This is a genomic window from Neorhizobium galegae (assembly GCF_021391675.1).
Classification (GTDB): Bacteria; Pseudomonadota; Alphaproteobacteria; order Rhizobiales; family Rhizobiaceae; genus Neorhizobium; species Neorhizobium galegae_B.
This window is the reverse complement of the sequence record NZ_CP090095.1, coordinates 4224562-4335185: the sequence shown is the minus strand read 5'-3', so window position 1 is coordinate 4335185 and position 110624 is coordinate 4224562. Positions and strand designations below refer to the sequence as shown.

At 62.4% G+C, this 110624-nt stretch carries 115 protein-coding genes and 2 pseudogenes (2 of these 117 only partly in view); 76 read left to right on the top strand and 41 right to left on the bottom strand.

The annotated features are described in order from the left end of the window. Nucleotides 1–1153, bottom strand: partial view of a xanthine dehydrogenase family protein molybdopterin-binding subunit gene (locus LZK81_RS21380; RefSeq protein ID WP_233954590.1) — the 5' portion only. It extends 1001 nt beyond the left edge of the window; only the first 1153 of its 2154 coding nucleotides appear in the window; it begins with the start codon at nt 1151–1153; its stop codon lies off the left edge, out of view. A 3-nt stretch (nt 1154–1156) separates the two neighbouring features. Then, on the bottom strand, nt 1157–1615 hold the full coding sequence (locus tag LZK81_RS21375; protein ID WP_046612261.1) for a (2Fe-2S)-binding protein: 459 nt from the start codon (nt 1613–1615) through the stop codon (nt 1157–1159). A gap of 314 nt (nt 1616–1929) precedes the next feature. Here LZK81_RS21375 and LZK81_RS21370 point away from each other — a divergent pair, with 314 nt between their 5' ends. The 4 genes from LZK81_RS21370 (at nt 1930) to LZK81_RS21355 (ending at nt 4502) form a co-directional block, all read left to right on the top strand. Then, nucleotides 1930–2439 (top strand): prolyl-tRNA synthetase associated domain-containing protein, encoded by a 510-nt coding sequence (locus LZK81_RS21370; RefSeq protein WP_233954589.1) that lies wholly within the window; start codon nt 1930–1932, stop codon nt 2437–2439. Nucleotides 2440–2497: 58 nt separating this feature from the next. Further along, complete coding sequence (trxA, locus tag LZK81_RS21365) at nt 2498–3472, top strand: thioredoxin (RefSeq protein WP_233954588.1); 975 nt, start codon at nt 2498–2500, stop codon at nt 3470–3472. Between the two features lie 151 nt (nt 3473–3623). After that, nucleotides 3624–4301, top strand: a complete 678-nt coding sequence (locus LZK81_RS21360; protein WP_233954587.1) for an LON peptidase substrate-binding domain-containing protein — start codon at nt 3624–3626, stop codon at nt 4299–4301. 12 nt (nt 4302–4313) lie between these two features. After that, nucleotides 4314–4502: a Trm112 family protein gene (locus LZK81_RS21355; protein ID WP_037081395.1), complete on the top strand. Its 189-nt coding sequence runs from the start codon at nt 4314–4316 to the stop codon at nt 4500–4502. Nucleotides 4503–4705: 203 nt separating this feature from the next. Here LZK81_RS21355 and LZK81_RS21350 read toward each other — a convergent pair whose 3' ends face one another. Then, complete coding sequence (locus tag LZK81_RS21350) at nt 4706–5920, bottom strand: ubiquinone biosynthesis hydroxylase (protein ID WP_233954586.1); 1215 nt, start codon at nt 5918–5920, stop codon at nt 4706–4708. Between the two features lie 87 nt (nt 5921–6007). Between LZK81_RS21350 and tesB the strand changes: the two genes are divergently transcribed. The 6 genes from tesB to LZK81_RS21320 all read left to right on the top strand — a co-directional run bounded on the left by tesB (nt 6008) and on the right by LZK81_RS21320 (nt 13515). Next, nucleotides 6008–6892: an acyl-CoA thioesterase II gene (tesB, locus tag LZK81_RS21345; protein WP_233954585.1), complete on the top strand. Its 885-nt coding sequence runs from the start codon at nt 6008–6010 to the stop codon at nt 6890–6892. Between the two features lie 224 nt (nt 6893–7116). Then, complete coding sequence (locus LZK81_RS21340) at nt 7117–7455, top strand: P-II family nitrogen regulator (protein WP_007773854.1); 339 nt, start codon at nt 7117–7119, stop codon at nt 7453–7455. 28 nt (nt 7456–7483) lie between these two features. Further along, nucleotides 7484–8911, top strand: a complete 1428-nt coding sequence (locus LZK81_RS21335; protein WP_233954584.1) for an ammonium transporter — start codon at nt 7484–7486, stop codon at nt 8909–8911. Nucleotides 8912–9156: 245 nt separating this feature from the next. Further along, nucleotides 9157–11856, top strand: a complete 2700-nt coding sequence (locus LZK81_RS21330) for an FtsK/SpoIIIE family DNA translocase (RefSeq protein WP_233954583.1) — start codon at nt 9157–9159, stop codon at nt 11854–11856. Between the two features lie 75 nt (nt 11857–11931). Then, nucleotides 11932–12600 (top strand): outer membrane lipoprotein carrier protein LolA, encoded by a 669-nt coding sequence (locus LZK81_RS21325; protein ID WP_046612257.1) that lies wholly within the window; start codon nt 11932–11934, stop codon nt 12598–12600. A 111-nt stretch (nt 12601–12711) separates the two neighbouring features. Further along, nucleotides 12712–13515 carry an exodeoxyribonuclease III gene (locus LZK81_RS21320; protein WP_046605189.1) on the top strand — a complete coding sequence of 268 codons (804 nt, stop codon included), beginning with the start codon at nt 12712–12714 and terminating at the stop codon, nt 13513–13515. A 197-nt stretch (nt 13516–13712) separates the two neighbouring features. On the opposite strand, the gene LZK81_RS21315 is transcribed toward LZK81_RS21320, so the two are convergent. Together LZK81_RS21315 and LZK81_RS21310 are read right to left on the bottom strand one after the other, a co-directional pair. After that, complete coding sequence (locus LZK81_RS21315) at nt 13713–14168, bottom strand: cyclic nucleotide-binding domain-containing protein (protein ID WP_046605190.1); 456 nt, start codon at nt 14166–14168, stop codon at nt 13713–13715. A gap of 9 nt (nt 14169–14177) precedes the next feature. Next, nucleotides 14178–14861 carry a response regulator transcription factor gene (locus LZK81_RS21310; protein ID WP_046605386.1) on the bottom strand — a complete coding sequence of 228 codons (684 nt, stop codon included), beginning with the start codon at nt 14859–14861 and terminating at the stop codon, nt 14178–14180. 244 nt (nt 14862–15105) lie between these two features. Here LZK81_RS21310 and LZK81_RS21305 point away from each other — a divergent pair, with 244 nt between their 5' ends. Both LZK81_RS21305 and LZK81_RS21300 read left to right on the top strand, forming a co-directional pair. After that, a complete protein-coding gene (locus tag LZK81_RS21305) occupies nt 15106–15654 on the top strand; it encodes a L,D-transpeptidase family protein (RefSeq protein WP_233954582.1) in 549 nt (182 codons plus the stop codon). Continuing rightward, a complete protein-coding gene (locus LZK81_RS21300) occupies nt 15651–17264 on the top strand; it encodes a hypothetical protein (RefSeq protein ID WP_233954581.1) in 1614 nt (537 codons plus the stop codon). Before LZK81_RS21305 ends, LZK81_RS21300 begins: the two co-directional genes overlap by 4 nt. A 124-nt stretch (nt 17265–17388) precedes the next feature. Here LZK81_RS21300 and leuC read toward each other — a convergent pair whose 3' ends face one another. After that, a complete protein-coding gene (leuC, locus tag LZK81_RS21295) occupies nt 17389–18798 on the bottom strand; it encodes a 3-isopropylmalate dehydratase large subunit (protein WP_233954580.1) in 1410 nt (469 codons plus the stop codon). Between the two features lie 323 nt (nt 18799–19121). On the opposite strand from leuC, the gene ppk2 reads away from it, so the two are divergent. Further along, complete coding sequence (gene ppk2 / locus LZK81_RS21290; RefSeq protein WP_038590953.1) at nt 19122–20036, top strand: polyphosphate kinase 2; 915 nt, start codon at nt 19122–19124, stop codon at nt 20034–20036. A gap of 85 nt (nt 20037–20121) precedes the next feature. On the opposite strand, the gene LZK81_RS21285 is transcribed toward ppk2, so the two are convergent. Together LZK81_RS21285 and LZK81_RS21280 are read right to left on the bottom strand one after the other, a co-directional pair. Then, the gene (locus LZK81_RS21285) at nt 20122–20940 is read right to left on the bottom strand and encodes an amino acid ABC transporter permease (protein ID WP_233954579.1); all 819 of its coding nucleotides are present in this window, start codon (nt 20938–20940) and stop codon (nt 20122–20124) included. 4 nt (nt 20941–20944) lie between these two features. Continuing rightward, the gene (locus tag LZK81_RS21280) at nt 20945–21739 is read right to left on the bottom strand and encodes a transporter substrate-binding domain-containing protein (protein ID WP_233954578.1); all 795 of its coding nucleotides are present in this window, start codon (nt 21737–21739) and stop codon (nt 20945–20947) included. Nucleotides 21740–21906: 167 nt separating this feature from the next. Between LZK81_RS21280 and LZK81_RS21275 the strand changes: the two genes are divergently transcribed. Together LZK81_RS21275 and LZK81_RS21270 are read left to right on the top strand one after the other, a co-directional pair. Beyond that, on the top strand, nt 21907–23187 hold the full coding sequence (locus LZK81_RS21275; RefSeq protein ID WP_233954577.1) for an MFS transporter: 1281 nt from the start codon (nt 21907–21909) through the stop codon (nt 23185–23187). Between the two features lie 124 nt (nt 23188–23311). Next, the gene (locus LZK81_RS21270; protein WP_080952478.1) at nt 23312–23824 is read left to right on the top strand and encodes a nuclear transport factor 2 family protein; all 513 of its coding nucleotides are present in this window, start codon (nt 23312–23314) and stop codon (nt 23822–23824) included. 64 nt (nt 23825–23888) lie between these two features. On the opposite strand, the gene rplS is transcribed toward LZK81_RS21270, so the two are convergent. Beyond that, the gene (gene rplS, locus LZK81_RS21265; protein WP_046605196.1) at nt 23889–24443 is read right to left on the bottom strand and encodes a 50S ribosomal protein L19; all 555 of its coding nucleotides are present in this window, start codon (nt 24441–24443) and stop codon (nt 23889–23891) included. Nucleotides 24444–24708: 265 nt separating this feature from the next. On the opposite strand from rplS, the gene LZK81_RS21260 reads away from it, so the two are divergent. Next, nucleotides 24709–25455 carry a sulfite exporter TauE/SafE family protein gene (locus tag LZK81_RS21260; protein WP_046626336.1) on the top strand — a complete coding sequence of 249 codons (747 nt, stop codon included), beginning with the start codon at nt 24709–24711 and terminating at the stop codon, nt 25453–25455. A gap of 186 nt (nt 25456–25641) precedes the next feature. Here LZK81_RS21260 and trmD read toward each other — a convergent pair whose 3' ends face one another. From trmD to ffh, 5 genes are all read right to left on the bottom strand, one after another. Then, a complete protein-coding gene (gene trmD / locus LZK81_RS21255) occupies nt 25642–26343 on the bottom strand; it encodes a tRNA (guanosine(37)-N1)-methyltransferase TrmD (RefSeq protein ID WP_233954576.1) in 702 nt (233 codons plus the stop codon). A gap of 5 nt (nt 26344–26348) precedes the next feature. Further along, nucleotides 26349–26915 carry a ribosome maturation factor RimM gene (rimM, locus tag LZK81_RS21250; protein ID WP_046605388.1) on the bottom strand — a complete coding sequence of 189 codons (567 nt, stop codon included), beginning with the start codon at nt 26913–26915 and terminating at the stop codon, nt 26349–26351. A 119-nt stretch (nt 26916–27034) separates the two neighbouring features. Then, complete coding sequence (gene rpsP / locus LZK81_RS21245) at nt 27035–27400, bottom strand: 30S ribosomal protein S16 (RefSeq protein WP_038546684.1); 366 nt, start codon at nt 27398–27400, stop codon at nt 27035–27037. Nucleotides 27401–27476: 76 nt separating this feature from the next. Further along, entirely contained in the window at nt 27477–27791 is a 315-nt protein-coding gene (locus tag LZK81_RS21240) for a chorismate mutase (protein ID WP_046605199.1), read from the bottom strand. Between the two features lie 14 nt (nt 27792–27805). Then, on the bottom strand, nt 27806–29374 hold the full coding sequence (gene ffh / locus LZK81_RS21235) for a signal recognition particle protein (protein ID WP_233954575.1): 1569 nt from the start codon (nt 29372–29374) through the stop codon (nt 27806–27808). 299 nt (nt 29375–29673) lie between these two features. On the opposite strand from ffh, the gene LZK81_RS21230 reads away from it, so the two are divergent. From LZK81_RS21230 to LZK81_RS21170, 13 genes and pseudogenes are all read left to right on the top strand, one after another. Next, the gene (locus LZK81_RS21230) at nt 29674–29919 is read left to right on the top strand and encodes a type II toxin-antitoxin system VapB family antitoxin (protein ID WP_046600838.1); all 246 of its coding nucleotides are present in this window, start codon (nt 29674–29676) and stop codon (nt 29917–29919) included. Continuing rightward, a complete protein-coding gene (locus tag LZK81_RS21225) occupies nt 29919–30356 on the top strand; it encodes a type II toxin-antitoxin system VapC family toxin (protein ID WP_233954574.1) in 438 nt (145 codons plus the stop codon). Before LZK81_RS21230 ends, LZK81_RS21225 begins: the two co-directional genes overlap by 1 nt. Before the next feature lie 63 nt (nt 30357–30419). Beyond that, entirely contained in the window at nt 30420–31502 is a 1083-nt protein-coding gene (locus LZK81_RS21220; protein WP_233954573.1) for an MBL fold metallo-hydrolase, read from the top strand. A gap of 165 nt (nt 31503–31667) precedes the next feature. Next, complete coding sequence (locus tag LZK81_RS21215) at nt 31668–32270, top strand: RNA polymerase sigma factor (RefSeq protein WP_233954572.1); 603 nt, start codon at nt 31668–31670, stop codon at nt 32268–32270. After that, nucleotides 32267–33196, top strand: a complete 930-nt coding sequence (locus LZK81_RS21210; protein WP_046626351.1) for a FecR family protein — start codon at nt 32267–32269, stop codon at nt 33194–33196. Before LZK81_RS21215 ends, LZK81_RS21210 begins: the two co-directional genes overlap by 4 nt. 141 nt (nt 33197–33337) lie before the next feature. Beyond that, nucleotides 33338–35887 (top strand): TonB-dependent receptor, encoded by a 2550-nt coding sequence (locus LZK81_RS21205; protein ID WP_233954571.1) that lies wholly within the window; start codon nt 33338–33340, stop codon nt 35885–35887. Between the two features lie 28 nt (nt 35888–35915). Continuing rightward, nucleotides 35916–36506 carry a biliverdin-producing heme oxygenase gene (locus LZK81_RS21200; protein ID WP_233954570.1) on the top strand — a complete coding sequence of 197 codons (591 nt, stop codon included), beginning with the start codon at nt 35916–35918 and terminating at the stop codon, nt 36504–36506. A 356-nt stretch (nt 36507–36862) separates the two neighbouring features. Next, nucleotides 36863–37813 carry a diaminopimelate epimerase gene (gene dapF / locus LZK81_RS21195; RefSeq protein WP_233954569.1) on the top strand — a complete coding sequence of 317 codons (951 nt, stop codon included), beginning with the start codon at nt 36863–36865 and terminating at the stop codon, nt 37811–37813. After that, on the top strand, nt 37810–39096 hold the full coding sequence (gene mtaB / locus LZK81_RS21190) for a tRNA (N(6)-L-threonylcarbamoyladenosine(37)-C(2))-methylthiotransferase MtaB (protein WP_233954568.1): 1287 nt from the start codon (nt 37810–37812) through the stop codon (nt 39094–39096). Before dapF ends, mtaB begins: the two co-directional genes overlap by 4 nt. A 15-nt stretch (nt 39097–39111) precedes the next feature. Further along, nucleotides 39112–40697 (top strand): annotated as a pseudogene (gene ftsY, locus LZK81_RS21185) (signal recognition particle-docking protein FtsY). Nucleotides 40698–40761: 64 nt separating this feature from the next. Then, entirely contained in the window at nt 40762–41445 is a 684-nt protein-coding gene (locus tag LZK81_RS21180; protein WP_046612237.1) for a septation protein A, read from the top strand. Nucleotides 41446–41504: 59 nt separating this feature from the next. Continuing rightward, a complete protein-coding gene (locus LZK81_RS21175; RefSeq protein ID WP_233956647.1) occupies nt 41505–42029 on the top strand; it encodes a DUF2585 domain-containing protein in 525 nt (174 codons plus the stop codon). 759 nt (nt 42030–42788) lie between these two features. Then, nucleotides 42789–43991 carry a sensor domain-containing diguanylate cyclase gene (locus LZK81_RS21170; RefSeq protein ID WP_233954566.1) on the top strand — a complete coding sequence of 401 codons (1203 nt, stop codon included), beginning with the start codon at nt 42789–42791 and terminating at the stop codon, nt 43989–43991. Here the strand turns inward: LZK81_RS21170 and LZK81_RS21165 are convergent, their stop codons facing one another. The 5 genes from LZK81_RS21165 to ccmA all read right to left on the bottom strand — a co-directional run bounded on the left by LZK81_RS21165 (nt 43992) and on the right by ccmA (nt 47167). After that, nucleotides 43992–44594 carry a DsbE family thiol:disulfide interchange protein gene (locus LZK81_RS21165; protein WP_046610582.1) on the bottom strand — a complete coding sequence of 201 codons (603 nt, stop codon included), beginning with the start codon at nt 44592–44594 and terminating at the stop codon, nt 43992–43994. It abuts the gene before it with no gap. Next, on the bottom strand, nt 44591–44761 hold the full coding sequence (gene ccmD, locus LZK81_RS21160) for a heme exporter protein CcmD (RefSeq protein ID WP_233954565.1): 171 nt from the start codon (nt 44759–44761) through the stop codon (nt 44591–44593). Before ccmD ends, LZK81_RS21165 begins: the two co-directional genes overlap by 4 nt. Nucleotides 44762–44765: 4 nt before the next feature. Next, complete coding sequence (locus LZK81_RS21155; RefSeq protein ID WP_233954564.1) at nt 44766–45524, bottom strand: heme ABC transporter permease; 759 nt, start codon at nt 45522–45524, stop codon at nt 44766–44768. A gap of 89 nt (nt 45525–45613) precedes the next feature. Beyond that, nucleotides 45614–46273 (bottom strand): heme exporter protein CcmB, encoded by a 660-nt coding sequence (ccmB, locus tag LZK81_RS21150; protein ID WP_233954563.1) that lies wholly within the window; start codon nt 46271–46273, stop codon nt 45614–45616. A 249-nt stretch (nt 46274–46522) separates the two neighbouring features. Beyond that, nucleotides 46523–47167, bottom strand: coding sequence for a heme ABC exporter ATP-binding protein CcmA (gene ccmA / locus LZK81_RS21145; protein WP_233956645.1), 645 nt, complete (start codon nt 47165–47167; stop codon nt 46523–46525). Between the two features lie 271 nt (nt 47168–47438). Between ccmA and acnA the strand changes: the two genes are divergently transcribed. The 4 genes from acnA to LZK81_RS21125 all read left to right on the top strand — a co-directional run bounded on the left by acnA (nt 47439) and on the right by LZK81_RS21125 (nt 52617). Continuing rightward, on the top strand, nt 47439–50132 hold the full coding sequence (acnA, locus tag LZK81_RS21140) for an aconitate hydratase AcnA (protein ID WP_233954562.1): 2694 nt from the start codon (nt 47439–47441) through the stop codon (nt 50130–50132). 118 nt (nt 50133–50250) lie between these two features. Beyond that, nucleotides 50251–50988 carry a sulfite exporter TauE/SafE family protein gene (locus LZK81_RS21135; RefSeq protein ID WP_233954561.1) on the top strand — a complete coding sequence of 246 codons (738 nt, stop codon included), beginning with the start codon at nt 50251–50253 and terminating at the stop codon, nt 50986–50988. A gap of 195 nt (nt 50989–51183) precedes the next feature. Next, nucleotides 51184–51933 carry a DUF1223 domain-containing protein gene (locus LZK81_RS21130; protein ID WP_046610586.1) on the top strand — a complete coding sequence of 250 codons (750 nt, stop codon included), beginning with the start codon at nt 51184–51186 and terminating at the stop codon, nt 51931–51933. 294 nt (nt 51934–52227) lie between these two features. Beyond that, the gene (locus LZK81_RS21125) at nt 52228–52617 is read left to right on the top strand and encodes a DUF2794 domain-containing protein (RefSeq protein ID WP_046610587.1); all 390 of its coding nucleotides are present in this window, start codon (nt 52228–52230) and stop codon (nt 52615–52617) included. Nucleotides 52618–52626: 9 nt separating this feature from the next. On the opposite strand, the gene LZK81_RS21120 is transcribed toward LZK81_RS21125, so the two are convergent. From LZK81_RS21120 to LZK81_RS21105, 4 genes are all read right to left on the bottom strand, one after another. Next, the gene (locus tag LZK81_RS21120; RefSeq protein ID WP_233954560.1) at nt 52627–53184 is read right to left on the bottom strand and encodes a GNAT family N-acetyltransferase; all 558 of its coding nucleotides are present in this window, start codon (nt 53182–53184) and stop codon (nt 52627–52629) included. Nucleotides 53185–53294: 110 nt separating this feature from the next. After that, a complete protein-coding gene (locus LZK81_RS21115) occupies nt 53295–54077 on the bottom strand; it encodes a Bax inhibitor-1/YccA family protein (RefSeq protein WP_046605219.1) in 783 nt (260 codons plus the stop codon). A gap of 234 nt (nt 54078–54311) precedes the next feature. Further along, nucleotides 54312–56855 (bottom strand): ABC transporter permease, encoded by a 2544-nt coding sequence (locus LZK81_RS21110; RefSeq protein ID WP_233954559.1) that lies wholly within the window; start codon nt 56853–56855, stop codon nt 54312–54314. After that, nucleotides 56852–57565 carry an ABC transporter ATP-binding protein gene (locus LZK81_RS21105; protein ID WP_233954558.1) on the bottom strand — a complete coding sequence of 238 codons (714 nt, stop codon included), beginning with the start codon at nt 57563–57565 and terminating at the stop codon, nt 56852–56854. The genes LZK81_RS21110 and LZK81_RS21105 overlap by 4 nt, the downstream gene beginning before the upstream one ends. 77 nt (nt 57566–57642) lie before the next feature. Between LZK81_RS21105 and LZK81_RS21100 the strand changes: the two genes are divergently transcribed. The 4 genes from LZK81_RS21100 to LZK81_RS21085 all read left to right on the top strand — a co-directional run bounded on the left by LZK81_RS21100 (nt 57643) and on the right by LZK81_RS21085 (nt 59743). Next, entirely contained in the window at nt 57643–58293 is a 651-nt protein-coding gene (locus tag LZK81_RS21100; protein ID WP_233954557.1) for an arylesterase, read from the top strand. 66 nt (nt 58294–58359) lie between these two features. Further along, nucleotides 58360–58950, top strand: coding sequence for an RNA 2',3'-cyclic phosphodiesterase (gene thpR / locus LZK81_RS21095; RefSeq protein ID WP_046605223.1), 591 nt, complete (start codon nt 58360–58362; stop codon nt 58948–58950). 35 nt (nt 58951–58985) lie between these two features. Continuing rightward, nucleotides 58986–59288 carry a 4a-hydroxytetrahydrobiopterin dehydratase gene (locus tag LZK81_RS21090; protein ID WP_046626657.1) on the top strand — a complete coding sequence of 101 codons (303 nt, stop codon included), beginning with the start codon at nt 58986–58988 and terminating at the stop codon, nt 59286–59288. A 56-nt stretch (nt 59289–59344) separates the two neighbouring features. Continuing rightward, the gene (locus LZK81_RS21085) at nt 59345–59743 is read left to right on the top strand and encodes a YkvA family protein (protein WP_233954556.1); all 399 of its coding nucleotides are present in this window, start codon (nt 59345–59347) and stop codon (nt 59741–59743) included. 12 nt (nt 59744–59755) lie between these two features. On the opposite strand, the gene LZK81_RS21080 is transcribed toward LZK81_RS21085, so the two are convergent. After that, the gene (locus LZK81_RS21080; protein WP_233954555.1) at nt 59756–60319 is read right to left on the bottom strand and encodes a sigma-70 family RNA polymerase sigma factor; all 564 of its coding nucleotides are present in this window, start codon (nt 60317–60319) and stop codon (nt 59756–59758) included. A 328-nt stretch (nt 60320–60647) separates the two neighbouring features. On the opposite strand from LZK81_RS21080, the gene LZK81_RS21075 reads away from it, so the two are divergent. The 4 genes from LZK81_RS21075 (at nt 60648) to LZK81_RS21060 (ending at nt 64401) form a co-directional block, all read left to right on the top strand. Continuing rightward, a complete protein-coding gene (locus LZK81_RS21075; RefSeq protein WP_233954554.1) occupies nt 60648–61214 on the top strand; it encodes an invasion associated locus B family protein in 567 nt (188 codons plus the stop codon). A 330-nt stretch (nt 61215–61544) separates the two neighbouring features. Beyond that, nucleotides 61545–62675 (top strand): 23S rRNA (adenine(2503)-C(2))-methyltransferase RlmN, encoded by a 1131-nt coding sequence (gene rlmN, locus LZK81_RS21070; RefSeq protein WP_233956643.1) that lies wholly within the window; start codon nt 61545–61547, stop codon nt 62673–62675. 101 nt (nt 62676–62776) lie between these two features. Next, nucleotides 62777–63130, top strand: a complete 354-nt coding sequence (locus LZK81_RS21065) for a YciI family protein (RefSeq protein WP_046605228.1) — start codon at nt 62777–62779, stop codon at nt 63128–63130. Continuing rightward, a complete protein-coding gene (locus tag LZK81_RS21060) occupies nt 63130–64401 on the top strand; it encodes an RNA polymerase sigma factor (RefSeq protein ID WP_233954553.1) in 1272 nt (423 codons plus the stop codon). The genes LZK81_RS21065 and LZK81_RS21060 overlap by 1 nt, the downstream gene beginning before the upstream one ends. Here the strand turns inward: LZK81_RS21060 and LZK81_RS21055 are convergent. Together LZK81_RS21055 and LZK81_RS21050 are read right to left on the bottom strand one after the other, a co-directional pair. Continuing rightward, on the bottom strand, nt 64385–65026 hold the full coding sequence (locus LZK81_RS21055; protein ID WP_046610596.1) for a LysE family translocator: 642 nt from the start codon (nt 65024–65026) through the stop codon (nt 64385–64387). The genes LZK81_RS21060 and LZK81_RS21055 overlap by 17 nt on opposite strands. Before the next feature lie 73 nt (nt 65027–65099). Continuing rightward, nucleotides 65100–65957, bottom strand: a complete 858-nt coding sequence (locus tag LZK81_RS21050; protein WP_233954552.1) for an SDR family NAD(P)-dependent oxidoreductase — start codon at nt 65955–65957, stop codon at nt 65100–65102. Nucleotides 65958–66058: 101 nt separating this feature from the next. Between LZK81_RS21050 and LZK81_RS21045 the strand changes: the two genes are divergently transcribed. The 3 genes from LZK81_RS21045 to LZK81_RS21040 all read left to right on the top strand — a co-directional run bounded on the left by LZK81_RS21045 (nt 66059) and on the right by LZK81_RS21040 (nt 67932). Then, nucleotides 66059–66304, top strand: a complete 246-nt coding sequence (locus LZK81_RS21045) for a type II toxin-antitoxin system ParD family antitoxin (RefSeq protein WP_046605232.1) — start codon at nt 66059–66061, stop codon at nt 66302–66304. Then, nucleotides 66294–66596: a type II toxin-antitoxin system RelE/ParE family toxin gene (locus LZK81_RS29460; RefSeq protein ID WP_046610598.1), complete on the top strand. Its 303-nt coding sequence runs from the start codon at nt 66294–66296 to the stop codon at nt 66594–66596. Before LZK81_RS21045 ends, LZK81_RS29460 begins: the two co-directional genes overlap by 11 nt. Nucleotides 66597–66708: 112 nt before the next feature. Further along, complete coding sequence (locus LZK81_RS21040; RefSeq protein WP_233954551.1) at nt 66709–67932, top strand: argininosuccinate synthase; 1224 nt, start codon at nt 66709–66711, stop codon at nt 67930–67932. 55 nt (nt 67933–67987) lie between these two features. Here the strand turns inward: LZK81_RS21040 and LZK81_RS21035 are convergent, their stop codons facing one another. Next, a complete protein-coding gene (locus tag LZK81_RS21035) occupies nt 67988–69163 on the bottom strand; it encodes a multidrug effflux MFS transporter (RefSeq protein WP_233956641.1) in 1176 nt (391 codons plus the stop codon). 22 nt (nt 69164–69185) lie between these two features. Then, nucleotides 69186–69689, bottom strand: a complete 504-nt coding sequence (locus tag LZK81_RS21030) for a MarR family winged helix-turn-helix transcriptional regulator (protein WP_370649365.1) — start codon at nt 69687–69689, stop codon at nt 69186–69188. Between the two features lie 115 nt (nt 69690–69804). Here LZK81_RS21030 and LZK81_RS21025 point away from each other — a divergent pair, with 115 nt between their 5' ends. Next, nucleotides 69805–70446 carry a LysE family translocator gene (locus LZK81_RS21025; protein ID WP_233954550.1) on the top strand — a complete coding sequence of 214 codons (642 nt, stop codon included), beginning with the start codon at nt 69805–69807 and terminating at the stop codon, nt 70444–70446. A gap of 29 nt (nt 70447–70475) precedes the next feature. On the opposite strand, the gene LZK81_RS21020 is transcribed toward LZK81_RS21025, so the two are convergent. Beyond that, on the bottom strand, nt 70476–70898 hold the full coding sequence (locus LZK81_RS21020) for a hypothetical protein (protein ID WP_233954549.1): 423 nt from the start codon (nt 70896–70898) through the stop codon (nt 70476–70478). 189 nt (nt 70899–71087) lie between these two features. On the opposite strand from LZK81_RS21020, the gene LZK81_RS21015 reads away from it, so the two are divergent. The 4 genes from LZK81_RS21015 (at nt 71088) to ppa (ending at nt 76745) form a co-directional block, all read left to right on the top strand. Next, a complete protein-coding gene (locus LZK81_RS21015; RefSeq protein ID WP_233954548.1) occupies nt 71088–73178 on the top strand; it encodes a M3 family metallopeptidase in 2091 nt (696 codons plus the stop codon). 352 nt (nt 73179–73530) lie between these two features. Beyond that, nucleotides 73531–75354: a translational GTPase TypA gene (gene typA / locus LZK81_RS21010; protein WP_046605239.1), complete on the top strand. Its 1824-nt coding sequence runs from the start codon at nt 73531–73533 to the stop codon at nt 75352–75354. Nucleotides 75355–75557: 203 nt separating this feature from the next. Further along, nucleotides 75558–76064 carry a GNAT family N-acetyltransferase gene (locus LZK81_RS21005; RefSeq protein WP_037081530.1) on the top strand — a complete coding sequence of 169 codons (507 nt, stop codon included), beginning with the start codon at nt 75558–75560 and terminating at the stop codon, nt 76062–76064. Nucleotides 76065–76211: 147 nt separating this feature from the next. Continuing rightward, nucleotides 76212–76745: an inorganic diphosphatase gene (ppa, locus tag LZK81_RS21000; RefSeq protein WP_046605240.1), complete on the top strand. Its 534-nt coding sequence runs from the start codon at nt 76212–76214 to the stop codon at nt 76743–76745. Between the two features lie 4 nt (nt 76746–76749). Here the strand turns inward: ppa and LZK81_RS20995 are convergent, their stop codons facing one another. Then, the gene (locus tag LZK81_RS20995) at nt 76750–77064 is read right to left on the bottom strand and encodes a DUF167 domain-containing protein (RefSeq protein WP_046605241.1); all 315 of its coding nucleotides are present in this window, start codon (nt 77062–77064) and stop codon (nt 76750–76752) included. Beyond that, a complete protein-coding gene (locus LZK81_RS20990) occupies nt 77061–77351 on the bottom strand; it encodes a YggT family protein (RefSeq protein ID WP_037081547.1) in 291 nt (96 codons plus the stop codon). Before LZK81_RS20990 ends, LZK81_RS20995 begins: the two co-directional genes overlap by 4 nt. 141 nt (nt 77352–77492) lie before the next feature. Between LZK81_RS20990 and LZK81_RS20985 the strand changes: the two genes are divergently transcribed. After that, nucleotides 77493–78752 carry an MFS transporter gene (locus tag LZK81_RS20985; RefSeq protein ID WP_046605242.1) on the top strand — a complete coding sequence of 420 codons (1260 nt, stop codon included), beginning with the start codon at nt 77493–77495 and terminating at the stop codon, nt 78750–78752. A 77-nt stretch (nt 78753–78829) separates the two neighbouring features. Here the strand turns inward: LZK81_RS20985 and LZK81_RS20980 are convergent, their stop codons facing one another. The 5 genes from LZK81_RS20980 to hemC all read right to left on the bottom strand — a co-directional run bounded on the left by LZK81_RS20980 (nt 78830) and on the right by hemC (nt 83952). Then, the gene (locus LZK81_RS20980) at nt 78830–79309 is read right to left on the bottom strand and encodes a TerB family tellurite resistance protein (RefSeq protein ID WP_046605243.1); all 480 of its coding nucleotides are present in this window, start codon (nt 79307–79309) and stop codon (nt 78830–78832) included. Between the two features lie 22 nt (nt 79310–79331). After that, nucleotides 79332–80951: a heme biosynthesis protein HemY gene (locus LZK81_RS20975; protein ID WP_233954547.1), complete on the bottom strand. Its 1620-nt coding sequence runs from the start codon at nt 80949–80951 to the stop codon at nt 79332–79334. Between the two features lie 15 nt (nt 80952–80966). Beyond that, complete coding sequence (locus tag LZK81_RS20970; protein WP_233954546.1) at nt 80967–82217, bottom strand: COG4223 family protein; 1251 nt, start codon at nt 82215–82217, stop codon at nt 80967–80969. 90 nt (nt 82218–82307) lie between these two features. Continuing rightward, nucleotides 82308–83018, bottom strand: a complete 711-nt coding sequence (locus LZK81_RS20965; protein WP_233954545.1) for a uroporphyrinogen-III synthase — start codon at nt 83016–83018, stop codon at nt 82308–82310. A gap of 4 nt (nt 83019–83022) precedes the next feature. Then, on the bottom strand, nt 83023–83952 hold the full coding sequence (gene hemC / locus LZK81_RS20960) for a hydroxymethylbilane synthase (RefSeq protein ID WP_046626864.1): 930 nt from the start codon (nt 83950–83952) through the stop codon (nt 83023–83025). Between the two features lie 71 nt (nt 83953–84023). Here hemC and tsaD point away from each other — a divergent pair, with 71 nt between their 5' ends. The 5 genes from tsaD to LZK81_RS20935 are packed head-to-tail and all read left to right on the top strand — an operon-like array spanning nt 84024 to nt 87541. Continuing rightward, nucleotides 84024–85121 carry a tRNA (adenosine(37)-N6)-threonylcarbamoyltransferase complex transferase subunit TsaD gene (gene tsaD / locus LZK81_RS20955; RefSeq protein WP_233954544.1) on the top strand — a complete coding sequence of 366 codons (1098 nt, stop codon included), beginning with the start codon at nt 84024–84026 and terminating at the stop codon, nt 85119–85121. Continuing rightward, the gene (locus LZK81_RS20950) at nt 85118–86107 is read left to right on the top strand and encodes an NAD(P)H-dependent glycerol-3-phosphate dehydrogenase (RefSeq protein ID WP_233954543.1); all 990 of its coding nucleotides are present in this window, start codon (nt 85118–85120) and stop codon (nt 86105–86107) included. The genes tsaD and LZK81_RS20950 overlap by 4 nt, the downstream gene beginning before the upstream one ends. Nucleotides 86108–86145: 38 nt before the next feature. After that, complete coding sequence (locus LZK81_RS20945; RefSeq protein WP_038590833.1) at nt 86146–86436, top strand: YciI-like protein; 291 nt, start codon at nt 86146–86148, stop codon at nt 86434–86436. Between the two features lie 8 nt (nt 86437–86444). Next, nucleotides 86445–86885 (top strand): EVE domain-containing protein, encoded by a 441-nt coding sequence (locus LZK81_RS20940; RefSeq protein ID WP_233954542.1) that lies wholly within the window; start codon nt 86445–86447, stop codon nt 86883–86885. Nucleotides 86886–86893: 8 nt separating this feature from the next. Next, complete coding sequence (locus LZK81_RS20935) at nt 86894–87541, top strand: class I SAM-dependent methyltransferase (protein ID WP_233954541.1); 648 nt, start codon at nt 86894–86896, stop codon at nt 87539–87541. A 101-nt stretch (nt 87542–87642) separates the two neighbouring features. On the opposite strand, the gene LZK81_RS20930 is transcribed toward LZK81_RS20935, so the two are convergent. After that, complete coding sequence (locus tag LZK81_RS20930; protein ID WP_233954540.1) at nt 87643–88011, bottom strand: DsrE family protein; 369 nt, start codon at nt 88009–88011, stop codon at nt 87643–87645. Between the two features lie 68 nt (nt 88012–88079). On the opposite strand from LZK81_RS20930, the pseudogene LZK81_RS29455 reads away from it, so the two are divergent. Both LZK81_RS29455 and LZK81_RS29450 read left to right on the top strand, forming a co-directional pair. Continuing rightward, nucleotides 88080–88647 (top strand): annotated as a pseudogene (locus tag LZK81_RS29455) (cupin domain-containing protein); the annotation flags it as partial. Next, nucleotides 88636–89073 (top strand): helix-turn-helix transcriptional regulator, encoded by a 438-nt coding sequence (locus LZK81_RS29450; protein ID WP_418936509.1) that lies wholly within the window; start codon nt 88636–88638, stop codon nt 89071–89073. The pseudogene LZK81_RS29455 and the gene LZK81_RS29450, both read left to right, overlap by 12 nt. An 85-nt stretch (nt 89074–89158) precedes the next feature. Here LZK81_RS29450 and LZK81_RS20920 read toward each other — a convergent pair whose 3' ends face one another. Then, a complete protein-coding gene (locus tag LZK81_RS20920) occupies nt 89159–89584 on the bottom strand; it encodes a hypothetical protein (protein WP_233954539.1) in 426 nt (141 codons plus the stop codon). Between the two features lie 285 nt (nt 89585–89869). Here LZK81_RS20920 and sdhC point away from each other — a divergent pair, with 285 nt between their 5' ends. The 17 genes from sdhC (at nt 89870) to lpdA (ending at nt 106610) form a co-directional block, all read left to right on the top strand. After that, a complete protein-coding gene (sdhC, locus tag LZK81_RS20915) occupies nt 89870–90262 on the top strand; it encodes a succinate dehydrogenase, cytochrome b556 subunit (RefSeq protein ID WP_038590827.1) in 393 nt (130 codons plus the stop codon). 11 nt (nt 90263–90273) lie between these two features. Further along, on the top strand, nt 90274–90654 hold the full coding sequence (gene sdhD, locus LZK81_RS20910) for a succinate dehydrogenase, hydrophobic membrane anchor protein (protein WP_046626699.1): 381 nt from the start codon (nt 90274–90276) through the stop codon (nt 90652–90654). A gap of 6 nt (nt 90655–90660) precedes the next feature. Then, nucleotides 90661–92502 (top strand): succinate dehydrogenase flavoprotein subunit, encoded by a 1842-nt coding sequence (gene sdhA, locus LZK81_RS20905; RefSeq protein ID WP_046610611.1) that lies wholly within the window; start codon nt 90661–90663, stop codon nt 92500–92502. Nucleotides 92503–92504: 2 nt separating this feature from the next. Beyond that, nucleotides 92505–92969: a hypothetical protein gene (locus LZK81_RS20900; RefSeq protein ID WP_046605257.1), complete on the top strand. Its 465-nt coding sequence runs from the start codon at nt 92505–92507 to the stop codon at nt 92967–92969. Further along, the gene (locus tag LZK81_RS20895; RefSeq protein WP_037081594.1) at nt 92962–93741 is read left to right on the top strand and encodes a succinate dehydrogenase iron-sulfur subunit; all 780 of its coding nucleotides are present in this window, start codon (nt 92962–92964) and stop codon (nt 93739–93741) included. Before LZK81_RS20900 ends, LZK81_RS20895 begins: the two co-directional genes overlap by 8 nt. A gap of 188 nt (nt 93742–93929) precedes the next feature. Beyond that, a complete protein-coding gene (locus LZK81_RS20890) occupies nt 93930–94472 on the top strand; it encodes a protease inhibitor Inh/omp19 family protein (RefSeq protein WP_046605394.1) in 543 nt (180 codons plus the stop codon). Between the two features lie 30 nt (nt 94473–94502). Further along, nucleotides 94503–95666, top strand: a complete 1164-nt coding sequence (zapE, locus tag LZK81_RS20885; RefSeq protein WP_233954538.1) for a cell division protein ZapE — start codon at nt 94503–94505, stop codon at nt 95664–95666. A gap of 176 nt (nt 95667–95842) precedes the next feature. Continuing rightward, complete coding sequence (gene mdh / locus LZK81_RS20880; RefSeq protein ID WP_038590813.1) at nt 95843–96805, top strand: malate dehydrogenase; 963 nt, start codon at nt 95843–95845, stop codon at nt 96803–96805. A 36-nt stretch (nt 96806–96841) separates the two neighbouring features. Further along, a complete protein-coding gene (gene sucC / locus LZK81_RS20875; RefSeq protein ID WP_046605259.1) occupies nt 96842–98035 on the top strand; it encodes an ADP-forming succinate--CoA ligase subunit beta in 1194 nt (397 codons plus the stop codon). A gap of 18 nt (nt 98036–98053) precedes the next feature. Beyond that, the gene (gene sucD / locus LZK81_RS20870) at nt 98054–98959 is read left to right on the top strand and encodes a succinate--CoA ligase subunit alpha (RefSeq protein ID WP_233954537.1); all 906 of its coding nucleotides are present in this window, start codon (nt 98054–98056) and stop codon (nt 98957–98959) included. 239 nt (nt 98960–99198) lie between these two features. Further along, nucleotides 99199–102195 carry a 2-oxoglutarate dehydrogenase E1 component gene (locus tag LZK81_RS20865; RefSeq protein WP_233954536.1) on the top strand — a complete coding sequence of 999 codons (2997 nt, stop codon included), beginning with the start codon at nt 99199–99201 and terminating at the stop codon, nt 102193–102195. A gap of 57 nt (nt 102196–102252) precedes the next feature. Beyond that, nucleotides 102253–103491 (top strand): 2-oxoglutarate dehydrogenase complex dihydrolipoyllysine-residue succinyltransferase, encoded by a 1239-nt coding sequence (gene odhB / locus LZK81_RS20860; protein WP_046605261.1) that lies wholly within the window; start codon nt 102253–102255, stop codon nt 103489–103491. A gap of 15 nt (nt 103492–103506) precedes the next feature. Further along, complete coding sequence (locus tag LZK81_RS20855) at nt 103507–103923, top strand: MAPEG family protein (RefSeq protein WP_233954535.1); 417 nt, start codon at nt 103507–103509, stop codon at nt 103921–103923. Nucleotides 103924–103978: 55 nt separating this feature from the next. Next, on the top strand, nt 103979–104260 hold the full coding sequence (locus LZK81_RS20850; RefSeq protein WP_233954534.1) for a hypothetical protein: 282 nt from the start codon (nt 103979–103981) through the stop codon (nt 104258–104260). Then, nucleotides 104244–104429, top strand: coding sequence for a hypothetical protein (locus LZK81_RS20845; protein ID WP_233954533.1), 186 nt, complete (start codon nt 104244–104246; stop codon nt 104427–104429). Before LZK81_RS20850 ends, LZK81_RS20845 begins: the two co-directional genes overlap by 17 nt. Beyond that, nucleotides 104426–105178 carry an SDR family oxidoreductase gene (locus LZK81_RS20840; RefSeq protein WP_233954532.1) on the top strand — a complete coding sequence of 251 codons (753 nt, stop codon included), beginning with the start codon at nt 104426–104428 and terminating at the stop codon, nt 105176–105178. Before LZK81_RS20845 ends, LZK81_RS20840 begins: the two co-directional genes overlap by 4 nt. A 25-nt stretch (nt 105179–105203) precedes the next feature. After that, nucleotides 105204–106610, top strand: coding sequence for a dihydrolipoyl dehydrogenase (gene lpdA / locus LZK81_RS20835; protein WP_233954531.1), 1407 nt, complete (start codon nt 105204–105206; stop codon nt 106608–106610). A 75-nt stretch (nt 106611–106685) separates the two neighbouring features. Here lpdA and LZK81_RS20830 read toward each other — a convergent pair whose 3' ends face one another. Beyond that, the gene (locus LZK81_RS20830) at nt 106686–107078 is read right to left on the bottom strand and encodes a GFA family protein (protein WP_080952490.1); all 393 of its coding nucleotides are present in this window, start codon (nt 107076–107078) and stop codon (nt 106686–106688) included. Nucleotides 107079–107312: 234 nt separating this feature from the next. Here LZK81_RS20830 and LZK81_RS20825 point away from each other — a divergent pair, with 234 nt between their 5' ends. Then, complete coding sequence (locus tag LZK81_RS20825; RefSeq protein WP_046610618.1) at nt 107313–107804, top strand: cytochrome b; 492 nt, start codon at nt 107313–107315, stop codon at nt 107802–107804. 13 nt (nt 107805–107817) lie between these two features. Here LZK81_RS20825 and LZK81_RS20820 read toward each other — a convergent pair whose 3' ends face one another. Together LZK81_RS20820 and LZK81_RS20815 are read right to left on the bottom strand one after the other, a co-directional pair. Then, nucleotides 107818–108897 carry a TraB/GumN family protein gene (locus LZK81_RS20820; protein WP_046610619.1) on the bottom strand — a complete coding sequence of 360 codons (1080 nt, stop codon included), beginning with the start codon at nt 108895–108897 and terminating at the stop codon, nt 107818–107820. Between the two features lie 97 nt (nt 108898–108994). Next, nucleotides 108995–109930 (bottom strand): tyrosine recombinase XerC, encoded by a 936-nt coding sequence (locus tag LZK81_RS20815; protein WP_046605268.1) that lies wholly within the window; start codon nt 109928–109930, stop codon nt 108995–108997. 152 nt (nt 109931–110082) lie between these two features. Between LZK81_RS20815 and LZK81_RS20810 the strand changes: the two genes are divergently transcribed. Next, a protein-coding gene (locus LZK81_RS20810) for a GNAT family N-acetyltransferase (protein WP_233954530.1) crosses the window boundary here: on the top strand, nt 110083–110624 show its 5' portion. Its footprint extends 388 nt past the window's final position; only the first 542 of its 930 coding nucleotides appear in the window; the start codon lies at nt 110083–110085; the stop codon falls past the right edge of the window.

The window sequence follows — 110624 nt, the reverse complement described above, 5'->3', positions numbered from 1 at the left end:
CGTCGAGCCCGAGGATCTTGGCGGCGACCTCCTGGTCCATGCCCGGGAACTGCGCGCCGTTATAGATATCGACCGATCCGTCGGCCGCCTTGATGAAGACGGAGTCGAGCGGCTCCATGGGCGCATGCGCCAGGAAGGGGAAGACGATCTCGGCTTCCACCGTCTGCAGGCCGGACGCCTTGAAGGCGTCGTCGACATTGCCGTTATTGGTCGCTTCAAGCCCCCTTTCGCCGAAGAGCTTCCGGTAATCGGCGGAAAGTTCTTCCGAGGAGCGGGTTTCGGCCTTGGAGAGATCCCATTCGATGCTCAGCGCATCGCGGCCCTTGAGCGCCGCGAACGTGTTGTCCGCATAGACGGCGATGCCCGACGGCACCTGCTTCACGTCGACCACGCCCTGCACCTTGCGGGCTTCGGCATCGTTGAAGCTCTTCACCGTGGCGCCGAAATGCTCCGGATGGGCGACGACGGCGATCAGCAGGTTGTCCGGCGTGATGTCGAGCGTGAAGATCGCCGTGCCGTTGGTTTTGCCATGAGTATCGAGCTTCGGCAGATCGGTGCCGATCAGCAGGAAATCCTTGGGATCCTTGAGTTTCGGCTCCGTGGGCGGCGTCTGGCGGGCCGCCTTTTCGGCGAATGCGCCGAAACCGCTTTCCTTGCCGGAGGCAGCATGTTTGATGCGGCCCTTCTGGACGGTGATTTCGGAGGCCGGGACCTTCCAGTCCTCGGCTGCCGCCGCGACCAGCATCGCCCGCGCCGTGGCGCCTGCTTTGCGCATCTGCTCATAGGAATTGGCGATGGAGCTCGAACCGCCGGTTCCCTGCAGGCCGAACATCAGGTTGGCATAGACCTTGTTGTCGGTCGGCGAGTGGACGGCGCGCATCTGGCTCCAGTCGGCGTCGAGTTCTTCGGCGACCAGCGTCGCGAGACCGGTAAACGGGCCCTGGCCGAATTCGATGTGCTTGGCGAGCACGGTCACCGTGTCGTCGGTGCCGATCTTGACGAAGGCATTCATCGGGGCCAGCGCCGGATCGCCGCCGGCATGCACGCCGGTCGGCGCTGCGGAGAGCATCTTCGGCGCGATCGCGACGCCGATGACGAGGCCGGAGCCGGCGAGGAAGCCGCGGCGGGTGGTGTTGATGTCCTGGATGGTCATGGCTCAGCCCTCCATCGAATTGGCGGCATTGTGGATCGCCGCGCGGATGCGATGGTAGGTGGCGCATCGACAGATATTTCCGGCCATCGCGCCGTCGATATCGGCATCCGTCGGCTTCGGCACCATCTGCAGCAGGGCGACGGCCGACATGACCTGCCCGGACTGACAGTAACCGCATTGCGGCACGTCGAGGCCGGTCCAGGCGGTCTTGACCGCATCGGCTTCCTTGCCGGAAACACCTTCGATGGTGACCACGTCCGAACCTTCGATCGTCGCGATCGGGGTCACGCAGGAGCGTCGCGGCATGCCGTCCAGATGTACCGTACAGGCGCCGCACTGGGCGACGCCGCAGCCGTATTTGGTGCCGGTGAGCTTTTCGAAATCGCGGATGACCCAGAGAAGCGGGGTGTCGGGGTCGCCGTCGAACGTTCTTTCCTGTCCGTTGAGCGTGAAGGTGACCATGAGGCAGACCTTTCAGATAAGAAGCCGGGCGCTGCGCCGGCACTGGAGATTGAGCGGCTGTTATCGGCCTGGGCCGGTATCGAATGCGCGGAATATCGCGCCGAAATAAACTTGAGTTAACTGGAGAAGTTATTGTTTATCAATTGGCTACGGTCGGCCGACGGAATTGCCGGATGCCGGTTCTCCACGTCTGGTAAAATGGTTGCGCCGTCATACCAGGTCAAGCGCTTCACGAGATCGTGTGCGCCTGCCTTGGCCGGTCCAATCATTCCGGTTATAGTCCGCCCGCCCGCCAACAGAGCCAATCCATCAGCATGACCGAAACAGAGCCGAAAACCGCCGAGGATCTTTTCCATTTCCTCGACAGCCTGAACATTGCGCATTCGACCAAGACGCACCCGCCGGTCTTCACTGTGGCGGAATCCGAAAGCCTGCGTGACGAGATCCCCGGAGGCCATACCAAGAACCTGTTCGTGAAGGACAAGAAGGACCAGTATTTCGTCCTGACGGTCGAGGAGCGCGCCACGGTCGATCTGAAGACCGTGCACAAGGTGATCGGCGCTTCGAGCCGGGTCTCGTTCGGACGGCCGGAAATGCTGCTGGACTATCTCGGCGTGGTTCCGGGTTCGGTGACGGTGTTCGGTGCCTTCAACGATACCGGGCGCAATGTTACCTTCGTGCTCGACGAAGACCTGATGAAGCACGACATCATCAACGGCCATCCGCTGTCGAACGATGCCACGACCTCCATCGCCAGCGGCGATCTCATCCGCTTTCTGGAGGCGACCGGCCATCAGCCGCTTGTCTTGAAAGTGACAGACTGACATACGATCTTTGCAGCCTATATGGCAAAGATGCGAAAGCGTTCCCGGGAGAACATTCATGAGCGGCAGCAATAACCCCTATGGCGGTTCCTACGGCGGGCAGATGACTGCTTCGGCAAGCTTTGGGGCGGCGCCGGCCGCATCGGGTCCTGCCGGGGTCTACGTATCCGACACCAGCACCGCCGGCTTCACCAAGGACGTGCTCGAAGAATCGCGCCGCCAGCCGGTTCTCGTCGATTTCTGGGCGCCCTGGTGCGGTCCCTGCAAGCAGCTGACGCCGGTGCTCGAAAAGGTCGTCAACGAAGGCCAGGGCCGGGTCAAGCTCGTCAAGATGAATATTGACGATCACCCATCGATCCCGGGCCAGCTCGGCATCCAGTCGATCCCGGCTGTCATCGCCTTCGTCGATGGTCGTCCGGTCGACGGTTTCATGGGCGCGGTGCCGGAAAGCCAGGTTCGCCAGTTCATCGACAAGCTTGCCGGACCTCCGGGCGCCGACCAGGCTGCCGAGATCGAGGCGGCGCTCGCCGAGGCGGAAACCCTTCTTGCCGGTGGTGAGATCCAGGAAGCAGCCCAGCTTTACGGCGCCGTCCTGCAGGCCGATCCGGAAAACGCCAAGGCTGCCGCCGGGATGATGCAGTGCCTGATCGCCATGGGCGAGACAGCCCGCGCAAGCCAGATGCTCGCTTCCCTTCCGGAAGAGCTTGCCAAGGATCCTGCGATCCAGGCGGTCGCCAAGAAGCTCGAGCAGATCGAGGAAGCCCGCAAGCTCGGCGATCCGGTGGCTCTGGAGCGCCAGCTCGACGCCGATCCGGACGACCACGACGCCCGCCTGAAGCTTGCCAAGATCCTCAACGTCCAGGGCGAGCGCGACAAGGCCGCCGAGCACCTGCTGACCATCATGCGCAAGGACCGCACGTTCGACGACGACGGCGCCCGCCGCCAACTCCTGGCATTCTTTGATGTCTGGGGGCCGAAGGATCCGGCGACCATCGCCGCCCGCCGCCGCCTCTCCTCCATCCTGTTTTCGTAGACAGGTTCTGTTTTCTTAAACACGGGCCTGTGTTCGCAAGCCAAGGCCAATCCTCAAGGATTGGCCTTGCGTTCTCCAGTGGGTGCCCCACATTATTCCAAGCAGCGAATCCTTGGTCTGAGCCAGTGGTCGTCTGGGAGGTGTCGGACCCATGCATGTGGGAAATGCGAGATATCTGAAGCGCGAGGATCTGCCGGAGACGGTTCCCGTCTTTCCTCTTACCGGCGCATTGCTTCTGCCGGGCGGACAGCTGCCGCTCAACATCTTCGAGCCGCGTTATCTTGCCATGTTCGACGCGGCGCTTGCAGGTAACCGGCTGATCGGTATCGTACAGCCGTCGCTGCTCGAATCCGGCGAGGCCGTCGAAGGCCCGCGGGCTCCGCTCTCGACGGTCGGCTGCATCGGCCGCATCACATCGTTTGCCGAAACCGGCGATGGCCGGTACATCACCTCGATTAGCGGCATCTGCCGGTTCCGGCTCATCGAAGAAGTCGGCATGGGCCATCCCTATCGCACCTTCAAGATCGCACCGATGATGACGGACCTCTCCACCGAGGACGACGAGAGCACGGTCGACCGCGCCGAGCTGTTGCGCGTCTTCCGCGCCTATCTCGACGCCAACAAGCTGGAGGCGGATTGGGAAAGCGTCGAGCGCGCCGGCAACCGCACGCTCGTCAACTCCCTGTCGATGATGTCGCCCTTCGGACCTGCGGAGAAACAGGCTCTTCTCGAAGCGCCGGACCTGCGGACCCGCGCGGAAACGCTGATCGCCATCACGGAAATCCTGCTGGCGCGCGATTTCGGCGATTCCGACACCATGCTTCAGTAAGGCCCCAAGTCCATGGACGAGAAACTCAGCAAGGTCGATCCGAAACTGCTCGACCTGCTCGTCTGCCCGCTCTCCAAGAGCCGGCTGTCCCTCAACCGGGAGACCAACGAACTCATCTCCCAGAAGGCGCAGCTCGCCTATCCGATCCGCGACGGCATCCCCATCATGCTGATTTCCGAAGCCCGCAAGATCGAAGACTGAGAGTTTGCCCCTCATCCGCCTGCCGGCACCTTCTCCCCGCTTGCGGGGCGAAGGAGGAACGCGGCGACCTTCCCGCTTTATTTTCTGACGTCGCTATAAGTTGCCTACGGCAGTTGCTTGAGCAAGCCGATGCGGCATAACCCCTTCGCCCCGCGTGCGGGGAGAAGGTCGCGGCAGCGGGATGAGGGGCTCTGGGCGCGTACTTAGATCGCCTCGCCCGCCAGCAGCTTCGGGCCATCCTCGCCGCTCTTGCCCGCCGCCTGGTCGATGAAGAAGGTCTTCAGCTTTGGGAGCTTTTCGACAATGCCGAGGCCGAAGTCGCGGGCGATGCGGATCGGCGTGATATCGTTGGAGAACAGCCGGTTCAGCACGTCGGTGGTCACACCCATGCGGAACGTATCGAAGCGCCGCCAGGACTGGTAACGCTCCAGAACGTTGAGCGCGCCGATGTCGAGACCGAGGCGGTCGGCTTCGACCACCGTCTCGGCCAGTGCCGCGACGTCCTTGAAACCGAGATTGAGGCCCTGGCCGGAAATCGGGTGGATACCATGCGCCGCATCGCCGGCAAGGGCGACGCGCGGGGCCACGAAGGCGCGGGCGAGCGTCAGGCCGAGCGGGAAGGCACGCTTGCCTCCGACCACCGTCAGTTCGCCGAGCTTGTGGCCGAAACGGCGCTGAAGTTCTTCCTCGAATACCAGATCGTCCGCGGCGACCAGCCGGTTGGCCTCCGCCGTCCGTTCGGTCCACACCAGCGAGGACCGGTTGTTGGTGAGCGGCAGGATGGCAAATGGGCCGGACGGAAGGAAATGTTCTTCCGCCACGCCGTCATGCGGCCGCTCGTGGGCAACCGTCGCGACGATGCCCGACTGGCCGTAATCCCAGGTGACGGTCTTGATGCCGGCCATGTCGCGCAGTTTGGAGCGCACGCCGTCGCAGGCGACCAGGAGGCGGGTCTCGACCGTCGAGCCGTCGGAGAGCGACACGGTGCAACGGGTGCTGCCGGACTGGAAGCCGGTGGCGGAAAGCCCGTGGCGGATGGTGATGCCAAGCCGTTCGGCAGCGCCGCGCAGGGCTCTCACCATGGCGACATTCGGTACCATATGGGCGAACGGCCTGCCTTCCTCGATTTCGCCGTCGAAGGTGAGGAAGACCGGTCGTACCGGGTCGGACGTGCGGCTGTCGGTGACGACCATCCGGTTGATCGGCTGGGCATCGACGGCGATCTCGTTCCAGACGCCGAAGACGTCCAGCATGCGGGTCGCGGCGGCAATGATGGCGGAGGCCCGCTCGTCCTTTTCCCAGGTGCCGGCAGGAGCCGCCTCGATCACCTCGACCTGCAGATGCGGCGCCGCCTGCTTGACCGCGACGGCGGCGGCGAGACCCACATAACCGCCTCCTACAACCAGCATGTCCAGCATTTGCCTAAACTCCCGTGAGACTTGAGAATATCATGTGGTGGATATAGATCATCCGACAGCCGCTTCCTATCGCCGGAGTTCGTCATAATGTCGCGCCAGACCGAATCCCCCTCCGCCATGGAACAGCTCATCGCAACGCTCGACCTCGAAAAGCTCGAGGAGAACATCTATCGCGGCACCAGCCCGGATGTCGGCTGGCAGCGGGTATTCGGCGGCCAGGTGATCGCCCAGGCCCTGATGGCCGCCCAGCGAACCGTCGAGGCCGATCGTTTCGTGCATTCGCTGCATGCCTATTTCATGCGCCCCGGCGATCCTTCCGTTCCGATCCTCTATCAGGTGGAGCGCATCCGCGACGGGTCAAGCTTCACCACCCGCAGGCTCACGGCGGTGCAGCACGGCAAGGCGATCTTTGCCATGTCCGCCTCGTTCCAGGTCGAGGAGGGCGGTTACGAGCACCAGATCGACATGCCCTCCGTTACCCAGCCGGAGGATCTGATGGGCGAGAAGGAGTTCAAGGAGCTCTTCCTCAAGAAGGCGCCGGAGAACGTGCGTCGCTACTGGAGCCGGGAGCGGCCGATCGAAGTGCGCCCCACCTCGCTCGTGCACTATCTCACCAGGGACAAGCTCGAACCGCGGCAGGACATCTGGGTCCGGACCGTCGGCGAGGTACCGTCCGAGCGCCACTATCAGGCAGCCGTGCTCGCCTGGCTCTCCGACATGACGCTGCTCGACGCGTCGCTCTATCCCCACGGCACGTCGATCTTCGATCCGACGCTTCAGGCGGCGAGCCTCGACCACGCCATGTGGTTTCACAGGCCCGCTACATTCGACGACTGGCTCCTCTATACGCAGGACAGCCCGAGCGCCTCCGGCGCCCGCGGAATGACCCGCGGCAGCATTTACACCCGTTCTGGCACACTGATCGCCTCGGTCGCCCAGGAAGGACTGATTCGGAAAAAGGCAAATGATTAATAGTTGTGCAATTTTCTAATTTTGCACAAGTTTTGGACGTCTTTGCGCCATCCAAATGCCCGTTTTTTGAGGCCCGCGTTGTAAGCCTTTACATTTCAATAACTTATAGGCGCGATCGAAACTGGCACGCCCCTTGAATGTATCTCGTCAGTCGCTGTCATGATCTTGACGTCGATGAGGAGAGTCGGCCTTGGCCGAGGACAAACAAAGGATGGGAAAGCCAGATGAAAATCGTGATGGCCATTATCAAGCCGTTCAAGCTGGATGAGGTGCGCGAAGCCCTCACGGCTGTCGGTATCCAGGGCCTGACCGTGACCGAAGTCAAAGGTTACGGGCGCCAGAAGGGACACACCGAAATCTATCGCGGTACCGAATATGCCGTAAGTTTTCTGCCAAAACTGAAGATCGAAATCGCAGTCCCCTCCGACCTCGTCGAAAAGGCCGTGGATGCGATCGCTTCGGCCGCCAAGACCGGCCAGATCGGCGATGGCAAGATCTTCGTCTACTCGATCGAGCAGGCCGTGCGTATCCGCACCGGCGAAACCAACACAGAAGCGCTTTAAGCAGGGCCGACAGGGGAGTTTTTTAGCTATGCAATTTAATAGGATTTCCACTCTGGGACGCCTGGGTGCCGCCGCCGCGGCGCTTCTCGCGCCCGCCGTTGCTTTTGCGCAGACGGCCGCCGCACCGGCCGCTGAAGCTGCAGCCGCAGCTCCGGCCATGACGGTCGACAAGGGCGATACGACCTGGATGCTGATTTCTTCCATCCTTGTCCTTCTGATGATCGTGCCTGGTCTGGCACTGTTCTACGGCGGTCTTGTTCGCGCCAAGAACATGCTCTCGGTTCTGATGCAGGTCATGATGATCGCCGCCGTGGCGATGATTGTCTGGGTCACCTACGGTTATTCGCTCGCCTTCACTGACGGCGGCTCGATGAACAGCTTCATCGGCGGCTTCTCCAAGATGTTCCTTGCAGGCGTCGATACGACGACGATGTCGGAAAGCTTCACCAAGGGCGCTGCCATTCCGGAACTCGCCTTCGTCTGCTTCCAGATGACCTTTGCAGCCATCACCCCTGCGCTGATCATCGGTGCGTTTGCCGAACGTATCAAGTTCTCGGCAGTCATCCTGTTCACCATCCTGTGGCTCACCTTCGTCTACTTCCCGATGGCCCACATGGTCTGGTTCTGGGGCGGCCCGAGCGCCTATTCCGGCCCGACCGGCCTGATCTTCGGCTTCGGCGCGATCGATTTCGCAGGCGGCACCGTCGTCCACATCAACGCTGGTATCGCAGGTCTCGTCGGCGCCATCATGGTCGGCAAGCGCACCGGCTTCGGCAAGGACATGATGGCTCCGCACTCGATGACGCTGACCATGGTCGGTGCAGCGCTTCTGTGGGTTGGTTGGTTCGGCTTCAATGCCGGTTCGAACCTCGAAGCCAATGCCTACGCAGCTCTTGCAATGATGAACACCTTCGTTGCGACCGCTGCCGCTATCGTTGCCTGGGCCCTCGTTGAAACCTTCGCTCGCGGCAAGGCTTCCATGCTGGGTGCTGCTTCGGGTGCCGTTGCCGGCCTCGTCGTGATCACCCCGGCTGCCGGCTTCGTTGGCCCGATGGGCGCTATCATCATGGGTCTGATCGTCTCGCCGGTCTGCTACTTCTTCGTCTCGACCGTCAAGAACAAGTTCGGTTACGACGATACGGCTGACGTCTTCGGCGTACACGGCATCGGCGGCATCATCGGTGCGATTCTCACCGGTGTATTCGTCAACCCGGCTCTCGGTGGTGCGGGCATCGTCGATTACTCGACGGCTGATTTCGCTGCCAGCTATGCCGGCACGGCTACCCAGGTCTGGGCTCAGTTCAAGGGCGTTATCGTCACCCTGCTGTGGTCCGGTATCGGTTCCGCGATCCTCTACAAGATCGTCGACCTCATCGTCGGCCTGCGCGTCACGGTGGAAGCCGAGCGCGAAGGTCTCGACCTCGCCACCCACGGCGAAGCCGCTTACCACTCCTGATCACCGGTTCGCGGCGGCGGGCAACCGCCGCCGTCGCATAATCAAGCCGCAGCCTTTTGTGGAAGCTGCATTGGCCCGGGTTTCGACCCGGGCTTTTTTATTCATGTTTTCAGCCTTCGCCGGGCTCGTTTTGGTTAAAGGGACATTAACCACCATCGCGCTATTCTCCGCTGGAATTGCGTGAATCAGGTCTCAGGCTGCCGATTCGCGCTTGGAGTTGCGTTCAAGGACGGCGGGCAGACACGATGGGCAGAAGCAGTTCAGCGGCTATGGCAAACCGGTCCACCCGCCTGGTGCTCACCGCCTTCGTGTGGCGCCAGGCGCTGGCACTCGCCGGTTTCGGCATCTTCCTCGCATTGGCGCTGGCGGTTGCGGCACTGGCGACCTGGAACGTCGCCGACCCGAGCTTCTCCTACGCGACCGACAATGCGCCGACCAATATCCTCGGCTTTCCGGGGGCGGCCTTCGCCGACCTGATGATGCAGTTCCTCGGGCTTGCAAGCCTCGTCGCCCTGCTGCCGGTGCTCGCCCTCGCCCTGGCTTTGATCGCCGGGCGCAAATACGACCGCGTTCCGGCGCGTCTTGCGGCCTGGGGCGGCGGCACGCTGCTCGCTTCCGCGACATTGGGCTGCTTTCCCGCGCCGCTCACCTGGCCGATCCCGAACGGCATCGGCGGTGTCATCGGCGACATGATCCTGCGCTTCCCGGCGTTGTTCGTCGGCGCCTATCCGACGGGTACCGTGGCGATGGTGCTCGGTTTCCTGTTCATCATCCCCTGTGCCTGGCTGATGCTGTTTGCCTCCGGCCTGGTCGGCGAAGCTTTCGAGGAGGATGCCGAGGACGACGACCAGCCGGTTGCGGCCGCGAAAACCCGTTCCAAGCGCGAGGCGATCGAGGAAGAGGACGACGAGGACCGGTTTGCCGGTTTCCTGGCGTTCGGCGCCATCGCTCACTACTGGTATATCGCCCAGGCCAGATTGCGTCGCCTTGCTGGCATCAAGCCGCGCAGCCGTATGGATTTCGACCAGCCCTACGATTTCAACGAGGACGAGTTCGGGACGCTGAACGAGCCGGTCCGCGCGAGAGCGGCATCCGTTGCCCCCGGCCGTCGCATGGAGCCCTCGCTCGATGGTCCCGCCGAGCGGGTCACCTCGCCGCGTCGGGTGGTGGCGGCTCCACCGATTTCCCGCCATGACGATGACGAGGACTACGATCCGCCCTTCGACCGGGACGACATGCCGCCGCGTCCGGCCGGCATCCTGGCCGATGACGACGAGGACGATGATGCGCCGTTCGTCGCCTCGCGTGCGCCGCAGACCGTCAACGGCGTCCGCGTCCAGCAACGTGTGGCGCCGTCGGCCGCGCCGCCGAAGCCGAGCGCTCGTGTTGCCCGCGAAGCCCAGGGCTCGTTCATCGCGCCCGATGGCTTCCAGCTTCCCTCCGTGCATCTCCTGAACGAACCGAAGGCCGTCGCGCGCGACGCCTCGCTGTCGGCCGATGCGCTGGAACAGAACGCCCGGCTGCTCGAAGGCGTTCTCGAGGATTTCGGCGTCAAGGGCGAGATCATCCATGTCCGCCCCGGCCCGGTCGTGACACTCTACGAACTCGAGCCTGCGCCGGGCATCAAGTCGTCGCGCGTCATAGGCCTTGCGGACGACATCGCCCGCTCGATGAGCGCGATCGCCGCCCGCGTCGCCGTCGTTCCCGGCCGCAACGCGATCGGCATCGAACTGCCGAACCGTACCCGTGAGACGGTCTACCTGCGCGAAATGATCGGCTCCAAGGATTTCGAGGGCAGCAAGGCGAAGCTCGCCATGGCGCTCGGCAAGACGATCGGCGGCGAGCCTGTCGTGGCCGACCTTGCCAAGATGCCGCATCTGCTCGTCGCCGGCACCACCGGTTCGGGTAAATCGGTTGCCATCAACACCATGATCCTGTCGCTTCTCTATCGCTATACGCCGGAGAAGTGCCGCCTGATCATGATCGACCCGAAAATGCTCGAACTCTCCGTCTATGACGGCATCCCGCATCTCCTGTCGCCCGTGGTCACCGACCCCAAAAAGGCCGTCGTCGCTCTCAAATGGACCGTCCGCGAGATGGAAGAGCGATACAAGAAGATGTCGAAGATCGGCGTGCGCAATATCGACGGCTTCAACAGCCGCGTCGAGCAGGCGATGGAAAAGGGCGAGGTGCTGACCCGCACCGTGCAGACCGGTTTCGACCGCCATACCGGCGAGGCCATGTACGAGACGGAGGAATTCGATCTCCAGCCGATCCCCTATATCGTCGTGATCATCGACGAAATGGCCGACCTGATGATGGTCGCCGGCAAGGATATCGAAGGCGCCGTGCAGCGCCTGGCGCAGATGGCGCGCGCCGCCGGCATCCATGTGATCATGGCGACCCAGCGCCCGTCGGTCGATGTCATCACCGGCACGATCAAGGCGAACTTCCCGACCCGCATTTCCTTCCAGGTGACGTCGAAGATCGACAGCCGCACGATCCTCGGCGAGCAGGGTGCCGAACAGCTGCTCGGCATGGGCGACATGCTCTACATGGCCGGCGGCGGCCGCATCCAGCGTGTCCACGGGCCTTTCGTCTCCGATACCGAGGTCGAAGACATCGTCGCCTACTTGAAAACCCAGGGCCAACCCCAATATCTCGATGCGATCACGGCCGATGACGACGAGGACGGTGACGGTGCCGGCCCGGCCGGCATGTCCAACCTCGCAGAGTCGGACGACCCCTATGACCAGGCGGTGGCGATCGTGCTGCGGGACGGCAAGGCGTCGACGTCCTATGTCCAGCGCCGTCTCGGCATCGGCTACAACCGTGCCGCTTCGCTCATCGAGCGGATGGAGCAGGAGGGGTTGATCGGGCCGGCCAACCACGCCGGCAAACGCGAGATCCTGGTGCCGACCGAGGGCGACATCCTCGAACGGTAAGGCTTTCGTGATCGCCACGGGCGCGGCCATCAAGCCGCCGCCTTTGGTGCGGAGGAGTAACGAAAGGAGACCAGAATGAAGAACGAAAAGACCATCCTTTCAAATGCCAATTTGGGCATCAATTCCGGCGCACTTGGCCGCCGGCAGTTTTCGCTGGGTCTTGCCGGCCTGGCAGCGGCTGCCTTTGCGCCGAACCTCGGCTTCGCCCAGAGCGCCGGCAGTGCTGCGGCCCAGAAGATCGCCGACCATTTCTCCTCGGTTAAAACCATGATGGGCGAATTCGTGCAGTTCGGGCCGCGCGGCGAGCAGACCGGCGGAAAATTCTTCATCGAACGCCCCGGCAAGCTGCGCTTCAATTTCGAAGATCCGTCGCCGATCCGCGTCATCGCCGACGGCAAGAATGTCGTGATCGGCAATATGAAGCTGAAGACCTGGGATATCTACCCGCTCTCCAAGACGCCGCTCAGCCTGTTGCTGTCGAGCCGCATCGACCTCGGCAACCAGATGGTCCGCGACGTCAAGGAAGAATCCGACATCACCACGATCGTGCTCGGCAACAAGACCGTGTTCGGCGATTCGACCATCACCATGATGTTCGATTCCAAGACCTACGATCTGCGCCAATGGACGATCACCGACGCCCAGAACAAGGACACGTCGGTGATGATCTACAACGTCCAGAACGGCGTCAATCTCGACGATAAGGTCTTCATCATCCCCTATGAGGACGTCCGCAAGGGCTGACCTCGGCAGGGTCTGAAATCAATGAAGGGCTGCGCTTGGCTGCGCGGCCCTTTTTGCTTCTCAGGGACCGCAAAATTCCCTAAAGCTCGCGGCAGAGCCCCGAGGGATATCATGACATTTTCGATTACGACCTGGAATATCAACTCTGTGCGGCTGCGCATGCCGATCGTCCAGCAGTTCCTCGTCCGCCACAAGCCGGACATTCTCTGCCTGCAGGAAATCAAGTGCCAGGAGCCTGAGTTTCCGCTGCAGCCGCTGAAGGATCTCGGTTACCAGCACATCATCATCCACGGCCAGAAGGGTTATCACGGGGTCGCCATCGCTTCGAAGGTGCCGCTCCTCGAAGACCATCGCCAGAACTACTGCGATGTCGGCGATGCCCGGCACATATCGGCGCTCTTCGAGCGCGGCTCGCGGCGCATCCGCCTGCATAATTTCTACGTGCCCGCCGGCGGCGACGAGCCGGACCGGACGATCAACCCGAAATTCGGGCACAAGCTCGATTTCATCGAGGAGATGAAGGCGCTGAAGGCCGATGCCATGCCCGGCATTTCCTCGATCCTGGTCGGCGATCTCAACATCGCGCCGTTGGAGCACGACGTCTGGTCGCACAAGCAGCTCCTGAAGATCGTCAGCCACACGCCTGTCGAGACAGAGGGCATGAAGGAAATCATCGCCAAGGGCGGCTGGCTCGACCTGATGCGCCAGCATACGCCGGAGCCCGAGAAGATCTACACGTGGTGGAGCTACCGCGCCAAGGACTGGGAAGCGGCGAACAAGGGCCGGCGGCTCGACCATATCTGGTCCTCGCCCGATCTCGGGCCGTTCCTCGACCGCATCGACGTGCTGAAGGAAGCACGCGGCTGGAACCAGCCTTCGGACCACGTGCCGGTGACGGCGGTGTTCAAGTTCTGAGATTGGTGGATCTTATCCGTCGCGATATGCTGCGGGACTGTGGCCCCCTCATCCGCCTGCCGGCACCTTCTCCCCGCTGGGGAGAAGAGATATGCCGCGCCGCAGCCGTTCTTCCTCTCCCCTTGGGGAGAGGGTGGCCGAGCAAAGCGGAGGCCGGGTGAGGGGGCCGCGGGCTCGGCTAAATCAAGAAGAAGCCTTCAGGCAAACCGGTCCTGCATTGCCGCCGCCGCCTTGGCGAGGCTGGCGATATTGTCGCGGATGCGGCTTTCGATCACCCGGCCGACCTGCGGATATTCCTCGAGCAGGCGGTGGAACAGCGAGCGGCTGATCTTCAGGGCTTCGGAATCCTCGATCGCAATTGCGGTGAACTTGCGCTCCACCATGGTCACGAGCGCCAGCTCCGACAGCAGCGTACCGGGGCCGACGGTTGCTTCGACCTTCATCTCGCCGTTGCGGTCCGCCATCAGCAGCTCGAAACGGCCCCTTGCGACGATGAAGGCCGATTCGGCCGGGGATTTCTCCCGAAACAGCTGCTGGCCGGTCGTCACCTGCCGCCGCTCGGCGCCGAAGGCGACGAGGCGCAGCTGGTCTTCATTCATGTCCCGGAACAGCGGGACCTGCGACAGCAGGCGGATATCTTCGGTCAGCGACATCGGGGCTCTTTACGGTACGATCTTGTAGCCGCCGTTTTCAGTGACCAGGATTTCGGCGCTCGACGGATCGCGCTCGATCTTCTGGCGAAGACGGTAGACATGGGTTTCCAGCGTATGCGTTGTGACGCCGGAATTATAGCCCCAGACTTCCTCCAGGAGGACATCGCGGGTGACGACCTTCTGGCCGGCGCGGTAGAGATAGCGGATGATCGCGGCTTCCTTTTCGGTCAGGCGGATCTTCTTGCCATCCTCTGTGGTCAACAGTTTCTGGCTCGGCTTGAAGAGATAGGGGCCGACCGTGAAGGTGGCGTCCTCGCTCTGCTCGTACTGGCGAAGCTGGGCGCGGATGCGGGCGAGCAACACGGCGAAGCGGAAGGGCTTCGTCACATAGTCGTTGGCGCCGGCTTCGAGGCCGAGGATCGTGTCTGAATCGGTGTCGTGGCCGGTCAGCATGATGATCGGCGCCTTGAAGCCGTTCTTGCGTAAGAGCTTCACCGCCTCGCGGCCGTCCATGTCCGGCAGGCCGACGTCCATGATCAGCAGGTCGATCTGGGCATTCTTGGCGGTCTGCAGTGCTTTGGCTGCATTCGCCTCCTGGAGGATTGCGAACTCTTCGTAAAACGACAACTGCTCGACGAGCGTCTCGCGCAGATCTTCGTCGTCGTCCACCAGGAGTATCGTGCGCGCTGCCATGCGTTCTTGCCTTTCGTCTCGCCGTTGCGTCCTGACCGTCATTGCCAGCCAATCGAAGCGCATTTAGGGCTCCTCGATCTAAATCCCTACAGCATCGACCCGAAAATCGGAATCGATTTTCGGAAAGTACGATGCTTCGATTCAATATGCTAAAGCGTCCTTTGCGCATCCGGAGGATGCGCGGCGCTTCAGTGTGCTATGAATTCAAACGAAATCATATTCAAAGCAAAACCTTGTGAGAGAAATGCAACGTTTTCGCGAGGGAAATCACAAAAAGACGGCTGTCGTCACCGTCCGGACCGCGCCGCGCGACCGGAGCCGGGCAATCGTCTCCTTCGGCGGCATCACCGTGCCGGCGGCGCTCGGGCGGTCCGGCACTTCTCCCTTCAAGCGGGAAGGGGACGGCGCAACGCCGATTGCGGCGATGCGCCTTCTCAACGGCTATGTCCGTGGGGACCGCGTGACGCTGCCCCCGACGCCGCTTTCGATCACGCGCATCGGTAAAGACCTGCTGTGGTGCGACCAGCCGGAGCACCCGTCGTACAACCGCCCGGTGAAGGCACCGTTCCGGCCAAGTCATGAAGAGATGATGCGGGTCGACGGGCTCTACGACATCTGTCTTGTGCTCGACTGGAACGTCACCTCGCGAGCCCGAAATCGCGGCTCGGCGATCTTCTTCCACCTGATCAAGCCCGGCTACCAGCCGACTGCGGGATGCATCGCCGTCAGTTTGCAGGACATGAAACGGCTCATCCGCTTCATGCGCAGGGGAACGGTGGTGAGGGTGCTATGAAGTTGGTTCTTGCGGTTATGCTTTTCGGGATGACGTCACAGGCTGGGAGCCCTTTCGCACCTGTCTCCGGGACGCCGCTTATCCAAGTGGCTGCCCCAGCCGATGTTCCGCGTTCGGGAATGTTCGACCGCAATCACCCATGGCCCGAAGATGCGATACGCCTTTACAAGGAAGCTGCGGCGATAGAATGGGAAACAAAGCCATCTGAAGCGGTCGAGGCCTATCGGCAAGTGCTCGCACATATCGAGGATTTTCCTCAGGACCTGCGTGAAAGTCTGAATACCAGGTACATGACCGCATCTATTCGGACCTGGATTGCTTCGCTGCTGACGAGGACGAAGCGTTTCAGCGAAGCCTGGCCCGAGCTTGAGCAGGCCAGGAAGGTTGCCGACGATCTCCTGCTCAATTGGGGCTATTCTTTTCCCCTCGTCAGTCTATCCCGTGTCGTGCGTACACGCACGGCCGACTTGCAGTTGGCAATCGGGGCATCGGAGGCGGCGGCGCAATCGGCCCTCGAGGCCATGGACCTCGTCGCCGCGTTTACAGCGGAGCGTCCCGATGATGAAGAGCTGCAGTCCGAACTGGCGATGACGATGCTCTATGCCGCGGAATCGGCGCGTATGCGAGGGGCGACTGCCGAGGCTCAAACAATCGCCAGGCGATTGATCGAGGTCCGGTTGCTGCTTCTGCAATCGCATCCGGCGGACGTGCGAAAAATGCGCGATGCCTCCTCCGCGCATATCCTCATCGGTGAACTTTCAAGAGAGTTTGGCAAACTGGACGAGGCAAAGTCGGCATTCTTGGCCGCACTCCAGCTTCGCCAGCAGGTAGAGAGGCGCAATCCCGGTCCGAGGAGCTCCGATGATCTTTTGCCGGTCTATAGCAGCCTTGTTAACCTTGCACGGCAGCAAATTCAGTGGGATGAAGTCAAGACCTATGCCAAGGTCGGTCTCACAACCAGTCGATCGATCCTCCAGAAATATCCTGGCAAGGCAGGTGCCTCCGAAAGCGTTGCTGTGTTCCTGACAATGCTGGCCGAATGGGAGGAACAGCAAGACGATCTGGCTGCTGCGGAAAAATATCTCCTGGAGGCTCTTTCTCTTCGCAAGGCGGCTGCCCGAAGTTTCACGCTTGATGCGCGCTCGCAGCGAAGCCTGCATGTCGCGTTCAACCGGATCGGCGATATATATCGTCAACAGAAACGATTGCCGGAGGCCCGTGAAGCCATCGAATCCGCAAAGCAGATCAGCGTTGCAATGATCGAGCGAGATCCGACCAACCTATCTTTGCAGCGGGATCTTTCGGTCAGCTACAACCGCCTCGGAGATTGCTATTTGGACGAAGGGTTGTCCAACAAGGCGCTGGAAAATTATCGCGATGGGCTGAGAATAAGGCGGTCGATCGCTGACATCGACAAGGGGAGCGTTGCTGCAAAGTTGGATGTCGTTCGCTCGCTGGGCATGGTTGGAGACGCCGCCAAAAGCGAAACCGAATATCGGGAGGCTCTCGCTATCCTCGATGTGCTCAAGGCAAACGGCAATCTCCCAAAGGTCAATGACGAATGGTTCGACTGGATCCATCAGAGGATCGAAGATCTGAAAGCTAAGTAGTAGTTGGATGGTGAACTGATTCAGTGGGCCTTTAGATCGCTGACAATCAGCCTTGACGCACTCATCTGAAACGAAAATGCCCGGCGCTATGGCCGGGCATCTCGAAATCAAAGCTGAAAGACGCTTATTTCCACTCGCGGATATCGACGAAGTGGCCGGCGACCGCGGCTGCGGCGGCCATGGCCGGCGAGACGAGGTGGGTGCGGCCCTTGTAGCCCTGGCGGCCCTCGAAATTGCGGTTCGAGGTGGAGGCGCAGCGCTCGCCCGGCTTCAGGCGGTCGTCGTTCATCGCCAGGCACATCGAGCAGCCCGGTTCGCGCCATTCGAAGCCGGCGTCCTTGAAGATCCTGTCGAGGCCTTCGGCTTCCGCCTGTTCCTTGACGATGCCCGAGCCCGGAACGACCATGGCGGAGACTGTCGATGCGACCGTGCGGCCTTCGACCACCTTGGCCGCGGCGCGCAGGTCTTCGATGCGGCCGTTGGTGCAGGAGCCGATGAAGACGCGGTCGATCGCGATGTCGGTGATCTTGGTGCCCGGCTTCAGGCCCATATAGTCCAGCGCACGCCATTTGGAGGTGCGCTTGGTTTCGTCCTGGATGTCGTCGGGGTTCGGAACGGAACCCTCGACCGAGATCACGTCTTCCGGCGAAGAACCCCAGGAGACGATCGGCGGCAGGTTGGCGGCGTCGAGCACGACGACCTTGTCGAAATGCGCGTCTTCGTCGGTCTGCAGCGTCCTCCAGTAGTCGAGCGCCATGTCCCAGGCCTTGCCCTTCGGGGCGCGCGGCTTGTCCTTGATATACTCGAACGTCTTTTCGTCCGGCGCGATCAGGCCGGCGCGGGCGCCGCCTTCGATCGTCATGTTGCAGACCGTCATGCGGCCTTCCATGGAGAGCGCGCGGATCGCTTCGCCGGCGAATTCGATGACGTGGCCGGTGCCGCCGGCAGTGCCGATTTCGCCGATGATGGCAAGGATGATGTCCTTGGCGGTGACGCCCGGCGGCAGCTGGCCGTCGACGCGCACCAGCATGTTCTTCGCCTTCTTCTGCACCAGCGTCTGGGTAGCGAGCACGTGCTCGACTTCAGACGTGCCGATGCCGTGCGCCAGCGCACCGAAGGCGCCGTGGGTCGAGGTGTGGCTGTCGCCGCAGACGATGGTCATGCCCGGCAGGGTGAAACCCTGTTCCGGGCCGACGATGTGCACGATGCCCTGGCGGACGTCCTTTTCGGAATAATATTCGACGCCGAAATCGCGGGCGTTCTGGGCAAGCGCTTCCACCTGGATGCGGCTTTCCTCGTTCTTGATGCCTTCGTGGCGGTCGGCGGTGGTCGGGACGTTGTGGTCGACGACGGCGAGCGTCTTTTCCGGCGCGCGGACCTTGCGGCCGGCGATGCGCAGGCCCTCGAAAGCCTGCGGCGACGTCACTTCGTGAACGAGGTGACGGTCGATGTAGAGAAGACAGGTGTGGTTCTCATCCTCGGAAACGACGTGGTCGTCCCAGATCTTGTCATAGAGGGTGCGGGGTGCGCTCATGGCTGCTATCCGTAAAGCTGACTGAAACAGGAAATGGGTATCCGGCAGCACGGGGCTGCCTCAAGCTGAGGAAAGTCAGCTAAGTCGGTCGCAGAGCGCCCCGGATACCCGCGCGAAAAACCGTGCCGGCAGACGCTTGTGGTCCTGCAGCACGACGATATGGTTCGCGAGGCATCCAAATTTCGATCCCATGGCGGCTGCAATAGCAGTTTCCGGAGAAATCGGCAATCAAATTGCTTCGTCGGAAACCTGTCGCATGTTTGTCATAAAGCTTTCGTGGAAACGTGGTTGATCTCAGTTTCCATAACGGAGGAATGCCCACCATGTCCGAGCCCATGCAAGACCAGCTCAGCCGCATCAAGGAAGAGATCGCCGACAGCTTCGATGAAGAGCTGGAAATGCAGATGGAAGAGGACCGGCTCGACGAGCTGGTCGCCGAGGGCATGTCCGAGCCCGCCGAGGCGACGATCGACCGCCGGATCTATTTCCGCGAGCTCTTCCGCCTCCAGCACGAGCTCGTCCGCCTGCAGGACTGGGTGCAGTACAAGAAGCTGAAGATGGTCGTACTGTTCGAAGGCCGCGACTCGGCGGGCAAGGGCGGCGCCATCAAGCGCGTCACCCAACGCCTCAATCCGCGTGTCTGCCGCACCGTCGCCCTTCCGGCCCCGACCGAGCGCGAACGCAGCCAGTGGTATTTCCAGCGCTACGTGCCGCATCTGCCGACCGCCGGTGAAATGGTGCTGTTCGACCGCTCCTGGTACAACCGCGCCGGCGTCGAGCGCGTCATGGGCTTCTGCACCAAGGACGAGCTGGAGGAGTTCTTCCGCTCGGTGCCGGAATTCGAGCGCATGCTGGTCCGCTCCGGCATCATCCTCGTCAAATACTGGTTCTCGATCACCGACGAGGAGCAGGAATTCCGCTTCAAGATGCGCATCCACGATCCGCTGAAGCAGTGGAAGCTGTCGCCGATGGACCTCGAAAGCCGCGTCCACTGGGAAGAATATACCAAGGCCAAGGAAGAGATGCTCCAGCGCACCCACATTCCGGAAGCGCCGTGGTGGGTGGTGCAGGCCGTCGACAAGAAGAAGGCGCGGCTCAACATGATTTCCCACCTTCTCGCGCAGGTGCCTTACGAGACCGTGCCGAAGGAACAGATCGACCTGCCGGGCCGCGTCCGGAACGACGATTACATCCGCCATCCGGTGCCGGCGGACATGTACGTCCCGGAAGCCTATTGAACAAAACTGCGCCCTGCCGTCGTTGACGCTGCGGGGCGCAGACAGAGACTGAAACGGGAGGCGGACTTCGGGCCGCCTTTTGCTACTAGCGCTCCGTCCTTCTCCGCAAACGTCCTTCGATGCCGCGCAGGGCCAGCGACAGGCCGATCGTCAGCAGCAGGTAGATATAGGTGACGATCGAATAGGTCTCGAAGAAGCGGAAGGAGCCGGCCGCATAGACCTTGGCCATCTGGGTGATGTCGGCGACGCCGAGGACCGAGACGAGCGACGAATCCTTCACCATCGAGACGAAGTCGTTGGAAAGCGGCGGCAGGATCACCCGCATCGCCTGCGGGAAGACGACCAGCCGGAAACGCTGCCAGCGGGTGAAACCCAGTGCCCTTGCCGCCTCGATCTGGCCGATGTCGACGGCCTGGAACCCGGCGCGAAAGATTTCGGCGATGAAGGCGGCATAACCGATCGTCAGCGCGATGATCGCCCGCCAGAGCAGCGAGACGTCGCGCACCAGAAGTGCCTGGCCCCAGCCACGCTCGATCAGCGGCGCCAGCGCCCAGTTGTAGAGCGTCACGAAGGCCGGCGCGCCGACGAAAGCGATGTAGAAGAGCAGGACGAGGATCGGGATGCCGCGGATGAGCTCGATATAGAAACGCGCGGCCTGCCTCAGCACGACATTGCCGGAAAGCCCCGCAAGCGCGATGCCGAGCCCCAGTAGCGTCGCCAGGAGAAAGGCGGCCAGCGTCACGCCGACCGTGATGCCGATGCCCTTGGCGACGACATTGAAGACCTGGGAATAGAGGTCGTTGAGGGCGATGACTGCCGCCAGGCCGAAACAAAGGATCCCGAAGGCGACCAGCCACCAGGGGAAATCCTGCGGCTGGGACGTCCTGCGGCGCGAAGGCGCCATGTCTTTACTGGCCCATCTTGTAATCGAGCAACCACTTCTTGTTCAGCGCATCCAGCGTGCCGTCGGCCTTCTGCGCGGTGATCGCCGCGTTGACCGGCGAAACAAGATCAGATCCCTTCTTGAAGATGAAGCCAAAATCCTCGGTGCCAAGAGGCTCGCCGATCAGTTTCAAGGAACCGCCGGAGGCCTTGACGTAACCGTCGCCGGCGGTGCTGTCCGTCAGAACCAGATCGACGTCTCCCGCCTTCAACGCCTGCACGGTCGCGCCAAAGGTCTCGAACAGCTTGATCCGCGGGTTCTGCTCATTGCCGTCGAGGATTTCGTAGACCGCCGTGTAGAACGGACTGGTTCCTGGCTGTGCGCCGATAAGTCCAGTCGTCAGCGTGCTAAAACCCTTGGCGTCGGTGAAGCGTTTTTCATCGCCGCGCACCAGCATCAGCTGCTGCGAGCGCATATAGGGATCGGAGAAATCGACCTTCTCCTTGCGGTCGTCCTTGATGGTGATGCCGGTCATGCCGATATCGTATTGCCCGTCGGAAACGGCCTGGATCATCGCGTCCCAGCTGGTGCTCTGGTATTCGAGCTTGAAATTCAGCCGCCTGGCGATCTCGGCCATCGCGTCATATTCCCAGCCGATCGCCTTGCCGCTCTTCGGATCGACGAATTGCAGCGGCGGATAGGCGTTTTCCGTCACTACCACCACGGTGCGGCCCTTCAGGTCCGGCAGTTCGGCGGCGCTGGCGGCGGGTGCAAAGGCAATGGCGGCAAGGCCGGAGATCAGCATACGGCGTGAGAGCATTGTGGCACTCCTGACAAATGACTGGCGAATCCCTCTCATGAAAAGCCGGCCGATAGCAAGCGACCGGCAGCGGGCATCTTTTTCTTGCCGCGCATGAGGGGGTCCTCTACATCCCCTTCACCGAAATACGCTGCTTCCTCTGCGGCAAATGCTTTGGAGTAAATAAGTTGGTTCAGGAAAAAGAGCTAATTTCAAAGATCGTGTGGCGGCTTATGCCGTTCCTCGGCGTCCTTTATCTGATTGCCTATATCGACCGTCAGAACGTCAGTTATGCCAAGCTGGAAATGGTCGGCGCGCTCGGCATGAGCGAATATGCCTATGGTCTCGGCGCCTCGCTTTTTTTCATCGGCTACTTTCTGTTCGAGGTTCCGAGCAACCTCTTCCTCACGCGGTTCGGCGCCAGCCGCTGGTTCGCCCGCATCATGATCACCTGGGGCATTGTGACCGTGGCGCTCGCCTACACGCAGAACGCGACGATGTTCTACATCCTCCGTTTCCTGCTCGGCGTTGCGGAAGCAGGCTTCTTCCCGGGCGTCCTCTACCTGCTGACGCTCTGGTTCCCGAAGGATTATCGCGGCCGCATGGTCGGCCTGTTCATGATCTTCAGCGCGCTCGCCAATGCCGTGGGCGCCCCGATTGGCGGCATGCTGCTCGATCTGAACGGGCTGCTTGGCCATGAGGGATGGCAGTGGGTCTTCCTGGCGACCGGCATTCCCGCGGTGCTCGCCGGGATCGTCACTTTCTTTTATCTCGATGACACCCCGGAAAAGGCGAAATTCCTGACGGAGGATGAAAAGCGCTGGCTGCACGATCGGCTGGCGCGTGAGAATTCCGGAATGGAGGAGCATGCAGACAACGGATTCAAGGCGCTCGTCAATCCGCGGGTGCTTCTGATGGCGCTCTGCTATATCGGCTTTCCGCTCGCTGCCTACGGTCTCAGCTACTGGCTGCCGACCATCGTCAGGGGGTTCGGCGTCTCGAACACGACGAACGGCTTCATCAACATCATTCCGTGGGTGATCGTCGCGCTCGCGCTATGGGTGGTGCCGGCCGCCGCAGACCGGGCCGAGAACAAAACTCCCTATATTGTCGGTCCCGCCTTCGTCGGCGCGATATGTCTGGCGCTTTCCGCGCTCGTCACCTCGCCGACCTTGCAGTTCACCTTCCTTTGCGTCGCCGCAGCCGGCATTTTCGCGGGCCAGCCGGTCTTCTGGAGCCTTCCCTCACGCTTCCTCAGGGGTGCGGGCGCAGCGGCCGGCATTGCGGCGATCAATTCGGTCGGCAATCTCGGCGGCTTCATCGCACAGAACGTCGTCCCCTGGATCCGGGATTCGACCGGCAACAATATCCTGCCGATGGTCTTCCTGGCGGTCTGCCTTGCTGTCGCCGGTGTCCTCGTCATCATCGTCGGCCGAATGTTGGCGGCGAGACAGGCGATCTCCGTCTGACCGGACGTTACTGCCATTGGTTCCCTCTGCGGAACCAATGGCGGCAAAACTGCCTGCTTCCGTCTCACCGGCGTTTCTCCTATGTCTTTTGGCAAGCCAGATCAAAACGCTTGGGAGAATGTCGATGATACGAGTCCTGAAACATGCCGCTCTGGGTTTGGTCCTGTTCGGGGCCGCGATGGGCACACTTGCCGCGCCGTCGCTGGCACAGGAGCCGGTGATGGCCGCTCCGGACAAAGACGCGCTTTTCACCAGCACGGACCCCAAGCTGCATGCAAACAAGCAGGTTGTCTACGGGATCGTCCGTGACCTGCTGGAAGCCAATCAGTGGGACAAGGCCGATCAGTATCTCACTGAACGTTACATCCAGCACAACCCGAATGCCGCGTCAGGGCGCGAGGGGGTGGTACGCTATTTCATCGACGTCCTGAAGCGGAAGCCGAGCCCCATTCCGACCAAGATAAAAACGCCGGTCGCCTTTGTCACAGCGGAAGGCGATCTGGTGACCGTGGGGATGGTGCGCGAAATGAAAGATCCTCGCGATCCTTCGAAGAGCTATACCAGCACCTGGTACGACACATGGCGTATCGTCAATGGCAAGGCGGACGAACATTGGGATTCTGCCGTCAGGAATTAAACCTGTATCGCGCAACAAAAAAGGCGGCTCGAAGGCCGCCTTTTCCGTATTCGATATGAAAAGCTTATTCGGCAGAAGCTTCAGCGGCCTTGGCGGCTTCGGCTGCTTCAGCAGCCTCTGCTGCGGCCTTTGCTTCAGCGGCTTCCGCTGCTGCCTTTTCGGCGGCGAGAGCCTGGGCTGCTGCAACCTTCTCGGCTTCGATCCGTGCCTTTTCTTCGGCAACGGCCTGACGCTCGGCGTCGTTCAGCTTGCGGGCGCGAACGCCGGTGTCTTCGACGATACGAGCCGACTTGCCGCGACGATCGCGCAGGTAATAGAGCTTGGCGCGACGAACCTTACCGCGGCGAACGATTTCGACACTCTCGACCATCGGCGAGTAGACCGGGAATACGCGCTCGACGCCTTCGCCGTAGGAGATCTTGCGAACGGTGAAGCTTTCGTTGATGCCGCCGCCGGAACGGGCGATGCAGACGCCTTCATAGGCCTGTACGCGGGTACGGGTGCCTTCCGTGACCTTCACGTTGACGCGGACGGTGTCGCCAGCGGAAAATTCCGGAAGCGTGCGCTTGGCTGCAATCTTGGCGGCCTGTTCGGCTTCCAATTCCTGGATGATATTCATCGTCTCAAACCTTTGGTTCTTCTGAAACAGCCAGAGCGCTCAGATAATATCCCTTTGGTCAAAGCCTCGGGGATTTGCCTTTTCGGCAGAGCGAATTCACCATTCTTTGTTGCTGGTCGACGGGATATTTCCCATTTCCGGCTGGGCCAATACACGAAAGACTTGGGTTTGTCATCCCGTTGATTGCGATTTTGTGACGAAAAAGCCCGCTATTGCCGCGTTTCGCCGAAGCCGCTATCTGATGGCCAGGGATGAGGAAACACCAATGACAATCACAATGATAGCCCTGCTTGCCGCGGCGGGCTTCCTGTCCGGTGCGGTCAACGCGATCGCCGGCGGCGGGACCTTTCTGACTTTCGGGGCGATGACGCTTGCCGGCGTCCCGCCGATCCTGGCCAATGCGACGTCCTCGATCGTCCAATTCCCGGGTTATGTCACTTCGACGATCGCCTATTGGGACGAGATTTCCAGCCACTGGCGCAGCGCGCTCGTGCTTGCGCTGGTTTCGGTGGTCGGCGCCTTTGCCGGTGCCTTCCTGCTGCTGTCGCTCGACAATCCTTCATTTCGCGCGCTGGTGCCCTGGCTTCTGGCGGCTGCGACTGCGGTGTTTGCGGCGGGTCCCTGGCTGAAACCGAAGGCGACGGCGGAACGGTCGGCCAATTCTCCCGGTTCCGTCATCGGCCAATTCCTGACGGCCATCTATGGCGGGTTCTTCGGCGCCGGCATGGGCATCATGATGCTCGCCGTGCTCGGGGTGACGACCGGGGGCAGCTACCACCATCTCAACGCGCTGAAGAATATGCTGGCGATCCTGATCGCGGCCGTCGCCATCGTCGTCTTCGTCGGCGGCGGCATCATTGCCTGGCCGGAGGCGCTGGTGATGATCCCGGCCGGTGCGCTTGGCGGTTATGCCGGCGTGTGGATGGCGCGACGGGTGCCGCAGGCTGTGCTGCGCTGGTGCGTGGTGGCTGTGGGGGTCGGGCTGACGATCTATTACTTCGTGACCGGCTGAGTGGGGGCTATTTCGCGACGGGGTTGCGTGGCGACTATTCGTGATCGGCTGAGCCAGCCGCCCCCTCACCCGGCCTCCGCTCCGCTCGGCCACCCTCTCCCCCAAGGGAGAGGAGGGAGTAGCGACGGTGCGGCATAACCCTCTTCTCCCCAGCGGGGAGAAGGTGCCGGCAGGCGGATGAGGGGGTTACTTCGCCTCGTTCCGAAGCGTATCGGCAAGCAAATCCGGCCGCCGCTCGACTGTCAGCTTTTTCGCTTCTTCGAGCCGCCATTTCTCGATCGCCGCATGATTGCCCGACGTCAGCACGGCCGGGATTTCCAGGCCTTCGAACACCTGCGGCCTGGTATATTGCGGATGTTCAAGCAGCCCGTTCTCGAAGCTTTCATGGGTGCCGGAGAGTGCATTGCCCATGACGCCTGGCAGGATGCGCACCACCGCGTCGAGCAGCGTCAGCGCGGCCGGCTCGCCGCCGGACAGAACGTAGTCGCCGATCGACACCTCCTCGAGATTGCGGGCATCGATCACTCGCTGGTCGACGCCTTCGAACCGGCCGCAGATAATCACCACGCCGTCGCCGGCCGCCAGCTCGCGTACCCTCTCCTGCGTCAGCGGTTTTCCGCGCGGGCTCATCAGCAGTCGCGGACGGCTGTCACCTTCGGAGACGTTGTCGATCGCCTTGGCCAGAATATCCGGCTTCAGCACCATGCCGGCGCCGCCGCCGGCCGGTGTGTCGTCCACCGTGCGGTGCCGGTCCTCAGCAAAATCGCGGATCTGCACCGTGTCGAGCGACCATTGCCCGCGCTCCAGCGCCTTGCCGGCCAGGGACAAGGCCAAATGCCCCGGAAACATCTCCGGGTAGAGCGTCAGGATGGTGGCGCGGAAGGTCATCGTTCCTATTTGCCCTTTTTGGGCAGGCCCGGTGCCGGACCGTCGTCTTCCGGATTCTCGGCAAGGCCGGCGGCCTGCGGATCGATGACGATCTTGCCGCCTTCGAGGTCGATCTCCAGCACTGCCGCCTCGGAGAAGGGGATGAGGGCAGGGCGGCGGCCGGGGCCCTTCAGCTCCAGCAGATCGCCGGCGCCGAAATCATAGACCGCGCTCACCGTGCCGTAGCTCTTGCCGTCCTGATCGACCGCTTCGAGGCCTTCGAGGTCCGCATAATAGAATTCGTCTTCCTCGAGTTCGTCGTCGGGCAGGTTGTCGCGCTCGATGAAGAGTTCGAGGCCGGCCAGCGCTTCGGCCGCATTGCGGTCGTTGATGCCGCGGAAACGGACGATCGCGATGTTCTTCGCCTCGCGAATTTCGAGGATCTCGAAGATCCGGCCGTCCTCGCTGTGCAGGTTGCCGTATTCGCCGAGCGCCGTCGGATCGGCCGTATACGTGCGCACCCGCACCTCGCCTCTCAAGCCTTGGGCGGCGCCGATGGTCGCCATCAGAATGGGGTTTTCGAGCTTGGTCATGCGGGTCGTGATCTCGGTTGTCGTGCGCTCATTTAAGCGCTGCGCGATCAAAAGCAAACAGCAAAACGGGCAGCGCGTTGCCGCGCCACCCGTCGATTGCGAAAGAATTTTCGCGAAGCTTATGCTTCGGCGGCAGCGGCTGCTGCGTCTTCGGCCTTCTGGGCGCGTTCCTTGACGCGTTCCTGGGCCTTCTTGCCCGGCAGTGCCTTTTCCGGGTTGTTCTTGGCAGCGCGCTGGGCAAGGCCGGCTTCTGCGAGGAAGCGCAGAACGCGGTCGGTCGGCTGGGCGCCGTTGTCGATCCAATGCTGGATGCGCTCGGCATTCAGTTCGACGCGCTTGGCATCGTCCTTGGCGAGCATCGGGTTCCAGGAACCGAGCTTTTCAAGGAAGCGGCCGTCGCGGGGCGAACGGGCGTCGGCAACGACGACGGTGTAATACGGACGCTTCTTGGAGCCGCCGCGGGCGAGACGAATTTTCAGGGCCATTTCATTTACTCCTAGGTTTTCTGGCCGCCGCCAGGCGGGCCGGGTTCTTCTTGAGGCCGCCATGAGGCGGGCTGGTTCATGCTAACTTTGCGCCGACGTGTTCGGCGGCGATGGCTTCATGGTGCCGGATGACTTCCTTGATGACGAAGTTCAGGAACTTCTCGGCGAAATCCGGGTCCAGATGCGCTTCCTTCGCCAGGCGGCGAAGACGCTCGATCTGGAATTCTTCGCGCGCCGGGTCGGCCGGTGGCAAATCGTACTGGGCTTTCAGGACGCCCACTTCCTTGGTGCAGCGAAAGCGCTCCGCCAGCATGTGAACGAGCGCCGCGTCGATGTTGTCGATCGACTGGCGATAGCTTGCAAGTTTCGCTTTGACCTCGGCGTCAACCATCGGCGTGTCCTCCCTCACTTCTTCTTGGGCAGGCCGGGAAGGCCCGGGAAACCGCCGCCAAGGCCGGGCAGCTTGGGCGCACCGAGACCCGGCATGCCGCCGCCCGGAAGGCCCGGCATCGAGCCCGGCTTGAAGCCCGCGGCCTCCGCCTGCTTCTGCAGCGCTTCGAGCTGTTTCGGATCGAGCTTGGACAGGTCGGGCATGCCGCCCATTCCACCCATTCCGCCAAGACCCATCTTCGAGGCAAGGCCGCCCATCATCTGCTTCATCATGCCGCCCTTGCCTTTGCCGCCCATCATTTTCATCATGTCGGCCATCTGGCGGTGCATTTTCAGAAGCTTGTTGATTTCCGCGGCATCCGTGCCGGAGCCGGCGGCGATGCGCTTCTTGCGGCTGTGCTTCAGCATATCCGGGTTGGCGCGCTCGGCTCTCGTCATCGACTGGATGATGGCGATATGGCGGGCGAACGTCTTGTCGCTCATGCCGGCGGCCGAAAGCTTGTCCTTCATGCCGCCCATGCCGGGCATCAGCCCCATGATGCCGCCCATGCCGCCGAGCGACTGCATCTGCTTCAGCTGTTCGGCCAGGTCGTTGAGGTCGAACTTGCCCTTGGCCATCTTCTCGGCCATGGCGCGCGCCTTGTCGGCGTCGATATTTTCCGCGGCCTTCTCGACCAGCGAGACGATGTCGCCCATGCCGAGAATGCGGTCGGCGATGCGGCGGGGATGGAATTCCTCCATCTCCGTCATCTTTTCGCCGGTACCGATCAGCTTGATCGGCTTGCCGGTGACCGCGCGCATCGAAAGGGCCGCACCGCCGCGGCCGTCGCCGTCCATGCGGGTCAGCACGAGGCCGGTAATGCCGACGCGCTCGTCGAAATTGCGCGCGAGGTTGACGGCGTCCTGGCCGGTCAGACTGTCGGCGACCAGCAGGATCTCATGCGGGTTCGAGCGGCGCTTGATCTCCGCCATCTCCGCCATCAGCGGCTCGTCGATATGGGTACGGCCGGCGGTGTCGAGGATGACCACGTCATGGCCGCCGAGCTTGGCCGCCTGCACGGCGCGGGCGGCGATCTCGACCGGCGACTGGCCGGCGATGATCGGCAGCGTGTCGACGCCGGTCTGGACGCCCAGCTGACGGAGCTGTTCCTGGGCAGCCGGGCGACGCGTGTCGAGCGATGCCATCAGCACCTTCTTGCGCTCGCGATCGGTCAACCGCTTGGCGATCTTGCCCGTCGTCGTCGTCTTGCCGGAACCCTGGAGGCCGACCATCATGATCACAACCGGGGCGACCGCATGCAGGTCGATGCCGACGCCTTCGGAGCCGAGCATCTCGATCAACTCGTCATGGACGATCTTGACGACCATCTGGCCGGGCTTGATCGACTTCAGGACTTCGGCGCCGACGGCTTTTTCGCGCACCTTGTCGGTAAAAGAGCGCACGACTTCCAGCGCCACGTCCGCTTCGAGCAGGGCACGGCGAACCTCGCGCAGAGCGGCGGACACATCCGCCTCGCTCAATGCGCCACGGCCGGTCAGTCCACTCAAGATGGAGCCAAGACGGTCCTGGAGGCTTTCGAACATCGTTTCTTCCTTCTTCGTTTCGGGATCACCGAAACGTCGGGTTCTTGTCTGCGGAAAACAAGAGACAAAGCCAAAAAGCACCCGAGGGCGCAACGCGCTGTCGGGTGTTGACCTCCGGGCTCATTATGTCGGCCCCGGTCGGCGGCTCCAAGTCGTAACTTGTCAGCAGATGGGCGGGCTTAAACAGCAAGCGGGTTGGAAAGTCAAGGCTGGTACGTCCACTGCGCCGCGCGCTTGCGAGGATATTCATTTCGACTATACTGAATATTCCTGCAGCACTCCATGGGAGTGGATTGTCCGTGTCCCTTTATATCCGTGACGACAAGGTCGATGAACTGGCAAACGAGGTCATGCGGCGGCTTGGTACGAAGACCAAGACAGAGGCCGTGCGCGTGGCGCTGGAGAACGAGCTGAAGCGGGCCGGCGAGGAGCTGTCTTTGGAGGAGCGCGTGAAACGGCTGCAAGACCGCGTCGCCGCTCGCATGGGGCCGCATGCCGCCGATTTTGATGAAAAGGCTTACATGGACGAGATGTGGGAAAGCTGATGTTTCTCGACGCATCGGCCGTGGTCGCCGTTCTGACCCGCGAGGAAGAGGCTGAGGCCTTGCTTGCCAAGATCGCCGGCTCCAAAGAGCCGATCCACTATTCATCGGTAACGATGTTCGAGGCGGTGATCGGGATTTCCCGAAAGACGGCAATCAGCATTCACGGAGACCAGCGTCCCACTCCACCTGAACTGATCGCGCAAGCTCAGGGAGATGTGGAAGAGTTCATGCGGAGCATCGGCGCCGTTGAAGTTGCCTTTCCGCCCGGGTTGCACGGCGTTGCCCTCGAAGTGGCACGCACCTATGGCCGGTTCGTCGGTCATCCGGCCAGGCTCAATTTCGGCGACTGTTTTTCCTATGCAGCTGCACGAACGCTACAGTCACCGCTCCTTTTCGTGGGCAACGATTTTTCCAGGACGGACATAGAGGTCGCGTAAATGTGTCCGTTCCTTGCGCAAGCTCTCTTCCCACGTGCAAGAGGACGCTGATAGACAGCTTTGATGAACCGACGAAAATTCCTGAAATGGTCCGGTATCGGTGGGATCGCTGCCCTCGTGGGCGGGTTCGCGGCAAGGGGAGCCATGGCTGCCAACAAATATTACTCCGGTCCGGTCTCCGATCATTTCGACGGAACGTATTTCTTCAACCCGGGTGGCGAGGAGCCGCGCGGCGGGCTTGACCTGCTGCGCTGGAAGCTCGGGGGCAACAATATCGCCTGGCCGGACAGTTTTCCGAGCCCGTTTCCGCAGGCCGTCCCGGAAACCCGCGTCTCGGGCGACCGGCTGACCGTCACCATGGTCGGCCATGCGGCGATGCTGATCCAGGTCGCCGGCCTCAACATCCTGACCGATCCGGTCTGGGACGATCGCGCCAGCCCGGTGCGTTTCGCGGGTCCGAAGCGGGTCAATCCGCCCGGCATCCGTATCGGCGACCTGCCGCCGATCGATGTCGTGCTCGTCACCCATAACCATTACGACCATATGGACCTCGAGACCCTCCGGGTGCTGCAGGGCCGCGACAAGCCGCATTTCGTCACGCCGCTCGGCAATGACGCGCTCATCCGCTCCCGCGTCAGGGATGCGAGGATCACGGTGATGGACTGGGGCGGCCAAGAGCAGATCGCGCCCGGCATCGTCCTGCATTGCGAGCCCTGCCATCACTGGTCGGCGCGCGGGGTGGGCGACCGGCGTATGGCGCTGTGGGCCGCCTTCGTCTTCGAAACCCCCGCGGCCAAGATCTACCATATCGGCGATACCGGCTTTCATGGCGGCATCAATTACCGCGCGGCCCGTGAGAAACACGGGCCGTTCCGGCTCGCCAACCTGCCGTTCGGCGCCTACGAGCCGCGCTGGTTCATGCAGGCGCAGCACCAGAACCCGGACGAGGCGGTCGAAGGCATGCTTCTCTGCGACGCGGCTTTCGTCGCCGGCCATCATTGGGGTACGTTCGACCTCACCGACGAGGGGATCGAAGAGCCGCTGGCGGCGCTTCATGCCGCTCTCGATAGACGCCGCATTTCGCGCGACCGCTTCCGGCCCATGCGCCCCGGCGAAGTCTTCGAAGTGCCGACAATTTCCGTCTGAGCACGCCGGACCTGTTGCGAAAACGCGACAGATGGCCCCGAAGCGGCAAAAATTTCAGTCTCTGCCGCCGCCAATGCCCGGCTGCCCAACATGCTGATTTCACATAAAAACATGAGTACCGTTATCATATTATAAGATGTTCTTTGGATCCATTCCAAATCATTGATGTTGCGCCGCTTTTTAGGGGACGCTAAACGCGGTGCCGTTGGTCGGGCAGGTTTCGGCCTTGAGGTTACGGACTTGGACATCAGCCTTATCGAGCAGTTGCAGCAGACCGAGGAGGGGAAGCTGCAGCGGTTCTTTCTTCGGCGCCTGCGCAACAGGGAGGATGCGGCGGACGCGACACAGGAGACTTTTCTGCGGCTGCTGACGGCATCGCCGAAGGAGGATCTGCGCAATCCGCATGCCTATCTTTTCCAGGTCGCCCGGTCCGTCGCTCATGGCATCACCGCCCGGTTGATGCGCGACAGCGCGCTCTTCGCAGAAGAGATGGACCAGACGCAGGTTGCCGACGAGGCGCCAAGCCCGGAACGCGTGGTCGCCGCCCGCCAGCAGCTCGGACTTCTGATCGAGACGATTTCCTCCCTGCCGCCCAAATGCCGGGTCGTGTTCGTGCTCAGCCGGCTCGAAGGGCTTTCCAACGGAGAGATCGCGGAGAGGCTCGGGATCTCCCGAAACATGGTTGAAAAACACATCATCCGTGCACTCATGGCTTGCCGTCAGGCCCGACTTGCGGCATTGCCTCCCGCCGGGGGAGATTGCATATGACTAATGTTTCAGACAAGGCGCGTGAGGATGCCATTGCGGAGGAGGCGGCAGGCTGGGTCGCGCGGCTCGGCTCCCGCGATGCGACCGATGCCGATCGCCGCCGCTTCGAATTCTGGAAAATGCGGGATCCGGCTCACGCGGCTGCCTTTGAAGAGATGAGCTCTCTCTGGGGCGATCTCGCCGCTGTGCCGAAAACGGTCGCGCCGCGAAGGCGCCGGGTGATCGGGGGTGGCGTTGCCGCCCTGCTTCTGATGGGCTGTCTTGGCATCATCGCCAACGAGACCGGCCTCATCGCCCGGTATCGTTCGGATTTCTACACGCCGGTCGGCGTCATCCAGCGCATCGACCTCGATGACGGGTCGGTGGTGACGCTCAACACCGATAGCGCGATCAAGGTGCGATATGGCCAGACCGAGCGCCGGATCGTGGTCCTGCGCGGCGAAGCCTTTTTCGATGTCACCCCGAACCCGGCACGGCCTTTCGTCGTCAGCGGCGACGAAACCCAGGCGATCGCGCTCGGCACCCATTATGCGGTGCGGGTCGGCGAGCGCGACGAGGTGATGGTCGACGAGGGGCAGGTGGCGGTGACCGCCGGCTCCCAGCGCGCTGTGCTCGAAACCGGCGGCACCGCGCATCTCGGCGCCGATGGCCGCCTGGCAACCGGCTCCGGCGATGTCGCCGATCTGACGAGTTGGCGCAGCGGCAAGCTGGTCTTCTCCGGCCGGCCGCTCGGTGAGGTGCTCGACCAGATCGGCCGTTACCAGCGGGGCCGCATCATGGTGCTCGACGACCAGGCCTCGCAGTTGCGGGTCAGCGGCGTCTTTGCCGTGAACGATGTCGACCAGGCTTTCGCGGCTCTGCAGGAGAGCCTGCCGATCCGTGTCATCCGGGTTTCCGACTGGATCACGCTGGTCCGTTCGCGCTGAAGACATGCTCATCCGAAAAATTGAGTATTAAAATCATCTTTTTTTTTAAAAGCCGACGTCAGGAGTTGAAGCCTCCTTTCACTCATAACCACCAGGGGCCGCGATGAGAGCGGTCACGAAGTTTGAGTGCAGGGGGTCTAAATGAGTTTGAGGGGACCGCTTTTTTCGCGGCATGTCCGGATCGCGCTTGGTTGCGCATCATGGCTGGGCGGCATGGCTCCGGCCATCGCACAGCAGCCGGCGCAAGGCGTCCAGTCGCAGCAGGTCGCCGTTTCCATTCCCGCCGGGCCGCTTGAGAACGCACTTCTCGCGCTCGGCCGCCAGACCGACCTGCGTCTCGTCTATCGCAGCGAAATCACCGCCGGAAAGACCACGGGCGGCGTGACCGGTTCGCTGACGCCGTCTGCCGCCCTGTCGCGGCTGCTCTCCGGCACCGGCGTTTCCTTCCGGTCAAGCGGTGGCAATACGGTGACGCTCGAGGCTGCAGCTGCGGGTTCGGCGGCCAGCCCGCCGGATGGGTCGGATGATACGACGCTCGCGCCGATCGTGCTTCGCGACGGGGATAGCGACGGCGTGGATGCGCCTTACGAGACGGCGGGCTCGACGAGCTATATCACCGCCGAGCAGATCGAGCGGTTCCGCGGTTCCAGCGCCGGCGATGTATTCAAGAACGTGCCGGGCGTCATTTCGGCCAGCAATCACAGCAGCGGCTCAGTCAATGTCAACATCCGGGGCTTGCAGGGCCAGAACCGCGTTCGGGTCGCGATCGACGGTACGCAGCAGACGACGACCACCTGGCGCGGTTACGGCGGCGTCGATGACCGCACCTATATCGATCCGGACCTGATCGGCGGCGTCGGCATTTCCAAGGGACCGACGGGCGGCGCGGTGGGCGCCGGCGTCAATGGCGGCGTGGTCGAGATCACCACGCTGAAAGCCAAGGATATCGTCGAGGACGGCAGGCAATATGGCGGCCGCATCAAGATCGGTGCCCAGGACAACACGACAAGGGATTTTACGGTCAATTCCTACGACCAGCAGACCGATTCGGCCGAATTCCTCGATTTCACCAATGGCTCGGGCAGCTTTGCGCTCGGTACGGTGCAGGACAATTTCGATTTCGTCATCGCCGGTGCCCGCCGCTATCGTGGCAACTATTTCGCCGGCAAGCACGGCAAGAATTACTACGAGTTCCAGGGCCGCAATCAATTCCTCTCGCTCACCAAGCAGGGTGAAGAGGTCTTCAATTCGTCCAACGAATCCACCTCGTTTCTCGCCAAGGGTACGCTTCGCTTCGATGACGACCAGAGCCTGGAACTGGGCTATATCCGCTATGAAAGCCAGTTCGGCCAGATCATGACCTCACTTCTGACCTCGGGCGACAACACATTCCGGCAGGCGCCGCTATCCGATGTCACGACCGACACGTTCACCAGCCGTTATCGGTACAATCCCAGCGACCTGATCGATCTCAAGGTTAATGCCTGGCTGAGCATCGTCGACCAGAACTCCATGTCGACGGGTTTCGGTATTTATCTTCCGCAATTCAACATCAAACCGGGTGACGATCCCCGCTACGCCATGACCCATACCTGGGGCGGCGACATTTCGAACACGAGCCTGCTCGACACGGAATACGGGCCCTTCAAGGCCAATTACGGTGTGTCCTACCTGCTCGAGGATATCGATTCCCGGCGCTACTACAGCCGCAGTCAGTCAAACAGCCCAGGGGTCAAGATGGATCCCAGTATGGGCAACCGGTCGATCGCCAGCGTGTTTACCGACGGCCAGTGGGAGGCGACAGACTGGCTGACCCTCAATGCCGGGCTGCGCTATGACGGTTACTGGATGAACGACAAGGGTATCGAATCCAGGACCGGCATCCGCCACAAGGAAGGCGGCCGGTTCAACCCGTCCGTCAGTGCCATCGTAGAACCAATCGAAGGACTGCAGTTCTATGCGCTTTATGCCGAAGGCATGCGCCCCCCGACCATGCGCGAAACCATGGGCAATGACGGTAACGTCATCCAGAACCCCTATCTGAAGCCCGAGGTCTCGAAGAACTGGGAAATCGGCATCAATTACAGCAAGGATGGCCTGTTGCTCGCGGACGACGCGCTGCGTCTCAAGCTGTCCTATTTCAACAACAACTACACCGACTATATTTCCCGCGTGCCCTCCAATGCGGGGCCGGGGCAGCCGGTCTTCACCTTCGATAATCTCAGGAGCACCCGGTTCTCAGGTATCGAAATCTCCGGCTCCTACGAGGCCGGCCCGTTCTTCAGCGAAGGATCGGTGACAAAGTATCTGAGCTATGAGTTCTGCCGCACCCTTTCCACCTGCTCGGACACGACCGTGTCGATGGACTATGCCGCCAACCATATGCCGCCCGAAATCATGGCGAGCCTGACGCTCGGCATGCGCCTGTTCGACGACAGGCTGAGTTTTGGCACCCGCTTCACGCATGGCGGCGCGCGCCTGTCGCCGGTCACGCAGGAAGCCCGGATGTATACGGGCATGTGGATTCCCTATACGACCGTCGATGCGTTCGCCACCTACAAGATCACCGACCACTTGACGTTCGATCTCCAGGCGGAGAACTTGACGGATCGATTTTACGTGGATGCGCTCGACGGGTTCACGCCCGCTCCCGGCCGAACAATCCGAGCGTTCCTGACGGCTAAATTCTAAAGCATATAAGTATCTGGACATTGCACGCATGCAGATCGAACTTCAAACATCCTCCATCCAAACCCGGATCCAGCGCCTCAAAGCCCTGACCGATGCCACCCATGAGCGCCTCGACAAGCGCATCATGGCGGCCGATCCCTTCGCCAGCCGCGAGCGTTACGCGCTGTTCCTCGCCGTGCAGCATCATTTTCATGCCGATGTCGACCCGCTCTATCTCGATCCGCGGCTCAACGGCCTCGTCCCCGATCTTCCGAGCCGCGTCCGGCTTGAAGCGCTGCGGCAGGATATCGCCGATGTGACCGGCAGCGAGCCGCCCGTCCTCACCGCCGGGACGGTTGATCTGGGTATCCCGGCCGCACTCGGCTGGCTCTACGTCGCCGAAGGCTCGAATCTCGGCGCCGCCTTCCTCCTGAAGCAGGCGGCCAGGCTCGGCCTGTCCGAAGAATTCGGCGCCCGCCACCTCGCCGGCCACCCCGCCGGCCGTGGCCTGCATTGGCGCACCTTCGTCGCCGCTTTCAACGGGTTCGACATGTCGGAGGCGGAGGAAGCGGACATGGCCGAAGGCGCCAAGGCGGCGTTCCGGCGGGTGCATGCGCTGGTGGATGAGTTTTTCGTGTGATGGGGATGCGTGGATCCTCGGGTCAAGCCCGAGGATGACGGCGTTGGGTGTTTTCAGCGGGTGGCAAACTCGGGGTAAGGTCTGGGGTTAGTTCAATTTAGGGCCTATCCCTCACTCAACGACGAACGTCTGTCCGCGCCGACTATTGTTTTTTGGCACCCTCCGTCCTTTCCATTCGTCATCCTCGGGCTTGACCCGAGGATCCAGGGGCGGCGTATTCCAGCGCGCATGGCTGGTTCTCCCTCCCTGCCTGCCGACCACCGTCGCACAGAGGAAGCCCCCCACTGGTAATTCCCTGCCTTTTCCGCCATATACACCCCGATACGCGGGCAAATGGCCCGGAATGGATTGGCGTCATGACGGAACTGGTGGAATTCGCGCGGATGAACGGGCTTGGCAACAAGATCCTGGTCGTCGACATGCGCGGACGCACTGACAAGGTGACGCCGCAGGCTGCTATCGCGCTGAACGCCGATGCGGCCACGCAGTTCGACCAGATCATGGCGATCCACGATCCGAAGGCTCTAGGCACCGATGCCTGGATCGACATCCTCAATTCCGACGGTACGATGGCGCAGGCCTGCGGCAACGGCACGCGTTGCGTGGTGCAGGCGCTGAGCGCCGAGACCGGCCGCAAGACCTTTACCTTCCAGACCGTCGCCGGCATCCTCAACGCCGTCGAGCATGAGGACGGTACGATTTCGGTCGACATGGGCAAGCCGGTGTTCGAGTGGGACCGCATTCCGCTTGCCGAGGAATTTTTCGATACCAGCCGGATCGAGCTGCAGATCGGCCCGATCGACGCGCCGATCCTGCATTCGCCATCTGCGATGTCGATGGGCAATCCGCATGCCATCTTCTGGGTCGACCGCGATCCGATGAGCTTCGATCTCGAACGGTTCGGCCCGCTGCTGGAAAACCATCCGATGTTTCCGGAAAAGGCCAATATCACGCTGGCGCAGGTCACGTCGAAGTCGTCGCTGCGCACCCGTACCTGGGAGCGCGGCGCGGGCCTGACGCTTGCCTGCGGTTCGGCCGCCTGTGCCGCTGCCGTCTCCGCCGCCCGCACCGGGCGCACCGGGCGCACGGTGACGATCGACGTCGCCTCCAGCCCGGTCCGCCAGCCGCTTGTCATCGAGTGGCGCGGTGACGATCATGTCGTCATGACCGGGCCCGCCGAATGGGAATGGTCCGGCAGGGTCGATCCGCAGAACGGCAGTTTTACGCGTGACGCTGATGCTGATCAAAGGGGCGCGCCGGAGGCCCAATCTTCTCATGAGAACGAGCCGGAGGCTCGGGTCAATTGAGCGGCGTCGAGGTCATCACCTTCGGCTGTCGACTCAATACCTATGAATCGGAAGTGATGCGGGCGGAGGCCGAAAAGGCCGGGCTCAACAACGCCATCCTCGTCAATACCTGCGCCGTCACCGGCGAGGCCGTGCGCCAGGCCCGCCAGGCGATCCGTCGGGCGCGGCGCGAAAACCCGCATGCCCGGATCATCGTCACCGGCTGCGCCGCCCAGACGGAAAAAGAGACCTTTGCCGAGATGGCCGAAGTCGATGCCGTGCTCGGCAACGAGGAGAAGCTTAAAAGTGCCTCCTACCGGGCGCTGCCGGATTTCGGCGTCTCGGCGGAAGAGAAACTGCGCGTCAACGACATCATGAGCGTGCGCGCCACCGCGCCGCAGATGGTAAAGCATATCGACGGCCACGTGCGCGCCTTCATCCAGGTGCAGAACGGCTGCGACCACCGCTGCACCTTCTGCATCATCCCTTATGGCCGCGGCAATTCCCGCTCGGTGCCGATGGGCGCCGTGGTCGATCAGGCCCGGCGGCTCACCGAAAGCGGTTATCGCGAGATCGTGCTGACCGGCGTCGATGCCACCAGTTATGGCGCCGATCTCCCCGGCCAGCCGTCGCTCGGGCTTCTCGCCAAGACGCTGCTCAAACAGGTGCCGGAAATCCTGCGCCTGCGCCTGTCCTCGATCGACAGTATCGAGGCGGACAAACATCTCTGGGACCTGATCGCCGACGAGCCGCGGTTCATGCCGCATCTGCACCTGTCGCTGCAGCATGGCGACGACATGATCCTCAAGCGGATGAAGCGCCGCCATTCGCGCGCCGAGGCGCTCGCTTTCACCGAACAGGCGCGGCGGCTGCGGCCCGATATCGCCTTCGGGGCGGATATGATCGCCGGTTTCCCGACCGAGACCGAAGAGATGTTCGAGAATGCCGCGACGCTCTCGGAAGAGGCCGGCATCTCCTTCCTGCACGTCTTCCCTTATAGCCCGCGCTCTGGAACGCCGGCGGCCCGCATGCCGCAGGTCGATCGGGCGCTGGTCAAGGACCGGGCGGCGCGGCTGCGGGCGCGGGGCGAGGTGCTGCATCGCGTCCATCTCGACCGCATGGTCGGCACCGAGCAGGCGATCATCGTCGAGAATAACGGCATGGCGCATACGGAAAACTTTTCGCTGGTGGCAGTGCCGCGCCTTGTTCCCCGCGACTTCAAGCGCGTTATGATTACCGGCCATAACGGCAAACATCTGGAAATGCAGGTCACGTCCGCCCTTGTCCCGTCTCGGGCGGCGTAACCGGAACAGGTTCTCATGGCATTGAGCTTCATCAAACGTGTCTTCACCTTCGGCAAGCCTGTCGAGGAGCCGACGCCCGATGCGGTGAAGCCGGAAGACCTGGCCGCCATCCAGGCGGAACTGGAGCCGAAGTCGCGCGACGAAGACCTGCCGGTTTCGCCGGTCGATCCGGTGGCGCCGACGGAGATCGAGACGGCCGGTGGGCCTGTCGCGGATGTGGCGGTTGAGGATGTTGAGCCGAAGGCGGCCGAAGAGGATGAGCTGGCGCTGCTTTCCGGGGTCGAAGCCGTATCCGATATCGGCATGGTGCCATTGTCGCTGTTGCAGGCGGAGGCCGAGGCCGAGGCAGTTGAAGAGGGCGCGGCATCTCCGGAGGCACCCCCCTCTGCCCTGCCGGGCATCTCCCCCACAAGGGGGGAGATTACGGATGCGCTGTCGGCGCCAGCATCGGACGACAGTACAACAGGCTCGGCTGAAGTTTTGGGGCAAGGCGCGGGCCACGATTCGATCCCCCCCCCTTGTGGGGGAGATGCCCGGCAGGACAGAGGGGGGGTGCTTCTTCAGACGAAGCGGTCCCCGCTGTCGCTCCAAGTGAAGCGTCCCGCCCCGAACCCCCCCTCCCCAAGGGCTTCTCCACCTCCCGCCCGGAACCCACGCCCGAACCCGTCGCCATCCAGCCGAAACTCACCTGGTTCCAGCGCCTGCGCGCCGGCCTCGCGCGCACGTCGTCGCAGCTCACCGGCCAGATCAGCGCCCTTTTCACCAAGCGCAAGCTGGACGAGGAAACGCTGGAACAGCTCGAAGACCTGCTGATCCAGGCCGATCTCGGGGTCGAGACCGCCATGCGCGTTACCGGCGCGCTCTCCTCCGAGCGTTACGGCAAGGACGTGACCGGCGAGGACGTGTCGCGGATCATGGCCGAGGAGATCACCAGGGTTTTAAGCCCGGTCGCCAAACCGCTGGCGCTCGACCTCAATCACAAGCCGCATGTCATCCTCGTCGTCGGCGTCAACGGCACCGGCAAGACCACGACGATCGGCAAGCTCGCCGCAAAACTCTCCGGCTCCGGCCTCAAGGTCATGCTCGCCGCCGGCGACACATTTCGCGCGGCGGCCATCGAACAGCTGAAGATCTGGGCCGATCGCACCGGCTCGAGCTTCATCGGCACCAAGCTCGGCGCCGATGCGGCGGGGCTTGCCTATGATGCCTACGAACAGGCCCGCGCCAACAAGAGCGACGTGCTGATCATCGATACGGCCGGCCGGCTGCAGAACCGCACGGAGCTGATGGCCGAGCTCGAAAAGATCGTCCGCGTGCTCGGCAAGCTTGATCCCGACGCGCCGCATACGGTGCTGCAGACGCTCGACGCGACGACCGGCCAGAATGCCATGAACCAGGTCGAGATTTTCCGGAACGTTGCGGGGGTCAGCGGGCTTATCATGACGAAGCTCGACGGCACGGCGCGGGGCGGCATTCTCGTGGCGATCGCCGCCAAGCACAAGCTGCCGGTCTATTTCATCGGTGTCGGCGAGGGTGTCGACGATCTTGAACCCTTCGAGGCGCAGGATTTTGCGCGCGCCATTGCCGGGATTGCCCATTGATGCCACAAATCTGCCTTGGCACTCGCGCAGGGCCAAGGCAGGACGAAGCAGGTTTGACCAATATATGAAATTCGAAAGCGATACGACGCCCACCGCCGCCGACCGGCACCATCCGATGCTGAAGCTCTCGCTTGAGCTCGGGCCGCTGCTCGTCTTCTTCTTCGCCAATCTGCGCGGAGAATGGCTTGCCGCGACCTTTCCGTGGCTTTCGGTGCTCGGCGGCCCGCTGTTCATCGCCAGCGGCCTGTTCATGCTCGCGACCGTCATATCGCTCGTCGTCTCGAAGATCGTTCTCGGGCATCTGCCTATGATGCCCTTCATTTCCGGCATCGTTGTCCTCGTTTTCGGCGGGCTGGGCATCTGGCTGCAGGACGAGCTTTTCTTCAAGATGAAGCCGACCATCATCAACACGCTGTTCGGTGTCGTGCTGCTCGGCGGACTGCTGTTCGGCAAATCGCTTCTCGGCTATGTGTTCAATGCGGCCTTCCAGCTCGATGATGCCGGCTGGCGCAAGCTGACCATCCGCTGGGGCGTGTTCTTCCTGTTCCTTGCCGTCCTCAACGAGATCGTCTGGCGCGGCGCCAACGCCTATTATCTGCCCGACGCCAAGGCGGCGGATAACTTCTGGGTGGCCTTCAAGGTCTGGGGTACGATGCCGATCACGCTGATCTTCACGATGACGCAGATGCCGCTGATCATGCGCCATACGATCCAGGAGCCGGCAGGCAACGCCGAGGCCGAAAAGTGACCGCGGCGGAATTCTCCCCATCGAGTTCGTCCTCCAAGCGCTGGCTTCTCGCTGCGCTCATCCTCTTTCTGCTCCAGATCGCCATCCTCTACGCGATGGGCCGCATTCCGATCTGCGAATGCGGTTATGTGAAGCTCTGGGAAGGCGGGGTGAATACCAGCGGCAATTCTCAGCACCTCTCCGACTGGTACACGCCGTCGCATATCATCCACGGCTTCCTCTTCTACGGTCTCGGCTGGCTGATCCTGCGCCGCGCGCCGCTGACCGCCCGGCTGTCGCTGGCGGTGCTGATCGAGGCTGCGTGGGAGATTGCCGAAAATTCCCCACTGATCATCGACCGCTACCGCACCGCGACCATGGCGCTCGGCTATACCGGCGACAGCATCCTCAATTCGGCGATGGACACGGTGTTCATGGTGCTCGGCTTCTTCGCCGCCTCGCGCCTGCCGGTCTGGCTGACGGTCGCCATCGCCATCTTCTTCGAGCTGGCGACCGGCTACATCATCCGCGACAACCTGACGCTCAACGTGCTGATGCTCGTCTGGCCGGTCGATGCGGTGCGTGTCTGGCAGGGCGGCTTGTAGTTGCGGCTGCGGGCGAGGGGAAAAAGACCCCTCCCGGCCTGCCGGCCACCCTCCCCACAAGGGGGAGGGAGACCAAGCCGCGATGCTCGTGTCAAACCATAGACCTCGATTGTTGGCTCAAGATCCCCGCCTGATCGAAGATATGACTACTCTCACTATTGAAGACATCCCTACTCACGATGGGGAACTGTGAGCGCGCGGCATATATCCCTCTCCCTTGTGGGGAGGGTGGCCGGCAGGCCGGGAGGGGTCTTTGCCGGGGACGGTTTTACCTGCTCATGAAAAATCCGCCCAACCTCATCAACCCCTTACCCGTATTGATTTCCCCCGTCCGTCCCCGCCTATCCGAAACCATCCCACAATCACCCCCGTCATCGGATGGGAAATCGGGTTCGCGAACCGGCATCCTCCTTAAGGGTTCTCGGACCCCGGTTTCCGGTGATGGTTGCCAAGGCGGGTGACGAGGGCTCGGAAATCCTCTTCAAGTCGCAAAGAAGCAGCCGGGGCAGGCACAAACCACCTACCTCCCACATACCCGATACCGCCTGCCCCATTCCCAAAACAAAACCGCGCCGGAGTGACGTCCGGCGCGGCCAAAAGTGCTTGCGTTGGAGCGCCAATCCTCGAAGCTTCCGGACGCCAAAATGATACAGCTTTGATCCATCTTTGCGATTGCCGGTCAAGTTTTCTTAACGACAAGCCGCTAGATTTCGTCGCCAGCACCGGACGTTTTGGGGAACGCTTTCGTGCGGGGGTCTTATGGAATCGCACGATCATTTTGCCTATCTGCTGCCGTTCATCTTTTTCGTGTTCGGCTGTACGTTCCTCTTTCTAGAGCGCTGGGGATCTGCGCCGTCCCGCTACTGGGGGGTCGGATACATAGTCGCAGCGCTTGGGTTTGCCTCGCCGCTCATCTTGGCCGGTTTGCCGGTCCCGGTTCAGGCGATTGTCGCAAACACCTTCTTCCTGGCCGCGTTCTTTTCCTTGGGCCACGCCATTCTCACCCGCTTCGGCCGGCCGCTTCTCACTGCCGGGCGGCTTATATTCTGTGCTGCCGCATTCCTCTGCATTTCCTACATGGTCCTGGTGGAGCACGATCTGCGAGGAGAGCTGGCCGTCAGCGACATAGCCTGCTCGATCCTGCTGATCATCCCGCTATGGCAGGTCCGCCGCCATATCCGGCGGCCGATCGACCGGCTGCTCGGGGCCCTGGTCGGCCTGGTGATCGCCGACAATCTCGTCAGGGTGTCGGCCCTCTTGATCCTCACGTCATCCGGGACCTATGCGTCGCTCGATGACTTCTTTGCCTCGGAATACGCCTTCTTCATGCAGATGAGTGCGAGCATCATCGGCTTCCTGCTGGCGCTGACGGTTCTGGGAACCGTCATGCTGGATGTCGTATGGCAGCATCGCCATGCGGCCGAGCATGACCCGCTGACCGATCTTCTGAACCGCCGCGGTTTCGAGCGGGCGATCCCGGATTTCCGCAGGGAGAGTTTTCCCTCGGGCGCCGTCCTCATCTGCGATATCGACCATTTCAAACTGGTCAACGATCGCTTCGGCCATGCGGTCGGGGATATGGTGATCGTCGGTCTGGCCGCTGCGCTTCGCGACGGGCTGCCGTCCGATGCCCTGGTGGCACGTTTCGGCGGCGAGGAATTCGTGGCCTTCCTGCCGGGCGTCACGCTTGCGGAGACCGGTAAGCTCTGCAATGCGATCCGGCTGGCCTTTGCCACGCGCGACTGGCGGGAGAATGGCGTCACCCAGCAGATCACCGCAAGTTTCGGCGTGTCCTCGACCGCCCGCGGCGATCACTCGATGCATGATGCGATCGGGCGGGCCGATGCCTGTCTGTATGCGGCGAAATCCGCCGGCCGCAACCAGGTTGTGATGGAAGGCCAGCAGGCAGCACATGCGCCGACGCAGCTGCGGGTCGTCTCCGCCGCGAACCTTCGTGCCTGATCAGCCTTTCGCGGACGCCTTTTCGATCGCCGGCATGAGGTCCTGCGTGAGGCTGCGCTCGTCGAAGGGGCCGACCTTCTTGTAGAGGATCGTACCGTCAGGCGCGACCAGGTAACTTTCCGGAATGCCGTAGACGCCCCAGTCGATCGCCGCCTTGCCGTTCGGATCGACGCCGATCGCCTTGTAGGGGTTGCCGAGTTCGCCGAGGAAACGCAGAGCGTTGTCGTTGCGGTCCTTGTAGTTGATGCCGACGATGGTGAGCCGGCTGTCGTTCGCCAGTTCCTTCAAGATCGGGTGCTCCTGGCGGCAGGGCACGCACCAGGAGGCGAAGACGTTGACCAGCGTCAGCTTGCCGCCGATAGCCGCAGTCGTCAGCGCCGCGGTGTTCGAGCCTTCCAGCGGCGGCAGCGCCAGCGATGGCGCCTTCTTGCCGATCAGGGCGGAGGGGATGGCCGAGACATCGCGGCCGTTGACGTCCTGGTCGTAGAGCATCTTGCCAGCGACCGCCGCAAAGCCGAGAAAAATCGCCAGCGGGATCAGCGGCAGCGCATAACGCGCCAGGCTTTTGCGCGCGGCGGGCTGATTTTCGGTCTCGATGCTCATGCCGCGTCACCTTTCGGTTGGGCGGAACGGCGGCGGATGCCGGAGGCCTCGAGCTCGGCCAGTTCCTGTCTGCGGGCGCGGCCGTCGAGCCAGGTCCAGGCGACCAGACAGAGGATGACGATGGCCGAAACGGCATAGGACATGGCGATGTAGAAGGTATGGCTCATGGTCTCACGCTTCCCGTCCGGCCAAACGCGCGGCCATCCGCCGCTGGGCGGCGACGCGGCGGCGCCAGATCTCGTTGCGCATTGCCATCACATGCAGGGTGAAGAAGAGCATGGTGAAGGCGATCGCCATGACCAGCAGCGGCCAGAGGAATTCCCGGTCGATGGTCGGGCCGCCCATGCGGATGACGCTGGCCGGCTGGTGCAGCGTGTTCCACCAGTCGACAGAGAACTTGATGATCGGGATGTTGACGAAGCCGACGAGGATCAGCACGGCGGAGACGCGGGCTGCTCGCGACGGATCGTCCATGGCGCGGTTGAGCGCGATCAGGCCCAGATACATGAGGAACAGGACGAAGACCGAGGTCAGCCGCGCGTCCCACACCCACCATGTGCCCCACATCGGCCTTCCCCAGAGCGAGCCGGTGGCGAGCGCGATCAGCGTGAAGGCGGCGCCGAGCGGGGCTGCCGCCTTGTGCGACACGTCGGCCAGCGGGTGGCGCCAGACCAGCGTGCCGATCGCCGAAACGGCCATGACCGTGTAGCACATCATCGACAGCCAGGCGGCTGGCACATGCACGTACATGATACGCACCGTCGCGCCCTGCTGGTAGTCGCCTTCCGTCGTGAAGCTCAGATAGAGCCCGATCGCGAAGAGGATCGCAGTCGCCGCCGCCATCCACGGCAGGATGCGGGCCGCCAGCGCCAGGAATCGCGTCGGGTTGGCCAGCTCGGTGAATTTGCTGATGGCAAGGCTGTCGGTCATGGGCACTTTCTAATATGCGCGCGGAAAAATCAGCTTGATCCTGGTCAATTCGCCGGTCGTCGATCCGATCCCGTTCAATCCGATTCTAGTCAATCGCCGGCATTGCGCAACGCCAGTGCCGCGCCGAGCGGCCCGAGCACGGCAAAAAACATCGTGATCGCCACCAATATCAAGAAAGGCGGCATAAACGGGGCGGGATCCTCGACCGCCGCATAGGAGGCGCTGACCCCGAAGATCAGCACAGGCACGGCGAGCGGCAGGACGAGGATCGACACGAGCAGCCCGCCACGCGGCAGGGCGACAGCGACCGCCGCTCCGACCGCACCGATGAAGGTCAGCGCCGGCGTGCCGACCAGCAGCGTCAGCATGGTGGCGCCGATCGCCACCTCGTCCATGTTCATGAACAGGCCGAGCAGTGGCGAGGCGATCACCAGCGGCAGGCCGTTGCCGAGCCAGTGGGCGAGGCATTTGACGAGCACGGTCAGGACGAGCGGATGTTCCTGCATGAGAAGAAGGTCGAGCGATCCGTCTTCGCGTTCGGTCTGAAACAGGCGGTCGAGGCCGAGCAGGGCAGACAGCAGCGCGCCGATCCAGACGATCGCCGGACCGATGCGGGAGAGGAGGTTGAGGTCGGGGCCGACGCCGAAGGGGATGACGGCGACGACGGTCATGAAGAAGAGGACGCCGATCAGGGCGCCTCCGCCGGCGCGGACGGAGAGTTTGAGGTCGCGGAGGAGGAGGGAGGTCATGATCGGACGCTCCGTGTCCGGGGCGCACCCCCTCTGCCCTGCCGGGCATCTCCCCCACAAGGGGGGAGATCGGCAAGACGCCGGACCTCCGCCAAGCGTTGATCGTTCGGGGAGCGGAGAGAGCAGATTTCAGATTGGTGACGGCGGATTTATGCCTGGATTTGAGGCAGGGCATTGGCCCCATCCAATCTCCCCCCTTGTGGGGGAGATGCCCGGCAGGGCAGAGGGGGGTGGCCAAGGGCAGAACGATCACCATCTCCCCTCCGCCACGCCTGCAAACCCCGTCATCTGCAATTCCCTTGCATTCTCCAGCCCCAGCGGCTGATGGGTCGCCGCCAGCACAATGCCGCCGGTCGCCAGATGCAACTTGATCAGCCCGGTGAAGACACTCTCCGCATTGACATCGAGCGCCGCAGTCGGCTCGTCCAATATCCAGACCGGCCTGGAAGCGACCAGCAGCTTGGCAAACGCCATGCGGCGCTGCTGGCCGGCGGAGAGATAACCGAAGGGCAGATGGATGATCCCCCCGAGACCCACGGCCTCTGCGGCCTCGCCCGGGGAGGTGCCCTTGCCGTCCTCCGCGTCGCCCAGGAAATCCTTCCAGAAGGCGAGATTCTCAAACACCGTCAACTCCGCCTTCATCGCGTTGCGGTGGCCGAGATAGTGGCAAGCCTCGGCGGCGCGCATTCCCGATTCGGCACTCTCCGAAATCCAGGTGACGCGACCGGTCTCCGGGCGCAGCAATCCCGCCACGACCCGCAGCAGGGTCGATTTCCCCGATCCGTTGCGGCCGGTCAGGACGAGGCTTTCACCGGCTCCGAGGGTAAAGGAGATGTCCGTGAAAATCAGGTCTTCGCCGCGTCTTGCACTCAAGTTTTCGGCCGAAAGCCGCATGCCGGAGACCTTCATTAAGATTTTAATCATCGCGATCCGAAAATTTATTCGGAATGCGCGCCAAGCGTCTGGAACCCTTCTTAGAAATTATCTATAAGCACTGCAACCACGCCAGCGGCCGGCGTGATTTCAATCTTCCGCCGAACCTGAAGATCCCAAAAAATCTTCTCGTGCGGACAGCGGAAATGGTCGCACCCGCATCCTGATGTGCATGAAGTGCATAGGCGTCCGCACGCGCGTGTTGGCTCTTTTATCAGCGGGGTTGTTTTCCGTGGCTAAATCTCTCGACAGTTTCAATTGTCGCTCCATCCTTACCGTAGGCGGTAAGGATTACGTTTACTACAGCCTTCCGAAGGCTGAGCAAAACGGCCTTGCCGGCGTTTCGAAGCTGCCCTTCTCGATGAAGGTGCTGCTCGAAAACCTGCTCCGCTTTGAAGACGGCCAGTCCGTCACCAAGGAACAGATCCTGACGGTCGCCGAATGGCTGAACAACAAGGGTCTCGCGGAAGCGGAAATCGCCTACCGTCCGGCCCGCGTGCTGATGCAGGACTTCACCGGCGTTCCCGCCGTCGTCGATCTTGCCGCAATGCGCGACGCGATGGTGTCGCTCGGCGGCGATCCGGAAAAGATCAACCCGCTCGTTCCCGTCGATCTCGTCATCGACCACTCGGTTATCGTCGACGAGTTCGGCACGCCGACCGCGTTTGCGAAGAACGTCGAACTCGAATACGAGCGCAACGGCGAGCGTTACCGCTTCCTGAAGTGGGGCCAGCAGGCGTTCAAGAATTTTCGCGTCGTTCCTCCGGGCACCGGCATCTGTCACCAGGTGAACCTGGAATATCTCGGCCAGACGGTTTGGACCAAGGAAGAGGACGGCGAAACGATCGCCTATCCGGACACCTGCGTCGGCACCGATTCGCACACCACGATGATCAACGGTCTCGGCGTTCTCGGCTGGGGCGTCGGCGGTATCGAAGCGGAAGCTTCCATGCTCGGCCAGCCGGTCTCGATGCTGCTGCCTGAAGTCATCGGCTTCAAGCTCACCGGCAAGCTCAAGGAAGGCGTCACCGCGACCGACCTGGTGCTCACCGTCGTGCAGATGCTGCGCAAGAAGGGCGTGGTTTCCAAGTTCGTCGAATTCTTCGGTCCGGGCATGGACAACATGCCGCTCGCAGACCGCGCGACGATCGGCAACATGGGTCCGGAATATGGCGCGACCTGCGGCTTCTTCCCGGTAGACGGCGAAACCATCAACTACCTGACGATGTCCGGCCGCACGCTTGAGCGGATCGCGCTGGTCGAGGCCTATTCCAAGGTCCAGGGCATGTGGCGCGACGGCGACGGTTCCGACCTCGTCTTCACCGACACGCTCGAACTCGACCTCAACGACGTCGTGCCGTCGATGGCCGGCCCGAAGCGTCCGGAAGGCCGTATCTCGCTCGACAAGATCGCATCCGGTTTCGCCGGTTCGCTCGATACCGAATACAAGAAGCCCGGCCAGCTCGACAATCGTTACCCCGTCGAGGGCACGGACTTCGATCTCGGCCATGGCGACGTGGCGATTGCCGCGATCACCTCCTGCACCAACACGTCCAATCCGTCGGTGCTGATCGCCGCCGGCCTTCTCGCCCGCAACGCGGTTGCCAAGGGCCTGAAGTCCAAGCCGTGGGTGAAGACCTCGCTTGCACCGGGATCCCAGGTCGTCGGCGAATACCTTGCCAAGTCCGGCCTGCAGGCCGATCTCGACAAGCTCGGCTTCAACCTGGTCGGCTTCGGCTGCACGACCTGCATCGGCAATTCCGGCCCGCTGCCGGCGCCGATCTCGAAGACGATCAACGACAAGGGCCTGATCGCCGCCGGCGTGCTCTCGGGCAACCGTAACTTCGAAGGCCGTATTTCTCCGGACGTCCAGGCGAACTACCTCGCCTCGCCGCCGCTCGTCGTCGCTTATGCGCTGGCCGGTTCGGTCCAGAAGGACCTGACCTCCGAGCCGCTCGGCGAAGACCAGAACGGCAACCCGGTCTTCCTCAAGGACATCTGGCCGACCTCGAAGGAAGTCCAGGAATTCATCCTGAAATACGTCACCCGCGAACTCTATGAAACCAAGTATGCGGACGTCTTCAAGGGCGACGAGAACTGGCAGGCGGTCAAGATTCCTCCGGGCCAGACCTATGCCTGGGACGACGATTCGACCTATGTGCAGAACCCGCCTTACTTCGTCGGCATGGGCAAGACCGGATCGGGTCTCAAGAACATCAAGGGCGCCCGCGTCCTCGGTCTCTTCGGCGACAAGATCACCACCGACCACATTTCGCCTGCCGGTTCGATCAAGGCTGCCTCGCCGGCCGGTGCCTACCTGACCGGCCATGGGGTCGGCGTTGCCGACTTCAACCAGTACGGCACGCGCCGCGGCAATCATGAAGTGATGATGCGCGGCACGTTCGCCAACATCCGCATCCGCAACTACATGCTCGGTCCGAACGGCAAGGAAGGTGGCTACACCTTCCACTATCCGTCCAAGGAGGAGATGTCGATCTACGACGCGGCCATGCAGTACAAGGCCGAGGGCGTTCCGCTGGTCATCTTCGCCGGCGTCGAATACGGCAACGGTTCGTCGCGCGACTGGGCCGCGAAGGGTACCAACCTGCTCGGCGTCAAGGCGGTCATCGCCCAGTCCTTCGAGCGTATCCACCGCTCGAACCTGGTCGGCATGGGCGTCGTTCCCTTCGTCTTCGAAGAGGGCACGACCTGGGCCAGCCTCGACCTCAAGGGCGACGAGACCGTGGAGATTCTCGGTCTCGAAGGCGACATCAAGCCGCGCGAATGGAAGATCGCCAAGATCACCTATGGCGACGGCACGGTGAAGGAAATCAACATCCTTTGCCGCATCGATACGCTCGACGAGGTCATCTACATGAACAACGGCGGCATCCTGCAGACGGTTCTGCGCGACCTCGCCGCCTAAGCGAACATTCGCTCATCATCCGCCGGAGCGAAAACTCCGGCGGATTCCTTCCCGTTATCCGACGCACCTGCACCTGCTTGCCAAGGGGTCGTCGTTCTGCCCCTAAGGTCCCGTGCCCTTGACCGTCGTCATCCTCATCGGAATGGCCGTCACCGTTTTCCTGACATCGCTGCTTTCGGGAATTTTCGGCATGGCGGGCGGGCTGATCCTGCTCTGGGTGCTGCTTTTCCTCTTTCCGGTCAGTACCGCGATCGCCATCCACGGCGTCATCCAGATGGTCTCGAACGGGTCGCGCGCCTGGTTTTCCCGGGCGTATGTCGACTACCGCATTCTCGGCATTCTGGGCCTCGGTCTCGTCATCTCGAGCATCATCCTGCTGATCGTCGACTATCAGCCGGATCTGATCGTCGTGTCGATCGCCATCGGGCTGATGCCGATCCTCGTCTGGATGCCGGTCTCGAAACTGCGGCTCGACGCCTCGAAGCCGCTGCATGCGCTGGTCTGCGGGCTGATCGCCGGGGCGCTGACGGTCGGCGTCGGCGTGTCGGGGCCGACGATCGACATCTTCTTCATCCGTACGACGATGGACCGGCGCAAGGTGATCGCCACCAAGGCGGCGGTGCAGGTCGCCTCGCATGCGACGAAGGTGGTGTTCTACTGGAATGCGGCCTCGGAACTGCCGACCACCGAATGGATTGCTGTGCTGGTGGCGGCGCCGATTGCCATCCTCGGAGCGCGGGCCGGCAACGACATCCTGCAGAAGATGACCGACCAGAATTTCCGCGCCTGGACGCGCTGGATCGTCACCGGCGTGGGTGCCGTTTATTTTACTCAAGGCCTGCTCAAACTGATTTGACCTCGGCGTGTTTTTCGCCAAGTTTGACACCCGACGAAACGCATTCGGAAACCGATCAAATATCCGGTCTTCACCCCTTCGTGACTTTCTCTTGAGGGTGCCCGGTGGTTACTTTCCGCCATCCCGTGCGTTAGGCCCTTGATCGCTGCGAGCAATCGTGGATAACAGTTACCCTGATAAAAAGGTCTGCCACCCATGCCCTTCCGTTTTCGCTCCGTACTCCTTGTTGCGGGCCTGTTTTATGCGGGCGCTGCATTTGCAGGAGAGGTCAGGGCGCCGAAGGGCGTGATCGAACTTTTTACCTCCCAAGGCTGCTCCTCCTGCCCGCCTGCCGACGCCGCTCTGGGTGAGTTGGTGGCGCAGGGAGACATGGTCGTGCTCTCCTACCACGTCGATTACTGGAACTATCTCGGCTGGACCGATACGCTGAGCTCCAAGGAAAATACCGAGCGGCAATATGGCTATGCAAAGACGCTGGGGCGGAGCGGCGTCTATACCCCGCAGGCCGTCATCAACGGGCGCGATCACGTCAAGGGCACCGACCTCACGATCATCAACGACAAAGTGAAGGCACTCGGCCAAACCGGCAAGGGGCTCGACGTCCCGGTCACCGCAGCGATGCGCGGCGACGAAATCGAGATCGAGATCGGCGGCGGCAAGGGGCAGGCGGACGTCGTCGTCGCCTATTTCACCAAGCGACAGCAGGTGGATGTCACCAAGGGTGAAAACAGCGGCAAGACCATGGACTATTGGCACGCCGTTTACGACGTGCAGTCGGTCGGCACCTGGAACGGCCAGAGCATGAAGCTGACCCTGCCGGGCAAGCTGATGGGCAAGTCCAAGAAGGACGGCTGCGCGATCCTGCTGCAGGCCTCGGGGCCGGGCGGCGAGCCGGGCGCCATTCTCGGTGCGACGGTGCTGATGGCAGGCTACAAGAAATATTGACCGCGGGCGGGGTTCAAGGCTTGCCGGATTGTGCGTGAGCGATTGTTGGCGGCCCGATCCAATAACATTGGGGGGCTGGGGGTAAGGGTCAATGCACCAGACCGGGCCATATGGCGCTGAAAACGGCGCCAACCAACGCTGCCAATCTCGCTTCGAAATCGGGCACTCTTTTGTTCGAAATGGGGCAAGAATAAAATCGTGGCGGTTCGTCCCCGGCCGGATTGCCGGGGTTGATTTTTGTCGCCTCTCAGGCACACTGTCATATCTCTGACATTTGACGATTTGGGAGTCTTGATGACAGATCAGCCGGATTTGCCGGGGGGCCAGAGACCCCAGGACGCAGCCGTTGTCGTCGATCTCAGTGAATATCGGCAGAACCGCGATCCCGCACCGGTCACCTTCCATCGGCGCGAACTCGATGCGATCTTGAGGATTTACGGCCGCATGGTCGGCGAAGGGGAGTGGAAGGACTACGCGATCGATCACCTCAGGGATCGGGCGGTATTCTCCATCTTCAAGCGTTCGGGCGAGACGCCGCTGTTTCGAATCGAGAAGAACCCCAAGCTCGCCGCCAAGCAGGGCGCCTATTCCGTCATGAACACCCATGGCCTGATCATGAAGCGCGGCCACGAGCTTCCGCAGGTGCTGAAAGTGTTCGACAAGGTGCTGAAGCTGATCGACTGAGGCGGCCCGCTATTCGGTAAACAGCGAGCCCGGATAGACGCTAAGGTCCGGATCGGTTTCATTGCCTTCGCCCAAAGCGACCTGCATCAGCACCGTATCCTGCCATTTTCCGTGCTTGAAGCCGGTGCCTTTGAGGGTTCCGGTCAGCTCGAAGCCGAGGCCGCGATGAAGGCCAACGGAAGCCGGGCTTGCGCCGCCGATGACGGCGACCATTTGGCGGAAGCCGAGCGTCTCGCAACGCACCAGCAGTTCCTTGAGCAGCGCCTTTCCGACGCCTTTGCCGCGCGCGTCCGGCGCCAGGTAGATCGAATCCTCGACCAGCCAGCGATAGGCGGGGCGGGTCCGGAAGGCCGACGCGTAGGCGTAACCGAGGAGAGTGCCGTCCTGCTGTTCCGCTGCGATATAGGGATAACCCTTGGCCCGGATCGCCTCGAAGCGGGCGGCCATCTCCGCCTGGTCCGGGGGCAGGATCTCGTAGCTCGCCGTGCCGTTCAGCACGCTGTCGCGATAGATTTCGGTGATGGTCGGAAGATCGGCGGGGGAGGCGTCGCGGAGATGGAATGTCATTGAGATTTGAGGCCGTTGAAAGGAATGGCCAAGCCTATGCTGCGGCGCGAAGCCGGGCAATAAAAAAGGCGACCCGGAGGCCGCCTTTTTCCTGTTCGCATTCCTCGAGATCAGTTGTTCCGGTTGCCCAGGAACTGGAGGAGGAACGTGAAGAGGTTGATGAAGTCGAGGTAGAGGGTCAGAGCGCCCATGATGGCCTTGCGGCCAGCAACCGCGACGTCGTCGCCGTCAAAGTACATTTCCTTGATCTTCTGCGTGTCGTAGGCGGTGAGGCCTGCGAAGATCAGCACGCCGATCGCCGAGATCGCGAAGCCGAGTGCGGAAGACGCCAGGAAGATGTTGACGATCGAGGCGATGATCAGGCCGAACAGGCCCATGATCAGGAACGAGCCCATGCCCGACAGGCTTCTCTTCGTCGTGTAGCCGTAAAGCGACAGGGCGCCGAAGGAGGCTGCCGTGATGAAGAACGTCTGCACGATGCTCTGCGAGGTGTAGACGAGGAAGATCGACGACAGCGAAAGGCCCATTAGGGCCGCGTAGCCCCAGAAAGTGGCCTGTGCCGCGCCGACGCTCATCTTATGAACGCGGAAGCTCAGGAAGAACACCACCGCGAGCGGCGCGAGCATGACGACCCAGCGAAGCGGCGAACCGTAGATCGCAGCGCCGAGGCTGGTCAGCAGGATGCCGTTCGGAAGCCGGGCGACAGCTGCAGCCGCATCCGTCGTCGTTGCGAGGGCCGAGATACCATAGGCGGCGATACCGGTGATAGCCAAGCCGACAGCCATCAGGTTGTAGACCTTGAGCATGTAGGCGCGCAGGCCTTCATCGATCATCGCGCCGGACTGGGCGCGACCCTGCGCCGCCCGGGTCTGGTAGTTGTTAAAGTCAGCCATTGTTTCCTCTTTAAGCTCCGGAATTATTCACGGTGTCGGGCCCCCTTTTTTACGGACCCAGGCGCCGCTGCGGAGCTCCAGCAAGCCTGCGCATAAATATGATGCGAGATCGCTTCACATACAAGAGGTGCGGCAAGCGAAAAACGCAAGCCATGGGAGCCATTTAGCAACCTATGGGACGCTCTGACGGGAATTTGATCAGAGAGTTAACGGGAAATACTACCTGTGGGAGAATTAGAGCTCGCGCAGTACCGGCGCGGCCTTCTGCCCTAATATGCGCCATGTGCCGGCAAGGCCTATTCCGACGGTCAAAACCAGAGAGACGGCGAGCGTCAGCACTGCGATGTCGGGCAGGAAGACCGACTGGAGCCGCATGATCCGGCTGACCACGAACCATGCGGAGAGGCCGCCGGCGAGAAGCGCGAAGAGCGCGGTCGCCGTTCCGAGGATCATGTATTCGTAGCTGAAGGCGCGCATCAGCATGCTGCGCGTGCCGCCGAGCGTTTTCAGGATGACGGCGTCATGGGTGCGTGCCCGGTTGCCGGCCGCCAGCGCACCGGCAAGCACCAGCACGGAGGCGATCAGCGCAACGGCCGCTGCGGCCCGGATCGCGGCCGCGAGCTGGCCGACGAGCTGGTCGACGATATCGATCGCGTCCTTCACCCGAACGCTGGTGATGGTCGGGTAGGCGTTGGTAACGGCGCGCAGGATCGCCGCTTCCTGCTGGGCGGTGGCTTGAGGATCGCTCAGCGTCGCGAGCCAGGCATGCGGTGCGCCGCGAAACGTGTTCGGCGAGAAGATCATCACGAAATTGATCGACAGCGATTCCCACTGAACTTTACGGAAATTGGCGATGCGGGCGGTGATGTTGCGGCCGAGCACGTTGACGGTGACGGTGTCGCCGAGTTTCAGGCCGAGTTCGCCGGCCTCTTCCGCCGAGAAGGAGACGAGCGGTTCGCCGGTATGGTCGGCGGTCCACCACTCTCCCGCCGTCAGCGCCGAGTTGGATGGAAGCTTGTCCTCGTAGGTGATGCCACGGTCGCCGCGCAACACCCAGCGGCCGGCGGGCGGCACGTTCATCTGGGTCACGTCCTGGCCGTTGAAGGCGAGGATGCGGCCGCGCAGCATCGGCACCTGGGTGATCGCACCCGCCGGCGCCTGTTGTTTCAGGATGTTGACGAACCCGTCGCGCTCCGATCCCTGGATGTCGACGAAGAAGAAATTCGGCGCCTGCTGGGCGATGCTGCCGGTCAGCTGGCGACGCATGTTGCCGTCGATCAGGGCGAGCGTCACGAGCAGGGCAAGGCCGAGGCCGAGCGACAGCACGACCGAAGGCGTCAACGCGCCCGGCCGGTGGATATTGCCGATCGCCAGTCGCAGCGCCGGCGAGTTGACCCGCGGGCTTCTTTTGGCAAGCGCGGCGATCAGGGCCGCAACGAGGCGCAAGAGCACGAAGGCACCGGCGACGGCGGCGAGGAAAACGGAGGCGATGAAGCGTTCTTCCGCAGAAACGATCGCAAGTGCCGCCAGTGCAGCAAGCGCCAGACCGGCGGCCAGAAGATAGGGCCAGGAGGGAAGGCGGGTGTTGTCGAAGCTCTGTTCCCGGAAAAGGGCGGTTGCCGGCACTTCGCGGGCATGGCCGAGCGGCAGAACGGCGAAGGCGAAGGTGATCAGGATGCCGAACAATGCGGCAAGCGCCAGCGCCGAGGGATAGAAGGTGACTTCCTTCGGAACCGGAAGCACGCCTTCGAGGAATTGCAGCGCCACGAAGGGCGAGACGGCGCCGATGACGAGGCCGATCAGGATGCCGATCACCGCGAGCAGCATGATCTGGATGAGATAGATCATCGTCACCACCGAGGCCGGCGCGCCCAGGCATTTGAAGGTGGCGATCGTGGTGCGCTTGGCATCGAGGAAGGCGCGTACCGCATTGGCGACGCCGACGCCGCCGACGATCAGTGCCGTCAGGCCAACCAGCGTCAGGAATTGCGAGAAGCGGTCGACGTTTTCGGTAAGCGAGGGGGCGGCACGGTCGCTGGTGCGGACCGACCAGCCGGCGCTCGGGAACTCGCGATTGGCGCGGGCGGCAAGCGTCGAGCGGGTTGCCGGGTCGTCGAGCCGCACCTTGTAGGCATGTTCCACAAGGCTGCCGGTAGTGATCAGGCCGGAGGCCGCGAGTGCCTCGCGACTGACGATCAGGCGCGGCGCAAAGCCGAAACCGTCTGAAAGCGCGTCGGGCTCGGCGGTGATCGTGCCGCGCAATGTCAGCCGGGCATTGCCGAGCAGAAGCTGGTCGCCGTCCTTGAGGCCGAGGCGTTCCAGCAGAAGCGGGGCTGCCAGCGCGCCAAAAACCTCTTCCTGCTTGCCAAGAAGGTCGGGCAACGGTGCGGAAGGTTCTGCGCCGAAACTGCCGTAGAGCGGATAGGCGTCGTCCACAGCCTTGACCTCGACCAGCGCCTGCTCGGAACCGTCAGGCTTGCGGGCCATGGAGCGCAGGCTCGTGGACAAGGAAACCTTGCCGAGGCGGGTGAGGAACGCGCGTTCCTGGTCGGTGGCTTCGCGGTTGTTCAGTTCGAAACGGATGTCGCCGGCAAGGATTTCCTGGCCTTGAGAGGCGATGGCCCCGGTGATGGCCCGCGATACCGAATTGACGGCTGCGATCGCCCCGGTGCCGAGCGCGATACAGGCGAGGAAGATGTAGAAGCCGGCAAGCCCGCCGCGCATTTCGCGCAGCGCCAGGCGGAAGGAAATCGAGAGGCGCGGAAAGGCCGACCTCATGCGGAAACCGCCTGAACGGTCGCGTGGGCGGTGGCGCTGTCGCCGACGATCTCGCCGGAACGGACGCGGATCTGGCGCGAGCAGCGGGCGGCAAGCGCATTGTCATGGGTGACGAGCAGCATGGTCATGCCGCGCTCCGCCTGTTTCGAAAAGAGCAGGTCGGCGATCTGCCGGCCGGTCTCGGTGTCGAGATTGCCGGTCGGTTCGTCGGCGATCAGCACGGAGGGGGAGGGAGCAAGGGCGCGGGCGATCGCCACGCGCTGCTGCTCGCCGCCGGAAAGCTGGCCGGGATAGTGGCTCAGCCGCTCGCCGAGGCCGACGGCGGTCAGTTCCCGCCTGGCGATCTCGAAGGCGTCCCTGACATTAGCGAGTTCGAGCGGAACGGCGACGTTTTCGAGCGCCGTCATGTTGGCGATCAGGTGGAAGGACTGGAAGACGATGCCGATATTGCGGCCGCGGAAATCGGCCAGCCTGTCTTCGGACAGCGCGTGAAGGGGAGCGCCGTTGATGACGATCTCGCCACTGTCCAGCCGCTCGAGGCCGGCCAGGACCATCAGCAGCGTCGATTTGCCGGAGCCCGAAGGCCCGACGATGCCGACGGCCTCGCCTGCGCGGATTTCGAGGTCGATCTGCTTCAGCACATGCACCGAGGCTGCCGCGCTGCCCAGGGTCAGATCGGCCTTCTTCAGTGTGATGATGGTTTTAGTCAAATCGAACCGTCCTATATTAGGCGTGAAGCGTAACCCGAGTACCGCATTGCGGTCGCGCTCAATCTAGGAGACGGATCGTGAGTTTTAAAGCAAGCCTGCTTCACTTCATCGTCATGTCCGCGCTGGTGCTGGCCGCATTGCCGGCCGCCGCGCAGGATAGGACGATCCAGATCGTCGGTTTCGGCGACAGCCTGATGGCGGGCTACCAGCTTGCGCCTTCCGAGTCCTATACGGCACAGCTCGAGGCGGCGTTGAAAGCCGCGGGGCAGAATGTCGTGGTCGCCAATGCCGGCGTTTCCGGGGACACGACGGCGGCGGGCTTGTCCCGCATCGACTGGTCCGTGCCCGACGGCACGGATGGCGTGATCCTCGAACTCGGCGCCAACGACGCGCTGCGTGGCATCTCCCCGGACCAGTCGGAAAAAAATCTCGATGCGATCCTGGCGCGGCTGAAAGAACGGAAGATCCCGGTCTTCCTGATCGGCATCCTGGCGCCGCCGAACATGGGCGGGAATTACGCCGAAAAGTTCAACCCTATCTACAAGCGGTTGGCCGACAAATACGCGGTGCCGCTCTATCCGTTCTTCCTGGATGGGGTCACGACGATTTCCAGCCTGCAGCTCTCGGACGGCATGCATCCCAACGCCAAAGGGGTCGCCGTGATGGTCGAAAAGACCGTTGAACCTGTCAAAAGCTTCCTGGGGGCTATTAAGGATAAGGGAAAATAACAGCTTGCGCGGAACTCCGTTGCATGATTCGCTGTTTGCATCTGCAAAAGATTCGAGGAGGTCCCTATGCCGAGACTTTTCACCGCCCTCGAAATTCCGCGCAATGTAGCGATGAGCCTGTCTCTCCTGCGCGGAGGGATCCCCGGTGCCCGGTGGATCGACGTGGAGAACTATCACATCACACTGCGCTTCATCGGCGATGTCGACGGCCGCACCGCCGACGAGATCGTCGACCGGCTGGACCGCATCGACCGGCCGGAATTCCAGGCGACGCTGACCGGGATCGGCTCCTTCGGGTCGAAAAAGCCGCATTCCATCTGGGCCGGCGTTTCGCCATCCCCGGAAATATATGCGCTGCAGGCGGAGATCGAACGGATCTGCCAGCGTTTCGGCTTGCCGCCGGATCCCCGCAAGTTCACCCCGCATGTGACGCTGGCACGGCTCAAGAATTGCCGGCTGGACGATGTGGTCCATTACCTTTCCGGCCGCGGCAACTTCTATACGGCGCCCTTCACGGTGCCGCGTTTCGTGCTGCTGTCATCGAAGGAATCGGTCGGGGGCGGGCCTTATCTGACGGAGGAAATATTCCCCCTGCAGGAGGCGAGCTACGGCACCGCCTATGCTGGCGACATGGAGCCGGCAAAAAGCCTCCTTTAACCCGAAGTAGCCCCTTTCCGAAGGAGCGTTGGACGATGAACTACGAAAAGCTGGATACGGCGGGCGTCGAGCGCGAGTTCGCGACGCTTGACGGCTGGGAGCTGAAGCCGGAAGGCGACGCGATCTTCAAGAGCTTCAAGTTCAAGACCTTCATCGAGGCCTTCGGTTTCATGGCCGAATGCGCGCTGTCCGCCGAGAAGCTCAACCACCACCCGGAATGGTCGAACGTCTATTCGCGGGTCGACGTGCTGCTGACCACCCACGCGACCAGGGGGCTGACCGATATCGACTTCAAGCTTGCCCGGGCGATGGACAAGGCATCCTCGCGCCGCAATTGAACTTCATGGTCCAAAACCCATATTGGATGGGCACACGTTGAGCGAACGGAGCGACCATGGACGACGTGAAGATCGGCGAAATTCTGCTGCCGGGTGACGAGGATACGCAAGACCGCCGCGAGCGGCAGGTTCGCGCCAAGTTCTGGCCGACCCTGAAGCGGGCGGTCCGGCAGGTGCCGTTCAGCCGCGACCTGGTCGCTGCCTATTATTGCGCGATCGACCGGCGGACCCCGACCCGCGTGCGGGGCGTGCTGCTTGCGGCGCTCGCCTATTTCGTGATGCCGATCGATTTCCTGCCGGACATGTTCGTTCTTGTCGGCTTCACCGATGATATCGCGGTGCTCGCCGCCGCCTTCCGGATGATCCAGGGCCATATTGCCGACCGCCATTACGAGGCTGCCGACCTGGTGCTGGCAGACAATCCAGACATCGCCGACGGTGTCCGCGGCAAATAGTCTCAAGGGGCGTTATCCCTCCGAAGGATCTTCGAGAACTCGTCGCAAGCGCTCGAATGCGAGCCGGATTCGGGACTTCACCGTGCCGAGCGGAAGACCCGTGGACGAGGCAATTTCCGAATGGGACTGGCCGAGGAAGAAGGCCGCCCGCACCAGTTCCATCTGTTCGCCGGGGATATCGGCAAGGGCTGCGCGCACGAGGGCATCGCGTTCCTCGCCTTCGAAGATCGTATCTGCGCCCGGCGCCTCGGTCACGAAGAACAGGGGTTCGTAGACGTCCAGCGGCCTGTGCCTCGCCCGGCGTTCGGCGTCGATGCGGCGGTTGCGGGCGATACGGAAAAGCCAGGTGGACAAGGAGGATCGGGCCGGATCATAGAGGCCGGCGCGGTGCCAGAGAACGGCCATCACCTCCTGGACGAGTTCCTCCGCATCGTCGGGCCGCATCGACCGTTTCACCAGCCAGGATTTCAAACGCGGCGCGTAATAATCGAACAGCATGGTAAAAGCTGCCTGATCGCGCTCATCGGCCACTGCCCTTACCAAGCCGGCGAAGTGGTCTCTTTCGTCTACATTCATTTACGCTGCGCAAAGTTTCCGATGAGATTCGCATCATATTCGACCATTCTAATGTCATTGTGAGAGTTAGGAAAAGGACAAACTCTTGCCCCAATCCTTGTGTCACTGATTGACGAAACGCATGGAAATTCTGCTGGTTGGGTCTTTGGAGGCATGGCGGTGAGTGCTATTCCTACCATCCAAGGGCCAGGGCAGGAGGTTCAGCAAATTCTAATGGTCTGGTTGACGGTTTGGTAACCAGGATCAAGTCAAAATGCGCCGAATCAGGATCATGCCTGGCAAGGCTTGCCCGCTCGGGCCGTTGAACGAACAAAACCGGCAGGAGACCATGTCTGTAAGAACAATCGCAACCGCATTGGCAATCTTGGCCGCAAGCGCCGGCCTGGCATCGGCTCAGGCGCCGAAGGCCACTGCCCCGGCCAAGCCGCAGCAGGCCCAGGCACCGGCAGCAGCGGCCGCAGGTCCCACGCACATCCAGCAGTTCAAGGCATGGGGCGCCTATTCCTACAAGTCGGGCGCCAGCAATGTCTGCTACGTGATTTCGGTGCCGACCACCAAGGAACCGGCCGGCGTCGATCACGGCGATATCTTCTTCATCGTCTCGCAGCGGCCCGGACAGAACATTTCCTACGAGCCGCAGGCGATGGTGGGATACGTGCTGCAGCCGAATTCCAAGGTCACCGTGACGATCGACAAGAAGAACTTCACGATGTTTACCAAGGACAAGGCGGCCTGGGTCGAGAACGCCGCCGAGGAGCCGGCGCTGGTCGCGGCAATGAAGACAGGTCAGAACATGAGCGTCAGCGCCGTTTCCGGCCGTGGCACCAAGACCTCCTATGCCTATTCGCTGCAGGGCATCGCGGCCGCGCTGAAGCAGATCGAAACCTGCAAGTAAGCGTCCGCGCGCAGCAAGAACCTGGAAGGCCGGTCCCGTGACCGGCCTTTTGCATTTCCTGAAGCATAGTGACGCGGCGGCTATTTGATGATAAAGCCCGCCTCAACGAAGGTCCGGCACATGTGCCCGATGGGCCGATACAGGTTTCACGCATTCAACATGCCCTGACTTTCCCGCTGGTCGAACGTGGGAAAGCTGCATGTGTTCGAACGGGATAAAAGAATGTCAGTCTCAGAGGCTCTGGCGCCGGTCGCCATCAAGAAGCCGCTCGTCGCCAATCCGGATCTGTTCGGCACCAAGCCGTCGCTGATCGGGCTGACGCGCGAAGACATGGCGGCAGCGCTGAAGGAAAAGGGCGTATCGGAAAAGCAGGTACGCATGCGCGTCAGCCAGCTCTGGCACTGGCTCTATATCCGCGGTGTCTCCGATTTCGATGCGATGACCAACGTCGCCAAGGACATGCGCGAGATGCTGAAGGCGCATTTCACCATCGCGCGTCCTGAGATCGTCGAGGAACAGGTTTCCAATGACGGGACCCGCAAATGGCTGCTGCGTTTTCCGCCGCGCGGCGCCGGACGTCCGGTCGAAGTCGAGACCGTCTACATCCCGGAAGAAGGTCGCGGCACGCTCTGCATTTCGAGCCAGGTCGGCTGCACGCTGACCTGTTCCTTCTGTCACACCGGCACCCAGAAGCTGGTGCGCAACCTGACCGCTGAGGAAATCCTGTCGCAGTTGCTGCTGGCCCGTGACCGGTTGGGTGATTTTCCGGGCACCGACACGCCGCCCGGCGCGTTCGTTCCGACGGGCGACCGTAAGGTCACCAACGTCGTGATGATGGGCATGGGCGAGCCACTCTACAATTTCGAAAGCGTCAAGACCGCGCTGCTGATCGCGACCGACGGCGACGGGCTGTCGCTGTCGAAGCGGCGGGTCACTCTGTCGACTTCCGGCGTCGTCCCGGAAATCTTCCGGACCGGCGACGAGATCGGTGTGATGCTGGCGATCTCGCTGCATGCGGTGCGCGACGACCTGCGCGACATGCTGGTGCCGATCAACAAGAAATATCCGCTGAAGGAGCTGATCGAGGCCTGCCGCAATTATCCGGGGCTTTCGAACGCGCGGCGCATCACCTTCGAATATGTGATGCTGAAGGACGTCAACGACAGCCTGGAGGACGCCAAGGCGCTGATCCAGCTGCTGAAGGGCGTGCCGGCGAAGATCAACCTCATCCCCTTCAACCCCTGGCCGGGCACCAACTACCAGTGTTCGGAATGGGCACAGATCGAGAAATTCGCCGACTTCATCAACCAGGCGGGTTACGCCTCGCCGATCCGTACCCCGCGTGGCCGCGACATCCTCGCCGCCTGCGGCCAGCTGAAGTCGGAATCGGAGCGGATGCGCAAGACCGACCGTCTCGCCTTCGAGGCGATGATGATCGCCGGGCACGGCGAGGACGACTGAGGTCTACCAGAAATATTTCGGGGCGCATGTCGATCGGCTTGCATCCCGTTCGTTATCGGTCACCATCGCAATTGAGCGATGGCTGAACCGAGGATACGGACATGAAATATATGGCGCTGATCTACACGAGCCCGGCAACGATGACGCCTCCCGATTCTCCGAATTTCGGCCGAATGATGGAGGGCTACAAGCTCGCCAACGAGACCTATAAGCGCGACGGCGTCTATGTTTCCGGCGATGCGCTGCAGCCCGCGACGACCGCCACGACCGTGCGCGTGCGGGACGGCAGGACCGAAACGATGGATGGTCCTTTCGCTGAAACCAAGGAACAGCTTGCCGGCTTCTACATCCTTGATTGCTCTTCGCTCGACGATGCGATCCGCTATGCCGCGATGATCCCCGGTGCGGCTCACGGTGCGGTGGAAGTGCGGCCGATCATGGTTTTCGACCGCTGATGAACGGCCATGCGGCGACGGCTCCCATTGCCGAGGCGATCGACAGGATCGCCCGGCAGGATGGCGGCCGTCTCCTCTCCAGCCTCGTCGGCTCGCTTAGAGATTTCCAGCTCGCCGAAGACAGTTTTCAGGACGCGCTGGAATCGGCACTCGTTCATTGGAACCGCAACGGGTTGCCGGCCTCGCCGCATGCCTGGCTGATGCACGTCGCTCGCCGCAAGGCCATCGACCGGCTGCGGCGTTCGGCAAATTTTCGGGCGAAATCCGCGGAGATCGCCAATTTGATCGAGCTCGAAAGCGGATCTACAACGGGAAACGAACCGGATTCGATCGGTGACGAGCGGCTGAAGCTGATCTTCGCCTGCTGCCATCCGGCGCTCGACAAAAAGACCTGCGTGGCTTTGACCCTGCGTTCGGTCTGCGGGTTGAAGACCGAAGAGATCGCGAATGCCTATCTGGACGGGCACGAGGCCATGGCCCAGCGGCTGGTGCGTGCCCGTCACAAGATTGCCAAGGCCGGCATCGCCTATGAGGTGCCGGGGCCGGAGGGCTGGACGGCGCGGCTCGAAAGCGTGCTCGCGGTGGTCTACCTGATCTTCAACGAAGGTTATTCTTCGGGAAGCGGCCATCACCTTCGCACCGATCTCTGCGAGGAAGCGATCCGGCTCGGCCGGTTGCTGGCGGGGCTTTGCCCTGATGAACCCGAGATAGAAGGGCTGCTGGCACTGATGCTGCTGCATCACGCCCGCCGTGCGGCCCGGCTTGGCGCCGCCGGCGAAATCCTGACGCTTGAAACTCAGGATCGCAATCTCTGGGATCGGGCCCAAATCTCGCAAGGCATCGCTCTTCTCGAACAGGCGCTCGGCCGTGGCCGGCCCGGTGCCTACCAGTTGCAGGCGGCGATCATCGCCGTGCATGCCGAGGCGTCGAGCTTCGCGGAGACGGACTGGCAGCAGATCGCCTGGCTCTATGCCGAGCTTGCCCGCACCGCCGACAATCCCGTCTATGAGCTCAACCGGATCGTTGCCGTGTCCTACGTGGAAGGTCCCGCCGCGGCGCTGGCCTGCCTCAAGCCGATCGCCATGGCCCTGCTGCAATACCAGCCGTTCCATGCCGTCCAGGCAGACCTCCTGGCGCGGGACGGACAGCTGGACCAGGCGCGGCTCGCCTATCGCCGGGCGATCGAGCTTTCGCAGTCCGATGCGGAAAAGCGGTTTCTTTCGGAGCGGCTGGCCGCGCTTTCCCGCCGCTCTCCTATCGCGCCTGGGTGAAGAAGATCTTGGCGGCGAAGACCGAAAAGACGCCTGCGAACGTGTAGTCGATGCCGCGCAGGACCTTCGGATTGGCCTGGAGCCAGCCCGACAGCCAGTCGGCCGCCAGGACGACGATCAGGTTCACCGGCATGCCGATCAAGATGAAATAGAAGCCGAAAAAGATCAGCTTGCCGGTGACATGCGGATCGCCGGCCGTCACGAACTGCGGCAGGAAGGTCATGAAGAAGATGATGACCTTCGGATTCAAAATATTGACCCAGAAGCCCGTCGAGATGTTGGCGAGTGGACTGCTCGCGCTCTTTTCAACCTGCTCGACGGAAAAATTCGAGCCGAAGCGGATCGCCTGGATCGCCAGCCACAGGAGATAGGCGGCTCCGCCGGTCTTGAGGATGAAGAAGGCGGTCGGCGATGCGGTGATCAGCGCCGAGATGCCGAAGGCGACGAGCAGCGTGTGGCAGACGACGCCGAGGCTGGTGCCGAGCACCACGAACAACGCCGGGCGCCGGCCTTCGCCGAGCGCGCGGCTGATCGACAGCGTCATGTCAGGCCCGGGCGTCAGGGCCAGAAGCAGGCCGGCGGCGGTGAAGGCAAGCAGGGCGGCAAGGCTCGGCAGGAATTCCATGGGTCACGCTCGAATAGCCGGGTAAAGGAATGCTCCATCTACCCGGCTTTCGAAGCCGTGCCAAATCAATCTATCAACGTCCGTTGATGAATTCCTTTGATGCTTCCGCGAAGCCCGGATGCCAGCGCGACAGCGGCGGACGGTTCTCGATGACATCGCCGATCGCCCAGGCCATGCGGCGTTCGTCGGTTGCCCGATCCACGTCATTGTCGGGGCACAGGATATAGAAGTCGCCGCGCTCGAGGCTCACCAGCATGAACTCGACCGTCTGTTCCGGCGTCCAGGCGCCGGCAGGCTTTTCGATGCGGTCGCCTTTCGTCAGGCCGGTAAACACGAAGCCGGGGATGAGCAGATGGGCCGACACCTGGCAGTCGGGCGTGTTGCGAAGCTCGTGCTGGAGCGCTTCGGTGAAGGCCTTCACACCGGCCTTGGCGACGTTGTAGGCGGGGTTGCCCGGCGGTGTCGTGATCCCCTGTTTCGAGCCTGTGTTGACGATCAGCGACGGCTCGCCATGGGCGATCATGGCCGGCCCGAACGTCCTCGTGCCGTTGATGACGCCGAGGAGGTTGACGGCGAAAATACTGTCCCAGTTGACCTGCGGCCCGAATATCGAGCTTCCCGGGCTGATGCCGGCATTGTTCATCAGCACATGCACCCGGCCGAAACGCTGGATGACGGCGCGTTCCAGCGCCTCGATCTCGTCCGGCTTGGAGACATCCGTGCCGATGGCAGCGACATCCGCCTCGCCGTCTTCGGCAAGAGCCGCGACCTCGCGGGCTGCTTCCGCGAGGCTGTCGCCCTCCAGGTCGGCTAGGACGACGGAAAGGCCCATCCTGGCAAATTCCTTCGCGGTGGCAAGGCCGATGCCCGATGCGGCACCGGTAATCACGGCAACATTATCCTTCTTCAGAGCGGGATGAGTGATGGTCATGGCAAGATTCCTCTATGACGCTGCTGTTCAAAGGTCGGGCGGGATATGGTACCCTCATCAGATAGTGTCAACATGACAGACAGGTCACACCGGAGAGCCTGATGGGCAAGATGACGTCGATTACCGTGGACGAGGAACTGACGGCTTTCATCGACAGACAGGTGAACGGCGGCCATTACAGTTCGGCAAGCGAAGTCGTGGAGGCGGCCCTGCGCCTGCTGCGGGATAGCGAAGACGGTATCGAAGCCATCCGCGCCGCCATTGATGAGGGCGAGGCTTCCGGCGAGCCGCAACCCTTCGATTCCGACGAGTTCTTAAGCGAGATGCATCGCAAATATGGTGCCTAAGCCTCGCGGATATAGCCTTTCGCCGCGAGCGCGACGCGACCTCGAGGAGATTTGGCGTTATACATTTCAGAAATGGTCGCGTGCCAAGGCAGACGACTATTATCACGAACTGATCGATGCCATGTTGGAACTCGCAGGCGACACAAGACGCGGCAAGCCGCTTGATCATATACGGCCGGGCTATTTCAGTCTCTCATCCGGTTCCCATTTCATCATCTACAAACGTATCGGAGCGCGAATTTCGATCGTCCGCGTCCTGCATCAGCGGATGAACCTGGGCCGCCATCTCTGACCAGCTTTGCCGAGTTTTTCTTGCGTGCCTCAAGAAACTCGCTAAAAGTGCCGCAATTCATGACTTGGCAGTTTCAAGAACCGCTTCCACCCGCAGACGGACGTAAATCGACATGGCACTCCCGAAAGACGTAAAGAAGGTCGTTCTCGCCTATTCCGGCGGTCTCGACACCTCGATCATCCTGAAATGGCTGCAGACCGAACTCAACGCCGAGGTGGTGACCTTCACCGCCGATCTCGGCCAGGGCGAGGAGCTGGAGCCGGCCCGCAAGAAGGCCGAGATGCTCGGCATCAAGGAGATCTATATCGAGGACGTGCGCGAGGAATTCGTGCGCGATTTCGTCTTCCCGATGTTCCGCGCCAACGCCGTCTACGAAGGCGTCTACCTGCTCGGCACCTCGATCGCCCGTCCGCTGATCTCCAAGCACCTGATCGAGATCGCCAAGAAAACCGGTGCCGATGCGATCGCCCATGGCGCGACCGGCAAGGGCAACGACCAGGTCCGCTTCGAGCTTTCGGCCTATGCGCTGAACCCGGATATCAAGGTCATCGCGCCGTGGCGCGACTGGGCTTTCAAGAGCCGCACCGATCTCCTGAAGTTCGCCGAGGAAAACCAGATTCCGGTTGCCAAGGACAAGATGGGCGAGGCGCCGTTCTCCGTCGATGCCAACCTGCTGCACTCCTCTTCCGAGGGCAAGGTTCTCGAAGACCCGGCCGTCGAGGCTCCCGAATACGTGCACATGCGCACGATCTCGCCGGAAGCCGCGCCCGACAAGGCGACGACCATCAAGGTCGGCTTCAAGAGGGGCGATGCGGTTTCCGTCAACGGTGTCGCCATGTCGCCGGCGACCCTGCTCGCCGCGCTTAACAATTACGGCCGCGACAACGGCATCGGCCGTCTTGACCTCGTCGAGAACCGTTATGTCGGCATGAAGTCGCGCGGCGTCTACGAGACCCCCGGCGGCACGATCCTGCTGGCCGCCCACCGCGCGATCGAGAGCATCACGCTGGACCGCGGTGCCGCGCATCTCAAGGATGACATCATGCCGCGTTACGCGGAGCTCATCTATTACGGCTTCTGGTTCTCGCCGGAGCGCGAAATGCTGCAGGCGCTGATCGACAAGAGCCAGGAGCATGTGGAAGGCGAAGTGACGCTGAAGCTCTACAAGGGCAATGTCATGGTCATCGGCCGCGAGAGCGAAAAGTCGCTCTATTCCGACAAGCTGGTCACCTTCGAGGACGACCAGGGTGCCTACGATCAGAAGGATGCCGCGGGCTTCATCAAGCTCAATGCGCTGCGCCTGCGCACGCTCGCCAAGCGCAATCTGGGCAAGTAATTCCTGATAATCCGATCACCGAAACCCGCCTGCCCAAAAAGGGAGGCGGGTTTTTTCATGCCCTGCGGCTGGCGATCCGGAAACCGATGTAACCGAGCACGGCGATCAGGTGCATGGCGGGAATGACGATGCCGAAGGCCGGTAGCGGCGCGCCGATCGAGGCGGCGGCGACGCCGCCTACGAAGCCGGCGCCCATCTGGATGAAGCCCATCATTGCCGATGCGGACCCGGCAATATGGGGGAAGGGGATAAGGCCCGCCGCGGTCATGTAGGGCGACACGAAGGCGATCCCGAAGGCGCACATGGCAACCGGCACCATGACCGAGAGAAAGGACGGCGGCAGGTAGTGGACCGAAAGGGCCATGACGACGCCGCCGCTGCCGCTGAAGATCAGCCCGATCAGGGGTGCGCGTTCCGCCGGCAACCATCTCGAGATGACGCGCAGGCAGACCGAACCCATCAGGAAGAAGCCGGATTGCATCAGCATGCTCATGCCGAACTGGGTCGGCGTCAGCCCGACCTTCTCGATCAGGATGAACGGCAACACGGCCGCCTGGGCATACATGGAGCCCACCGCGCCAGCGAGCACCATCGCGGTGAACAGGAAGGGTGTCAGGGCGATGATTTCGCCATAGGCCTGGACGAGCCGCAGCGGCTTCAGCCGGCTGCGATCGGGTACCGTGGTTTCCTTCATGCAGACGGTGGACAGGAAGACCAGCAGCGCTCCGAAACCGACCATCAGCAGGAAGACCGATCGCCAGCCGAATGCCGCCAAGGCGAGACCGCCGAATGTCGGACCGAGGGACGGCCCGATCGCCAGGATGATGCCCATCGTGTTGATGATCCGGGCCGCGTCGCCGCCGTTGAACTGATCACGCACGATGGCGCGCGACACGGTGATGCCGACCGAAGCGCCGATACCCTGGATGAGACGGCCGGCGAGCACCCATTCGATCGTCGGCGCAAAGGCCGCAAGCAGTGAACCGGCAAGATAGATCAGGAGGAAGCTCAGCGAGGCGGTCTTACGGCCGAAGGCGTCGGAGACCGGGCCGGCGACCAGCTGCGCCAGCGCAAAGCCCGCGAAATAGAGCGACAGCGACATCTTGATCGCCGCTTCCGTGGTGTCGAAAGCACGCACCAGTTCGGGCATCGCCGGCGTGTAGATCGCCATGGAAATCGGCCCGATCGCCGTCAGGAGGGCGCCGATGATCGTGGTCCGGCGCTCGCTCATCCGAGCGGGGATAGGCGGCATGTTATCGGCTTTCATCAGGTGCGGTCTGCAATGCGGCGGAAGGGACGGCGGCCTGCAGGTTGGCGTTGAACAGGGCCAGCGCCTCGCGCAGGATCCGGTTGTTTTCCTCGCTGAGGCCCTCGGTCGCCTGGGCGAGAATGCCGTTCAACTCGTTGCGGATCGAGCCGATCATCTCGCTGGAAGTCTCCGTGAGATTGATCCGCTTTGCACGCCGATCGGCGGAGCATTGCTGCCTTTCGACCAGTCCAAGCGCCTCCAGCTTGTCGAGATAGGCGCAGAGCGTCATCGGCTCGACACCCATGCGGGCGGCGATGTCGAGCTGGCGGCTGCCGTCGAGAGCCGCGATGTTGATCAGGGCGCGGGCTTCCCCGGGTGTCAATCCCAGGCCCGCCTGGGCGATGCGGCGCTCGAAGGCGGCACGCAGCAGTCGGGCACTGTCGACGATCAGGAACCCCAGAATGTCCATATGCTTTTCGGCACCCTTCGCCTCGTCGTCGAATTTCATAAGGCACCCTTACTATCTTTCGGGTACGAGGCAAACGGAAAAGGGGGTGCTCTGGTTGCATTGACACGGGTAAAATCGGAGGCGAGATTGTCGCAGCCTTCCGACGGAGACCATCATGTCATCATCGCTGCTTGCCGGCGCCTTTTTCGCGGCGCTTGCCTATACGCTCATTCCGGGGCCGGCATTCCTGGCGCTGCTCGGCATCGGTGCCGGGCAGGGAAGGCAGGCCGGGGCCTTCTTCATGGGCGGCCATCTGGCGGGGGACATCCTGTGGTCCGGACTGGCGCTGGTGGCGATCATCGGCGCAAAGACGGTCGGCACCACCCTCTTCGACATACTCGGGGTTTTCTGCGGGCTCTATCTCGGCTGGATCGGCTGGAGCGCATTGCGGGCGAAGCCGAAGGAGGATGGCGGCGCTCTGGTGACGGTCGAAAGACCACTGCGGCGCGGGCTGATCTTCGGCCTGACAAACCCCAAGGGGTATCCGGTGGCGCTGGCGACGTTCACCGCGCTGCTTGCAAGTTCAGCCGATGCACTGGATTTCAGCGCGCTGCCGCTTCTTCTCGCCGTGTCGCTGATCGGTTTCCTGACGGCCGATCTGGTGCTGATCGGGATTATCGGCGCCGGCGTGGTGCGGCGTTTCTATCGGAAACACGAGAGGGTGATCGTCCGGCTCTCCGGACTGCTGTTCATCGGTTTTGCGGTGCAGGCGCTCTGGCACTCGGCACCGGGCCTGTTCGGCCACCGGCGGGCCTGAAGGTGGGACGCGGCTAGGCTTTTGCCTGATCAGACTTCGATGAAAGCCATGACCGCGCGAAGGACGTTGGCGCGGGACGTATCGCCAAGCGATATGGCGATTTCAAGCTGGTTGCGGTAATAGTCGTGGAAGTTGAAGCCGGTTTCGTCGGTGACCTGCGACAGGTCCATCAACTGTCCCTGAGCATCGACGGCGTGTGTTGGAAGTTCTTCGGACAGCGTTATGTAAGTGTCCTGGTCGATCTTGCCGGCCTGATAGTTTTCAAGCGCGAGCGCGCGCAGATCGCGCGGGGTGATCGCCGAAAAATCAATCGGCGATTCATCCGAGTCGGGCACCTGAAAGGTGATCTGGCTCTGCCGACTTCCATGCTCGGAGGATTTCTCGACCTTGTTGTTTCGAGAATGGTCTCTTTGCAGTAAGTTGGTAGACCAGCGCAAGGAACTGATTTCCATGGCTATATCCTGTTTCATCGGATACTGCGCCAAAAGTACCTTTGAATACTGCACTGCGTCAAATGGTTAATAACCATTAATTATTGTGTATGATTTCTTGCTGAAAAACGAAAATGGACGGGCGCATACCCATTCCCGCCGCCTTCTCCTATATGAATGGCGAAGCATCGTTACGAAGGATATATATTCATGTCTTCTAATCTTCTGGTGAACCCCGCTTTGGTGGACTGGAACGGTCATCACGGCCTGCCGCGTTTCGATCAGGTGAAGGACGAGGACTTCGCGCCCGGCTTCGACGCAGCGCTTGCCGCCCACGAAGCGGAGATCGATGCGATCGCCAACAATCGGCAAGAGCCGACCTTTACCAACACGGTCGTTGCCCTGGAGACCGCAGGCGATGCCCTGTCGCGCGTTTCGGCGCTGTTCTGGGGCAAGGCCGGTGCCCATACCAACGAGAACATTCAGGCACTTGAGCGCGAGATCGCGCCAAAAATGTCCCGCCATTATTCGAAGATCGGCATGAATGCGGCGCTGTTTGCCCGCATCGACACGCTCTGGGACAATCGCAAGGAACTGGGCCTGACGCTCGAGGAAGAGCGGGTGCTGGAACGTCACTGGAAGGGTTTCGTCAAGGCCGGTGCCAAGCTCGCCAAGGCCGAGCAGGAGCGGCTGGCCGATATCAACGAGAAACTTGCCGGGCTGGGCGCCCAGTTCGGCCAGAACGTGCTGGGCGACGAGAAAAGCTGGTCGCTGAAATTGTCCGACGAGCCCGAACTCGGCGGTCTGCCGGCGTTCCTGCGCGATGCCATGGCATCCGCTGCCCGCGAACGCGGCGAGGCGGACGGATATATGGTGACGCTGTCGCGCTCGATTATCGAGCCGTTCCTCACCTTCTCGACCCGCCGTGACCTGCGCGAACAGGCTTTCAGGGCCTGGGCGGCGCGCGGACAAAACGGCGGCGAGACCGACAATCTCGGCATCGTGCGCGAAACGCTGGCGCTGCGGGCGGAAAAAGCAAAACTGCTCGGATACGAAAATTTCGCGGCCTACAAGCTCGACAACACGATGGCGAAGACGTCCGATGCGGTAAACACGCTGCTCCGTCAGGTCTGGGACAAGGCGCGCTCCAAGGCGCTGGAGGAAGAGGCGAGCCTTGGCGGCCTGATCGCCGAGGAGGGCAAGAACCACGAGGTCATGCCGTGGGACTGGCGTTATTATGCCGAGAAGCTGCGGCAGCGAACCTTCGATTTCTCCGAAACGGAGCTGAAGCCCTATCTTCAGCTCGAAAAGATCATCGAGGCGTGCTTCGATGTCGCCGAGCGCCTGTTCGGCATCAAGGCGGTCGAGGTGAAGGGTGTTTCGGCCTACCATCCGGATGTGCGGGTGTTCGAGATCCGCGACAGGGAGGGCAAGCTGAAGGCGCTGTTCCTCGGCGACTATTTCGCCCGGTCCTCGAAGCGCTCCGGCGCCTGGATGAATTCCCTCCAGTCGCAGCATAAGCTGCCGCTGAAGAACGGCGCGACAGGCGAGCTGCCGATCATCTACAACGTCTGCAATTTCGCCAAGCCCGCCGAAGGCAAGCCGGCCCTGCTGTCGATCGACGACGCCCGCACCCTGTTCCACGAGTTCGGCCACGCGCTGCACGGCATGCTGTCGGATGTCACCTATCCGTCGGTCTCCGGCACCGGCGTCTCGCGCGATTTCGTCGAGCTGCCGTCGCAGCTTTACGAGCACTGGCTGACCGTGCCGGAAATCCTCGAGAAATATGCCGTGCATTACGAAACCGGCAAGCCGATGCCGAAGGCGCTGCTCGACAAGGTGCTGGCGGCCCGCACCTTCAACGCCGGCTTCGCGACGGTGGAATTCACCTCCTCGGCGCTGGTGGACATGGCGTTTCATACCCGCGGAGCGGTCGACGATCCGATGGCGGTGCAGAAGGAAGTGCTCGACGAGATCGGCATGCCGGCCTCGATCGTCATGCGTCACGCGACGCCGCATTTCCAGCATGTGTTCTCGGGCGACGGCTATTCGGCGGGCTACTATTCCTACATGTGGTCTGAAGTACTCGACGCGGACGCCTTCTCCGCCTTCGAGGAAACCGGCAACGCCTTCGATCCGGTCATGGCGCGCAAGCTCAAGAACAACATCTATTCCGTCGGCGGCTCGATCGATCCGGAAGAGACCTACAAGGCGTTCCGCGGAAAGTTGCCGGACCCGAAGGCGATGCTGAAGAAAAAGGGCCTCGCGATGGTCGAGGAGCTCTCCGGCAGCGACGCCTGAGCGCGTCGCGATCCCGGTCTTCCGGGATGAGACAGGGCCGAAGATTTGCCAATCATCGGCTTGTCATGCGGCGGTCGTAAAACCGTAACGCCAGATCGCAACATCGATCTGGCGGCAGTCGCGCAGGGGCCGATCGGGCTCGGCGTGGCCATGGCCTTCATTGCAATCGTGGCTACCACCGTCCTGCCGCTCCTCTTGCCACCCTCTTGAGGCGCAGCGGGCTGGTGGCGAAACAGCCGTCAACCATCATCGCGCTCACCCCTTTCGCAAATGCGAAAAACAGGGTATGAGGCCGCAAAACGAATTGGGTGCCGCCTCCCGTTGCCGCGCCAAGAGCTCAGAGATTCTAAACATGAAAATGCGCAATATCGCGATTATCGCACACGTCGACCATGGGAAAACCACTCTCGTCGACGAACTTCTGAAGCAGTCCGGCTCGTTCCGCGACAACCAGCGCACCACCGAGCGCATGATGGACAGCAACGATCTCGAAAAAGAACGTGGCATCACCATCCTTGCCAAGGCGACCTCGATCGAGTGGAAGGGCGTTCGCGTCAACATCGTCGACACCCCCGGCCACGCCGACTTCGGCGGCGAAGTCGAGCGCATCCTGTCGATGGTGGACGGCGCGATCGTTCTCGTCGACTCCTCGGAAGGCCCGATGCCGCAGACCAAGTTCGTGGTCGGCAAGGCGCTGAAGGTCGGCCTTCGCCCGATCGTCGCGATCAACAAGATCGACCGTCCGGACGGCCGCCACGAGGAAGTCATCAACGAAGTCTTCGACCTGTTCGCCAATCTCGACGCCACCGACGAACAGCTCGATTTCCCGATCCTCTACGGTTCCGGTCGCGATGGCTGGATGAACGTCAATCCCGAAGGCCCGAAGGATGAGGGTCTCGCCCCGCTTCTCGACCTGGTCCTGAAGCACGTTCCCGAGCCGAGCGTCGGTGACGAAGACGGCGCGTTCCGCATGATCGGCACGCTGCTCGAAGCCAACCCCTTCCTCGGCCGCATCATCACCGGCCGTATCCATTCCGGCTCGATCAAGCCGAACCAGCCCGTCAAGGTGCTCTCCCAGGACGGCAAGACGGTCGAAACCGGCCGTATCTCCAAGATCCTCGCCTTCCGCGGCATCGAGCGTACGCCGATCGACGAAGCGCATGCGGGCGATATCGTCGCCATCGCCGGCCTCTCCAAGGGCACGGTCGCCGACACGTTCTGCGATCCCTCGGTCACCGAGGCGCTGCACGCACAGCCGATCGACCCGCCGACCGTCACCATGTCCTTCCTCGTCAACGACTCGCCACTTGCCGGCACCGAAGGCGACAAGGTGACGAGCCGCGTCATCCGCGACCGCCTGTTCAAGGAAGCCGAAGGCAACGTCGCGCTGAAGATCGAGGAAGCCGAGGGCAAGGATTCGTTCTACGTTTCCGGCCGTGGCGAATTGCAGCTTGCCGTCCTGATCGAAACCATGCGCCGCGAAGGCTTTGAGCTTGCCGTGTCGCGTCCGCGCGTCGTCATGCACAAGTCCGAGGACGGCACGCTGATGGAGCCGATCGAGGAAGTCGTCATCGACGTCGATGAGGAGCATTCCGGCGTCGTCGTGCAGAAGATGTCCGAGCGCAAGGCCGAAATGGCCGAGCTGCGTCCGTCCGGCGGCAGCCGCGTCCGCCTGGTCTTCTTCGCGCCGACCCGCGGCCTGATCGGCTACCAGTCGGAACTTCTGACCGATACCCGCGGCACGGCGATCATGAACCGCCTGTTCCACGACTATCAGCCCTACAAGGGCGAGATCGGCGGCCGCACCAACGGCGTGCTTCTGTCCAACCAGGCCGGCGAAGCCGTTGCCTACGCGATGTTCAACCTGGAAGACCGCGGCCCGATGATCATCGAGCCGGGCGAAAAGGTCTATATGGGCATGATCATCGGCATTCACAGCAGAGACAACGACCTTGAGGTCAATGTCCTCAAGGGCAAGCAGCTGACCAACATCCGTTCTGCCGGCAAGGACGAAGCCGTTCGTCTGACCCCGCCGATCCGCATGACGCTCGACCGCGCGCTGTCCTGGATCCAGGACGACGAGCTGATGGAAGTGACGCCGAAGAACATCCGGCTGCGCAAGACCTATCTCGACGCCAACGACCGCAAGCGCTTCGGCAAGGCGAAGATCGCCTGATTTCGACAGCATGCTCTGAGCCTTTCAAAAACCCGGCAGAAATGCCGGGTTTTTTCTGTGCCTGAGACCCGTCCGGCCTTGTCGCAAAGGTTAAAAACACGTTAACGTTGCCTCGTCGTCCACATGAGAAGTCTGTGGGCAATCCGCTCTACACACATTGGTGGAATGGCGGATTGCCAGCATCAGGGCCTAGAGTAAACGTTATGAAAACGTTATCGATCGATGTCCGGCGGGCCGAACCGCAAGACGCTCGCGCCATTTCCGAGGCGCACCGCCAGGCATGGACCCAGGCCTATGCAGGCCTCATTCCCCACAAGCCGCTGACCCAGATGCTGGAGCGCCGGGGCGAGGCATGGTGGCGCAAGGCGACCCGCGGTCCTGCCACCCTGCTGGTGCTCGATGTCGCCGACCAGGTCGCCGGTTACGCCACGATCGGCCTCAACCGGGCCCGTGCCCTGCCTTATGACGGCGAGGTCTACGAAATCTATCTGCGTCCTGAATTTCAGGGCATCGGCCTTGGCCGCCGCCTGTTCGGCGAAAGCCGTCGGCTCCTGAAGTCGCTGGGCTGCGAAGGTCTCGTCGTCTGGTGCCTGGAGGACAGCGAGCATGCGGCGCGTTTCTTCCGCCGGCACGGCGGCGTGGACCTTGCCGAAGGCATGGAGGATTTTGGCGGCACGCAGCTTCGCAAGATCGGTTTCGTCTGGTCCTGAACGGTCAGCCTTCAACCTCCTGAATTTGAACGCTTTCTCATGTTGCGGGGCGTATTGCGGTTCAACATTGGCGTCAAAGCCTTGTTGCCTTGCAGCATGATTCCCGCTATCGACGCTTAACTTTGTCGAACCTCACCGGGGACCAGAATGCGTATCGATGCAATTTCCGTTGGCAAGAATCCGCCTGAAGACGTCAACGTCATCGTTGAAGTGCCGGTCGGCGGCCAGCCGATCAAGTACGAAATGGACAAGGAAGCCGGCGCTCTCGTCGTCGACCGCTTCCTCTACACGCCGATGACCTATCCGGGCAATTACGGCTTCGTACCGCACACGCTCTCGGAAGACGGCGATCCGATCGACGTCCTCATCTGCAACACCCGTCCGCTGGTTCCGGGCTGCGTCATCAACGTGCGCCCGATCGGCGTGATGATCATGGAAGACGATGGTGGCAAGGACGAGAAGATCATCGCCGTGCCGGTTCCGAAGCTGACCCAGCGCTACGACAAGATCAAGAACTACACGGACATGCCCGAGATCACGCTGAAGCAGATCGAGCACTTCTTCGAGCACTACAAGGATCTGGAGCCCGGCAAGTGGGTGAAGATCGGCGGCTGGCAGAATGTCGACGTGGCAAAGACGCTGATCGTCGAAGCCATCGAGCGCTACAAGGCAAGCAAGTAAGCCGTCAGGCCTTCAGCACCTTTTTGAATTTCTCTTCCAAATCCTCCGGGTCGCCATCGATCCGGAGGATTTTTTTGCGCGCTGTTTCGCCCGACAGAATCGAAATGGAGGATTTGGGGAGGCGGAACGTATCGGCCAGCAGCAGGATCAGCGCCTTGTTGGCCTTGCCGTCCTCCGGCACGGCGGTGACGCGTGCCTTCAGGAACACCTCGCCATCGGCGGCGGTCTCCATGCCCTCGACAGCATTGCGGCCCGAATTCGGGGTCAGCCGGATTGCGAGCCGCAGATGGTCGGAATGCCTGCTATAGGCGCCGCTCACGCAACCAGCGGGTAGATCGACGTCCACATCAGCGAGCGAATGAAGAAGATGATCAGGAGCAGGATGACAGGCGAGATATCGATGCCGCCGAGGTCCGGCATGATGCGACGGATGGGACGCAGCGCCGGTTCGGTGACGGCGAAGAGGAAACGGCCAATCGCATCGACGAACTGGTTTCTCGAATTGATGACGTTGAAGGCATAGAGCCACGAGAAGATGGCGCTGGCAATCAGCACCCAGGTATAGAGGTTCAAGGCCAAATCGATGGTCTGAAACAGGGCGAGCATTAACGTCTCCATTTCTTTGTTGACAGACATGTAGACATTGGCGAACTAACGGGCAAGTGCCGCGCCCGCGCCTCATCCGATTCATGTTTAACGGGCGACGGGCGCGCTGCCGGCTTCCGGTTCCGCTGAAAGTGCTGCCTCATGTCGATTTCTGCCTCGGGCGATCGTTTCGCCGCCTTCCGGCACTCATCTTATACTCGCTTCTTCTTTTCCCGACTTTTCGCGGCTTTTGCGATCCAGATCATCAGCGTCGCGGTCGGCTGGCAGATGTACGACGAGACCAGCAATCCGCTCTATCTCGGCCTGATCGGGCTTTTCCAGTTCCTACCGTCGCTGCTCCTGATCCTCGTCACCGGTTCGGTCGCCGACCGCTATAACCGACGCGCGATCGTGGCGATCTGCATGGTGGTCGGGGCGCTCTGCGCCGGCGCCCTTCTGGCGCTCACCGTCACGCATTCCTTTTCGCCCTGGCCGGTGTTCGGTATCCTGATCGTGTTCGGGATCGAACGGGCCTTCATGGGGCCGGCGGTCCAGTCGCTCGGGCCGAACCTAGTGCCGGAACAGGACCTGCCGAACGCAGTCGCCTGGAACTCCTCGTCCTGGCAGACTGCGGCGATCGTCGGCCCGGTGGCCGGCGGCCTGCTCTACGGCGTCAGCGCGGTTGCCGCCTATTCGATCGCTTTCGCCTTTCTCATCCTGGCGGCCGCCCTGGTTTTCATGATCCCGAAACCTCCGCAGCGAAATGCTGTCGAGAAGGTGAGCTGGGGCCAGATCCTGGCCGGTTTCCACTTCATCTCGCGGGAAAAGATCGTGCTCGGAGCGATCTCGCTCGACCTCTTCGCGGTCCTGCTTGGGGGCGCGGTGGCGCTGATGCCGATCTTTGCGCGTGACATTCTCGAACTCGGCCCCTGGGGCCTCGGCATGCTGCGTGCAGCACCCGGCGTCGGCGCGATCATCGTTGCGATCTACCTCGCCTTCTCTCCGATCCGCCACCATGCGGGTCTGGCAATGTTCATCGGCGTCGGGCTGTTCGGCATCGGCACGCTGATCTTCGGCCTCTCAGTGACGCCCTGGCTGTCGATCTCGGCGCTGATGCTGATGGGAGCGTCCGACATGATATCGGTCTATGTGCGCGAGACGCTGATCGCGCTCTGGACGCCGGACGAGGTGCGCGGCCGGGTCAACGCGGTCAACATGGTGTTCGTCGGTGCGTCCAACGAGCTAGGGGAATTCCGCGCGGGCACGATGGCCTCGATCTTCGGCGCCGTACCGGCCGTGGTGATCGGCGGCATCGGCACGCTGGGCGTCGCGATCATCTGGGCCATGAGCTTCCCGAAGCTGCGCAGGATCGACAGTCTCGATGCGCCGGACCGGGAAGAGAAATCGGTTCAGCCCGCCTGAAGCGCCGGCTGACGGCGCATCATGGCGAATATCTGAAGTTTCGTGACTGAAGAGGGAAGCATCGGCATCGGGTACCGTCAGTCTCCTCCCTCATCTCCTCCGGTTGCACGCGCGGCGGCCTGCTGGCGCTCCAGAACCCTGTCGCGCGACGAGACGCCCAGAAGATCGGCGATCCTCCAGATCACGTGATCCTCGATCTCGCTGCGCTGACCGTCGGCATAGACGATATCCCAGAGGATGCCGAGAAGCTCGACGCGGTCTTCTTCGTTGACGAGATGCTTTCTCAGATCGGACGTGAAGCGGTAATAGTCAACCGCCTCGCTGCCGGCCTGATGGCCGACCTCGATCAAAGCCTTCAGGCGATCCTCGCTCAGGTCGTAGCGTTCGCGCAGCAGGTCGCGAAACTTCTGCTGTTCCTGATCGGAGATGTTGCCGTCCGCTTCCATGACCTGGAAACAGAGTGCGACAAAGGCCACCCTTGGATCATCAGGCGCGAATTCCTGCGTGTGGTGGGATCCGGTCAGCGTTTGGAGGAAGGCCTGAATGCGATCTAACATCTATCTCCAGGCCCTCGCCATTCTAGAACAGCCGGAGCCTGGTTGCGGGCTGCGCGGCGTCGGGATCTTTCACACCCGGATCATCCGGTGGGCGGCCGAAAAAGGGAACGGGCTCCCCTTCATTTTCAGGGGGGTTTCCGTCCTTCGGGGTCACATTCGCCGGCGCTGGTGTTTTTGCTGCAACAGCTAACTCCTTCTGAGGCGGCTTAACCTCCTGCGGTACGGGCTTGACCGGGACGAGGATCGGCCTCGGTGCCTCCTCGGCGCGCGACTCGGCCTTTACTGCGCTGACAGGTGGCAGGCTGGCGATCGCGGTATCGGCCGCGAGCGAACCTTCCTCGACCGGACCTTCCAGCTGGTCGAACGGCGCCTTCCATTCGAAGGCGTCGAGCCGGCCGGAGACCGGGGAAAGCGGCAGCCACTTTTCCGAGACGAAACCATCGGCGACCCAGGCGGGATCGCGGGGTGCCCGCAGGGCCTGCGCCATCCAGTGGCGAACGCGGCCCTGGTCGCTGGTTTCGGCCTCCTCGATATCGGCGAGCAGCAGGTAGACGGCCTCGCGCGGCTGCATGCGGGCGGCGGCTTCCGCCTTGGCACGTGCCTTCTTGAACTGCTGGGCATCGAGTGCGGCCTGGGCGACGGCCAGCAGCGATTCGACATTGTTGGGGCGCATCGCCTCAAGCTTTTCGGCGCGTTTCAGCCTGTCCACGGTGCTGTCGCCGCTGCGGGCGCGGATATAGGCGCCGGCGATTTCCGGATGCGGCCCAAGCTTCCAGACACCTTCGAGGGTGGATGCGGCCTTGCGGACATTGTCCTCGCGCAGCCAGGCCTTGGCGGCGATGACGGCGGCGGGCACGAGATCCTTAGCGAGCTTCAAGGCCGCCATGGCATCGTCGCGAGCGCCCTTCGGATCGCCTTCCAGCCGGTCGTTGGCCTTGGCGGTCAAGAGCACGGCCTTCCAGCGTTCGGCCTGCGGCTTTTCGAGGATATTGGCCATGCGCTGCTGGTCGAGCAGGCGGATTGCGTCGTCCCAGCGGCCGGCCTGGCTGCGGGATTCGAGCGTCGCCTGGGCGGCCCAGGGCAGGTAGGGCGCGTGCTCGACCGCCTTTTCGGCATATTGACGGGCGGCCTCGTTGGCGCCGAGCCGGCGGGCTTCCATGTAGAGGCCGCGCAGGCCAAGTTCGCGGGTTTCCGGATCCTCGGCCATCTGCTCGAACTTCTTGCGCGCTTCGTCGTGCTTGCCTTCGATCAGGGCTGCCTGGGCTTCAAGGAGGTGGATCAGAGGCTCCTGATCGGCGCTGATTAGGCCACGGGTGCGAAGGCTCATCTTGCGGGCGAGCAGCGCATTGCCGGCGCCGGCGGCGATCAGACCGGTCGACAGCGCCTGGTACCCACGGTCCCGCTTGCGGGCGCGAAAATAGCGGCGGACGGAATAGGGCGAGGTCCAGATCACCCCGACGATCCACCAGAGGAGCATCGCAAAGCCGATCAGCGCGACCATGGCGGTGGCGGCCACCATCAGGCTGGTTTCGATCAGGCGGTCCTGCCAGGTGATGGAAATCAGGCCGGGGCGATCCGCAAGCCAGGAGAAACCCCAGCCGAGAGCCAGCACCACAACGAGAAAAATGAAAAGTCTGACCATTCGGTTCTTCCGTCCTCAGCCTTGGGTGCCGGCGACGGCGCGCGTCAGCGTTCCGCCCACGAGATTTTCCACCTGAATGCGGGCATCGAGCTTCTGCTTGAAATCGCGCGAAACCGCCTTTGCCGGTTCCGGCAGCGCATCCCACTCACGGGCGGAGGCCTGGAGATCGCCGTTGCGCAGCGCATTTTCCATGCGGGCGACGACCGCATCCGGCGTTTCGCCCTGGACATCGCCGACGCGGCGGACCTTGACGACCGACATGGCGGAGGACAGCAGCCGGCCGGCAATGCCCTCGTTCGGATCCCGCTGGGCGGTTGCTTCCAGCATGGCATCGGCAATGCGGGGGAAGTCGCGCTGCAGTTCGGCGCGGGCGGGCACGCCGGCGGAGGCGAATTTCTGCAGGTCGGCGACAGCCGGATCATCGCCGGCGACGGACATGAAGGTCTGCAGCTCGGTCTCGAACGGGCCGCCGCGATCGATGCCGGCCTTGAGGGCTGCTGCGGCGACGGCACGGGCGACCTGCTGTTCCGGGCCGCGATCGTTCAGCTTGGCCTCGGCCTGGTCCAGGCGCTGGGCGAGACTGGAATCGGCGCCTGCGGCCGACTGGACGGTCGCGCGGAGCCGGTCGAGATCGGCCTTCAGTGCGGCAAGCGCCTGTTCGCTGGCGCCGTTCGGCGTCCGGGCCGAGCCTTCGAGGGCCGCGACGCGATTGGCGAGCGCGGCATCGGGGGCTGCTGCGGCAGCAGGCCGGTTTCTCAGCGCGGTAATTTCCTGGCGCAGTTCGGCGATCTCGGAGGAGAGGCCGGCCGTATTGGGCGCCGCAGGGGCGGGCCTGGCGGCAGGGAGGTAACCGGCATATTGCATGCTGCCGGCCAGCAGCAGCGCGACGAGGCCGCCGAAAATGCCGGCGGCGATCAGTGTCGACGTGGCGGGGCTCGGGCGCTGAGGGGTAGCAGGAGCAGGCTCCGGTTCGGACGCCACGGTCGCGGGCTGCCGGTCGCTCTGGGCGGCGGCAGACCAGGGGTCGTCATAACGCGGCTCGTCTGCGGCCGAAGGGCTGGATGCCGGTTCGTCCGTGGGCTCGGCCTTGACCGGTTCTTCGGCGCTTGCGGAAACGTCTTCGGCGGGCTCGGTCGCGCTCACCGCATCATCGGTGTCGTTGCTGCGGACAGGCTCGGCGACCACATCCGATTGCTCGGCCGTAAGGTCGATCGTGACCGGCTCCTTGTCTGTCTTGGATCGGCGGGGTGGTTGTTCCGGTACCATCTCGACCTCTTTTTGCATGCGCTCACAGGAAACTAGTGGGTGGGTCATCGGAAAGAAAGGGGCGGGCGGGATTTTGGCGCCACCCCTCAACTAAAGGAGTGCGAATACCCCGTCCTCGTCAGGGTGACTGGCGATCTTGATATTTCTGTGAAATTCCCGCCGAATGATTTCGGCGACATCGTCGCTGAGGCAAACGAACTGCACGGATGCAAGTTCCGCCAGGTGCGGTGCAGCGAAATCGCAGAACAGCCGGGCGTTTTCCCGGGAGTACAGAAGAACGGCATCCACCGGCGGATCGAGCAGGATGTCGCGGATGAAAACTTCATCGTAGGCTATGGGCGCCATTTCGTAGACTTCGGCCGTCACGAACGGGACATCATTCGTCCGCAGCCCGTCCTCGAATTTCGGTGAGCGCGGCTTGCCGGCGAGATAGAGCAAAGGGGCATCGAAAGTCGATACATAGCCTACGATTAGTTCGGCAAGTTCGGCCCCCGTTCCGGCGCCGGGGCGAATATTCCGGAAGCCGGCCTCTTCGGCCGCCTTCGCCGTCGTTTCTCCGACGGCGTAGAGGGTTTGGCCGAGATATGGGGTCAGGTGGTCGCCCAGCGAGGACAGTACCCGGACGGCTTCGGCGCTGGTGACGGCGAGCGCGGCATGCGGGCCGGCGAACGCCGCCTCGGCAGCGTCCGGATGATGGACCGCTCTCGTCAGCGGCAGCAGGACCGGCTGATGGCCGAGATCCTGCAGCCGTTCGGCGGTCCGGCGGGCCGAGCTTTCGGGGCGGGTGACGACGACCCGCATGGCTTTACGACCAGCCTTCGAAGAAATCGGTGCCGGCCGCCGCGCGGACCGCTTCGCCCGCCTGCCGTCCAAGCTTTTCAGCGTTTGCCCGTTTGCCTTCGGTCTCGATCGAATGTTCCTTGCGGCCATCCGGCGTCAGGATGAGGCCCGAGAACTTCAGATGGTCGCCTTCGCAGATGGCGTAACCGCCGATCGGGGTGCGGCAGGAGCCGTCGAGCGCTGCCAGGAAGGCGCGTTCGCAGGAGACCGCATCATAGGTCGGGCGGTCGTTGATCGGATCGAGAAGCGCATCGATACGGGCGTCCCCGATGCGGCTTTCGACGCAGATCGCGCCTTGTGCCGGTGCCGGCGGAAAATCTTCCGGGTCGAGCAGTTCGGTGACCACATCTTCCTTTGCCAGGCGCTTCAGGCCGGCATAGGCGAGCAGAGTCGCATCCACCTGGCCTTCGTTCAGCTTGCGCAGCCGGGTTTCGACCAAGCCACGGAAGGTGATGACGTCGATATCCGGCCGGATGCGGCGGATCAGCGCCTGGCGGCGCAGCGACGAGGAGCCGACTGTCGCGCCGTCCGGGAGTGCGGCGAGTGTATGGGCCGTGCGGCCGATGAAGGCATCGCGAAAATCTTCGCGGGGCAGGTAGGCCGCAAGGCGCAGGCCTTCCGGGAGTTTTGTCGGCATGTCCTTGGACGAATGCACGGCGAAATCGAGATCGCCGGAGATCAGTCCTTCCTCTAGCTCCTGGGTGAACAGGCCCTTGCCGCCGAGCTCCGAAAGCGACCGGTCGGTGATCCGGTCGCCTGTCGTCGACAGCACGACGATCTCGAACATGTCCTCCGGCAGGCCATGCGCCGTCATCAGCCGGGCACGGGTTTCGGAGGCCTGGGCGAGTGCCAGCGGGCTGCCGCGCGTGCCGATCCGGAAAGGTTTTGTTTGCATCCGCGTCATTCCATTGTTACCGGAAGCTTTCGTAGACCGGTTTATCCGGCATCGCAATTATCGATAGGCCCATGGCGACCTTTCTTCGCATCCTCGGCATTGAAACTAGCTGCGACGAGACGGCGGCTTCCGTCGTCGCGCGTCATGAGGACGGCCGCGGCGAAATCCTCTCCGACGTCGTGCTCTCCCAGCTCGACGAACACAGCGCTTATGGCGGCGTCGTGCCGGAGATCGCTGCGCGTGCGCATGTCGAGGCGCTGGACGGCCTGATCGAGGAAGCACTCACCCGCGCCAATGTGTCGCTCGACGAAATCGATGCGATTGCCGCGACCTCCGGACCCGGTCTGATCGGCGGTCTGATCGTCGGGCTGATGACGGCGAAGGCGATCGCGCGGGCTGCCGGCAAGCCGCTGATGGCGATCAATCACCTCGAAGGCCATGCCTTGACGGCGCGGCTGACCGACGGGCTTTCCTTTCCCTACCTGATGCTGCTCGTCTCGGGCGGTCATACCCAGCTGGTGCTGGTGCGCGGCGTCGGCGAATACGAGCGCTGGGGCACGACGATCGACGATGCGCTCGGCGAAGCCTTCGACAAGACGGCAAAGCTGCTCGGCCTGCCCTATCCCGGCGGACCGGCTGTCGAAAAGGCGGCGCTGAAGGGTAATCCGGACCGGTTTTCGCTGCCGCGGCCGCTGGTCGGCGAGGCACGGCTCGATTTCTCCTTCTCCGGCCTCAAGACGGCGGTGCGCCAGGCGGCGACCGAGATCGCGCCGCTCAGCGAGCAGGATATTGCCGATATCTGCGCCTCGTTCCAGAAGGCGGTTTCGCGGACGCTGCGCGACCGCATCGGCCGCGGGCTCGCCCGCTTCAAACAGGAATTCGCGCATCTCGATGTCGACCGGGCGCTGGTCGTCGCGGGTGGCGTTGCCGCCAACCAGGAAATCCGCCGGACGCTGCAGGCGCTCTGCATCGAGAACGGTTTCCGCTTCATCGCGCCGCCGCTCCGGCTCTGCACCGACAATGCGGCGATGATCGCCTGGGCGGGGCTCGAGCGGATGGCGGAAGATCTGCCGACCGACGGAATGGACGTGGCGCCCCGCTCGCGCTGGCCGCTCGACAAGGATGCCAAGACCCTGCTCGGGTCCGGCAAGCGAGGAGCCAAGGCATGAGCACTCGGGAACGGATCGTCGTCATCGGTGCCGGTGCTTTCGGGACGGCACTTGCCGCCGTGATTTCGCTGGAAGGCCGACATCCGGTGACCTTGATCGGCCGCGATCCCTCGCTGATGAGCGATCTGCGCGATGACCGGGTGCATGATGCAGCCCTTCCCGGCGTGCCCCTGCCGGATGCGCTGGAGTTTTCCGCCGAACCGGACGCGATCGGCGAGGCGAGCCTCGTTCTGTTCGCCATGCCTTCGCAGGCGCAGGCGGATGCGGCGCGGCATTACGGCCCTTATCTGGCAGAGGGCGCGGTGGTCGTCACCTGCGCCAAGGGCATCGACAAGTCGTCCGGCCGGCTGCTGACCGAGGTTCTGGAAGCGGAACTGCCGCATCATCCGGTCGCCGTGCTGTCCGGGCCGGGCTTTGCGGCCGACATCGCTCGCGGCCTGCCGACGGCGATGGCGATTGCGGCGGACGATCGTGTGCTGGCTGACCGGCTTGCCACCGCGCTTTCCAGCCGCACGTTCCGCCTTTATGCCTCGACCGACCGGATCGGCGTGCAGCTCGGCGGGGCGCTGAAAAACGTGCTGGCGATTGCCTGCGGCATTATCGAAGGCGCGGGGCTCGGCGATTCGGCGCGTGCGGCGCTGATCTCGCGGGGCTTGGCCGAAATGTCGCGGCTGATCGAGGCGATGGGCGGCAAGGCGGATACGGTGCGGGGTCTGTCGGGCCTCGGCGATCTCGTGCTGACCGGCACCAGCCATCAATCGCGCAACCTGCGTTTCGGCATCGCGCTGGGCAGGGGCGACCCTGCGGAAACGGTGGGTGGACCGCTGGTCGAGGGAGCGTTTGCGGCCTCCGTCGCGGCGCGTCTCGGTGAAAAATTCTCCGTCGAACTGCCGGTCACCCATGCGGTGGCCGACATCATCGATGGCAAGCTCGATATCATGACGGCCATGGAACAGCTGATGACCCGGCCGATCACCACCGAATAAGATCATTCCCCAATACGATCATTCCCAAGGAGAGATTGATGCTGTTTGCGTTTCTGTGCACCGACAAGCCCGGCCATCTGAACGTCCGGATGGAAACCCGCCCTACCCATTTGGAACACCTGAACAAGCTCAATGCCGAGGGCACGCTGAAGTTCGCAGGTCCGTTCCTGGATGATGATGGCAAGCCGAACGGCAGCCTCGTGGTCGTCGAAGCCGCCGACATGGCCGCCGCCCGCCTGATCGCCGAAGCCGATCCCTATTACCTGGCGGGCCTGTTCGAGAAGGTCGAAGTGAAGGCCTGGAACTGGGTCTTCAACAAGCCGGAGTGAGGCGACAGATGGCGTACTGGCTTTACAAATCCGAACCGTCGGCCTGGTCCTGGGAACAGCAGAAGGCGGCAGGGGAAAAAGGCACCGAATGGACCGGCGTGCGCAATTACCTGGCGCGCAACAACATGCGGGCCATGAAGATCGGCGACAAGGGTTTTTTCTATCATTCGAATGACGGGCTGGAGATCGTCGGCATCGTCGAGGTCTGCGCGCTGTCGCATCCCGATTCGACGGCACAAGGCGATCCGAAGTGGGATTGCGTCGATATCCGCGCCGTGATCGACGTACCGACGCCGGTGACTCTGAAGGACATCAAGGCCAATCCGAAGTTCGAGAAGATGTCGCTGGTGACATCGATGCGGCTTTCGGTTCAGCCGGTGACCGACGAGGAATATTTTGAAATCTGCAGGCTCGGTGGTCTCGACAATCCGCCGAAATCGCCGGCCTGAACCCCGCCTTGAAGACCGATCCCCGGACCTTCATCCTCGCCAATACCGAGCTCATGAGCCCGCCGCATGTGCCGGAAATCCGGCTGCATCTGGCGAGCGAGGCGCATGACCTCTGGAAAAAGACGGAAGAGGATCTTGAGAAGATCGGCCTGCCCCCGCCATTCTGGGCTTTTGCCTGGGCGGGCGGGCAGGGGCTTGCACGCTACATCCTCGATCATCCGGAAACGGTCGCGGGCAAAATGGTGCTCGATTTCGCCAGCGGCTCCGGGCTGGTGGCGATTGCCGCCCGGCTCGCCGGCGCCGCCGACGTACTGGCCGCGGATATCGATCCCTGGGCTGCGAGCGCCATAGCGCTGAATGCCGCGGCCAACGACGTCGCGATCCGCTCCACGGCCGAAGACCAGATCGGCAAGGCGATCGAGGCGGATGTCATCCTCGCCGGCGACGTCTTCTACGACCGGGAGTTTGCGGCGGCGTTGATCCCGTGGCTCACGCGGCTGGCGCGCGAGGGGAAGCTGGTTCTGGTCGGCGATCCCGGCCGCAGCTATTTTCCGAAGGACCGGCTCGAGCAACTGGCCGTCTATCAGGTGCCGGTCACCCGGGCGCTGGAGGACAGCGAAGTGAAGAAGACGACGGTCTGGCGGTTTGCCCGATAAGCTGGCGGGCTTGCCGGTCATTGCCGCGGCAGCGATGGGGCCGAGCGGAGGAGAGGATGTAATAGTCCTCACCGCACGGTCCCACCGGGTGTTCGTGGCGGTCAAAACGAGAGCGTGGCGGCTCCGTCCTTGATCTCGGCGTGCATTGCGCTTGCCCCCACGATAACGACGCCCTCCATCAGGTCGTCCTGATCGTAACCGCGCGATTTAACGCAGGGCGGGCATGCCCAGATCGTGCCACCGCGATTCTGGAAATCATCGATCGATTGTGCCAGCGGATCGAGCGGCGCCACATGGGTCATCCGCTGCCCGCCCTTGCGGACGAGATCGATCGCGGCGCTGGTCAGGAATACCGAGACCTTGAGCCCCGCAGTGATGCCGCCATTGGCAATCGTGAAGGCGACGGATGACAGTTCGGAATCGATGCCCTTGGTGACGAGCACCACCAGTTTGTCAGTTGGAGTTTGCATTGTATTCTCCCACGGTTGAGTTGACGTGCTCACTGTAGGAAGGCGGGCGAAACCTGTCTTTGGCCGAGATGCGTGAAGGCTTGTCCGAAAATCCTGACCTGACGCGTGGCGTGGCGCGGGACGACGTGCTGTCGGCGCTGTTGGCGACAATCCGCCTTTCAGGGTCATTGCAGTTCTGCTTCTTGCCCTCCGGCAACTGGCAGACGGATGCCACACCCTCCATGGCGAACCTCTCGGGGAGGGCAATCGGCACGGTACCGTTTCACATCGTCGCCGCCGGCCATTGCTGGCTGAAGATGGAAGGCCAGGAGGCGGCGCTCGAGCCGGGCGATGTGCTTATCTTTCCCTTCTGGCACCGGGCACCAACTGGGCTCGGGGGGCAACGGCGCGATCGTCAACCCGACGCGGCAATTGCCGCCGAAGCCGTGGCGCCAAATTCCCGTCATTCGCCACGGCGATGGCGCGCAAGGGGTCAGGCTGCTCTGCGGCTATCTCCAATGCGACGCGCTGAGCTTTGCGCCGCTGCGGCGAGCGCTGCCGAAGCTGATCCATGTCAAGACGCGCGGTGCGAATGACGGAGACTGGCTGCGCGCGACCATCCGGCAAATGGTGGACGAGGTCGATATGCCACGGGCGGGCGGGATCTCCATGCTGCCGAGACTTACCGAAATACTCTTTATCGAGATACTGCGCCACCGGATCACCATGGCCGAACCGCAGGCCGCCGGCTGGTTGGCAGCGCTGGCCGACCCGGCGCTGTCGCGCTGCCTGTCACTCATTCATGACGATCCGACGCGCGACTGGTCGCTGGGGGAACTGTCGATCGCGTCGGGGATGTCGCGCAGTGTGCTGGCGGAACGTTTCCAGGCGATCCTCGGGACGTCACCTGTCCGATATGTGCGCGAGTGGCGCCTTTATCTGGCGAGCGTCGCTCTGGCAACGACAGGGCAGGCGATTGCCACGATCGCCTACGATGCCGGATATGTGACCGAAGCGGCTTTCAGCCGTGCCTTTTCGCGAACATACGGCACGCCGCCGGCGGCATGGCGTGCGATGGGCTGAAAGTGGCGAGACCTAAAGACGGAGTTGGCCGGATAGCTGCACGGGGCCGTCGCCGTACATGCGCGGGCTATTGCCGCGTCGCGGTTCAATTCCCGCCGCGGATGACGCAAACGCCGGCTTCGTAGGAGCAGGCGTTTCCGAAACTGCGCAGGCCGCTATCGACATCGATGATCTTGGCCTTGGGCGCGAGCACCACGCGGCCCTCCTGGGCCCACCAGTAATCTTCCGAAAAATACCGCGCGAAATGGATACCGAAGTCGGGGATCGGGGGAGCCTGCAGCGGTCCGCTGAAAATGCCGAGTCGGCGGACGAAGGATGCCGTGCCGGTATAGAAGACGCGAAAGCTTTCCACGTCCGAGGCGCGGTCCTCCCGTTCGGCCCAGCGATTGCTTGCCAGCCGGTAAACGCTGCTGTCGGGATCGCTCCGGCCGTCGCGGGCGTTCGTGGCGGATGCGAGCGACGCAAAAAGGGCCGCAGCGACCAGGACAGGCTTGATGCGATTCGCGATCATGGCGAAACTCCGGAGGATATGATTAACGAAACGTTATCATAAAACGGCTCCTCCCGTCCCGGCGGCAACGAAATCTTTCCAAATCGTAGTTAATGTGCCCGCCGGGTTGACCCGCGCCAGCCACGAGAAAGACACAATCGATTAAATTGAAGATCGGTTTGAATTGTTCTTGTCGTCAGACATCCGTGCGATTAAACCACGCCAATGATGCAATGCACATTTCTTCGGCACCGTGCATTGTTGGGCGCCCGCCCTTGATACCGCATACGACGCCGCGAGGTTCTGATGGCGAATGTGACAAATAACCGGCCCCTGTCGCCGCATCTTCAAATCTACAAGCCAATCCCCACCATGATCATGTCGATTGTGCACCGCATCACAGGCGGTGCGCTCTATGTCGGCACCATTCTGGTGGCGTGGTGGCTGATCGCAGCCGCCAGTGGCCCGGCCTATTACGACTGGGCCAACTGGGCGCTCGGCAGCCTTCTCGGCAAGCTCGTGCTGCTCGGCTATACCTGGGCGCTGATCCACCACATGCTCGGCGGTTTCCGCCACTTCATGTGGGACCTCGGCCACGGTTTCGAGAAGGAATTCTCCACCAAGCTCGCTATTGCCAATATCATCGCATCGCTCTGTCTGACCGTGCTGGTCTGGGTGATCGGCTTCCTCGTTCGGTAAGGTTCTCATCCATGGATATGCGTACTCCGCTCGGTAAGGTCCGCGGACTGGGCTCCGCCAAGGACGGCACCGATCATTTCTGGCGCCAGCGCCTGACGGCCGTCGCCAACGTGCCGCTGATGATCTTCTTCGTCATCTTCATGATCATCTATGCCGGCAAACCCTATCCGGAAGTGATTGCCGCGCTGTCGAACCCGTTCGTCGCCGTCATCATGGGCCTCATCGTCATCTCCGGCGTCATTCACATGAAGCTCGGCATGCAGGTGATCATCGAGGACTATGTCCACGGCGAATTCGCCAAGGTCGCGCTGATCATGCTCAACACCTTCTTCTCGATTTTGATCGCCGGGCTCTGTCTGTTCGCCGTTCTGAAAATCGCATTCGCAGGATAACCCGTCATGGCATCAGTCACTCCCATCGCCCAGAACGGCAAAGCCTATACCTATGTCGACCATTCCTATGACGTGATCGTCGTCGGCGCCGGCGGCGCCGGCCTGCGCGCCACGCTCGGCATGGCCGAACAGGGTTTCAAGACCGCCTGCATCACCAAGGTTTTCCCCACCCGCTCGCACACCGTCGCAGCCCAAGGCGGCATCGCCGCCTCGCTGCAGAACATGACGCCGGACTCGTGGCAGTGGCACCTCTACGACACCGTCAAGGGCTCCGACTGGCTCGGTGACGTCGATGCCATGCAGTACATGGTCATGGAAGCGCCGAAGGCCGTCTACGAACTCGAGCATTACGGCGTGCCCTTTTCCCGTAATGAAGAGGGCAAGATCTACCAGCGCCCGTTCGGCGGCCACATGCAGAATTTCGGTGCCGGCCCGCCGGTGCAGCGCACCTGCGCTGCCGCAGACCGTACCGGCCACGCCATCTTGCACACGCTCTACGGCCAGTCGCTGAAGAACAACGCGGAATTCTTCATCGAATATTTCGCGCTCGACCTGATCATGTCGGATGACGGCCGCTGCACCGGTGTCGTCGCCTGGAACCTCGACGACGGCACGATCCATCGCTTCGCCGCCAAGATGGTGGTGCTGGCGACCGGCGGTTACGGTCGTGCCTACTTCTCGGCAACGTCCGCCCATACCTGCACCGGCGACGGCGGCGGCATGGTGGCCCGCGCCGGCCTGCCGCTGCAGGACATGGAATTCGTGCAGTTCCACCCGACCGGCATCTATGGTTCGGGCTGTCTGATCACCGAAGGCGCGCGCGGCGAAGGCGGCTACCTCGTCAATTCCGAGGGCGAACGCTTCATGGAACGTTATGCGCCTTCGGCCAAGGACCTCGCCTCGCGCGACGTGGTTTCCCGCTGCATGACGCTGGAAATCCGCGAAGGCCGTGGCGTCGGCAAGAACAAGGACCACATCTTCCTGCATCTCGACCATCTCGATCCGGCCGTTCTGCACGAACGCCTGCCGGGCATTTCCGAGAGCGCCAAGATCTTTGCAGGCGTGGATGTGACCCGCGAGCCGATCCCGGTCCTGCCGACCGTGCATTACAACATGGGCGGCATCCCGACCAATTTTTATGGTGAAGTGCTCAACGCCGACAGCAACAACCCGGAACGTCTGCTGCCCGGCCTGATGGCCGTCGGCGAAGCGGGCTGCGCCTCGGTTCACGGCGCCAACCGCCTCGGCTCCAACTCGTTGATCGACCTCGTGGTCTTCGGCCGCGCCGCGGCGATCCGCGCCGGCGAGGTGATCAACAAGGCCGAGCCGATCCCGGCGCTCAACATCGCCGCCTGCGACAAGATCATGGACCGCTTCGACCGCCTGCGGAACGCCAATGGCGGTACGCCGACTGCGGTTCTGCGCGACAAGATGCAGCGCACCATGCAGGACGACGCCGCCGTGTTCCGTACCCAGGAATCGCTGGAATCGGGCTGCAAGCGCATGTCGGCGATCTGGGGCGAGTTGAAGGACATCAAGGTCACCGACCGTTCGATGATCTGGAACTCGGACCTGGTCGAGACGCTGGAACTGGAAAACCTGATGGCGAACGCGATCGCCACGGTTGTCGGCGCGGAAGCCCGCAAGGAAAGCCGAGGCTCCCACGCCCGCGAGGACTACACCTCCGGCCCCTTCGGCGGCCGCGACGACGAGAACTGGCGCAAGCACACGCTCGCCTGGGTCAGCGACAGCGGCGACGTCAAGCTCGACTATCGCCCGGTTCACACCGAGCTCATCGCCGAAGGCATCGATCCGCACAAGATCGAGCCGAAGGCGCGCGTGTACTGATCATGGCGGCGGCGGGTGCGGGATATTCCGGAACGCCGCTCGTTAAGAAGCTGGGTTTCAAGCCTGGGATGACGGCAGCGTTCGTTGCGCTGCCGGACAGTCTGGAAGAGCTGGGAGCCTCGGTTGAATTCGCCGCCTGCGACAGGTTTTCCTCCTGGGAAGCGATGCGTGCGGCAGGCAAGGCTTATGATGCGATCCACGCCTTCACGATCATGAGGGCGGAGATTGAAAACGAGCTTTCCGGTCTTCAGGACCGAATCAGGCCGGATGGCATGATCTGGGTCTCCTGGCCGAAGAAGGCTTCGAAGGTTAGGACGGACGTGACCGAGGATGTCGTGCGTAAAGCGGCTCTCGATCTCGATCTGGTGGATGTGAAGGTGGCCGCGGTCGACAACATATGGTCGGCGCTGAAGCTGGTCATTCGCAAGGATCGGCGCAAGGAAAGAACGGATAGGTCGCATGGTTGAACTCGCTCTCCCCAAGAACTCTCAGATGACCGAAGGCAAGACCTGGCCGAAGCCGGCAGGCGCCAAGAACGTCCGGGAATTCCGCATCTACCGCTGGAGCCCGGATGACGGGCAGAACCCGCGCATCGATACCTATTACATCGATGTCGACGATTGCGGCCCGATGGTTCTCGACGGTCTGCTCTACATCAAGAACAACATCGACCCGACGCTGACGCTGCGCCGCTCCTGTCGCGAGGGCATCTGCGGCTCCTGTGCCATGAACATCGACGGTACCAACACGCTCGCCTGCACCAAGGGCATGGACGACGTGAAGGGCACCGTGAAGGTCTATCCGCTGCCGCATATGCCTGTGGTCAAGGACCTCGTTCCGGACCTCACCAACTTCTACGCCCAGCATCGCTCGATCGAACCGTGGCTGAAGACGGTTTCGCCGCCGCCGGCCAAGGAATGGAAGCAGAGCCACGAAGACCGCCAAAAGCTCGACGGCCTCTACGAGTGCATTCTCTGCGCCTGCTGCTCGACCTCCTGTCCGAGCTACTGGTGGAACGGGGACCGCTATCTCGGCCCGGCCACCCTGCTGCAGGCCTATCGCTGGCTGATCGACAGCCGCGACGAAGCCAAGGGCGAGCGCCTCGACAATCTCGAGGACCCCTTCCGGCTCTATCGCTGCCACACGATCATGAACTGCGCCCAGACCTGCCCGAAGGGCCTGAACCCGGCCAAGGCGATCGCCGAAATCAAGAAGATGATGGTCGAGCGCCGCGTCTGAGGCGTTCTCGACAATTTGATGCCTCATTCGGTCCTCGCATCGGCGGGACCGGATGCATTGCAGCATTCTTCTTGATCGACCATGCCGAATTGTTCCAGTACGACTTGATTAACCAAGGTGGTTTACGATAATTCGGTCTCAATTCAGTGGCATCGGTGGCGGGTCAAGCTGAAAGCAGGAGTTAGATGATGCAGTTCAGATACGTGGCGACGGGACTTGTTCTTGCTTTGGCACTGGCCGGTTGCCAGCGCACTTCCTATAGCCCCTATAGTGATCTGCCCGCCCAGCCTTCTCAGCCGGCGCCGCTTCAGGCGCAGCCAGTGCCGTCCGTTCAGGGCGGCCAGCTGCCGCCACCTCCCGGTACTGCCGGTTCTTCCCAGTTTCCGAGCGCGCCCGGCGCAAATCCTGCCATGGCGTCGGCCAATGCGGCCGCACCGCCTGCGACTGCGCTTGACATCAAGAAGGAAGCGATGGTCGGCAACTGGCGTGTGTCCAATTCCGGTTCGTCCTGCGACATGTTCCTGACGCTCACCAATCTCGGCGGCGGTTCACGCGGCGGTACCCGCGGCTGTGCCGGCGAACTGACGGCGATGGGCTCCTGGGACGTGTCGGGCAAGATGGTGCAGTTCAAGAACCGGGCCGGCGACGTGATCGGACGCGTCTACAAGAGCGCCGAGAACCGCTTCGACGGTACGATGAACTCCGGCCAGCCGGTCAGCCTCAGCCGCTAAGCGGTTCCCCGCAGTTTCGAGGGCGTCCGGTTGGAACCCATTCCCGAATACACGACGAGCGTCGGCGAGGAGCTGAAGGCTTTGACCGTGTCGGGTGTGCTGACCGCCGACGCAGCCCAGCTTGCGGTTGCCGCCAAGCTCGACCATCTGCTGACCTGCCTTCGCGAGACGGGACCTGCGAAGAAGAAGAGCGCGCTCGGCTGGCTTTTCGCCAAAGGCGGCGGGCGGCCGCGCGAAATCCGCGGGCTCTACGTGCATGGCAGCGTCGGCCGCGGCAAGACCATGCTGATGGACATGTTCTTCAAGAAGGCGCCGACCCCAAAAAAGCGCCGGGCGCATTTCCACGAGTTCATGGCGGACGTGCACAACCGCATTCACGACCATCGCCAGAGGCTGAAGCGCGGCGAGACCAAGCAGGCCGATCCCGTGCCGCCGGTCGCAGCCGCCCTTTTCGCGGAAGCCGAGCTCCTGTGCTTCGATGAATTCTCGGTCACCGACATCACTGACGCGATGATCCTGGCGCGGCTGTTCACGGAGCTGTTCGGGCTCGGCTGCGTGCTGGTCGCGACCTCCAACGTGGCCCCGGGCGATCTCTACAGGGACGGGCTGAACCGAGGACTGTTCCTGCCGTTCATCGCGCTTCTCAACCGTTATGTGGACGTGGTCACGCTCGACTCGCCCAACGACTACCGCATGCAGAAGCACGCAAGCCTGCCGGTCTACGTGACGCCGCTCGATGCGCGCGCCGACGCCGCGATGGAATCCGCCTGGCACCAGGTGACCGAGGGCAAGAAGGCGGCGCCTGCCGAGATCCCCATGAAGGGCCGCAGCATCCACGTGCCCTCCGCCGCCGGGCGGGCGGCGCGTTTCGATTTCAAGGACATCTGCGGCAAGCCGCTGGGGGCGTCGGACTATCTGGCGCTCGCCGCTCGCTTCGACGCGATCTTCGTCGAGCACGTTCCGCAGCTCGGGCCGGAGAAGCGCAACGAAACCAAGCGGCTGATCAACCTCGTCGATGCGCTCTACGACCATGCGGTCCGGCTCTATATTTCCGCGGCGACTGCGCCTGAAGATATCCTCCTGGAGCGAAAAGGCACAGAAGGCTTCGAGTTCGACCGTACCGTCTCGCGTCTTTTTGAGATGCGCAGCCCTGATTATCTTGCACTGCACCAGGAAAAGCGCGGCCAACTTTAACGGTTTGGTGACAAAATACCTTACGTTTACGTAAGAGTTTTAACATCTAACCGATTGAAAAAGTTGAGTGGAAAATAATCGATTGCCATTTTGAGCGGATGGGGCTATGCGGTCTGGCACATTGGTAGGCAAGCCGTAGTCTGCCATGGAATCGGATCTCGAAAGGAAGCTTTTCGATGGCGCGCAAGAAGATCGCACTTATTGGTTCTGGCATGATTGGTGGCACGCTGGCGCATCTCGCCAGCCTGAAGGAACTGGGCGACATCGTCCTCTTCGACATCGCCGACGGCATCCCGCAGGGCAAGGGCCTCGATATCGCCCAGTCCGGCCCGGTCGAGGGCTTCAATGCCAAGCTTTCCGGCGCCAGCGACTACGCGGCCATTGAAGGCGCCGATGTCTGCATCGTCACCGCCGGCGTCGCCCGCAAGCCGGGCATGAGCCGCGACGACCTGCTCGGCATCAACCTCAAGGTCATGGAGCAGGTCGGCGCCGGCATCAAGAAATATGCCCCGAACGCCTTCGTAATCTGCATCACCAACCCGCTCGACGCCATGGTCTGGGCTCTCCAGAAGTTCTCGGGCCTGCCGAAGAACATGGTCGTCGGCATGGCCGGCGTGCTCGACTCGGCTCGCTTCCGTCTCTTCCTCTCCGAAGAATTCAACGTCTCCGTCCAGGACGTCACCGCCTTCGTTCTCGGCGGCCATGGCGACACGATGGTACCGCTCGCCCGTTACTCGACCGTTGGCGGCGTGCCGCTCACCGACCTCGTCAAGATGGGCTGGGTCACCAAGGAACGCCTCGAAGAAATCATCCAGCGCACCCGTGACGGCGGCGCCGAAATCGTCGGTCTGCTGAAGACCGGTTCGGCCTATTATGCTCCGGCCGCCTCGGCGATCGAAATGGCCGAATCCTTCCTCAAGGACAAGAAGCGCGTTCTCCCGGCTGCCGCCTATCTCTCCGGCCAGTACGGCGTGAAGGACATGTATGTCGGCGTTCCGACGATCATCGGTGCCGGCGGTATCGAGCGCATCATCGAAGTCGAGTTCAACAAGGACGAGGAAGCCGCCTTCCAGAAGTCGGTCGGCGCCGTCGCCAGCCTCTGCGAAGCCTGCATCAACATCGCACCGGCTCTCAAGTAATCGACGCGCTGAAGTCATCGAAACAGGGATAAACCCATGAACATCCATGAATATCAGGCCAAGGCTCTGCTGAAGGGCTATGGCGCACCGGTTGCGGAAGGCGTCGCGATCCTGAAGGCCGAAGAGGCCGAAGCGGCTGCAAAGTCGCTGCCGGGTCCGCTTTACGTCGTGAAGAGCCAGATCCATGCGGGCGGCCGCGGCAAGGGCAAGTTCAAGGAACTCGGCCCCGACGCCAAGGGCGGCGTTCGCCTGGCCTTCTCGATCGAGGAAGCCAAGGCGCATGCCAAGGAAATGCTCGGCAACACGCTGGTGACCGCGCAGACCGGTGAAGCCGGCAAGCAGGTCAACCGCCTCTACATCGAAGACGGCGCCGACATCGCCCGCGAACTCTATTGCTCGCTGCTGGTCGATCGCTCGGTCGGCCGCGTCGCATTCGTCGTTTCGACCGAAGGCGGCATGGACATCGAAGCCGTCGCCCACGATACCCCTGAGAAGATCCACACGATCGCCATCGATCCGGAAGCCGGCGTAACGGCTGCGGATATCGCTGCGATCTCCAAGGCTCTGGAACTCGACGGTGCCGCCGGCGAAGACGCCAAGTCGCTCTTCCCGCTGCTCTACAAGGCCTTCAACGAGAAGGACATGGCTCTTCTCGAGATCAACCCGCTGATCGTCATGAAGAATGGTCACCTGCGCGTTCTCGACGCGAAGATGTCGTTCGACGGCAACGCGCTCTTCCGTCACGACGACGTCAAGGCGCTGCGCGACGAGACCGAAGAAGACGCCAAGGAAATCGAGGCCTCCAAGTGGGATCTCGCTTACGTCGCCCTCGACGGCAATATCGGCTGCATGGTCAACGGTGCCGGTCTCGCCATGGCGACGATGGACATCATCAAGCTCTACGGCAAGGAGCCGGCTAACTTCTGCGACGTCGGCGGCGGCGCCGGCAAGGAGAAGGTGGCTGCGGCCTTCAAGATCATCACCGCGGACCCGAAGGTCGAGGGCATCCTCGTCAACATCTTCGGCGGCATCATGCGCTGCGACGTCATCGCCGAAGGCGTTGTCGCGGCGGTGCAGGAGGTCGGCTTGAAGGTTCCGCTCGTCGTGCGCCTCGAAGGCACCAATGTCGAGCTCGGCAAGAAGATCCTGAATGAGTCTGGTCTCGCTATCACGGCGGCTGACGACCTTGACGACGCGGCGAAGAAGATCGTCGCGGCGATCGAAGCCTAACCTGGAAGGACCGGAACAATGTCTATTCTCGTCAACAAAGACACCAAGGTCATCGTCCAGGGCCTGACCGGGAAGACCGGCACCTTCCACACGGAGCAGGCGCTCGCCTACTACGGCACCAAGATGGTGGGTGGCGTTCATCCCAAAAAGGGCGGCGAATCGTGGTCGTCCGGCGTCGACGGTACGTCGCTGCCGATCTTCACCTCGGTTGCCGAAGCCAAGGAACGGACCGGCGCCGACGCGACCGTGATCTACGTTCCGCCGGCAGGTGCAGCAGACGCGATCATCGAGGCGATCGAAGCCGAAGTGCCGTTCATCACCTGCATCACCGAAGGCATCCCGGTCATGGACATGGTCCGCGTCAAGGCTCGCCTCGACCGTTCCAAGTCGCGACTGCTCGGCCCCAACTGCCCGGGCATCCTGACCCCGGAAGAATGCAAGATCGGCATCATGCCGGGCTCGATCTTCCGCAAGGGTTCGGTCGGCATCGTTTCCCGCTCGGGCACGCTCACCTATGAGGCCGTGTTCCAGACCTCGAACGAAGGCCTCGGCCAGACGACGGCCGTCGGCATCGGCGGCGACCCGGTCAAGGGCACCGAGTTCATCGACGTGCTGGAAATGTTCCTCGCGGACGAAGCCACGACCTCGATCATCATGATCGGCGAAATCGGCGGTTCGGCAGAAGAAGACGCGGCGCAGTTCCTGAAGGACGAAGCCAAGAAGGGCCGCAGCAAGCCGATGGCCGGCTTCATCGCGGGCCGTACCGCTCCGAAGGGCCGCACCATGGGTCACGCCGGTGCAGTCGTTTCCGGCGGCAAGGGTGACGCGGAATCGAAGATCGCGGCCATGGAATCGGCTGGCATCAAGGTGTCGCCTTCTCCGGCCCGTCTCGGCAAGACCTTGGTTGAAGTCCTCAAGGGCTGACGCCACATAAAGGACAATCGCCACCCCTAGATAGATAGGTGGCGATTGATCCGATAAGCTTCGGACAGGCGAAGCGTCCCATTGTTTCGCCTGTCCATGTTTTGCGTCTCTCAATTTCTGGAGACGCGTGACCGCCAAGCGCGGTCCGGTACCAAGACGAAGACCAAGAAAATGCGGAAGCCGGAGTATTTTCCGGTCCCGATTACGTCAGGAGGCGGGCGCGGCGCCCGCAGATAACCATGGCACGGCAAGAAGCCAACGAGCAGTTCCTCATCACCTCTTTCCTCGACGGACAGAACGCGGCCTATATCGAGCAGCTTCATGCTCGTTACGAGGACGACCCGACATCCGTCGCGCCGGAATGGCAGGCCTTCTTCAAGGCGCTCGCCGACAATCCGGACGATGTGAAGGCGGCGGCGAAGGGTGCCTCGTGGCAGCGCAAGAACTGGCCGATCGCGGCCAATGGCGAGCTGGTCTCGGCGCTCGACGGCAACTGGCCGATCGTCGAAAAGGCGATCGAAACCAAGGTGAAGGCAAAGGCGGAAGCGACTGCTGCCGCGACCGGCAAGCCGGTCAACGAAACCGATGTGCTGCAGGCGACGCGGGACTCCGTGCGCGCCATCATGATGATCCGCGCCTACCGCATGCGGGGTCACCTGCATGCCAAGCTCGATCCGCTCGGCATTGCCAGCGCGGTCGAGGACTATAATGAACTGTCGCCGTCCGCTTACGGCTTCACCGAGGCGGACTACGACCGCCGGATCTTCATCGACAACGTGCTCGGCCTCGAATACGCGACGCTGCGCCAGATGATCGAGATTCTGGAGCGGACCTATTGCTCGACCTTGGGTGTCGAGTTCATGCACATTTCCAATCCGGAAGAAAAGTCCTGGATCCAGGAACGCATCGAAGGCCCGGGCAAGGGCGTCGAATTCACGCCGGAAGGCAAGAAGGCGATCCTTTCCAAGCTGGTCGAAGCGGAAGGCTACGAGCAGTTCCTCGACGTCCGCTTCAAGGGTACGAAGCGCTTCGGCCTCGACGGCGGTGAATCGCTGATCCCGGCGCTCGAACAGATCATCAAGCGCGGCGGCCAGGAAGGTCTTGAAGAAGTTGTTCTCGGCATGCCGCATCGCGGCCGCCTGAACGTGCTGACCAACGTCATGCTCAAGCCGCACCGCGCGGTGTTCCACGAATTCAAGGGCGGTTCGTTCAAGCCCGACGAAGTCGAAGGTTCGGGCGACGTCAAGTACCATCTCGGCGCTTCGTCGGACCGCGAGTTCGACGGCAACAAGGTCCATATGTCGCTGACGGCGAACCCGTCGCATCTGGAAATCGTCAACCCGGTCGTCATGGGCAAGGCTCGCGCCAAGCAGGACATGCTCGCCAAGGCCTGGGACGGCGACATCATTCCCCTGAAGGAGCGCTCCAAGGTTCTGCCGCTCCTGCTGCACGGCGACGCCGCGTTTGCGGGCCAGGGCGTCGTGGCTGAAATCCTCGGCCTTTCGGGCCTGCGCGGCCACCGCGTCGCCGGCACGATGCACGTCATCGTCAACAACCAGATCGGCTTCACCACCAATCCGGCCTTCTCGCGTTCGTCGCCCTATCCGTCCGACGTCGCCAAGATGATCGAGGCGCCGATCTTCCACGTCAACGGCGACGATCCGGAAGCGGTCGTCTACGCCGCCAAGGTCGCGACCGAATACCGGATGAAGTTCCACAAGCCGGTGGTCATCGACATGTTCTGCTACCGCCGCTTCGGCCATAACGAAGGCGACGAGCCGGCGTTCACGCAGCCGAAGATGTACAAGGTCATCCGCGCCCACAAGACCGTCGCGCAGATCTATGCCGACCGCCTGATCGCCGAAGGTCTCCTCACCGACGGCGAATTCGAGAAGATGAAGGCCGACTGGCGCGCCAATCTCGAAACCGAGTTCGAGGCCGGCCAGAGCTACAAGCCGAACAAGGCCGACTGGCTGGACGGCCAGTGGTCGGGCCTGCGTTCCGCCGACAATGCCGACGAACAGCGCCGCGGCAAGACCGCGATGCCGATGAGGGAACTGCGGGAGATCGGCCGCAAGCTGTCGACCATCCCGGAAGGCTTCAACGCTCACCGTACCATCAAGCGGTTCATGGAAAACCGCGCCCAGATGGTCGAGACCGGCGAAGGCATCGACTGGGCCATGGCGGAAGCCCTGGCATTCGGTTCGCTCGCCGTCGAAGGCACCAAGATCCGCCTGTCCGGCCAGGATTGCGAACGCGGCACGTTTTCGCAGCGTCATTCGGTTCTCTACGATCAGGATACCGAAGAGCGCTACATTCCGCTCGCCAACCTGTCGCCGACCCAGGCCCGTTACGAAGTCATCAACTCGATGCTTTCGGAAGAGGCGGTCCTCGGCTTCGAATATGGCTATTCGCTCGCCCGCCCGAACGCGCTGACCCTCTGGGAAGCCCAATTCGGCGACTTCGCCAACGGTGCGCAGGTCGTGTTCGACCAGTTCATCTCGTCGGGCGAACGCAAGTGGCTGCGCATGTCCGGCCTCGTCTGCCTGCTGCCGCACGGTTATGAAGGACAGGGTCCGGAACACTCCTCGGCACGCCTGGAGCGCTGGCTGCAGATGTGCGCCGAAGACAACATGCAGGTGGCCAACGTCACGACGCCGGCTAACTACTTCCACATTCTGCGCCGGCAGACGAAGCGCGACTTCCGCAAGCCGCTGATCCTTATGACGCCGAAGTCTCTGCTGCGCCACAAGCGAGCCACCTCGACGCTTGCCGAAATGGCCGGCGAATCCTCCTTCCATCGCCTGCTCTGGGACGATGCGGAGGTCATCAAGGACGGTCCGATCAAACTGCAGAAGGATGCCAAGATCCGTCGCGTCGTGCTCTGCACCGGCAAGGTCTATTACGACCTGCTCGAAGAGCGCGAAAAGCGCGGCATCGACGACATCTACCTGCTGCGCATCGAACAGCTTTATCCGTTCCCGGCCAAGGCTCTGATCAACGAGCTTTCCCGCTTCCGCAATGCGGAAATGGTCTGGTGCCAGGAAGAGCCGAAGAACATGGGTGCATGGTCGTTCATCGACCCGTATCTGGAATGGGTTCTGGCGCATATCGATGCAAAGTATCAGCGTGTCCGTTACACGGGCCGGCCGGCAGCGGCCTCGCCTGCAACGGGCCAGATGTCGAAGCATCTCGCACAGCTCGAAGCCTTCCTCGAAGATGCGCTCGGCGGCTGATTCCCAGCCGCTCCTCCACTTTTCACAGACACAACCTGACAAACACGGAAACAGATCATGGCCACCGAAATCCGCGTCCCCACTCTGGGAGAATCCGTCAGCGAGGCAACCGTCGGCACCTGGTTCAAGAAGGTCGGCGACACGGTCAAGGCCGACGAGCCGCTTCTCGAGCTCGAAACGGACAAGGTGACCGTCGAGGTTCCGTCGCCGGCTGCAGGCGTTCTGACCGAGATTGTCGCCGCCAACGGCGAGACCGTCGGTCTCGGCGCCCTGCTCGGCCAGATCGCCGCAGGTGCGGCAGGTGCCGCGACCGCAGCTCCGGCTGCAAAGCCTGCCGAAGCCGCACCGGCCAAGGCTGCCGAACCGGCTGCTCCGGCGCCGGTCGCCGCTGCCGCCACCTCGATGCCGCCGGCTCCGGCTGCCGCCAAGATCGCTGCGGACAGCAACATCTCGACTGCCGATATCGATGGTTCGGGCAAGCGTGGCCAGGTCCTCAAGGGCGACGTGATCGCTGCGGTCGCCAAGGGCATTTCCGCTCCGGCTGCCGCCCCTGCCGCTCCGGCGGCACCGCGCCCGGTTTCCTCGGCTGACGACGCATCCCGCGAAGAGCGCGTGAAGATGACGCGCCTGCGCCAGACGATCGCCCGCCGCCTCAAGGACGCGCAGAACACCGCCGCCATGCTGACCACCTATAACGAGGTGGACATGAAGGCGGTCATGGACCTGCGCAACCGCTACAAGGACGTGTTCGAGAAGAAGCATGGCGTGAAGCTCGGCTTTATGGGCTTCTTCACCAAGGCCGTCACCCACGCGCTGAAGGAACTGCCGGCCGTCAACGCCGAGATCGATGGCACCGACATCATCTACAAGCAGTATTGCCATGTCGGCGTCGCCGTCGGCACCGACAAGGGCCTCGTGGTTCCGGTTGTGCGCAATGCCGACCAGATGTCGATCGCCGAAATCGAGAAGGATATCGGCCGCCTCGGCAAGCTCGCCCGCGACGGCCAGCTCTCCATGGCCGACATGCAGGGCGGCACGTTTACCATCTCGAACGGCGGCGTCTACGGTTCGCTGATGTCCTCGCCGATCCTCAACGCGCCGCAGTCCGGCATTCTCGGCATGCACAAGATCCAGGACCGTCCGGTCGTCATCGGCGGCCAGATCGTCATCCGCCCGATGATGTATCTGGCGCTCTCCTACGACCACCGCATGGTGGACGGCAAGGAAGCCGTGACCTTCCTGGTGCGCGTCAAGGAAAGCCTCGAAGATCCGGAACGCCTGGTTCTCGATCTCTAAGACGGGAACGGACCTATGGAAACGCTCGGGGTCACCGCAACGCCATACATGACGCTGCTGGCCTTGAGCGTTGTCCTGCTGGTCTTCCATGTCCTGCTGCAGGGCATGCTTTCGACCCGCGAACTCGGCTCGGAGTGGAATGCCGGACCGCGGGACGCGGGGCTGGCACCGAAGGGCAGGTTCGCGGGGCGTGCCGCCCGTGCCTCGAAGAATTTCCAGGAGACCTATCCGGCGTTCGTCGGCCTGCTGCTCGGCGTTGCCTTTGCGGGAGACGATGCGTCCGGCTGGGGGCTGATCGGCGGCTGGATCTGGCTGGTCGCCCGGGTCGTCTATATCCCGCTCTACATGGGCGGCGTGCCCTATATCCGGTCCGTCGTCTGGACGGTGAGCCTGATCGGGCTTCTCGCCATGACCATCGCGCTGTTCCGGTGATGCCATGATCGCATCCTTCAAGACATGGCTTCCGATTTTGTGCCTGGCGCCGGGCATGGCAGTTGCCGCCGAGCGATGCGCGATCGAGAAGGCCGTGTTCGTGGAGACTACTGCCGGAACGGTGCTCGCCTTCAAGCCGGTCGGTTCGGATGCAGCCGTGGTCAGCCATCTCTTCACGATCACCGGGGCCAAGCTGAAGCTCGACGGCAACGTGATGTACGACGAGGAATCCAAGCGCCCGGGCGGCATGGTGACGAACAACTGCCCGCAGGGTGATGCGACCGGCGCCGAACTTCTGGGCCTGCACCGTCTGGACCGGCGTGCCCTATGCCCTTGATGTGGCGACCGGCCATATCGACATATTGGGCGCGGCGAATACCCCGGCGCCGGACGCGATCCTGATGCCGGGTTTCGGCCCGTCGATCCGACATTCGACGCTGTGGGGCAAGAGCGGTCTGAAACAGGTCCCCTGGGACCTTTACGAGTTCAAGGAATGCAAGGCATGAGCGAAAACCCTGTTCTTCTGGTGACCGGCGGAAGCCGCGGCATCGGTGCGGCGGTCTCGCTCATGGCCGCCAGCCGTGGTTGGCGCGTGGCGGTGAACTACGCATCCAATCGGAAGGCAGCCGAAAAGGTGGTTTCGGAAATCGAGGCCGCCGGCGGCGAGGCGATCACGGTTCAGGCGGACGTCGGCAATGCCGCCGAGATCGTGTCGATGTTCGAGGCGGTCGATCGGCATTTCGGGCGGCTGGACGGGCTGGTCAACAATGCCGGGATCGTCGACATGCCGCAGCGCATCGACGAGATGAGCGCCGAACGCATCGAGCGAATGATGCGGGTCAATGTCACCGGTTCGATCCTGTGTGCCGGAGAGGCGGTGCGCCGCATGTCGACGAAACACGGCGGCAAGGGTGGCGCGATCGTCAATATCTCGTCGATGGCTGCCAAGCTGGGCTCTCCGGGACAATATGTCGATTACGCAGCTTCGAAGGCGGCGATCGACACGCTGACCATTGGCCTGGCGCGCGAAGTCGCGACCGAAGGCGTGCGCGTCAATGCGATCCGCCCGGGCATTATCGACACCGATATCCACGCGTCCGGCGGCCTGCCGGACCGGGCGCGCGATATGGCGTCCAGCGTTCCCATGCAACGGCCGGGCAGGGCGGAAGAAGTGGCGGATGCCGTCCTCTATTTTCTGTCGCCAGCGGCTTCCTACGTAACCGGCGCCATACTCGACGTGAGCGGCGGGCGCTAAGAGATGAAGAGAAGGAAAAAGAACTATGGCTTATGATGTCGTCGTCATCGGAAGCGGCCCCGGCGGTTACGTCTGCGCGGTGAAGGCCGCCCAGCTCGGCCTCAAGGTCGCGGTCGTGGAAAAGCGCGCCACCTATGGCGGGACCTGCCTCAACATCGGCTGCATCCCCTCCAAGGCGCTGCTGCACGCCTCCGAGATGTTCGCTCACGCCGCCCACGGCATGGATGCGCTCGGCGTCGAGGTCTCCGCGCCAAAACTCAATCTCGAAAAGATGATGGCTCACAAGGACGCGACCGTGAAGTCGAACGTCGACGGCGTCTCCTTCCTGTTCAAGAAGAACAAGATCGACGGCTTCATCGGTACCGGCAAGATCGTCTCGGCCGGCAAGGTCTCGGTGACCGGCGACGACGGCAAGGTCCAGGAATTTGAGACCAAGAACATAGTCATCGCCACCGGCTCCGACGTTGCGGGCATTCCGGGCGTCAATGTCGAGATCGACGAGAAGGTGATCATCTCCTCCACCGGCGGCATCGCGCTCGAAAAGGTGCCGCAGCATCTGATCGTGGTCGGCGGCGGCGTCATCGGCATGGAGCTCGGTTCGGTCTGGTCGCGCCTCGGCGCCAAGGTCACCGTGATCGAATATCTCGACAAGCTGCTCGGCGGCATGGACGGCGAAGTCTCCAAGCAGTTCCAGCGGATGATGGCCAAGCAGGGCATGGACATCCGCACGGATGCCAAGGTCACCGGCGTCGAAAAGACCGCCAATGGCGCCAAGGTCACCTACGAGCCGGTCAAGGGTGGTGACGCCCAGACGCTGGAAGCCGACGTCGTGCTGATCTCTACCGGCCGCAAGCCCTACACCGCAGGCCTCGGCCTGGAAGAAGCGGGCGTCAAGCTCGACAATCGCGGCCGCGTCGAGATCGATGGCCACTTCAAGACCAATGTCGAAGGCATCTACGCGATCGGCGACGTGGTCAAGGGACCGATGCTTGCCCACAAGGCGGAAGACGAAGGTGTGGCGATGGCGGAAATCCTCGCCGGCCAGCATGGCCATGTGAACTACGACGTCATCCCGAGCGTCGTCTATACCCAGCCGGAAGTCGCGTCCGTCGGCAAGACCGAGGAAGAGCTGAAGGCTGCAGGCATCGCCTACAAGGTCGGCAAGTTCCCGTTCACGGCGAACGGCCGCGCCCGCGCCATGCTGGCGACGGACGGTTTCGTGAAGTTCTTGGCCGACAAGGACACCGACCGGGTTCTCGGCGGCCATATCGTCGGCTTCGGCGCCGGCGAGATGATCCACGAGATCGCCGTGCTGATGGAATTCGGCGGCTCCTCGGAAGACCTCGGCCGCACCTGCCATGCCCACCCGACCATGTCGGAGGCCGTCAAGGAAGCCGCACTCGCGACCTTCTTCAAGCCGATCCATATGTGAGCGCGTCTGGTGCTTTCATGCCAGTATGATCAGGAAGGGTGGGACATTGTCCTGCCCTTTCGCCGTTAGTGCGATCTACCCCTCGAAGCGGCCCGTGGCATCACGATCGCGTTCGTATCGTCTCGTGAGCGGAAACGGCGGCAACCAGGACTCGCGGCGGATGATCCAGCTTTCGTAGGTTGGCATCAGCTGGTCGGGGGCATCCAGGGATCCGAGGTTGACTTCGATCTCGTCCGCGGTGCGTGCGAAAACAGAGGAGCCGCAGCGGGGACAGAAAAACCGGCCGGCGTAATCGCGTGTCTCGCCATCGACCGTCACCGCATCCTGGGGAAATATCGCGGAAGCGTGGAAAAGTGCTCCATGATGCTTGCGGCAGTCGAGGCAATGACAGAGGCCGACCCGGTACGGCAGTCCCGACGCTACAATTCGCACGTTGCCGCACAGGCAACCACCGGTAAATCGATCCATGTCGCGTCTCCTCCAAGATCAAGCGGCCGGAATTTTTACACCGAGCAGCGCCTTCGGTGCAATTGTCCGCAGCGGACGATAACGTTCATCGCTACCAGCCGAACACACGGCCTGGAATTGCGATCGGTCAATTCCAGGATTAAATCTTGGACAGGCTTGCCGCTTTCGCTTGAGCCTCCGGCAAACGGCCATAGACTGGATCCCATTGTTCCAATCTTCTGAAAAGGCCGAGAAATGGCTCTCTCGTTCACCTTGCCTCAGCGTATCCTGCATTGGCTAATGGCGGCGCTGATCCTCTTCAACCTGCTTTTCACCGATGCGGTGGAGACTGCCGCGCGGCTGATGTTCCGCGGCCAGGCGCTGACGCCGGAACAGGTGAGCGCGGCCAACATCCATGCCTATGTCGGTATCAGCGTTCTGGTTCTCGGCCTGATCCGGCTCTGTCTGCGGCTGGTGCAAGGTGTGCCGCCGGAGCCAAGACAAGAGCCGCCGTTCCTGCGGGTGGTGGCGAAGATCAGCCACTGGGCTTTTTACGCGCTTTTTGTCGCCATGCCGCTTGCCGGCATCGGCGCCTGGTTCTTCGGCAACGCGACAGCCGGCTTCGCCCATGCGGGACCGCTGAAACTTTTGATGTGGACGTTGATCGTCGCCCATATCGGCGGCGCGCTGGTGCACCAGTTCTACTGGAAGACCGATGTGCTGAAGCGGATGACGAGTGGTCGATGAAGGATGGGCGGTGTCAATTGACCGCCGTCACCTTGAAGCCCTTCTTCCGGAAGAGCTCGACAAGGCCTTCCTCGCCGGGCAGGTGAAGAGCGCCGACGGCCATGAAGGCGCCGCCCTGATCGAGGATTGGGGCTGCCCGATCGGCCATCACATGGTTGCGCTTGCTGACCACCAGGTTTTCGAAGTCGCCATAACCGGCCTCGTCCTCGGTTCCGTCGGGTGCGACGGCTTTCAGCATCGGCATGGCAAGGCCGATCTCGCCGGAAAGATAGACTTCCGTCAGCGTCTCGAAGACATCGTCGACGCGCTTGCCGAGCTTGATGGTTTCGATCAGCGACTTGAGGTGCAGCTCGATCGGGATGGCGTTCAGCGCCGCCGCCTGCTCTTCGAGCGTTTCCAGGCCCTTGACGGGCTTGCCCTCGGCCGTTGCCTGTTCGGCGATCTTCTTGTCGAGGAAGGCGACGTTCTGGGCCTTGCGGGCAAGCTCGCAGGCCGGCACGGAAACGAGCGCCATCAGCATCCACGGCCGCATGCGCGAGACCGCCGAGAGCGGCACTCCGCGCGCCTTCAGACCGGTTTCGAGTAGCGCGACGTCTTCCTTCGGCAACAGCGAATCGATCGTGCTGCCATCCGTCAGCATCATCAGTTCCGGCTTCGCCAGCATCGCGGCCATGGCCTTCTTTTCGTCGATCACCTCGTCGGACTCGATGATGATCGTCTTTGCCTTGGAATGGGCTTCAGCAGCGCCGAGCGGCATTTTCAGCACCCGCGGGTCGGAGACGTGCATGGTGCCGAGCAGATAGGATGGTGCCAGCCCGTCCTTCTCGATCTTCCAGAATATGCCCTTGCCGTTCGGCACCTTGGCGCCTTCTGCGACGATCTGCTCGTAGAGCGGTGACTTTTCGGCCTTCATCTCTTCGAGGAGGTTCCGGCCGTCGCATGCGGGCGTTTCCGCCCGTGCAGGGGACAGTGAGCCTAGGACGAGAAGGAAAGAGGCAAGCGCCAGGACGTGGGCAGCCGCGATCAGCCACAGCACGAAACCTTGGGCGCGCTTGATCAAAGCGCCGGTGGAGGAGGCAAAGGCGGGAGTCATCATGTCATCCGTCTGAAAGTTGCCGACATGTTAGCGATGGCGGCTGCATAAGCGCTTAACGCAACTGGTTAAAACTTCGTTCAGGCAGATCTAGGGGCTACGCACGGGGGTGGGCACGGTCGTAGACTTCCAGAAGCCTCGACGAATCGACGCCGGTATAGACCTGGGTCGTCGAAAGGCTGGCATGGCCGAGCAGTTCCTGGATGGTGCGCAGGTCGCCGCCGCCGGCGAGCAGATGGGTCGCGAAGGAATGCCGCAGCGCATGCGGCGTTGCCGTCTCCGGCAGTCCGAAGGCGCTCCTGAGCTTCTGCATTTCCCGCTGGATGATCGCCGGCTGCAGTGGGCCGCCGCGAGCGCCGCGAAACAGCGGCTTTTCGGCTTCCAGATGGTAGGGGCAGAGTTTCCTGTAGGTGGCGACGGCATCGAACACCGCCTGCAGCAGCGGCACGAGGCGGGTCTTGCCGCCCTTGCCGGTGATCCGCAGAGTTGTCGCGCCCGGCGTCAGGTCCGTTGGTCTGAGACCCAGGGCCTCGGAGATGCGAAGGCCGCAGCCGTAGAGCAGGGCCAGCACGGCGGCATCGCGGGCGGCGATCCACGGCTCCTCCTGCAGTTGGGCACCTGTCGTGACGAGGTTGAGCGCCTGGCGGTCGGTCAGCGGCTTTGGCAGGGACTTCGGCTGCTTCGGAGCGCGGATGGCACCGGCGGCTGCGGCGTTCACCAGGCCCTTGCGCTCGAGATAACGAAGAAATGAACGAAGCCCCGCGAGATGCCGGCCGAGCGACCTTGCTCCGGAACCGTCCCGGCGGCGCGCAGCCAGGAAGGCGCGCAGGTCGGCCGGGCGCAGGGTGTGGATATCGGAAATTTTTGCGGGACCTGCCAGATGTCGGGTCAGAAACGTCAAAAACTGCCGCGTATCGCGTTCATAGGCATCGAGCGTGTTGTCCGACAGCCGGCGTTCGTTTGCCAGGCTCTCCAGCCATTCGCGACGTTTTTCCACGAGATCGGGTGCGGCGATAATCAGCAGCTCATTCACTGTCGGCCCCGTTGAATTTGGATTGGTTGCGCCCCAGATTGCTCTGGACGGCGTTACGAAATCCCTAAGACTGCCTTAGTCGTGGGTAACGATGTCATCGTTCGATCATACGGGGCTGCCATACCAAGCAGGTCCTGCCTGCGGGAGTTTCTATGGCGCGCCGTGATTCTACGACCACTTTTGGACAGTTCGCGGAAACAATCGCCCTCGTTTCACAAGGCAGACCCGGTCACATCGTTGACACACTGATCGCCGAACGCGGCCAGCGGATCGTCCAGAACCCGCTCTGGCCGGTGATGCGGCCGTTTCTCTACACGCTGCTGCGTTATGGACGGGCGATCAAATTCGCCAACGACATCTCGACGCTCAGCGGCTTCCAATGCTTCGAATACATGAGCGACCTCCTGAAGCTGGATGTGACGGTCGCCAATGCGGAGCGCATTCCCGAAAAGGGAGGCTTCATTCTCGTCAGCAACCATCCGACCGGGATCGCCGACGGGGTTGCCGTCTTCGACCTCCTGAAGTCGCGCCGTCCGGACATGATGGTGTTCGCCAACCGCGACGCGGTGCGCGTCAATCCCCGTTTTTCCGAGATGATCATCCCCGTCGAATGGCGGGAGGAATACAAGACCAAGCTCAAGGCCCGCGAGACGCTGGTGCTCACCAACAAGACGATCGCGGACGGCAAGGTCAT

What these genes read in the sequence shown, in the direction of transcription:
- LZK81_RS21025 (WP_233954550.1), top strand. Translation starts at nt 69,805, where the DNA reads ATGTCATCATCGCTGCTTGCCGGCGCCTTTTTCGCGGCGCTTGCCTAT.
- LZK81_RS21310 (WP_046605386.1), bottom strand. Translation starts at nt 14,861, where the DNA reads ATGGCAGCGCGCACGATACTCCTGGTGGACGACGACGAAGATCTGCGC.
- LZK81_RS21015 (WP_233954548.1), top strand. Translation starts at nt 71,088, where the DNA reads ATGTCTTCTAATCTTCTGGTGAACCCCGCTTTGGTGGACTGGAACGGT.
- LZK81_RS21200 (WP_233954570.1), top strand. Translation starts at nt 35,916, where the DNA reads ATGCAGATCGAACTTCAAACATCCTCCATCCAAACCCGGATCCAGCGC.
- LZK81_RS21130 (WP_046610586.1), top strand. Translation starts at nt 51,184, where the DNA reads ATGCCCTTCCGTTTTCGCTCCGTACTCCTTGTTGCGGGCCTGTTTTAT.
- leuC (WP_233954580.1), bottom strand. Translation starts at nt 18,798, where the DNA reads ATGAGCGCACCCCGCACCCTCTATGACAAGATCTGGGACGACCACGTC.
- LZK81_RS20825 (WP_046610618.1), top strand. Translation starts at nt 107,313, where the DNA reads ATGGCTCTCTCGTTCACCTTGCCTCAGCGTATCCTGCATTGGCTAATG.
- LZK81_RS21215 (WP_233954572.1), top strand. Translation starts at nt 31,668, where the DNA reads ATGTTGCGCCGCTTTTTAGGGGACGCTAAACGCGGTGCCGTTGGTCGG.
- LZK81_RS21270 (WP_080952478.1), top strand. Translation starts at nt 23,312, where the DNA reads ATGATACGAGTCCTGAAACATGCCGCTCTGGGTTTGGTCCTGTTCGGG.
- LZK81_RS20820 (WP_046610619.1), bottom strand. Translation starts at nt 108,897, where the DNA reads ATGACTCCCGCCTTTGCCTCCTCCACCGGCGCTTTGATCAAGCGCGCC.
- rimM (WP_046605388.1), bottom strand. Translation starts at nt 26,915, where the DNA reads ATGACCAAGCTCGAAAACCCCATTCTGATGGCGACCATCGGCGCCGCC.
- LZK81_RS21110 (WP_233954559.1), bottom strand. Translation starts at nt 56,855, where the DNA reads ATGAGGTCGGCCTTTCCGCGCCTCTCGATTTCCTTCCGCCTGGCGCTG.
- ccmA (WP_233956645.1), bottom strand. Translation starts at nt 47,167, where the DNA reads ATGCGGCTTTCGGCCGAAAACTTGAGTGCAAGACGCGGCGAAGACCTG.
- LZK81_RS21090 (WP_046626657.1), top strand. Translation starts at nt 58,986, where the DNA reads ATGAACTACGAAAAGCTGGATACGGCGGGCGTCGAGCGCGAGTTCGCG.
- LZK81_RS20940 (WP_233954542.1), top strand. Translation starts at nt 86,445, where the DNA reads ATGGCGTACTGGCTTTACAAATCCGAACCGTCGGCCTGGTCCTGGGAA.
- mdh (WP_038590813.1), top strand. Translation starts at nt 95,843, where the DNA reads ATGGCGCGCAAGAAGATCGCACTTATTGGTTCTGGCATGATTGGTGGC.
- LZK81_RS21285 (WP_233954579.1), bottom strand. Translation starts at nt 20,940, where the DNA reads ATGGCGCCTTCGCGCCGCAGGACGTCCCAGCCGCAGGATTTCCCCTGG.
- LZK81_RS21120 (WP_233954560.1), bottom strand. Translation starts at nt 53,184, where the DNA reads ATGACATTCCATCTCCGCGACGCCTCCCCCGCCGATCTTCCGACCATC.
- LZK81_RS20890 (WP_046605394.1), top strand. Translation starts at nt 93,930, where the DNA reads ATGCAGTTCAGATACGTGGCGACGGGACTTGTTCTTGCTTTGGCACTG.
- sdhC (WP_038590827.1), top strand. Translation starts at nt 89,870, where the DNA reads ATGGCGAATGTGACAAATAACCGGCCCCTGTCGCCGCATCTTCAAATC.
- LZK81_RS29450 (WP_418936509.1), top strand. Translation starts at nt 88,636, where the DNA reads ATGCCACGGGCGGGCGGGATCTCCATGCTGCCGAGACTTACCGAAATA.
- LZK81_RS21005 (WP_037081530.1), top strand. Translation starts at nt 75,558, where the DNA reads ATGAAAACGTTATCGATCGATGTCCGGCGGGCCGAACCGCAAGACGCT.
- LZK81_RS21320 (WP_046605189.1), top strand. Translation starts at nt 12,712, where the DNA reads ATGACATTTTCGATTACGACCTGGAATATCAACTCTGTGCGGCTGCGC.
- LZK81_RS21040 (WP_233954551.1), top strand. Translation starts at nt 66,709, where the DNA reads ATGGCACTCCCGAAAGACGTAAAGAAGGTCGTTCTCGCCTATTCCGGC.
- LZK81_RS21085 (WP_233954556.1), top strand. Translation starts at nt 59,345, where the DNA reads ATGGACGACGTGAAGATCGGCGAAATTCTGCTGCCGGGTGACGAGGAT.
- rplS (WP_046605196.1), bottom strand. Translation starts at nt 24,443, where the DNA reads ATGAATATCATCCAGGAATTGGAAGCCGAACAGGCCGCCAAGATTGCA.
- sucC (WP_046605259.1), top strand. Translation starts at nt 96,842, where the DNA reads ATGAACATCCATGAATATCAGGCCAAGGCTCTGCTGAAGGGCTATGGC.
- LZK81_RS21165 (WP_046610582.1), bottom strand. Translation starts at nt 44,594, where the DNA reads ATGAGCATCGAGACCGAAAATCAGCCCGCCGCGCGCAAAAGCCTGGCG.
- LZK81_RS21020 (WP_233954549.1), bottom strand. Translation starts at nt 70,898, where the DNA reads ATGGAAATCAGTTCCTTGCGCTGGTCTACCAACTTACTGCAAAGAGAC.
- LZK81_RS20900 (WP_046605257.1), top strand. Translation starts at nt 92,505, where the DNA reads ATGGCGGCGGCGGGTGCGGGATATTCCGGAACGCCGCTCGTTAAGAAG.
- LZK81_RS20830 (WP_080952490.1), bottom strand. Translation starts at nt 107,078, where the DNA reads ATGGATCGATTTACCGGTGGTTGCCTGTGCGGCAACGTGCGAATTGTA.
- LZK81_RS20950 (WP_233954543.1), top strand. Translation starts at nt 85,118, where the DNA reads ATGAGCACTCGGGAACGGATCGTCGTCATCGGTGCCGGTGCTTTCGGG.
- lpdA (WP_233954531.1), top strand. Translation starts at nt 105,204, where the DNA reads ATGGCTTATGATGTCGTCGTCATCGGAAGCGGCCCCGGCGGTTACGTC.
- LZK81_RS21340 (WP_007773854.1), top strand. Translation starts at nt 7,117, where the DNA reads ATGAAAATCGTGATGGCCATTATCAAGCCGTTCAAGCTGGATGAGGTG.
- LZK81_RS21300 (WP_233954581.1), top strand. Translation starts at nt 15,651, where the DNA reads ATGAAGTTGGTTCTTGCGGTTATGCTTTTCGGGATGACGTCACAGGCT.
- trxA (WP_233954588.1), top strand. Translation starts at nt 2,498, where the DNA reads ATGAGCGGCAGCAATAACCCCTATGGCGGTTCCTACGGCGGGCAGATG.
- LZK81_RS21180 (WP_046612237.1), top strand. Translation starts at nt 40,762, where the DNA reads ATGAAATTCGAAAGCGATACGACGCCCACCGCCGCCGACCGGCACCAT.
- trmD (WP_233954576.1), bottom strand. Translation starts at nt 26,343, where the DNA reads ATGACCTTCCGCGCCACCATCCTGACGCTCTACCCGGAGATGTTTCCG.
- odhB (WP_046605261.1), top strand. Translation starts at nt 102,253, where the DNA reads ATGGCCACCGAAATCCGCGTCCCCACTCTGGGAGAATCCGTCAGCGAG.
- LZK81_RS20850 (WP_233954534.1), top strand. Translation starts at nt 103,979, where the DNA reads ATGGCAGTTGCCGCCGAGCGATGCGCGATCGAGAAGGCCGTGTTCGTG.
- rlmN (WP_233956643.1), top strand. Translation starts at nt 61,545, where the DNA reads ATGGCGGCAGCGCTGAAGGAAAAGGGCGTATCGGAAAAGCAGGTACGC.
- LZK81_RS20965 (WP_233954545.1), bottom strand. Translation starts at nt 83,018, where the DNA reads ATGCGGGTCGTCGTCACCCGCCCCGAAAGCTCGGCCCGCCGGACCGCC.
- LZK81_RS29460 (WP_046610598.1), top strand. Translation starts at nt 66,294, where the DNA reads ATGGTGCCTAAGCCTCGCGGATATAGCCTTTCGCCGCGAGCGCGACGC.
- LZK81_RS21325 (WP_046612257.1), top strand. Translation starts at nt 11,932, where the DNA reads ATGAAGAACGAAAAGACCATCCTTTCAAATGCCAATTTGGGCATCAAT.
- LZK81_RS21035 (WP_233956641.1), bottom strand. Translation starts at nt 69,163, where the DNA reads ATGAGCGAGCGCCGGACCACGATCATCGGCGCCCTCCTGACGGCGATC.
- LZK81_RS21260 (WP_046626336.1), top strand. Translation starts at nt 24,709, where the DNA reads ATGACAATCACAATGATAGCCCTGCTTGCCGCGGCGGGCTTCCTGTCC.
- LZK81_RS20840 (WP_233954532.1), top strand. Translation starts at nt 104,426, where the DNA reads ATGAGCGAAAACCCTGTTCTTCTGGTGACCGGCGGAAGCCGCGGCATC.
- LZK81_RS21205 (WP_233954571.1), top strand. Translation starts at nt 33,338, where the DNA reads ATGAGTTTGAGGGGACCGCTTTTTTCGCGGCATGTCCGGATCGCGCTT.
- LZK81_RS20895 (WP_037081594.1), top strand. Translation starts at nt 92,962, where the DNA reads ATGGTTGAACTCGCTCTCCCCAAGAACTCTCAGATGACCGAAGGCAAG.
- LZK81_RS21280 (WP_233954578.1), bottom strand. Translation starts at nt 21,739, where the DNA reads ATGCTCTCACGCCGTATGCTGATCTCCGGCCTTGCCGCCATTGCCTTT.
- LZK81_RS21360 (WP_233954587.1), top strand. Translation starts at nt 3,624, where the DNA reads ATGCATGTGGGAAATGCGAGATATCTGAAGCGCGAGGATCTGCCGGAG.
- ppa (WP_046605240.1), top strand. Translation starts at nt 76,212, where the DNA reads ATGCGTATCGATGCAATTTCCGTTGGCAAGAATCCGCCTGAAGACGTC.
- LZK81_RS20855 (WP_233954535.1), top strand. Translation starts at nt 103,507, where the DNA reads ATGGAAACGCTCGGGGTCACCGCAACGCCATACATGACGCTGCTGGCC.
- LZK81_RS20930 (WP_233954540.1), bottom strand. Translation starts at nt 88,011, where the DNA reads ATGCAAACTCCAACTGACAAACTGGTGGTGCTCGTCACCAAGGGCATC.
- LZK81_RS21220 (WP_233954573.1), top strand. Translation starts at nt 30,420, where the DNA reads ATGAACCGACGAAAATTCCTGAAATGGTCCGGTATCGGTGGGATCGCT.
- LZK81_RS21115 (WP_046605219.1), bottom strand. Translation starts at nt 54,077, where the DNA reads ATGGCTGACTTTAACAACTACCAGACCCGGGCGGCGCAGGGTCGCGCC.
- LZK81_RS21045 (WP_046605232.1), top strand. Translation starts at nt 66,059, where the DNA reads ATGGGCAAGATGACGTCGATTACCGTGGACGAGGAACTGACGGCTTTC.
- LZK81_RS20920 (WP_233954539.1), bottom strand. Translation starts at nt 89,584, where the DNA reads ATGATCGCGAATCGCATCAAGCCTGTCCTGGTCGCTGCGGCCCTTTTT.
- ppk2 (WP_038590953.1), top strand. Translation starts at nt 19,122, where the DNA reads ATGTCCGAGCCCATGCAAGACCAGCTCAGCCGCATCAAGGAAGAGATC.
- LZK81_RS20945 (WP_038590833.1), top strand. Translation starts at nt 86,146, where the DNA reads ATGCTGTTTGCGTTTCTGTGCACCGACAAGCCCGGCCATCTGAACGTC.
- LZK81_RS20975 (WP_233954547.1), bottom strand. Translation starts at nt 80,951, where the DNA reads ATGGTCAGACTTTTCATTTTTCTCGTTGTGGTGCTGGCTCTCGGCTGG.
- ccmB (WP_233954563.1), bottom strand. Translation starts at nt 46,273, where the DNA reads ATGACCTCCCTCCTCCTCCGCGACCTCAAACTCTCCGTCCGCGCCGGC.
- LZK81_RS21050 (WP_233954552.1), bottom strand. Translation starts at nt 65,957, where the DNA reads ATGACCATCACTCATCCCGCTCTGAAGAAGGATAATGTTGCCGTGATT.
- LZK81_RS21210 (WP_046626351.1), top strand. Translation starts at nt 32,267, where the DNA reads ATGACTAATGTTTCAGACAAGGCGCGTGAGGATGCCATTGCGGAGGAG.
- LZK81_RS21030 (WP_370649365.1), bottom strand. Translation starts at nt 69,689, where the DNA reads ATGAAATTCGACGACGAGGCGAAGGGTGCCGAAAAGCATATGGACATT.
- LZK81_RS20990 (WP_037081547.1), bottom strand. Translation starts at nt 77,351, where the DNA reads ATGCTCGCCCTGTTTCAGACCATCGATTTGGCCTTGAACCTCTATACC.
- LZK81_RS21155 (WP_233954564.1), bottom strand. Translation starts at nt 45,524, where the DNA reads ATGACCGACAGCCTTGCCATCAGCAAATTCACCGAGCTGGCCAACCCG.
- LZK81_RS21125 (WP_046610587.1), top strand. Translation starts at nt 52,228, where the DNA reads ATGACAGATCAGCCGGATTTGCCGGGGGGCCAGAGACCCCAGGACGCA.
- rpsP (WP_038546684.1), bottom strand. Translation starts at nt 27,400, where the DNA reads ATGGCCCTGAAAATTCGTCTCGCCCGCGGCGGCTCCAAGAAGCGTCCG.
- thpR (WP_046605223.1), top strand. Translation starts at nt 58,360, where the DNA reads ATGCCGAGACTTTTCACCGCCCTCGAAATTCCGCGCAATGTAGCGATG.
- LZK81_RS21355 (WP_037081395.1), top strand. Translation starts at nt 4,314, where the DNA reads ATGGACGAGAAACTCAGCAAGGTCGATCCGAAACTGCTCGACCTGCTC.
- sdhD (WP_046626699.1), top strand. Translation starts at nt 90,274, where the DNA reads ATGGATATGCGTACTCCGCTCGGTAAGGTCCGCGGACTGGGCTCCGCC.
- LZK81_RS21055 (WP_046610596.1), bottom strand. Translation starts at nt 65,026, where the DNA reads ATGGAATTCCTGCCGAGCCTTGCCGCCCTGCTTGCCTTCACCGCCGCC.
- LZK81_RS21330 (WP_233954583.1), top strand. Translation starts at nt 9,157, where the DNA reads ATGGGCAGAAGCAGTTCAGCGGCTATGGCAAACCGGTCCACCCGCCTG.
- LZK81_RS21375 (WP_046612261.1), bottom strand. Translation starts at nt 1,615, where the DNA reads ATGGTCACCTTCACGCTCAACGGACAGGAAAGAACGTTCGACGGCGAC.
- LZK81_RS21080 (WP_233954555.1), bottom strand. Translation starts at nt 60,319, where the DNA reads ATGAATGTAGACGAAAGAGACCACTTCGCCGGCTTGGTAAGGGCAGTG.
- hemC (WP_046626864.1), bottom strand. Translation starts at nt 83,952, where the DNA reads ATGCAAACAAAACCTTTCCGGATCGGCACGCGCGGCAGCCCGCTGGCA.
- LZK81_RS21060 (WP_233954553.1), top strand. Translation starts at nt 63,130, where the DNA reads ATGAACGGCCATGCGGCGACGGCTCCCATTGCCGAGGCGATCGACAGG.
- tsaD (WP_233954544.1), top strand. Translation starts at nt 84,024, where the DNA reads ATGGCGACCTTTCTTCGCATCCTCGGCATTGAAACTAGCTGCGACGAG.
- LZK81_RS21225 (WP_233954574.1), top strand. Translation starts at nt 29,919, where the DNA reads ATGTTTCTCGACGCATCGGCCGTGGTCGCCGTTCTGACCCGCGAGGAA.
- LZK81_RS20980 (WP_046605243.1), bottom strand. Translation starts at nt 79,309, where the DNA reads ATGTTAGATCGCATTCAGGCCTTCCTCCAAACGCTGACCGGATCCCAC.
- LZK81_RS21170 (WP_233954566.1), top strand. Translation starts at nt 42,789, where the DNA reads ATGGAATCGCACGATCATTTTGCCTATCTGCTGCCGTTCATCTTTTTC.
- LZK81_RS20985 (WP_046605242.1), top strand. Translation starts at nt 77,493, where the DNA reads ATGTCGATTTCTGCCTCGGGCGATCGTTTCGCCGCCTTCCGGCACTCA.
- sdhA (WP_046610611.1), top strand. Translation starts at nt 90,661, where the DNA reads ATGGCATCAGTCACTCCCATCGCCCAGAACGGCAAAGCCTATACCTAT.
- sucD (WP_233954537.1), top strand. Translation starts at nt 98,054, where the DNA reads ATGTCTATTCTCGTCAACAAAGACACCAAGGTCATCGTCCAGGGCCTG.
- LZK81_RS20970 (WP_233954546.1), bottom strand. Translation starts at nt 82,217, where the DNA reads ATGGTACCGGAACAACCACCCCGCCGATCCAAGACAGACAAGGAGCCG.
- LZK81_RS20865 (WP_233954536.1), top strand. Translation starts at nt 99,199, where the DNA reads ATGGCACGGCAAGAAGCCAACGAGCAGTTCCTCATCACCTCTTTCCTC.
- ffh (WP_233954575.1), bottom strand. Translation starts at nt 29,374, where the DNA reads ATGTTCGAAAGCCTCCAGGACCGTCTTGGCTCCATCTTGAGTGGACTG.
- LZK81_RS21315 (WP_046605190.1), bottom strand. Translation starts at nt 14,168, where the DNA reads ATGTCGCTGACCGAAGATATCCGCCTGCTGTCGCAGGTCCCGCTGTTC.
- LZK81_RS21350 (WP_233954586.1), bottom strand. Translation starts at nt 5,920, where the DNA reads ATGCTGGACATGCTGGTTGTAGGAGGCGGTTATGTGGGTCTCGCCGCC.
- LZK81_RS21240 (WP_046605199.1), bottom strand. Translation starts at nt 27,791, where the DNA reads ATGGTTGACGCCGAGGTCAAAGCGAAACTTGCAAGCTATCGCCAGTCG.
- LZK81_RS21335 (WP_233954584.1), top strand. Translation starts at nt 7,484, where the DNA reads ATGCAATTTAATAGGATTTCCACTCTGGGACGCCTGGGTGCCGCCGCC.
- typA (WP_046605239.1), top strand. Translation starts at nt 73,531, where the DNA reads ATGAAAATGCGCAATATCGCGATTATCGCACACGTCGACCATGGGAAA.
- ccmD (WP_233954565.1), bottom strand. Translation starts at nt 44,761, where the DNA reads ATGAGCCATACCTTCTACATCGCCATGTCCTATGCCGTTTCGGCCATC.
- tesB (WP_233954585.1), top strand. Translation starts at nt 6,008, where the DNA reads ATGTCGCGCCAGACCGAATCCCCCTCCGCCATGGAACAGCTCATCGCA.
- LZK81_RS21075 (WP_233954554.1), top strand. Translation starts at nt 60,648, where the DNA reads ATGTCTGTAAGAACAATCGCAACCGCATTGGCAATCTTGGCCGCAAGC.
- LZK81_RS21370 (WP_233954589.1), top strand. Translation starts at nt 1,930, where the DNA reads ATGACCGAAACAGAGCCGAAAACCGCCGAGGATCTTTTCCATTTCCTC.
- LZK81_RS21065 (WP_046605228.1), top strand. Translation starts at nt 62,777, where the DNA reads ATGAAATATATGGCGCTGATCTACACGAGCCCGGCAACGATGACGCCT.
- dapF (WP_233954569.1), top strand. Translation starts at nt 36,863, where the DNA reads ATGACGGAACTGGTGGAATTCGCGCGGATGAACGGGCTTGGCAACAAG.
- LZK81_RS21305 (WP_233954582.1), top strand. Translation starts at nt 15,106, where the DNA reads ATGCAACGTTTTCGCGAGGGAAATCACAAAAAGACGGCTGTCGTCACC.